This window comes from Cupriavidus sp. 94F1, from assembly GCF_057798875.1.
In genome coordinates this window covers 1-113,186 of sequence record NZ_JBYOJT010000012.1, presented here as the reverse complement: position 1 = coordinate 113,186, position 113,186 = coordinate 1, and the positions used below count along the sequence as shown (strand labels likewise).

Genomic DNA, 113,186 nt, shown 5'->3' with positions numbered 1-113,186 from the left:
GCGGCAGCACGATTGAAGCCGTGCCGAGGCCAATTCTCGATGTGTGGGCGGCGATGAATCCCATATAGACCCACGGATCGAATATCTGGCCCACATCGCCAAAATTTGGATCTCTCAGCGGAACATCACGAAACCATAACGCCGAAAACCCTAACCCCTCGGCGCGCTTCGCAAGCGCAACCTGGTTGAGCATCTTCGGCTGATCTCCCTCGAAAGCTTCGATTGGAAAGAACAATCCCAAGCTAAGGGAACCAGGCGAGAAGGCATTTTCAAATCCCTTATGGCGCTGGTAAGGAATAGTACTGGGCTGGTACATCTGCATCCCCCGTTCGAGGAGACTGGTTCGCCAAAGCCCAACGGTAGAAGCTTCACAGGATGGTGTCTTTCGCGATTCTGCTGAATTGTGTCGAAGGTCTGCACTCGCTTCCGCAACGCCGGCCAGTCGCGCGTGCCAGGGTTAGACGCGAATGCTCCAACGCAGCCATATTCAAAGCAGCCAGAGTCCCCGACGGGCGTCGAACAGAATGACTGCAGGATCGTGACATAGCTGAGCAGAAACGGAAAAGAAGCGCGCGTGGACTCACGGCTAGACTTCGCGTAGTGCATCTTCTCGATGCGCTTTGAAACCGACGCCTTAATGCGGATGTATCACTGCGACTCGAAGCCCCAGTCGAAACCACAAGGAGCGAATATGCCTGATTCGGAAATCGCCACCGGAGAAGTCCGGCAGCACGACGAGAGCGTTTCCCTACGCAAGCTGTTTGAGCCTGTAAAGGTTGGGTCGTATAACCTTCGTCATCGCGTCGTAATGGCGCCGTTGACGCGTTCGCGCGCTAACCGACCAGGCAACATTCCGTCGCAGCTCAATGCCTGCTATTACGCGCAGCGTGCAGCGGCTGCGCTCGTCATCAGCGAGGCGACCCAGGTTTCTATGCAGGGGCAAGGATACGCATGGACCCCTGGCATACATACCCCGGCTCAGGTTGAAGGCTGGCGGCTAGTGGCCGACGCTGTGCACAAGGCCGACGGGTTGATGTTCATGCAACTGTGGCACGTAGGGCGCATATCACATCCTTCATTGCAGCCCGATGAAATGCTGCCGGTTGCGCCGTGCGCGATCCAACCGAAAGCCGAGGCGTTCATTGAGAATGAGCGGGGCGAAGGTGTCATCGCGCCTTGCATCAAGCCTCGCGCGCTACAGATCGAAGAGATGCCGTATCTCGTGCGCCAGTACTTCAGGGGTGCGCGCAACGCAAAGGCGGCAGGTATGGACGGCGTCGAAGTGCATGGCGCTAACGGATATCTGCTCGACCAGTTCCTGTTGTCCGGCACGAACAGCCGCACGGACGAGTACGGTGGATCTATTGACCGTCGGGCCAAGCTGCTATTCGAGGTGATCGAGACAGTTTGCGAAGTGTGGGGACCCGAGAAGGTCGGCGTAAGGCTCTCTCCTCTTGGCACCTTTAACGACATGCACGACGACGATCCAGAGGCCACGTTCTCTTACGTAATCGAGAGGCTCAATCAATACAGGCTGGCTTATTTGCATATCGTGAACCCCGCGCTCGCGGCGGCCCGCGAGGATGTGGCTTCTATCGAGCGTGCGAAACGAATGACGCAGATGATACGCCGCACTTATCGTGGGGTTCTAATGGTCGCCGGCGGCTTCGACGGGAGCAGTGCAGAAAAATGGATTGAGGACGGCAGCGCAGACCTGATCGCGTTCGGACGATTGTTCGTCGCCAATCCCGACCTGCCGGAACGCTTGCGGTCGCACGCTCCGCTCAACTCGCCGGATCCTTCCACATTCTATGGAGGCGGCGAGCGCGGATATACCGACTATCCGTCGCTCGCCCAGGAGCGCGGGGAAGCCCCACGGCCTGTCACTGATGGGCGATGGAGATAGACGGTCGTTGAAGCGCAGAAATCTGACAATTCCTTGCAGGAATGAAGAAGAAGTGCAACCGCGACAAGCCTAGTCTTATCTCATCGTCATCTCACATTCCCGACAAGGAGACATCATGGCTGCGGGTGGCAATCGCGTAATAACATTCATGGGCCCAATGAAGATGGAGTTGCAGACTTTCGACTATCCGAAGCTGGTCACGCCGACAGGGAAAAAGGCCAATCACGGCGCCATCCTGAAGATCGTGACAACGAATATCTGCGGCAGCGACCAACACATCTACCGCGGCCGGTTCGCGGCGCCCAAGGGCATGGTAATGGGGCATGAGATGACCGGAGAGGTCATCGAGGTCGGGCCTGACGTCGAGTTCATCAGGACGGGCGACATATGCTCCGTCCCGTTCAACGTCTCTTGCGGGCGCTGCCGCAATTGCAAGGAACGGCACACCGATGTGTGCATGAACGTCAATGACGCCGTCGATTGCGGCGCCTATGGCTTCAACCTCGGCGGCTGGCAGGGTGGCCAGTCCGACTACCTCATGGTCCCTTACGCCGACTGGAACCTGTTGCCTTTCCCGGACAAGGAGCAGGCGATGGAGAAGATCCGGGATCTTACGCTGCTATCGGACATCCTGCCGACCGGCTTCCATGGTCTGATGGAGGCCGGGGCCAAGGTCGGCTCGACGGTCTATATCGCCGGGGCCGGGCCGGTCGGACGGTGCGCCGCGGCGGGAGCTCGCCTCATCGGCGCGTCCTGCATTATCGTGGCCGATACCAACCGGGCGAGGCTGGACCTAGTGAAGAATAATGGCTGCGAGGTGGTCGATCTCTCCAGTGACACGCCGGTGGCCGACCAGATCGAAGCGATCCTGGGCAAGCGGGAAGTGGATTGCGGCGTGGATTGCGTCGGGCTGGAGGCGCACGGGAGTGGCCCGGAAGCGAACAGCGAACACTCCGAGGCGGTCATCAACACGCTTTTCGACGTAGTGCGGGCTGGTGGGGCGATGGGCATCCCCGGCATCTACACCGATGCCGACCCGAAAGCGCGCACTGATCTGACGAAGAAGGGCCAGCTTCCCATTGCTTTCGGAAAGGCCTGGATCAAGTCGCCTAAACTAACGGCGGGGCAGGCTCCTATCATGCACTACAACCGCGACCTGATGATGGCGATCCTGTGGGACCGTATGCCCTATCTTGGCGCCATGCTGAACATCGAAATCATCCCGCTGGAACAGGCGCCTGATGCCTACAAGACGTTCAGCGACGGCTCGCCGAAGAAGTTCGTGATCGATCCGCACGGCAGCGTCAAGAAAGCCGCATAACGCCCGCGGCGGATAGAGGCCCGATGGGGAAGTTCGCCTTGCCCCATACGTGATGTCTGCTTAACAACAGGAGTGATGTCATGGTCAAACTGGCGTTGTTCGTCCGCCTCGAAGCCAAGCCGGGTAAGGAGAAAGACGTAGAGAACTTTCTGTTAAGTGGTCTTCCCCTGGTTCAGGCAGAGCCAGCAACTACAGCGTGGTTCGGCATCCGGTTGGGGCCATCGACCTTTGGCATCTTTGACGCGTTTCCGGATGAGGCTGGGCGGCAAGCTCACCTTTCCGGCAAAGTCGCAGCCGCGCTCATGGAGAAAGCAGGAGAGTTATTCGCCCAACCGCCGTCGATCGAAAAGGTTGACGTTCTTGCGGCAAAGCTGCCGGGCTGATAGGGCCAAAAAAAGATCGCTGAAACCGACGGCTCATGGGCGTCGCCAGCTAGCCGGCGCCTTAGCGCAAGCATTGGTTGGCCGGATTTCGGAATCGGCAAGCACTCCCTAGGGTCCGGTCCTGAAGTTGCCCCTGGGGCCGGCGAGCCGTGACTCAGGTAGGCAGAGGGCTCGGCTCGCCAACATGCCAATTTCCCTTTACGATATGCGCTGCCAGTGAGCGCAGACATATCAGGCCGTCGCACTGGTCGATCAAGGAAGGGGCTTGGGCGTGGAGAGCTTTCAAATACTCGATCACATCACGGACGGCGTCATGGCGCTCGACCGGGAGTGGAAATTTCGGAACATCAACCAGACCGCTGCGCGGCTGCTCAAGCGTCGGTCTACGGATCTGTTGGGTCGCGATATCTGGGCCGAATACCCTGACCTCATCGGGTCGAGCTACGAGACAGCCTATCGGCGGGCTGCCGAGACGGGTATGCCGAGCAGTGCTACCGACTTCTACGCCCCGCTCGGTACCTGGTTTGAAGTGCGGGCGTTCCCCGGCGACGACGGTCTCATCGTGCTGGTCCGCGACGTCACTGAAGCGCGCGCGATCTCCGACCGCTTGTCGCGCCAGGCGACACATGACGAGCTCACCGGCCTCATCAACCGGCGGGAACTGCTGCTACGCCTGAACCGTCTCGTAGACGAGGGTGCGGCCGCTTCCGTCGATCTGCTCTTCGTCGACCTTGACCGCTTCAAGGATATCAACGACTCGTATGGCCACGCGATTGGCGACGAAGTGCTACGTGCCATCGGCCAGCGCCTTTCCGGCATGTCTGTGGAAGGTGGAAATGTCTCGCGCATCGGCGGCGACGAATTCGTCATGTTTCTCGTCGACGCCCCCGAGGGGGAGGCCGCGCGCGTCGCGCGTGACGTCACAATACGCATGCGCGAGCCGATTCATACGCCATCCGTGCGGGCGTCGGTTGGCGCGAGCATCGGCGTGGCGCGCTACCCCGTCTCGGCATCGAATGCGGGAGAGCTCCTGCGGAATGCGGACATAGCGATGTATCACGCGAAGCGCGCGGGCGGCTCGCAAGTGCGGTCGTTTGGCAAGGAGGATGCGCTGCGCCTCTCGCATCGCCGGCGGCTACGCGCGGATCTGGAGCGTGCCAGCGCCACCCGCCAGTTCGAACTGTACTACCAGCCTCAACTCGACCTGCATACTGGCCGCGTCTATGGAGCCGAGGCGCTCCTGCGATGGAACCATCCGCAACTTGGGCTGCTCACGCCGGCCGACTTCCTCGATGTGCTACTTGAATCGCCGGCTTACGAGGCGACGGGCGACTGGCTAATTCGCCTCGCGTTCCGCCAGGCAGCGAAATGGCAGGCGACGAACCGCATGCCGTTCAAGGTCGCCGTCAATCTTTCGGCAACGACGATCCAGAACTGCGATCTTGCCGCACTGGTTTCGGAGGCGGCCGAGGCGGCAGGCGTATGCCCTTCCGCACTGGATATCGAGGTGACTGAGACTGTCGTCATGAGCGACTTTGCCGCCGCGTCGCGCGCGCTTTCAGAGGTACGAAGGCTCGGCGTCACGGTTTCGCTCGACGATTTCGGCACCGGCTACTCCAGCCTCGCATACCTCACACGGCTGCCTGTCGATCGCATCAAGATCGACAAGTCGTTCGTACAAGAGATCACGGGTAAGGAGACCTGTCATCGGGCCCGCGCGATGGTCGAAGCGATGGTCGCACTCGCGCGCGCGCTGGGCATGAAAACGATCGCGGAGGGCATCGAGACCGAAACGCAATTCGCCCTCATCGAAGAGCTCGGTTGCGATGCCGTTCAAGGATATTTCATTGGCAAGCCGGTATCGGCAGCGCGCATCGAGCCTTACGCTGAGATACGGTCCCGGAAGGCTGGAGCTTCCTCGCGGCACGACGCAGGAACCGGATCGCGCTAGCAGTCAACACGCAGTCCCCCGGGGCGTTGAGAACGCTCCCTGAAGGCGTCTGCGCCGTCGATAGATCCCTGGGTTAGCCCCCGTGAATCGCATTTGGACTACCGTCACGCTTCTCAAGTCAGGAAGCCCGCAAAGGTACACTTGCCCCTTGCGCTCGGAGCATAGGTCCACCAAGTCAATGACCGAGTTTTGTTCACTGCGGACAATCCACCTCAAACGCCGGGTGTCCCAGAAGGGTCGGTCAGGGACGGTCGGCCGGAGTCGGCGGCAGAGCGAGAGCGCCCTTCACTGATGCAAAACCGCTCAGATGCTATGAAAGGTCGCCACGGAACTTCGCTTCACAGTCTAGGGACCGGTATGAGACCCCTTTCGTAGATCCCGGCCGCTACCCATTCTGGTTACAAGAGCCAAGTTGCGCAGGCACTGCTCTACTCAACAATGGGCGCTGTTCTCGTGACACGCCGATGCTGTGCCGGCCGATCCGTCTCCTGGAGGCGCCTTCAGGTAGGCCACCAGCTGTGTCGACGTTCTTCACCTGCATGTCGCTGCGCGCCATCAGCACCTGCGGCATGGTCACCACTAGGCTCAGGCAGTCGAGCGAGGTGAACGTATCAAAGCGCAGGTTTCTTTACCGAGTAGCGAATCACCGCCTGGGATGGACTGCAACCAGCGCAAACCGGCGAGACAAGCCGGTTGCCCCCCTCCCGCCGCCCGCTGATCCCCACGAAATTGCCGCCACCCCTAAGCAGTTGGTAGCTCTCGTTGGCCGTCTATCAGTGGAAAAAGGAAACGACTTTTGATCCGTCGCTTCGCTTCTCGTCCAAAAGCCGCTGACCTTCTGCCTCTGCGGACGCCAGCAGCCGGGGGAAGAGGCTCTCAAGCGGATCATCATTGCGAAGAATCCACTGAAGCGTCCGCGTCATGCCATCGCGATCGTATCTCCTACCAACCTCGTCAAGCAGGGGTAAGGAACAGACTACGTTCCCTCCATTTGGAGTCTCCAAACTCCAGACTGCCATGACCCTGCCACCTACAATTGCAACATCTTCTAGCGATAGCACATGCCCCTGACCAATTCCGGGCGGAACGGATCCTCATGCAACATCACGTTGCCGATTTGCTCTTCGCAACTACGGATAAGTGCCGGTAGATCTGCGCCATGGTTCGCTGCCTGAGCAACCTTCGTCCTGCTTTGCTGATCAATGACACAATGCCAATCATCGTCTGCCTTGCCCCGCCATGTGGCCACGCCGGACAATTCGAGCACTTTCCTTTCCGCGACACACGCTGCAACGAAATTCAGTTCGCATCGGGAGCCGCCTCTGACCTCAACGGTAAGGACGACAAACGGGGGCAATGGTTTGGCTTCGGTCTTTGGTGCAATCATCAAACGTTCCTTAGACGCGCCCAATCGGCGCAGGACAATTCTCCCGTAGCTTTTCCCCGCCGCAACAAATCGGAACGCTTATTTTTCGGTCGCGCCTCCCGTCCCCTCTTGAACCTGACCTCACAATCCTCGTGTTGCAGCAAAACTTTCCACCACCGTTTAGCATCGCACGCGTAGGTATTGTGATAAACGCTGATATCGCAACCGCTCTGGGAGCGTCGGTCGTGACATACAGTATGGCTTAGATGTTGCGGCCCCGGGCCATCGTGTTGGCCGATCGGCGCCCCTTCTGAAGCGCCGGCGGCGGCTGTCCCACGACAACAGTCTTTTGTGAGCCACGGCCCTACCCTATTTGTTGATTTCGACGGTACTCTTTACGCTGGTAGTGCCTATCTCGACCGGGAAGGCGGCATCAGTCTGGATTCCGGACGCTCGCCCTTCGGATTTGCGCCAATCCTTGCCGGTCTCCTTAGCGCATACCCAGACGTCGAGATTGTCCCGACCACGTCCTGGTTGGACAGTCTTCCACGCGAAGTGGTCATTGCGCACCTGCCACCTGTGCTATCACAACGTGTTGTGGATACCATGGCGGCGGTCAGACCGCGCTTCGGCGCCATCCAAGATGGAACTGTGATCGCCATAATGCGCCCACGAGCATCGGCTCGCGAGTTGGTTGGCCATCGATGATTCCATCTATGGCGAACACGCCTGCAGTGACAGTGCTGATGGCGATGACGATGACGATGATCACTTTGTACTGCTGGATTCGTCACTCGGCCTCAGCGACGAGCTGGCCCAACGAAGAACTCGGCGCTGGCTCGACAAGGCCACCGCCCTGAGCAAGCTTTAGGCGCGTGGGCACGTAAGATCTCGGAACAGGCCCTCCACGCTTAGATGGACGTCCAGCGAATCGGAAATGATGGTGTCGCCCGCCGGGCTCAGCTGCAGCGCGAGCAAATCCTTGACGCTTGCCTCAGCGAGTTCCGCAATCGTCGACACTGCAATGACCACGGGCGGCAAACTTTGATCCACAAACGACAATTTCAACCACGGTGTCTCATCCCTGATGAAATACCGGACGTGCTCAAGCGCCAACGCGCTAAGTTTGGGTGACGATTGCGCGCAAACCTGATAGACGTCCGTGTCCAGCGGCGCGGTCTTTCGACGAGTGGCCATGGTCGCATTCCTCCTAACAACGATTGTGCGCCGCGACCTGCTGGCAGCAAATTTCCGTCCATGATGCTCGGGTCGCCAGTGGCATTCTTTGCGACGTGGGTGTCGACCGGTATGCTGGCGCCTGCAGCACACTCGCCACCATGCATTGCTGCGTTAATTTTCTGCAGGTTTCATCTACAATTCCTTTCCTGCCGGTCCAGTTCATCGAGTTCTGCGAAAACGTCGGCAATGTCAGTAAATTTTCCTTGCTCAATCTGCGCTTGACCCAGGAACAGGATCGTCAACAGGACGAACGCCCTCGAGTGAGTCGTGTTCCCCGCTGTATGGGAGGTTTCCCCGTCAACACACTGCGATTCCATAGAAATCTCCAACATCGTTCGCAGCTTATTGTCCAGATGCCAAGCGCTTCACCGAGCCGTCAGCGTCGCTTCATCGACTCCCGTAACCCATCCAAAGACCTCACACGGCCTTCAAGAGCATCAGTGAGGCCCTGCTCCGCGTCGCGTAGCATTAGTAGGAGCCCCCTCTCCTTGTGCTCGAGTTGCTGAGCATGGTCTCGGACTTCCAGTTCTTTTTGAGCGATCTCTTTCCCGAGTGCGATGGCACCCTGCGTACTCATGGCGCGCGTGACTCGGCGGGTTTCCCGTATCGGCACGGATGGGATAAGCCGCCAGGGCAACACGATCGCTCTCCCGACGGCAGCCAACGCCGTGTCTGGAACTAACCCTGCCGGCAGCCGCCCGCCATTTGCTCGCGTTGCCGCAATCCAGACTTCGATCACGTCGGCGCGCACATCGGCAATTGCGTGCAGAATGTAATTGACGCGTAATCGCAGGCGCCTTGCGTGTCGCCGCCGAGCACGTCGACGATTGCGCGCTGAGGCGATGTTCATCGCTGGGGCTTCCATCGCTCCTCCTCGTGTCAGAACATCCGGTGCTTGCCGAGGGACAGCCCGTGCACCGCGACAAACGTGTTGCGCGTCGCGGTAGAATCTGCATGCACAGTTTTGCTATCGCGTCAGTCCTCGTGGGTCGACTTAGATGCCAATCCTGCGAGCCGCGTTGCCACTGATGCGCGAAGTTGATCTGCCGACTTCGCCCTGGAGAGATCGACGCGCAACGCATCATAAGCGGGGTCCCCACCCGCTGGTGCAGCCAAGCGTCAACGTTTCGATCATCCGCACTCCAGACGTGACGCGCCTCACGAATGTCGTTGATTGGACATTTACCATGCGTTTCCTTTGCGTCACGGTGCTTCCGAACGCCGCCCTGCCGACGCGGCGTCATGAGGATAGCGGGCGGTGACATCGGTCCAACTCTCGACGCCGTTGACCTGACACCAGGCTTCCCACACATACCAGGCTTCCCGGGCCGAGAGACCGGACGTTTCATGTAAGACATAGATGCGTCCACTTGCCGTTTGGCACCGCATGGTGCTGGCGTCGAACCGAATGATGGCGCTACTGACCTGCCCTGCACCGGTATCAAGATCGATGCCTACCAAGTGTTCCCCACCGGCATCTGTCTGCACGATGCTCCAGCCACCCAGATGAAATGTCGGCTTACTGACCAGAGAACCGGTACCCCAAAGCATGCTTGCGTCTCCTATGTAGCATCGAACGCTGGACAATCGAGACGCAACTGCTGTCGCCCTCGTTTTCTTAGCGATCTCCACTCAAGAGATCCTTCCAGTTCCACGCATAGGCGCAGTCCCATCGGAAAGCGATCCTCGCAGATTCCCGGCACCGTGGAGTACCGGATGTTGTCGGCGAAGAACGTGCGTGCCGGCTCCGGGATCTCCCGCAGGCGGACATAGGGAATACTGGACGCACTGGGCCGGAGGATCGGCACATCTGGAACGGCCGGTCGCGGAGGCAGTTCCTTGCCGCCCGACAACGCGGCACATTAGAGCGGGCGACCGGATCCCAGATGCTTGCCGACCACCACGGGTCGCATGTCGCCTGTCTCGTGTCGGGCAGGAGGCCTTCCTCAAATAGACCCGATAATCGGCAGCCGCGCCTCCACCTGTGGCAGCAATCTCGCCGACGCCATCCGCGCCACAGGTTATCCATTTATGAAGTCAAACCAGTCCCAGGCACAAGCGTATGGGTCCGATAACCCGCTGATTACAGGACGCGCCTTGCCTTGGATGCTTCGCTCAAAATGCCTGCGTGCCGGCTCCGGAATCTCTCGCAGATGGACGAAGCTGACGCCTTCAAATCGGTGGGTCGGCGCCACAACTGGTGTCGGTCGCTTGGGCAACTCTTCTGCGCCGGACAACGCGCTCGCTAGGGACCGGGCAACCAGATCCCACACGCTGGCGGACCAACGCGGATAGTTCTCTACTGTCCCAAACGCGCCCCGCCACATCCCATCCTCAAACAAAACGACCTCGTAATCGGATAGATCTCCCGCTCGGGTCCGCTTGATATCGGCGAAAGCTATAGTAGTGCTTCGCTCCTTTTTGCCTTCCGGCCAGTGCTCAACGCTGACGCGCAACATCCCGATCCCCACGACATTCCAAGAAAATTAGAGATCACTGCCTCATCGTCCGCGGCACTCGACTAAGCCGATCAACCGAGGCATACGTGTAGCGCAGCCCTTGACCTCAAGGAAACCCAGAAAATTGATCCTTGACCGCGACGCACGTTGTCTCAACGCAGTGTCCCACTTAGCAAGTTTAGGCTTACAAGAATGAGATGTAAACTCTGTAGATTCAACAACTGTCGATTCATAGGCTGTAGATTCTAACCCCAGAGGAAGGTGATGCTTTCGGCCATATGGCCCACGACACTCACCACGACACTCAAGCGCTTCAACAGCAGGCACGCGCAAACCTATCGGCCAACATCAAAGCACTACGCGCTCAACGAAAGTGGTCGCAAGAAGCGCTCGCGGATGAAGCCAAGCTTCATCGCACATATGTGAGCCAGGTTGAACGAATGCTCGTAAACGTGTCGCTCGACAACCTTGTGTTGCTTGCAGTCGCTCTTGAGGTGTCGCTGCAGGAACTGTTCATCGAACGGCCCCACGCTGGCTCTCACAAGCCAAGGACGTCAAGGAAGGAATGACCGCTCTTCAAGTCGAACAGTGGGGAGGCAATGCGAATGAGACTCCAATATCCGGCGCTGAAACGCCGCCGAGAGCAGGTCCTAGACGAGATTGAACGCAAACGAGCGCTTGCGATTGAGGAGATTCTCAGATTGCTGAGAAGTGTGGATCGTGGACCGGAAGATCTGAAGCAGTTATTGGATAGCGACGATCGACCAGCTATCCATGTCACGGTGAACAGTCTAGAAAAGCGAAACACTCACTCAAGACGCACGTGCTTTTCATTCACCCGGAAACGGGTCAAAGTTGGAGCGGGCGCGGGAAGACGCCCAAAGTGGCTGACCGGAAACCTGGAGCGTTGCCGAGTAGTGGGCTTCTAACGCCTCCAAAAATCTGACCTAAAATGTAGACGCTGAGGGAGCAGCCTCTGCCCGACAAGATCAGCCAATGTCTGCGCAACGTAGGTCAGCCCAAAGCCGTCCGACGGTCCAAGGGACGAGATCCTAAAGATTGGGAAGCCAGTCCTAGCTTGGGTTTCCGGCGTTATCCCAGTCTTTTCCGGAGCGCCCTCCCAACCTTTATTCCGCGCGCACAACCCCTTCAGCCCTTCACCCCTTCACCCCTTCAGAGGATTCTCGAACAGATTCATTCCTGGAATCCGCACGGGCCACTGGATACCCTCTCGGGCGTAGTCTAAAGGCGAAAGTACACAGCAATCGCAGTTCCTTACTCGGGTGCCTGTCGGCCGTAGATCACCGACAGCCCTTCGGATCTGCGCGGCTGCTGTGAATTGACTACTGTGGAGCGCACGCCATCGCACTTTACAGTCGTGGATTGCATGTCGGAAAACCATCCTTTCGTTCGCCGGACGGTAACTCACCAATGAAGGCGGGGCGAGAAGCAGGAATTTGGCGTCTGCGCCACCGTACCCCAATTACAGGCAGACCCGGCGCTGGGCCTTGCTGTCGACAGCCTAGGCCTCAAGAAGACATTTGTTATGGCAGCAATTGTATATTTAAGACGATAATTGTTATTTAAGACGATAAATGTCGTTTAAGGCGAAAATTGTCGGAGATCAGCTGCGCCACGAATTGCCTATACTTGCATCCGTCCCTTCACCCATGCATGAACTATGGAATACGCTCCAGGCATCAGCCAGCTGGCCGGCTTGCTTGCCGATCCCGGGCGCGCGGCGATGCTGTGGGCGCTGATGGATGGCAGTGCCCGGCCCGCGGGCGAGCTGGCGCTGATCGCCGGGCTGTCGGCGTCGTCCACCAGCGGCCATCTGGCACGGCTGTCCGATGGCGGCCTGCTGGCCGTGGAATCGCGCGGTCGCAACCGCTACTACCGTCTGGCCGCGCCGGAAATCGGCGTGGCCATCGAGGCGCTGGCCACGGCGTCGCTGGTCAGCCAGCCGCCACGCATGCGGACCGTGCCCGTTTCGCGCGGGACGCCGCCGGCGCTCAGGCAGGCCCGCACCTGTTATGACCACCTGGCCGGGGAACTTGCGGTGGGTCTGTTCGAACGAATGTCGCAGGCGGGATGGCTGGCCGTGGACGGCACGCGGATCGACCTGACCGGCGACGGCACGCAGGCCATGGCGCAGTTGGGCATTGACCTCGGCGCCACGCGGCGCAAGCGCCGCCAGTTCGCCTGCACCTGTCCCGACTGGAGCGAGCGCAAGCCCCATCTGGGCGGCGCGCTGGGTGCCGCCTTGCTGGAAACCATGCTCGAGAAGGGCTGGATCGAGCCTACCCAGGCGTCACGGGCATTGCGCGTGACGCCGCGGGGGCATCGCGAGATCGGGAAAGTGGCCGCATGACAGGCGTAGCCGGACCACAAAGGAGCCACAGATGGCAATAGAACTGGACGACGACGCGCAGGACGCGGTTAGCCGCCTGTTTGCGCTGATCAATCTGGGAGACACCCAGCAGACCACGCGGCATCTGGCGCTGTTCGAGGAAGCCCTGGACGACGCCGAGGAAGACGAGGCCGACGCCGAGATGCTGCTCTTCCAGATCAAGGAGATCATCGACTGGGAAGCGGGCTTCCATGTCGACTGGAAGGACGTCGAATCCTTCATCGGCTGTCTCAACCAGCTTTGCGAGCGCATCGACCTGGAGATCAACTGGGGCACCGACGACCCCGAGGACGAGGATTTCCTGGAGGGCACCAGCGTGCCCGAGCTGATGGAGCTGGCCACCGACCAGCTGCGCGTGGCCGGCTACACGCTGTGGAACTGGGATACCGGCGGCGACGCGTACGCAGGCTGGATCACGCGCAGCGAGGACGACGACGAAATGCTGGAGATTGCCGACACGCTCGGCTTCGACCTGCGCAGCGGCGACCAGCCTTACTGAATCGCGCGCCGGCCGGTCACTCCAGCGTCAGGATCGTGGGCGCGGCGTCTTCCCCGTCCGGCGCCTCGGCGGTGTCCGGCAGCAAGGTGGCTCCCAGGCGCGAAGTGGGACGGCGCGCGTTCTCCGGCACCCCCAGCGTTTCTTCCAGCGCGTTCAGGAAGGCGCGCACGCTGGCCGGCATCAGCTTGCGCGCGGGCATCAGCACATACACCTTGAGCGGCGACGACGAATAGCCGGGCAGCACGCGCACCAGCTGGCCCTGCACCAGTTGCTCGTGGACGAAGCGCGGCGACAGGCGCGTGACGCCCAGGCCATCGACCGCCGCCTTCAGCCGCACCTCGGCGTTGTGCGTGCAGATGCGCGGTGCCACATCCAGCGAAAACGTCTCCACGCCATCGCGCACGAATTCCCAGTTCGAATCGTCCAGGTTGCCCACGGTCGGCCAGCCCTGCAGGTCTTGCGGCGCGCGCGGCAGGCCGCGCTCGCGAATCAGCGAGGGCGCCGCGTAGAACGCGCGCTCGATCAGCACCACGCGCTTGCTGGCGAACGAGCTGTCATGCAGGCTCGTATCGGTCATCACGAAGGCCAGGTCGTAGCCGTGGCGGATGAGGTCGGGCTGGTCCCAGTTCATGTCCAGTTGCACGCGCAGCGACGGGTGTTGCTTGAGCAACCGGTTCACTGTCGGCGACAGATGCTGCGAACCCACCTCGTAGGGCGTGGCGATCCGGATCGAGCCGCTCACTTCGGCGCTGACCGAGGCCGCTTCGGCGCTGATCTCGCGTAGCGCGCCGAACAATGGCGCCACGCGGTCGTAGAGCTGCTGGCCGCGCTGGGTGACGCGTACACGGCGCGTGGTGCGCTCGAACAGTCGCACGCCAAGCTGGCCTTCCAGCCGCGCCACGGCGGCGCTTGCCGATGACTTCGGAACTTCGGCCAGTTCGGCCCCTTGCGTGAAGCCACCCCCTTCCACCACGCGGCAGAAGATTTCCCAGTCCTTCCAGTCAATCGTTTTCATGCGAAACCTTTCGAAGCTCGGCACCGGGAAAACCCTTACCCGATGGGCCGCGATTGTCCCACAAGACGAACAATGATGAAGTCCACGTTCAATGTAGGGATATTACGAGAACGTGACATCGACGTGACATTTTCGGCGAGTGTGCGATGGCAGGCCACGGGCATCGGGAAAACCTATATTGAGAATCGATCTCATTAGGCTCTACGATGCCTGCACCCCGCCCAGATGGGCTTATTTGTCCGAGGAGTTGAGCCATGCACAAGATCGTCGCCGCAGCCTTTGTCGGCCTGTTTTCCACTGCCGCGTTCGCAGGCGCCAAATGCGAGAAGCATCCGAAGTCCGAATGGATGCCCGAGGCCGACGCGAAAGCCAAGATCGAGGCCCAGGGCTACAACATCAAGAAGTTCAAGGTCGACGGCAACTGCTACGAAATCTACGGCACCACGAAGGACGGCAAGAAGGCCGAGATCTATTTCGATACCAAGACGCTGGACGTCGTCAAATCGGAAATCGGGAAGTAAGCATGGCCACCCCGGCGGATCGCGTTTATCCGCGCGACACGATTCGCGTCTGGGACGTGGCCGTCCGCTTCACGCACTGGAGCGTGGCGGCCATCGTCTGCTATGACCTGATCGACGACTCCGGCGACCCGTTGCACCGCATCCTGGGCTACGTGGCCGCCGGGCTGGTGCTGTTCCGCATCGTCTGGGGCTTCGTCGGCACAGAGCATGCGCGCTTCCGGGCCTGGTTGCCGCGTCCCGCCGGCGTACTGGCCTATGGCCGTGCACTGATGCGCGGCCGCGCGCCGCGCTTCGTCAGCCATACCCCGCTGGGCGCCGTGACGATGCTGGCCATGTGGGCGCTGATCCTGGCGCTGGCCGTCACAGGCTGGATGTCGCGGCTCGACCCGTTCTGGGGCGAGGACTGGCCCATCGACATTCATCGCTGGCTGTCGAATACGCTGCTCGGCCTGATTGCGCTGCATGTGGCGGCGGCCATCGCGATGAGCCTCAAGGGCCGCGAAAACCTGATCGCCGCGATGCTTACCGGACGCAAGCAGCGCGACGCCGACCCCTCGCCCTGATAACCGGAAACGTCGGGCTTTCGGAATTGCCGCGCGCTGCCTACGATGGTTGCCAACGCCGCTGCGCGTGCGTGGCCGCGGCGCCAACCAACCCGGAGAACGGCAATGAAGATCCTGATGGTGCTCACCTCGCATGACCAGCTTGGCAACACGGGCAAGAAGACCGGCTTCTGGCTCGAGGAATTCGCGGCACCGTACTACGTGTTCAAGGATGCCGGCGTCGACGTCACGCTGGCGACACCCAAGGGCGGCCAGCCGCCGATCGATCCCAAGAGCGACGAACCCGACTTCAAGACCGATGCCACGCGCCGGTTCCAGGGCGACGCGGCCGCCCAGAAGCAGCTTGCAGCCACGCTGACGCTGGATCAGGTCAAGGCCGACGACTTCGACGCGGTCTTCTATCCCGGCGGCCACGGCCCGCTGTGGGACCTGACCGAAGACAAGCGCTCCATCGCGCTGATCGAAGCCTTCGACCGCGCCGGCAAACCCATGGCCCTGGTGTGCCACGCACCGGGGGTGCTGCGCCACGTGAAGCGGGCCGACGGCGAGCCGCTGGTCAAGGGCCGCAAGGTCACGGGCTTCACCAATACCGAGGAAGAGGCCGTGCAGCTGACCAGTGTCGTGCCGTATCTGGTGGAAGACGTACTGAAGGCAAACGGCGGGCAGTTCTCGCGCACCGATGACTGGGGCAGCTACGCCGTGGTCGATGGTCAGCTGGTCACGGGCCAGAACCCCGCTTCGTCCGAAGCTGGCGCCCACGAACTGCTGAGACTGCTGAAGAAGTAGGCTTTGGCCGCCACGTCCGCGCGCCCCGTCCTGACTCAGCGTGCGCGGCGCGGCTTGGCCGCATGCCGCACCTCGCGCGTGAATTGCGCGCAGGCGTGCGTCATCAGGTCCTCGGAGCGATAGACCAGAAAAAGCTGGAAGTCGGGCAGCTCGTCGGCAATCGGCAAGCGCACCAGGGCCTCGGGGTCCAGCTTCAGCGGCCCCGTGCCGTCGAACACGTAGTTCGACCATACGCTGATCAGGTCGGTCCTGGTTGCCAGCTGCAGCCCCAGCAGGTTCGACGCGCTCTGCACGATGCGCCTGGGCATGTCCAGGCGGTGCAGGCGCATCAGGCTTGCCAGGGGGCTGCCGGGATCGTCCAGCGGGTCGAGCGTCAGCCAGTCCGCATCGAGCAGCGCACGCAGGCGTCGCGCACGGCGCAGCGGATGCCCGGGCCGCACGGCCAGGCCCATGCCCACCGAAAACAGCGGCTCCCACTGCATGCCGCCGCCACCGGGGCCGCTGTTGGTCGAGATCAGGCCAAGATCGAGCCGCCCCTCGCGCAACCCTTCCAGGATCTGCTGCGGACGTAACTCCAGCGCGCGCAGCGTCACATTCGGATAACTCTGCCGGTAGGCGGCCATTGCCTCCGGCAGCGCGCCGCTCGACGCCACGGCGGTAAAGCCGATATGCAGCTGCGCCTCGGCGTGCCCGCGAATCGACTCGATATCTTCCAGCGCGTGCCGCAGTTCCTGCTCCACCACCGTGGCGCGCCGTACCAGCGCCAGCCCATAGGCCGTCAGGCTCACCCCCCGCACCGAGCGCGACATCAGCGTCACGCCCAGTTCGCGCTCCAGCTCCGCAATGGCCTTCGACAGCGCCGGCTGCGAGGTATGCAGGCTACGCGCAGCCTCGTGGATGCTGCCGTGCTGGGCCACCGCCAGCAGCACGCGCAGTTGTTGCAGCTTCATCAGGGTTTCTCCCCACCGGCTTGCCGCCGATGCCTTGCGATGGTGCGCGCCTGCGCAATTGCCGTGCATGGCACACCGGAATGCGCCGCGTAGGTACTAGTCCTGATGGTACGTGGCCAGTGATGGTGCCGGTGATGCCATTTCGTTATCACGATGACAATAAATGATTTTCGGGGCGGCGTGTTTGCCGGAATACTGCATCGCCAAGGACGTACAACCTGAGCGATGGATGCCCGCCAGGGCTCCACGATTTCCGCAACCCAGTTCGTGGAGCCCCACATGAACGACGCCACCTTGCCCGCCGGCACGCCGCTCTCCGCTGCCAGCGTCGCCGCCCCCGCCACTTCCGTCACCCCGGCCAGGGCAAAGCAAAGCCAGTTCCGGCTGATCGCCGCATGCTCCATCGGCAATGCGCTGGAAATGTTCGACTTCACGGTCTACAGCTTCTTCTCGCTGCTGATCGGCAAGCTCTTCTTTCCGTCGGATAGCCCGTACGGGTCGCTGCTGCTGGCCGTGGCCACGTTCGGCATCGGCTTTGTCATGCGGCCGCTGGGCGGCGTACTGATCGGCAACTATGCCGACCGTCATGGCCGCAAGGCCGCCATGACGCTGACCATCGGCCTGATGGTGCTGGGCACGCTGTGCATCGCGCTGGCCCCTACCTACGCCACCGCTGGCGTGTTCGGGTCGCTGACCATCCTGGCGGGCCGGCTGCTGCAGGGCTTTTCGCTGGGCGGCGAGATTGGCGCCTCCACGGCGATGCTGATGGAAGGCGGCGACGTCAAGGGCCGCGGCTGGCGCGTGAGCTGGCAGATCGGCAGCCAGGGCATTTCCGCGCTGGCGGGCGCGGCCACGGGCGCCACGCTCTATGCCTTGCTGCCCACCGCCGCGCTGGAAAGCTGGGGCTGGCGCGTGCCGTTCCTGCTCGGGCTGCTGATCGCGCCGGTAGGTCTCTATATCCGCGCCAATCTCGACGAGACGCACGAGGCCGACGCGCATGCGCCGAGCCCGGTCGGCGAACTGTTCCGCCGTCACGCCGGCAAGGTGGTGCTGGGCATCCTGGCCGGCACCGCCGGTACGGCCACGATGTACCTGGTGGTGTTCTTCATGCCGACCTACATGATCCGCGTGCTGCATATGCCGGCGTCGCTGTCGTTCCTGTCCGGCTGCGTCACGGGCGTCACGCTGCTCGTGGTGTCGCTGATTGCGGGCACGCTGGCGGACCGCCTTGACCGCCGCAAGCCGCTGGTGGCCGGGTCGCTGCTGTTCAGCCTGCTGGCCGTCTATCCCGCGTTCTGGCTGATGAACCACTACCCGAGCGTGCCGCTGGTACTGGGCATGTCCGCGCTGCTGACCGCCAGCATCAACCTGGGCACCACGCCGCTGTTCCTGATGCTGCTGGAAATGCTGCCCGCCGGCGTGCGCGCCACGGGCCTGGCCGTGATCTACAGCGTGGGCGTGACGGTGTTCGGCGGGTCGTCGCAGTTCGTCGTCACATGGCTGCTGGCGAAGACTGGCAACCCGATGGCCCCCGCCTTCTACATGATGGCGTGCGGCGTGCTGGCCCTGGTGGCCGTGCTGCGCATCGTCGAGAAACGCGAACACTGATCCCTGTCGATATCCGTCGCGACGCCGCGAGCCTGACTTTCCGAGACCTCACCATGACCCGAGAACCGACCCTGACCCCGTTTCAGCTGCTGCCGCACCTGTTGCCTGCCATCGACACCGAGACCTTCGTCAATATCCGCCGCCAGATCCATGCGCAGCCCGAACTGGGCTTCGAGGTTGGCGCCACCAGCCGGCTGGTGGCCACGCTGCTGGAAAGCTGGGGCTACGACGTGCACACCGGCATTGGCAAGAGCGGCGTGGTGGGCCAGTTGAAGCTCGGCAACGGCACGCGACGGCTGGGCATCCGGGCCGACATGGACGCCCTGCCGATCGTCGAGGCCACCGGCCTGCCCTACGCCAGCAAGACGCCCGGCCGCATGCACGCCTGCGGGCACGATGGCCATACCGCCATCCTGCTGGCCGCCGCCCACGCGCTGGCCAGGTCGCGCAGCTTCGACGGCACGCTGAACCTGATCTTCCAGCCCGACGAAGAGAACCTGTGCGGCGCGCGCGCGATGATGGAAGACGGCCTGTTCGAGCGCTTTCCGTGCGATGCGGTCTTCGCGCTGCACAACATGCCCGGCGTGCCGGCCGGTTCGTTTCGGGTGCTGGAGGGGCCGGTCAGCCTGTCGTCCGACGTGGCCGATGTCACGATCCGCGGCGTCGGCGGCCATGGCGCGATGCCCCATCGTTCGAAGGACCCCATTGCCGCGTCGGCCGCCATCATCACCGCGCTGCAAACGGTGGTGGCGCGCAGCGTGGCGCCCGACGACACCGCCGTGGTATCGGTCGGCTTCATCCACGCCGGTGCCACGCACAACGTGATTCCGGAGGAGGTCAAGCTCGGCCTCAATGTGCGCGCGGCGCGGCCCGAAACGCGCGCGCTGGTGGAAGCCCGCATCCACGAGATTGTCAGCCTGACCGCGCAGGCCCACGGCGTGACGGCGCAGATCGACTATCGCCAGCTGACGCCGCCGATGGTCAACGCGGCCGGCCCTACCGCACTGGCTGCCGAGGTCTGCCAGGAGCTGGTGGGCGCCGAGCACGTGGTGACGCAGGCGCCCAAGGGCCTCAATGGCAGCGAGGACTTCGCCTGGATGCTCGATGCGGTGCCCGGCTGCTACCTGATCCTGGGCAACGGCGAAGGAGAATTCGGCGGCTGCATGGTCCATAACCCCGGCTACGACTTCAACGACCAGGTGCTGCCGCTGGGCGCCGCGGCCTGGGTGCGGCTGGCGCAACGCTTTCTGGTGCCTTCGGCCTGACGGCAACAAACCTGATGGCCGAATCCTTAATTTCTATGGCATAGTGGCCACCGTTGTACCCCGCGATATCGGGAGAGCCCGTCGCTGCCGCCAGGCAGCACGGCGCCGAAGGAGCAACCGCCCCGGAAACTCTCAGGCAAAAGGACCGGTATCGCCATGGAACTCTGAAGAACCCCGGCTTGTACGTCGGCCGGCGGTACCGAAGGAGCAAGCGAGCCCCGGCTCGCGAATCTCTCAGGTCAAGGACAGAGGGGGCGTCCGCGAGAAGCGCATGGTGCGCCGTGGACTGCCACCTCATGACGTCCTGAAAGACCCTTCCACATGAAAACCATTGCAGTGATCGGCGGCGGTATTACCGGCGTCACGACCGCGTACGCGCTGGCCAGGCGCGGGTTCTCCGTCACGCTGTTCGAGCGACATCGCTATGCGGCCATGGAAACGTCGTTCGCCAACGGCGGCCAGTTGTCGGCCTCGAACGCCGAAGTCTGGACGCACTGGTCCACGCTGGCCAAGGGCCTCAAATGGATGCTGCGCGCCGATGCGCCGCTGCTGGTGAATCCGCGCCCCACCTGGCACAAGCTGAGCTGGTTCGCCGAGTTCATGGCGTCGATTCCGCATTACCGCGCCAACACGGTCGAGACCGCGCGCCTGGCCATCGCCGCGCGCCAGCACCTGTTCGCCTGGGCCGACGCTGAAGGCATCGACTTCGACCTGAAGCGGCGCGGCATCCTGCATATCTATCGCAACAAGGCGGGATTCGAGCATGCCGGCCGGGTGTCGAAGCTGCTGGCCGAAGGCGGGCTGGAGCGCCACGCGGTCACGCCGGCCGAGATGCGCGACATCGAGCCCACGCTGGCCGGCGACTACTACGGCGGCTACTACACCGAGAGCGACGCCACGGGCGACATCCACAAGTTCACCAGCGGCCTGGCCGCGGCGATCCAGCGCCTGGGCGTGCACACGCTGTACAACCAGGATGTGCGCGCGGTGGCCACCACGGGGCGGCGCGCCACCGTGGTGTCGGCGGAAGACAACCTGCCCACATCGCGCGAATTCGATGGCGTGGTGGTGTGCGCTGGCGTGGCCAGCCGCGCCTTCGCCCGGCAGCTGGGCGACCGCGTCAACATCTATCCGGTGAAGGGCTATTCGATCACGGTGAACCTGAACGATGCGCAAAGCCAGGCCAGCGCGCCGACGGTCAGCCTGCTCGACGACGAAACCAAGCTCGTGACCAGCCGCCTGGGCCCAGACCGCTTCCGCGTGGCCGGCACGGCGGAGTTCAACGGCATCAACCGCGACATCCGCGCCGACCGCATCCGTCCGCTGGTCGACTGGGTGCATGCCTGCTTCCCCGGCGTCAGCACGCGCAGCGTGGTGCCCTGGGCCGGCCTGCGTCCGATGATGCCAAACATGATGCCGCGCGTAGGCCGTGGCCACGCCGCCAACGTGTTCTACAACACGGGGCACGGACACCTGGGCTGGACGCTATCGGCCGTGACGGCCGAGATGGTGGGGGATGTGGTCCGGCAGGCCGCGACGCAGGACGCGCGCGTTGCGGTGGGCCAGGGCGTGGGCGGCGTGGCAGCTTGATACGCCCGCCCTCTCCCCCGCCCCTCTCCCGCCGTGCGGGAGAGGGGAGCAAACCGCCGCCGTCGATATGCCGTTGGTGTTCTCCCCTCTCCCGCTTCGCGGGAGAGGGGTCGGGGGAGAGGGCCAGCCCGGCGAAAGCCCGGGACTGCCCTTTCTGGGCGTACAAATGAAAAGACCCCGCTCGTTGAGCGGGGTCTTGAATTGGTGCCCAGAAGAGGACTCGGTCACCCAGGCGCGACCCCGGCTTGCGCTGGCAAGCGCAAGCTTTTCGAGTCCCCGCGGGCAGTCCGCAGGGACTGCCCTTTCTGGGCCGGAAATGAAAAAGCCCTGCTCGTTGAGCAGGGCTTTCAAAATTGGTGCCCAGAAGAGGACTCGAACCTCCACAGTGTTGCCACCGCTAGGACCTGAACCTAGTGCGTCTACCAATTCCGCCATCTGGGCTTCGTTTCGCTGCATTGCTGCGTTGAAGCGAGACGCGAATTCTACATAAGCTCTGGCGATTTGCAAGCCCTTTTTCACGGGATCGTCAAAATCAGCTGTTCTGCACCCCAAGGTACAGGCTGCCGTCAACCACGTAGCGGTTGCGCCCCGCCCGCTTGGCGCGGTACATCGCGCTGTCGGCGCGGTGCAGCAGCGGCTCCAGGCGCGGGGCTTCGGGCACCGCGCATACCGCGCCCACGCTGATCGTCACGTAGGGCTGCACGGGCGTGCCGTTGTGCGGAATGGCAAGGTCCCGCACCACCGCCACCATGCTGCGGGCGATGGCTCGCGTTTCGTCCGCCGACGAATCCGGCAGTACCACCGCGAATTCCTCGCCGCCCAGCCGGGCGCAGAACTGCGGGCCCCGCAGCACGCCAGTCAGGGCTTCGGCCACCTGGCGCAGGCAGTCGTCGCCGCAGGGGTGCCCGTACAGGTCGTTGAATTGCTTGAACAGGTCGACATCCAGGATCAGCAGGCCGATTTCCTTGTCGCGCTCATGGGCGCGTGCCACGGCGGCCAGCGATTCGCGCTGGAAGTAACGCCGGTTGGGGATGCCGGTCAGCGCGTCGATATCGAGGTCGGCCTGCACGCGCGACAGCTGCTCCGCCGTTTCGCCAAGCTGCGTAGCCAGCGCCTGTTCGCGCGACTGGTAGCGGCTGATATCGCGCATGAACACCAGCAGGCCGATCTGCTTGCCGTCCATCCGGCACACGGGCTCCACCGTCAGTTCGTAGCCCAGGCCATCGGGAATGAAGGGCGCCACCTCGTCGGGGTCGCTCAGCGCGTGGTGCCAGGCCGGCGGCGGCATCTGGCCACGGCGCAGGTCGGGCACCAGCCGGGCAGCGGCGGGATTGAACTCGACGATGCGTCCGTCGGCGCCCAGGATCGCGCAGCCCTCGCGGATCGCGTCGAACACGCGCAGCCGCGCGTAGTGGCCGGTATCGTCCAGGTGCTTGCGCAGCGCGCAGACCCACACCAGCAGGGTCATCAGCGAAAAGGTGGCCGGTGTCAGGTCGCCGCCCAGCGGGCCGGTCCAGCGGTACAGGTAGGCGATGTGCGTCACCAGCGGCAGGAGCAGCCCCGCCATCAGCACGTTGCGGCCGCGCACCGACAGCGCCGCGTTCGGCACCTCGGCGGTGGCCAGGAAATACATGCTGAGGCCCAGCATCGCGTAGGTCCAGGCGGCCACCGCGGTGTAGCCGATGCCGTGGTGAAACACCGCGCCCGGCGACACGCCCGGCGGCATCAGTTCGATCGACGTCCAGATCAGGTGGTGGCGTTCGTTGGTGAATACTAGCGCCAGCGTCAGCACCGCGAAGAACACCGGCACCCAGAGCATCGACCACGGCACGACAAAGCGTGGCCGGCTCAGGTGAACCATCGCCACCAGCCAGCCGATCGGCACGGCCACGATGCCCGCATACTGGAACTTGGCCCAGAAGATCCGGCCTGGCAGCGCCGTCTCGCTGATTTCCAGCAACCGGCCGCCGCTCCAGATGGTGACGCCCGCCGCCAGCACCAGGAATGCACGGACGGTAGGGTCATCGCGGCGCGGCCAGGCCGCGACGGCCATGCCCACACTGCACACCACGGCAATGGTCAGGCAAAGGACGAGAGGATACGATGGCATTGACGATGGGCCGAACCGGATGGCAAACCCCGTCCGGCGATGCGGGGCGAACCATTATAGGCCCGCACGGTCCGACACTGGCGCCGGGGCATACCCCGACGCTGCCCGCATCCACCGCCCTACCCGCCACCCTTCAGGAATCAGGACGTGCCCTTCATCCTCCTAGGCATCGCGATCCTCGTTGCCTTCGTTTATGGCCTGGTCCGGCTCTACCAGCTGGTGACGGCCGCTTCCGGCATGCTGGCCGGCGCCACCGCCGACATTCTCATACTGGCGATACTGGCGGCGCTGTGCGTGGCGGCGCTGCGCCGCTACCGGGCCATCCATGGCCGGCGCGTCAAAGGCGAGCGCATCCTGGCCCTGAGGGGAGAATGGGGGACGCTCAAGGTCGACGCCGAACGCAAGAACTGCGTGCTGCAGATGAACGGTCAGCGCCAGGTGCTGATCTTCGCGGACATCGAGGCGGCCCGGCCCGAGGCGCGCCAGGGCCGCTGGTATGTGGTCGTCGGCCTGCGCCACGGCAAGCCGGGCGAATGGGTGATACCGGTAGCCGACCGGGACGCCGCCAACCTGTGGGCGAAGATCTTCCGGCTGGCCGCATTGCAGAAGCTCTGAGCGCCGGCGCGTGGTCGCCCGGCGTCAGGCTTCAGGCTTCAGGCGTCAGGCGTCAGGCGTCAGGCCCGGAACGGCTCGCCCATCGGCTTCAGGCGGATGCCGGGCGCCAGGCGCGTCCACGGCAGGTCGGCCGGGTCGGCCGTCATCGGCCCCGGGGCCTTGGCCACCAGCACGGCATGGGCGATGCCCTGGAAGTCCGCGCGAAAATGTACCGAGCTCTTGTTCACCAGGATCTTCATCGCCTCGGGCTCGACCCCGCCCACGCGATACAGGTTGCGATCGAGCATCTGCGCCTTGCCGCCGCTGACCACCACCTGCACGCCGCCGATACCCAGCAGCGCCACGGGCCCGACATCGGCCAGCATGCCGTGCATCATCGGGCCGCCAAAGCGGCAGACGCCGTCCGACAGCCCGAGCACCTCGAAGCGCCCCTGCAGCGGCTCGTCGCCGGGCACGCCGGACACGCCCCCCAGCGCCACGTCGATCACCGCGCCCACGCCGGCGCGATGCGCGGCAGCCGCCACGGCCGGGTCCCATATCAGGCCGATGGCCGCGCCCTGCGCGCCGTTGCGCAGCAGCGCGCGCAGCATGCCCATCGTGTTCGAATCGCCGCCGGCACCGGGGTTGTCCTGGGTATCGGCGATGACCACCGGGCGCGTGGCGCCTTCGGCCATCCGCATGGCTTGGCGCACCGCGTCGTCGGGGGACAGGAACGGCACCTCCCACGCGGCCTCCTCGGCCAGCATCCGGTCGTAGAGCGCCTGCACGGCGGCTTCGGCGGCGGCGTCATCGTCGCCATAGCCCCAGATCACCGGCCCGCACTCCGGAAAGTCGGCGGCCGGGAAGCCGGGCGCGAACGACAGCGACACCACCCCGCCCGCTTCCAGCTCGGCCAGCGCCGCGTACAGGCCGCGCGCGGGCTCCAGCATCGTGCACATGCCGTTGATCGGAATCAGGAACGGCAGGCGGCGGGCGGCGGCACGCCAGCGGCGCGGGCCGGCCAGCAGCGGCTGCAGCAGTTCGGCGGCGCGCACGCCGGTTTCGGCCATGTCGACGTGCGGATACGTGCGATAGGCCACCAGCGCATCGGCGGCGTCGAGCATGCGCTGCGTGACATTGGCGTGGAGGTCCAGCGACGCCACCAGCGGCACCGCCGGGCCGATCACCTCGCGCAGGCGGGCCAGCAATTCGCCCTCGCCATCGTCGGCATGCTCGGCCACCATCGCGCCGTGCAGGTCCAGGTAGATGGCATCGAAACCGCCCGCGCGGGCAGCCGCGACGATTTCGCCGGCGATGCGCTCGAACGCATCCCGGGTCACATGGGCCGACGGGCTGGCGCCGGCCCAGATCACCGGGCGCAGGGCCCAGCCGTTGCGCTGCGCGGCCTGGATGAATCCGCCCACGGGGATATTCACATCGCGCAGCGCCAGCACATCGTCGCCGCGCGCCATCGCCGGGAAGCCCTCGCCGCGCTCGAAACTGGCGTAGGTGGCCTTCGATGGCGCAAACGTATTGGTTTCGTGCTGGAAACCGGCGATCAGGATTCGGGGTGCCAAGGGCCTCTCCATGTTCATGTTGTCGTCAAACCGTGGCCGGACGGCCGTGCGGCGCGGGCATGCGGTTGGCCACCAGCGTCACCGCGCCGGCCACCAGCAGCGCCACCATCACCAGCAGGCCGGCCTGCATGCTGCCGGTTGCCGTGCGCACCCAGCCAATGATGGTCGGGCTCAGGAAGCCGCCGATCAGGCCGATCGTGTTGATCAGCGCGATACCGCCCGCGGCGGCATCGCCCTTCAGGTATTGCGACGGTATGGCCCAGAACACCGTATAGGCCGTCCACATCATCGCCGTGGCGATCGTCATGCACAACAGCGACACCGCCAGGTTGCCGCTGGACAGCGTGGCCACCGCCAGCGCCACGGCCCCGATGAAGGCGGGCACGGCGCTATGCAGGCGCCGCTCGCCGCGCCGGTCCGAGCGCCGGCCGATCACGACCATCGCAATGGCGGCCGCGATATACGGGATCATCGAATACAGGCCGATCTGCATGGTGTCGGTCACGCCATCGGCCTTGATGATCGACGGCAGCCAGAAGCTGACCGCGTAGATGCCGCAGATCATCGTGAAGTAGGCGAAGGCCAGCAGGTACACGCGCGGATCGCGCGCCACCTGGCCAAACGAATGGTGGCCCGCGCCGGGCGTGTGCAGTTCAGCGGCAATCATGCGCTTTTCGGTATCGGTCAGCCACTTTGCATCGGCCGGCCGGTCCGCCAGCACGCGCAGCGCCAGCACGCCCAGCAGCACGCACGGCAGGCCTTCCACCAGGAACATCCACTGCCAGCCTGCCAGGCCATGCGTGCCCGACAGGCCAGTCATCAGCCACGTGGACAGCGGCGAGCCGAAGATGCCGCCAAGCGGGCCCGCCAGCATCACCACGGCCATCACGCGCGCCATGCGCTGCTGGCCGTACCAGTACGTCAGGTAGAAGATCATGCCCGGCGCAAACCCCGCCTCGAACACGCCCAGCAGGAAGCGCATCACATAGAACGTGGTTTCGTCGCGCACGAACATCATGCCGGCCGACGTCAGCCCCCATAGCACCAGGATGCGGCTGATGGTCTTGCGCGCCCCGATGCGGGGCAGCAGCAGGTTGCTGGGGATCTCGAACAGCACATAGCCGAAGAAGAAGATGCCGGCGCCCAGGCCGTACACAGCGTCGGAGAAGCCCAGGTCGCTCTGCATCTGCAGCTTGGCGAAGCCGATATTGACGCGGTCCAGGTAGGCGAACGTATAGCAGAGCAGCAGGAAGGGCAGCAGGCGCCAGTTCAGTTTGCGGTACAGCGCCTGTTGCGCGGCGCGGTCGTGCGCCGGCGTGGTGCGTGGGGGCAGTGTGGTGGACATGCGGTCTCTCCCGTGGTCGTCCTTTGGATGCGATGAACGTTGTGCTGTCGCTTTTTCTTGTTGTCGAAGGATCGTCGGTCAGATGAAAAAGCAGAGCAAGAGCAACTTAAGTCGGCTATCGTTGCCCAATCGGCAACAGCTTGGCATTCGACATGCGAGAACTGAACCAGCGCAGGCTGCGCTATTTCCACGAGGTGCTCACGCACGGATCGATCCGGGGCGCGGCCGACAGCATCAACACATCGCCGTCGGTCATCACGCGCCAGATCCGACTGCTGGAGGACGAAGTCGGCGCGCCGCTGTTCGACCGCCACGCACGCGGCGTGCAGCCCACCGAAGTGGCGCTGCACCTGCTGGAATACTGGCAGGGCTGCCGGGCGCAGCAGGAGCTGTTCGAAGACCGCTTGCAGGCGCTGCGTGGCCTGCAGCACGGCCAGATCCGCATTGCCACCAGCGAGGGCTATGTCGATGGCCTGATGGACGAGGTGCTCACCGACTTCTGCGCGCAATACCCCCGGCTCGACGTCACGGTGGACATCCTGCCCGTCAACAACGTGCTGCAGGAGGTGGCCGAAAGCCGCGCGCATATCGGCCTGGCCTACAACCCGCCGTCGCATGCCGATGTGCGCTGGGTGGCCACGTCGTCGCAGCCGGTGGTGCTGCTGGTGCATGCCGGGCATCCGCTGGCGCTGCGCGGCACCACCGTGGACGTGCGCGAGCTTGCCGACTACCCGCTGGCGATGATGCCGCCGGCGTTCGGGCTCGGGCAGATCGTGCAGATGCTGGCGTACGCCGAGAACATCCAGATCCGGCCCACGCTGACCACCAATTCGCTGGCCGTGCTGCGGCACTTCGTCAAGCGCCACCACGGCATCACGCTGATCGGCGCGTTTGCCGCGTATCGGGAACTGGGCTCGGGCGAACTGGTGACCCTGCCGATCGCCCACCCGCTGTTCGAGGCGGCCAAGGCGCGGTTGCTGGTCAAGGCGGGCCGCCCGCTGGGCGTGGCCGCCGACACGCTGCTGGGCTGCATCGTTCGCGACATGTCGATGTTCGCGGCCCCGGCACCGCGCGGGCGCGGACGGTCCACGGCGCGCAAGTCGCCGTGAACGCAGGGTCCGCTAGAATCGGGGCTCCCTCATACGGCCAAGGAGCCTCTGCATGACTGCACCGAACTGGAAAGGGATGGCCCTCACGGGCACCGTGGCAATGGCCACGATGATGGCAGGCTGCGCCGCGCAGCCGCAGGCGCCGCAGCCGCCGACTGCCGGCGTGGCCAATCCGGGCCCCCAAGGCGGCCGTGGCACGCCCGAGGGCTGCCAGGCCGACAAGCTCGGCGACGACGCGCTGATCGGCAAGACCGAGGCGGACGCGGCCAAACTGCTCGAAGGCTGCGCATGGCGCTTCGGCAATCGCGAAGGCCAGCATATGCCGGGCACGATGGACTACAACCCGCAGCGGCGCACCATCGACGTGATGGGCGGCAAGGTCACGGCGGTGCGCCGAGGCTGAAAACGGCGGCCCCTGCCGGCCGCCTGCATTTCAATCCATCAGAACTGCAGCGAGGCGTTCATCAGGAACGTGCGCGTGGCCGCCGGCAGCACGAAGCCGTCATAGGTGGTGGTCCAGTAGCGGCGGTTGAACACGTTGTTCAGCACCGCGCGCACGGTCACCTGCTTGCCGGCCACACGGGTGGTATAGCGCGCGCCGACGTCGGCCGTGGTGTACGACGGAATCTGCTGCGTATTGGCCGAGTTCACGTACATCGAGCCGGTCACCTTGGCGCCCGTCCACAGCGTCAGGCCGGGGACGAACGGCGTGTCGTACTCGACGCGGCCGGTCACGATGTAGTTCGGCGTGGCGAAGACCCGGTTGCCGTTGACCTGCGGATCGTCGACGTCCGTGGTTTTGGTGTGCAGCCACAGCACGCCGCCCATCAGGCGAATGTCACGCGCCACGCGCCACCAGCCGCTGGTATCCACGCCCGTGAACTGCTGCTTGCCGTTCTGCACGAAGACGTTCGACGTGTTGGTGTACTCGTAGCCCTTGTCCACGCGGAACAGGGCCAGGTTGGCGCCCCACTTGTCGCGGTCGGTCTTGAAGCCCACCTCGTACTGGCGGCTCTTTAGCGGGCCGAAGGTCTCGCCAGCGTTCGCGGCGGTCGGGCCGGCCGATCCGCCCGGTTCCAGCGATTCCACGTAGCTCACGTAGGCGGTCGAGAAATCGTCCGTCTTGAACATCACCGCTGCCGTGGGCGTGATCGGGTTGGCGCTGTAGCGCGACGTCCGGACCGCTTCGGGGCTGTAGTTGTCTTGCGAGAACATGTTGTAGCGCAGGCCAGCCAGCACCGACAGGCGCGGCGTGATCTGCACCGTGTCGCTCAGGTAGGCCGATTTCTGCTGGATCTTGTAGTCGCGGTACGGAATGTAGTCCTTGCCCACGCCGGCCTGCTCGTCCAGCGCGATGGGGTTGTACAGGTTGTTCATCCCCATGAAGATGCCGTTGCCGCCCAGGCCGTTGTCCAGCTCGCGCACCTGCGAGAGGTAGCCCAGGCCCGCCACGATCTCGTGCTTGAGGCCCCCTGTGTCGAACTTGCCCTGCACCATCGCGTCGTACGCCTGATAGTAGTAGGCGGTCTTCCAGCGGTAGTTGGTGTCCGAGTAGTTCCCTGCGTCGTCCGTGACAAACAGGAAGCTGTCGGCATTCAGGCGGTTCTGGCGTGCGAAGCGGTACTTGAAGCTGGTCTTCCAGTCGCTGTTGATGCGGTAGTCCACGCCGGTGCCCACGGTCAGCGTGTCGGTCTCGTGCGACGACCACGGCTGGGCCAGGTTGCGCGCCACGCTACTGGCGGCGGGGATGGTGTCCGTGCCGAACGACAGCCCGAAGATCGTGCCCTGCGACTTGCGCTTCCAGTACATGATGTCGGCGTTCCACGTCAGGTCCGGCGTGATGCGGAAGTCGGTGGCCAGCGAAAACGTCTGGCGGCGCACGTGCACGCCCTGTTCGCTGGTGTTGCCGTCCTCGTTCACGGCGTTGATGCGGTAGCCGAAGCGGTCGTCGTTGCCAAAGCGGCCGCCCACATCGACCTTCTCGCTCCAGACGTTGTTGGTCTGGTAGCCGATGGTCACCTCGCGCAGCGGCGTGGCGGTGGGCCGCTTGGCCACGTAGTTGATGATGCCGCCCGGCGAGCCAAAGCCGTACATGAAGCCAGACAGGCCCTTGAGCAGCTCCACCTGCTCGAACGGCTCCAGCGGGATGTCGGCGTCCCACGTGACGAAGTTCTGGCCATCCACCTTCGTGCCGTTGAGCATGTCCACGCGAATGCCGCGCACGGAGAAGTACGAGTTCTCGGTGCGTGCGTTGTCGCCCAGCACCTGAACGGCGGGGTCGTACCTGAACACATCGTTGGCGGTCTGCGCCATGCGCTGCTGGATCTCGTCGCTGGACACCGCGTTGACCGAGAACGGCGTATCCACGGCCTTGCGGTCGCCCAGCGCGCCGTTGCTCACACGCTCGACCTTGACCGCCTCGCCGGACCGGTCGGCCACCACGGTGGCCGTGGGCAGCGTGGCGGTGGCGCCCGGATCGGCCGGCTGGGCCCGAACCTGCGCGTGGACGGGCGCGGACAGCGACAGCGACAGGCCCAGCACTGCGGCGGCAACAGGTGACAGCGCGGTGGCTGGCAGCGAAGAACGGACAGAAACGCGCGAGCGCAGGCTGGCGCGACCGTTGGACAGACGGTGCAAGAACATCGGAATTCCCGGGATTGTTATGGGCGGTGTGCTGGCTCGACGTGCGCGATGCGGCGTGTGCCGCACATCAACACAAATAGTAATGCGAATAATTCGTGTTTATACAATGGACGAGCGGTTCACCCGGGAATTAGTTGAGTCTTCAATGTGGATTGTTGCATTGGCGCCACTCGGGCGGACCCGCGTGGCGCAATGCGGATGGCCGGGCCGCCCCACCCGGCGCGCCGTTGATAGCCGTTCGGCTATCTCCGGCTGCGTTCGCCGCCGCGCGAGTCCTGGATGATCATCGTCCGGTCCAGCACGCCGTTGTCGTCAAAATAGGCGCTGAAGTGCGCCGGCAGGTAGCCGGGCAGGTACATCCGGTACGACCACGCCTCGCGCTTCATCAGCGCGTAGTACTGGATCGGCTCCTTGGGCTTGCCCCAGCGTTCCAGCACATCCTGCTTGGTCCACTGGCCGGGCCGCGCGGTGTAGATCTCGTTTTCGGTCAGCGTCTGCCGGAAATTCGTCAGCTTGCCGCTGGCATCGAAGTCGGCCGCGTAGATTTCGTAGCCGTACGGCTGTTTGGAATAAATCCACCGCTGGGTGCCGTTGGCCATCTGGAACGTATCGGTGGGGGTGCCGAACGCCTGCTGCACGGCGGCCTGCGGGCTGCCGATCAGCTTTTGGCCGGTCTCCACCGGCTGCAGCGATGCGCATGCGCTCAGCACAAGGGCTGCCGCGACGGCACCCGTCCAAACGGAAAAACGAAACGGCATGGCGGCCTCCGGATACGGGAATGACAGGACGTGCGTGCCAAGCATACTCCACCTCCCGCGCCCGGCACGCAGCCTGCCTGATGCGTAAACACACCAGGCCAGCCCTTTATTCCATGCAGGCGCTCAAGGCCGCAGCCCCTGCCATGGCGCGCGCACAATCTCGCGGTCGTCGATGGGCCAATGCAACGCCGCCGCGATCACGCCCAGCGCCATCGCACCCATCCACACCAGATCATAGGAATGCGTCAGTTCGAACACCAGCCCGCCCAGCCACACCCCCAGGAAAGACCCCAGCTGATGGCCAAGGAACACAAAGCCGAACAGCGTGGTGATGTACCGCACGCCAAACACCTGCGAGACGATGCCGCTGGTCAATGGCACCGTGCCCAGCCACAGGAAGCCCATCACGGCCGCAAACCCGTAAAGCGTGAGCGGGCTGAGCGGCAGCAGCAGGAACAGCGCCATCGCCGACGTGCGCGTCAGGTAGATGCCGGCCAGCAGGTACTTCTTCACGTGCCGCCCGCCCAGCCAGCCGAAGGCGTAGGTGCCCGCGATATTGGCCAGTGCGATCAGGGCCAGCGCAATCATCGCGCTGGCCGGCTGCATGCCCTGGTCGCGCAGGTAGGCCGGCAGATGGTTGGCGATGAACGCCAGCTGGAAGCCGCATGCCAGAAAGCCCAGGTTGAGCAGCCAGAACCCCGGATGCCGGAAGGCCTCGCCGATGGCGGCCCGCATCGAAGGCTGGTCGCCCCTGGCATCGCCGCCCGTCGCGCGATCCTGGAACGGCAGCGCCAACGGCACCAGCAACAGGGCCGCCCCGGCAAAGATCATCAACGTCAGCTGCCACCCCGCCGCCGACAGCAGCGCCTGCGCCGACGGCACCATCAGGAACTGCCCGATGCCCCCGCACGCCCCGGCAATGCCCAGCGTGCGACTGCGCTGTTCCGGCGGCACCATGCGGCTCAGCGCGCCATAGGCCACGCCGAACGTCGTCCCGGACTGCGCGATGCCGATACAGATGCCGCCCGCCAGCACGAAGGCCATCGACGACGGCGCCAGTGCCATGCCCCACAGTCCGGCCGCGTACAGCAACAGCCCGGCCAGCATCACCTTCCACGACCCGAAGCGGTCGGCCACCATGCCCGTCAGCGGCTGAGCGATGCCCCACACCAGGTTCTGCACGGCCATCGCAAAGCCGAATGTCTCGCGGGTCCAGCCCCGTTCGGCGATCACCGGCAGCAGGAACAGGCCCTGCACGTGGCGTACCCCCAGCGCCAGGCCCATCACGAGCCCGGCCGCCAGCAGCAGAAAGACGGTGCCGCGCCACCAGGGCGGCGCCGCGTCCGGTTGCAATGCACGGACATCATGCGAAGACTGGCGAAGCGACATGGCGGGCTCCAGTGGCGGCGGTTCGGATCGGCTTTATTTCAAGCGATTCCGGGCGCCGGTTCAAACGAGATTTCAGGCGTTCTGCCATTCCATCCGCGCATGGCAGCCGAGCGGATTTCCGTGCTGTAATGGGGCTCGCCAGCGCCCCCGTGAGGCTTTGCCATGTCCGTCCCGCTCGTCCGCCTGTTTCCGCTCGATCTGCTCAAGGGCTTTGTGGCCGTGGGCCGGCGCATGAGCATCACCCAGGCCGCCGACGACCTGTGCCTGACCCAGTCGGCCGTCAGCCGCCAGATCCGCGCGCTGGAAGACCAGCTACAGGTACGCCTGTTCGTGCGCCAGCATCGCGGCGTGGCGTTCACGCCCGAAGGCGAACGCCTGTTCCGCAGCGCCGACGGCGCGGTGCAGCAGTTGCAGGACGTGGCCGCGGAACTGCGCAAGCGCGATGGAAGCCAGCCCGTCACGGTCACGGCCAGCATCGGCGTGGCCGGCCTGTGGCTGCTGCCACGGCTGGGCAGCCTGCAGCGCCGGTATCCGAAGCTCGACGTGCGGCTGTCCGCCAGCAACCAGATCAGCGACCTGCGCGCCGATGGCATCGACTTGGCCATCCGCTATTGCCCGGCATCGGCCGCGCCGCCCCACGCCCTGCGGCTGTTCGACGAAACCATCGCACCGGTGGCCAATCCGGCGCTGGGCGCCACGCGCGTGACCTCGGCCGAAGCCCTGGCGGCACTGCCATTGCTCGAATTCGACGATCCGCGCCCATGGCTGCACTGGCGCAACTGGCTTGGCGCGCAAGGCTACCGGCAGGCCGCCCGGCGCGGCATCCTGCGCTTCAATCAGTATGACCAGGTAATTCATGCGGCACTTGCCGGACAAGGCGTGGCGCTCGGACGCCTGGAACTGATCCAGTCGCTGATCGAAGGCGGCCAGCTGAACGTGGTCACCACGGCAGGCGCGGTCATGCCCAGCCCCAACGCGTTCTGGCTGATCCATGCCACCGAGACTCCGCGCGACGACGTGCGCCACGTGGCCGACTGGATTGCCGAGGAAGCGGCGCGCGTCAGGCCGGGCGCAGCGCCAACTGCTGGCTGGCGGCCGGCGTGATGTGGCATTGCACCGCGCCCAGCGCACGCAGTGCGCTCAGGAAATAGACGCCGTCCTCCTCCACACGGCACTGCTGGCCGGCCGACAGCACGATATCCGCCGACGGCCGGGCGCGCCGGTGCTCGACGGTGATCCACAACTGGCCGGCGCGGCAGGTCACACGGGCGCCCGCGCGCAGTGGCACGGGTACGCAGTCCGATTCGATCAGCAAATCCCAGGTCATGGCAGGCTCCGGTTCATGCCTGCAGTGTGGCAAACGGGCGTTTGCCTGCCATGAGACATCGGGCAGCCTGCCATGAGATCCGCGCCCGCGCCGGGCCGGGCCCGGGTCGTACCTTGCCGCTAACGAAACGCTTCACCGATCCGTTAACATGGGCGGCAGCACGAAATCTGACCCGAACGGGTGGATACCCGCGCGCCCTGCCCACATCGAGCCACCCATCATGGATCCCCTGTCATTCGAATTCGTCACGGTCGAAGAAGCCAGGAAGGTACTGGACGGCGACCCGCCTGCCTCGGCGCACGTCAACTGGAGCGAACTGCGCCACGCGCCGGACCCGATCAACCTGTCGCTGACGCCAGTGGCGCTCAGGTGGCTGGCCCAGTTGCCGCGTGAAGTCCGTCCGCTGGAGCTGTTCTACGCGTATCCGCGCATTGGCAACCAGCTGGCCGCACTGGGCAATGCCGCCGCCGTATCCGCCTTCGTCGCCGAACTGCTGATCGACAAGCGCGGCGACCGGCAGGGTTTTCCGGGTGGCATCGCCGGCGAACTGTCGCGCCTGCAGGCCTACCTGCTGCAACTGCTGCAGCCCGACGGCGGCGAGACCACCGTGCCCTAGCCTGGCCAGGCCCGCCCCGTGGCCGCTTGGCTACAGTTGATCCTCCACGGGCAGCAGCTGCAGGACGTCGATGCCCATGTGCTGCCACATGCTCATGTCCGGCTCCTGATCGTAGGTGGTTTCCTTGCCGTTGTCGCGCGTGGTCCACGTCAGCGACTGCGCACCGCTGTCGCTCGTTTTCAGGCCCACGCGGTAGGCGATATCGAGCAGCCGGCGGTCCATGTCCTCCACCAGCAGCCTGGCCAGCGCCGGACTGTCCAGCACCACCCCCATTTCGGTATTGAGCTTGATCGAGCGCGGGTCCAGATTCATCGACCCGATGAACAGCGTCTGGCGGTCCACCACGTAGGCCTTGGCATGCAGGCTTGCGCGGCTCGACGCAAACATGCGCGACTTGCTCGCCCGGCTGCGCACCAGTTCGGCATTGGCCGTGGGTTTCAGCTCGTAGAGTTCCACGCCGGCCTCCAGCAGCCGCTTGCGCGTGGGCGCGTACCCGGCATGCACCGCCGCAACGTCGGTGGCGGCGAAGGAATTGGTCAGCACACGCACCTTGACGCCCCGTTTGACCATGGCGGCCAACCACGCCTCGCCCTTCTTGTTGGGCACGAAGTACGGGGAAACCAGCACCAGCTCGGTCCGGGCCTTTTCCATCATCGCGCGCAGCTGCGGAATGGCGTGCGTGGAGGGGTCGTCGGCGGATTCCTCGATCTTGTCGGCCTTGTCGGCAATCACGCGCGCCGCGCCCATGTAGCCGGGCAGGCGGCCCGACTCGATGCCGCGCGCCAGGCCCGAATCCAGCAGTTCCTGCACGAACGGGCTGGCGCGGGCCGTGTCGCCCTTGGCCTCGATCTGCTTGCGGAAGGCGCGCAGTTCGTCGGGTGCCTCCTTGCCTTCGGGGGTCAGCGTGGCCACGGGATAGGCGTTCTCGCTGTTCCAGTATTCGTCGAAAACCTTGCTGGCGGCCGGCACCACTGGGCCGGCCACCATCACGTCGAGGTCGCTGAACGCCATGTCGGACTTGGCCGAGAAGTACGCGTCGCCGATATTGCGGCCGCCCATGATCGACACCAGGTTGTCCACCGTCATCTGCTTGTTGTGCATGCGGCGGTTCAGGCGGCCGAAATCGAACAGCAGCTCCAGCCATCGGGCGTTGCGGTTGGCAAACGGATTGAAGATGCGCACCTCGATGTTCGGATGCGAATCCACCGCCGCCCAGATCTTGTCCTGCTTGCCGGTATGGATGTCGTCCAGCAGCACGCGCACGCGTACGCCGCGATCGGCGGCGTCGATCACCTCGCCCAGCAGCGCACTGCCCGTGGTATCGACGTCATAGATGTAGTACTGCAGGTCCAGCGTCTTCTGCGCGGCCCGCGCCAGTGCCATGCGCGCCGTCAGCGCATCGGGCCCCGCGCCCAGCGGATAGAAGATCGACTGCCCGGGATTCTGCCCCAGCCGTGGCGCCAGCGACCTTGCCAGCAGCGTCGTGCCGGTATCCGTCGCGGCGTAGCTGGGCGTGCGCCCGGCATTGGCGGGCAGGCTCGCACAGCCGCCTGCCAGCGCCAGCCAGACCGAGATGGCGACCAGCCACGCCAGCGACCGCACATGCCGCCACCCCGGCACGGGCGCCGGGCCGGGGTTCGCGCCATCTCCATGCCATCGAATCAGGGCCTGCGCCATGGTGTTCTCCTCGACGGTCCTGCCGCCTGCGGCCTGCCGGATGCCATGGACCCGGTGGCCACCCCGTCCCGCGCTACGGTTGCGCCACGGGCGCTTCCGGTGGGGGCGCCGTCCCGGAATCCACCGGCCGGCCCTGCGCCCGCTCGCGGTAATAGCCGCGCACGATCTGCTGCGCCACCGCCAGCCGTGCGCTGACCGGCACCGGAAAGCGCACCACGGCGTCGAAGCGGGTCACGTCGAACGGTTCGAATATCACCCGTGGCTCGAACTGCGACAGGTCCACAAAGCGCATGTCCCCGTAGCGCCGCAGCGTGCGGCCCGCTTCTTCCATGAAGCCTTCGCACGCGCGGCGCGCCACCTGCACCAGCAGCGCCTCCACCACTTCGGGATCGTCGCCCACGGCCAGCGGAATCCGCACCATGTCCAGCGTATAGGCGCCGGCCTGCGAATGGTTGCGCACGGCCGTCGTCAGCAGCATGCTGTTCGGCACCTGCACGGTAAAGCCGGTGTACTGGCGCGCGGCGGCCACTTCCACCAGCGTGGTGGACATCACGTCCATGTCGATGACTTCGCCGCCGAACGGGCCGATCTCCACCAGGTCGCCAAGCTGGAACGGGCGCGTGATCATGCGCATGAACGCACCCAGGAAGCACATCACCAGTTCCTTGCCGACCAGCAGCAAGGCCGCCGCGAACGCCGCCAGCGAGATCGCCACGCTCTTGAGCTCGGACACCCAGATGCCCAGCAGCAACAGGAACACCACCGCCGCCACCAGATTGCGCGACGCCACGGTCCAGGCGCGATAGCTGCCCCGGTTGTCGGCCTGCAGGCGCGCCGAGAAAAAGCGGTTGATCAGCTTGACCACCAGCGTGCCGGCAAGAATCACCACCACGCTGGTGACGATGTTGACCAGGATGCTGTCGTTGGCGTTGAAGTGCATGGGCGATTTGTCTGTTGTTCTGCATCCCGTCCTCCGCCGCCCGTAACACATTGTTGCAATCGGCGCCGCAGGGAGAATGCCCACGGCGATTCTATCCACTTGGCAGTCTGCGGTGCTGGCTGTTTGTCCAAAAGTCGGCGTCGTCCGGTTCGGCTGTCGGCGTTTCTCTTGCAATTGCTGCACCCGCACTTTCCATGCGAAAGCCAAAACCGAATCGCAAAGCCGGGGCGGAATCGGCCCGCCGCGCCGGGGCCGCCGTGCTGGCGTTGCCGTGCGGCGCAGCAAATGCGGCCGTCACGGCCGCACGCGCGTTCCTGGTCAGGAAGCCGGTGTGGGCGCTTTGGCCGGTGTGGCAGTTGGCGCAGACGCGGCGTGGGCACCTTCGGCGGCGGCCGCCGTCTGCCATCCCAGCCCCAGCGACTTCTGCAGCGACACATAGTCCTTGAGCAGGTCCGCATCGCCCGAGATGCGGTTCTGCTGCGCCACCACGCGCGTGCGTTCCACATCGAGCCATTCCAGCATGCTGGCCGTGCCGGCACGGTAACGTTGCTGCTGCAGCGTCGATGCCCGTTCGGACGATGCCTCCACGCGGCGCAGCACGACCACGTGTTCGCGCTGATGGCCGTAGCGCGAGAGCGCCACATCGGCATCGCGCAGGGCCTTCAGCACCGTGCTGCGATAGTTGGCGTCGGCCTCGTCGCGTCCGCCCTCTGCGCTATCCACCCCGGCGGCCACACGGCCGAAATCGAGGATATTCCATTGCAGGCGCGGCAGCGTCAGCCACGTGCCGTTGTCCTTGCGGGCCAGGTGGCCGGGGTCCATCGCGCTGAACCCGAGCGAACCCAGCAGCGACAGCTTCGGGAACCAGTCGGCCTTGCGCACGCCGATCTGCGCCGTGCTCGACGCCAGCCGGCGTTCGGCCGCGCGGATATCGGGCCGGGCCTTGAGCAGCGCCGCCGGATCGCCCACCGCCACGGTCTCGGGCACGCGGGGCAACGGCCGGGCGGCCGACAGCGCCGCATCGAGCGTCCCCGGGGCACGGCCGGTCAGCAGCGCCAGCTGGTCGAACTGTTCCGCGATGCTGGCCTGCACCGGTGACATCTGCGCCCGTGTGTTGTCGAGCTGTGTCAGCAGGCGCTCCACTTCGAGCTGCGACGCCACGCCGCGTGCGCGCCGCTGCTGCGTCAGGTCGAGCATGTCGGCCTCCAGCTTCTCGGAATCCTGCAGGTGCGCCAGGCTGGCCTGCTGTTCGCGCAGCGTGATATAGGCCTGCGCCACCTCGGCGGCCAGCTGCACATGCGCGTCCGCCAACTGCGCCGAGGCCGCATCGGCTTCGGCCGAGGCCGCCTCGATCGACCGGCGCGTGCCGCCGAACAGATCGATCTCCCAGCTGGCATCGAAGCTGGCGATATACAGCGACAGCGGCCCGCGCCCGCCACCCGACGATCCATTGCCGGACAGCGCCGACAGGTCCGGCGAGCGGGTGCGCAGCATCGCCGCATCGAAGCCCACTTTCGGCAGCAGATTGGCCTTGTTGCTATCGAGCCCGGCCCGGGCCTGGCGCACGCGGGCGCGCGCCACGTCGATATCGGGGCTGTCCTGGAGCGCGGTCTCGATCAGCGTATCGAGCTGGGTATCGCCCAAGGCGTGCCACCAGTCCGCGGCGCGCGGCGCTACGGGCTGGGCCTCTGCCGGCGCGTGCGGGAAGCGTCCCGCGTCGATGGCGTTGCCGGCCACTTCGGGCGCGCTGCGGTAGTCGGGGCCCACCGTGCAGCCGGCCACCAGCCATCCGGCAGCGAGCGAGGCGGCGGCAAGGGTCAGCAGGCGTGGCCGCCTGGCAGGTGAAAAGACAGACATGATCAATGACCGGAGGAAACAGGCGCGCCCGGGCGGGGCGGCTTGAGCAGCAGGGCCAGCGGCACGCAGCACAGCAGCGCGATGCCAAGGGCAAAGAAGGTTTCGGAGAACGTCATCACGGCGGCCTGCCGCGCGATCTCGCCACTGAGCTGGGCCGCGGCCTGGAGTTGCGCATGGGCGAAGTCGCCGCCCTGGGCCACGAACCCGGCGATGGTCGACGTCATATGGTCCTGGCCGATGCTGCTGTTGGCCGTGACCGATTCGCGGATGACCGAGTCGTGATAGGCATTGCGGCGGTCGATCAGCGTGCCCAGCAAGGCCAGGCCAATCGACCCGCCCAGGTTGCGCGCCATGTTGTAGAGCCCGGCGGCGTCGCCGGCCTCGTGGGTGGCCACGGCCGCCATCGACGCCTGGTTCAGCGGCATCATCGCCAGGATCTGGCCAAAGCCGCGCAGGATCTGCGACACGGTGAAGTCGTGACCGACGCTGTCCACGGTCAGGCCGATATCGAGCATGCAGCTGGCAAAGAAGCACACCAGCCCGCTGATCACCAGCCAGCGGCTGTCGAACTTGCCCAGGATGCGCGGCAGCACCGGCATCAGCAGGAACGCCGGCAGCCCCGACAGCAGCATGATGCCGCCAGCCTGCTCGGCGTTGTAGCCGGCAATCAGCGACAGGAACTGCGGCAACAGGTACGACACGCCGTACAGGCCCGCGCCCACCGTGGTCACGATCAGAATCACGCTGGCGTAGTTCTTGTTCAGCAGCAGCCGCAGCCGCACGATGGGCTGCTTCGCCGTGAACTGGCTGACCAGCATCATCGTCAGCCCGACGGCCGACAGCATCGACAGGTAGACGATGAACTGCGACTCGAACCACTGCTCGCGCTGGCCCTCTTCCAGCACCACGGTCAGCGAACTGAGCCCGATGGTCAGGCCGACGATGCCCAGCCAGTCGGCCTTGAAGAACGCCTCCACGTTGGCGCGCTCGGCCTTCAGGCCGAAATACAGCAGCGGCACCAGCACGGCCGTGATCGGCACGTTCAGGAAGAAGCACCAGCGCCAGTTGATGTTCTCGGCCAGCCAGCCGCCCACCACCGGGCCCAGCAAGGGCCCCAGCAGCACGATCAGGCCGAACATCGACATGCCGATGGGCATCTGGTGGCGCGGCAGGCGGGTGCGCACGATGGTCTGCGCGGTCGGGATCATTGCGCCGCCGGCCAGGCCCTGCCCGATGCGGCCGATGACCATCTGCGGCAGGCTGTGCGACATGCCGCACACCATCGAAAACGCCGTGAACAGCAGCGCGTTCCACATCAGGAAGCGGCGCAGGCCGAACACCCGCGTAAGCCATGCGGTCAGCGGGATGATCACGATTTCGGCCATCAGATAGCCGGTGGACACCCACGTGCCCTCGGTGCCCGCCGCGCCGATCTGCCCCTGGATCTGCGGCAGCGCCGAGTTGGTGATCGAAATGTCCAGCGTGGCCAGCAGCGCGCCGAGCGAACCGGCGGCCACGGCGATCCAGTCGGCCGCCGTGGCGTTCGGCTGCGGCGCGGCCACGGGTGCCGGGGACGCCTGGCCTGGCGTCATGGCATCAGCCATGGCTGGCGCCAGCGGCCGGCGCCCGCACCTGCGCGGGATTCAGCTCGCGGGTATCGACATCGACCGTCACCGACAGACCCGGCACCAGCACCGGCCGCGCCGCGTTTGGCACGTCCACGTGAATGCGCACCGGCACGCGCTGGACGATTTTGGTGAAGTTGCCGGTGGCGTTCTGCGCCGGCAGCAGCGCGAACTGCGAGCCGGTGCCCGGCGACAGGCTGTCGATCACGCCATGCAGGGCTTCGCCCGACAACGCATCGACATGCAGCGACACGGGCTGGCCCGCGCGCATGCGGCCGACCTGCGTTTCCTTGAAGTTGGCGGTCAGATAGAGGTCTTGCACCGGCACCACGGTCAGCAGCCGCGTGCCGGGCTGGGCGAACTGGCCCACGCGCACGCCCTTGTCGGCCACGCGTCCGGCCGTGGTGGCGCGCACGGTGGTGTCTTCCAGATCGAGCTTCGACTTGCGCGCACTGGCCTCGGCCACTTCCAGCTGGGCACGCGCCTGTTGCAGGCGGGTCTGCAGCGTCACGATCTGGCTCTGCTCCACCTTCAGCGCGGCCTCATTGGCGGCCAGCGTGGTCGATGCGCGCGTCTGCGCGTTGCGCAGTTCGGCGGTGCGCTCCTCGGTTTCGGCCCCGGTCCTGACCAGCGGCGCGTAGCGTTCGACCTGCGATGCCGCGTAACGCGCGTTGGCACGGGCACCATCCACTTCGGCGGCAGCCTGGGCGATGCGGGCCTTCTGCTGCTGCAGGTCGGCATCGGCGCGCGCCACATCGGCCTGGCGCGACGCCACGGTGGCCTGCGCCTCGTCGAACGCCGCCTGGTACTGGCGGTTGTCTAGCCGCACCAGCGCCTGCCCGGCCACCACCTGCTGGTTGTCGCGTACATAGACTTCGGCCACGTAGCCGCTGACCTTGGGCGCCACGGTCACGCTGTCGGCCTGGATATAGGCGTCGTCGGTACTTTCAATGAAACGGCCATAGAGCCACCAGCGTACGCCGATGACCAGGGCGATCAACACCAGCGCGCCGCCAATGCCGATCAGCACGGTGCGGCGGCGGCTGGCGCGCGAGCCTGGGTTATGTTGCGACGCAACATCCACCGGCATGGCCGGCGCTTGGGAAGAGGGGACTGACATGGGGCGGAATGGGGCGGGGGCGGCAAGAGTCGGGAATGCTGCGCAATTATTCCACTCGGAATAAATCTGTCAACTGATATATTTCAGCCTGTTCACTCGGGGAGACAAGTCGACATGGCGCGACACAGGCCAGCGGCCGAAGGCGGCTACCAGCGCGGGGAAGAAACCCGCGCACGGATCATTGAAGCGGCGATGCGGCTGTTCGCCGCGCACGGCTTCGACGGCGCATCGACGCGCGATATTGCGCGCGAGGCCAACGTCAACGCGCCAGCCCTGCAGTACTACTTCGACAACAAGGAAGGCGTGTACCTGGCCTGCATCGAGTATTTTGTCGAGCGCGCCTGGGCCATGCTGCAGGACGTAGTGGCAGCGGCCGAAGGCTTGCTTGCCCGCCCCGACGTGGCCGATGCCGACGTGATCGACGCCTACCTGGCGTTGCAGTCACGCTTTGCGAACTTCCTGTATGAATGCCCCGAGACCGACCACTGGCGCCAGTTCATGGCCCGTGAGCGGGCCGGGATGGGGCCGCCGACGGCCTTCGAACGCATCGATGCCGGCATCAACCGGCGGATTTTTTCCCTGACCTCCGCGCTGATCGGCCGATTGACCGGCCAGCCGGCCACCGACGAAACCACGCGCATCCGCACCGTGGCGATCGATAGCCAGATCGCCGCCTTCAAGATCATGCGGCGTCACGTGCTGCGTGCCCTGGAATGGGACGGCTTTGGCGAGCCCGAAACACGCCAGGTGCACGATGTGTTGCAGGAACACACGCGCATCCTGCTCCTGGGGCTGGTCGCATTGCGGGATCAGACCCCTTCGAGAAATTAGAGCAAACACTCTAATCGAGAAGGAAAGACCGATAGAGATCGATCTTTCCTCTTGAAATTCAACGGCTTATTCCGCCACCACGCACTGCCCGTCACGTCGTAGTGATCCATATTTCGGACTTCTACGATTGTGCTTTGCAAAAACCCCTTGCTTATCTATCTAGTAGTAGATAATATTCAAGCCATGGACGACGCCTCGCAGCAAGAAGCAGACAGCCAGGCACCTTCCAAGCAACACCAGGCAGTGAATCAGCACCGGAGACGGTTCTTTTTTTAGCCGATCAAATCTACCTACCAGTAGATAGCAAAAGAAGACACCGCCGACATCGCCACAGTTATCCGGCCTGCGCGAATCCACGACGTGATCGCCCGGCCACCCAGCAAGGAGAGCCACCATGAATGCCAAGACCATCGTTACCGCCGCCGCCCTCGCAGCCGCTTTCGTGACCGGTGCCGTGCAAGCCGCCCCCGCCGCCCAGAAGGCCGGCGAAGTCTACGGCTACACCTACCGCGTGCAGGATCAACGCAGCGCATTCACCGACGGCGCCCGCCAGGGCAAGTTCGACCCGTTCACCGAAGGCGCACGCGTTGGCAAGGCTGACCCGTTCACCGACGGTGCCAAGGTCGGCAAGGCCGATCCGTACACCGACGGCGCACGCATCGTCGCAGGCCTGGACCGCGTTGGCGTGTCGGCCAGCCCGGCCCGCAAGGTTGACCCGTACTACGACGGCGCCCGCAGCGTGAACCAGCCGCGCAACCCGTTCTATGACGGTGCCCGCGCCCGCGACATCTACACCGACGGCGCCAACGCCTGATCCCCGCCCGATGCAGGCGGCCCACCAGTTGTAGCCGGAGCCCCGACGGGTTCCGGCACTCTCTCCACGGAGCCCATCATGTCTTTCCGCAACAGCGCCCTGATCCTGGGCGGATGGCTGGCACTGAGTGCCGCCAGCGGTGCCGCGGCGGCACTCGTCGCCTCGGCCCTCTGAACCGCCCCAGCAAGTGTTACCCGCCCTCCGGGCGGGCTTGCAGTACGTTGATGAAATCGGTCAACGCATACGGCTTGCGCAGCATGACCGCGTTCGGCAACGCGTCGCGCTGCGCGGGCGTCAGCACCACTTCGTAGCCGCTCACGAAGATCACCCGCAGCGCCGGCAACAGCCGGCAGGCATGGATCGCCAGGTCCACGCCCGACACGCCGCCCAGCCCCACATCCGTCAGCAGGACATCGATATCGTCGCCGCCCAGCGCGACCATGGCCTCGGCGTCGTTGCGCGCCTCGATCACGTCGATGCCGAGCGTGCGCATCAGTTCCGCCGTACTGGCCCGCAGCAGATCGTCATCCTCGACAAAGACCACGCGCTGGGGGCGCGGCACTTCGATGCCCACGCCGTCCGGGACGGCCGCCGCCTGCGCCGGCGCGCCATCCACCAGCAATGCTGGCGCCGCGTCCACTGGCGCCAGCTTCGCGCCGCCGCTCACCAGCATCTGCCGCACCTTGCGCGCCAAGGCCTCGTGCGTGTATGGCTTGCTCAGCAGTTCGATGCCGGCATCGAGCCGGCCGGTATGCACGATGGCGTTATCCGTATAGCCGGACGTGAACAGTACCGCGATGCCCGGCAGCCGCTCGCGCACCTTGCGTGCCATCTCCGGGCTGCGCAGCGGCCCCGGCATGACCACGTCGCTGAACAGCAGGTCGATCGGCACGCCGCTTTCGACGATAGCCAGCGCGCTCATCGCGTCGCGCGCCTTCAGCACGCGGTAGCCGAGCCCTGACAGCATCTCGACCACCGTCGCCCGGACATCCTCGTCGTCTTCCACCACCAGCACGGTTTCGGTGCCCCCGCCGGCCGGCCCGCTGTCGATCTCGACTTCCAGGTCTTCCGGCTCGTCGGCACGCGGCAGGTAGAGCCGCACCGTGGTGCCCACGCCCACCTCGCTATAGATCTTCACATGGCCGCCCGACTGCCGCACGAAGCCATACACCATGCTCAGGCCCAGGCCCGTGCCCTGGCCTTCGGGCTTGGTCGTGAAGAACGGCTCGAACACCTGCTCCTGGATCTCGGGCGGCATGCCCGCGCCGGTATCGGTCACGGCCAGCATCACGTACTGGCCCGGCGCCACGTCGGCATTGCGGCGCGCGTAGGCGTCATCGATCGACGCATTGCCGGCTTCCACCGTCAGGCAGCCATGGCCATTCATGGCGTCACGCGCGTTGATCGCCAGGTTCAGCAGCGCGTTTTCCACCTGGAACGGATCGATCAGCGTATTCCACAAACCTGCCCCGATCACCGTTTCGATCTCGACGCCATCGCCCAGCGCCCGCCGCAGCATGTCGTCCAGGCCGCGCACGAAGCGCCCCAGGTTGACCACCTTCGGCGCCAGCGGCTGGCGGCGGCCGAATGCCAGCAGTTGCGACGCCAGCTTGGCGCCGCGCGCCACGCCGGCCAGCGCATTGCGTACGCGCGCCTCCGAGCGATCATCGCCCGCCACGTCGCGCGACAGCAGGTGCAGGTTGCCGCCGATCACCTGCAGCAGGTTGTTGAAGTCGTGGGCCACGCCGCCGGTCAGCTTGCCAATGGCCTCCATCTTCTGCGCCATGCGCAGCGCCTCGTCGGCATGCCGCAGCGCCTGCGCCGCCGCCTTGTCACCGGTCACGTCGCGGCCCACGCCATGGATGCGGCCGTTCGCAGGATCGATCGACAGCCGCCAGGCCATCCACCGTTCGGCCCCATCGGCACCGAGCATCCGGCATTCGTAGCGCACCGGCACGCCTTCCCGCCGCAGGGCGAGCATCTGTTCGGTCACCGGCACCAGGTCTTCGGGATGCACCAGCACCATGCACGAGCGGCCGATCACCACGCTCGCCGCATGGCCCAGCACCCGCTCCCATGACGGACTGACGCGCTCCAGCATGCCGTCCGCGCCAATCACCATCAGCAGGTCTTCGCTCAGTTCCCAGAGCCGGTCGCGGTCGGCCACGGTCTCGCCCACGCGCCGTTCGAGCGACGCGTTCATGTCCTGCAATTCGCGCTGGGCCTGCCGGCGCAGTTGCGACAGCCGCAGGTTGCTGGCCACGCGCGCCAGCAGTTCGCGCGCGTTGAACGGCTTGATCAGGTAGTCGTCCGCGCCCGACGCCAGGCCGCTGACACGCGCCTCCTCGCCCGCGCGGGCCGACAGCAGCAGTACCGGCGTCTGGCGCAGCGCCGCGTCATCGCGTACGCCGCGCAACAGCCCGAAGCCATCGAGCCGGGGCATCATCACGTCGGAGACGATCAGGTCCGGCGCGATGCGCCGCGCCATCTCCAGCGCCTGCTGGCCGTCCGCCGCCACATGCACCTGATGCCCCGCCGACTGCAGGATGCGATGCATGTAGTGGCGCAGGTCGGCATTGTCGTCCGCCACCACCAGCCGGCCGCGCACCTCGGCGCCTTGCGGGCCCGGTCCGGACATGTGCTCGACCATCAGCGGCGCCGGCACATCGTCGGCGCCCGGCACCCAGCGCCGGGCGACATCGACGTAGGCCAGCGCCCGCGCGCTGGTGGCCGCCGGAATGGGCGCCGGCTCCGCCACCACGGCCTCCCGCGGCAGCGTCACGCAGAAGCACGAGCCCTTGCCAGGGGTACTCTGCACATCGATCCGTCCGCCGTGCAGCCGCACCAGTTCCTGGACCATGGCCAGGCCGATGCCGCTGCCTTCGATGGACCGCCCGACCGCGCCCTCCACCCTGTGGAACCGCTCGAACAGACGCGGCAGCTCTTCGGCGGCAATGCCGATACCGGTGTCGCTGACGCACAGCGCCACCTCGCCGGTATCGAGCCGCTCCAGCTTCACCGCGATCTCGCCCGTGTAGGTGTACTTGAACGCGTTCGACAGCAGGTTGAGCACCACCGATTCCCACATCTCGCGATCCACCGCCACGGCCGCGGGCAGCGGCGCGCAGTCGACCTCCAGGCGCATGCCGGCCGAATCCACCGCCGAGCGGAACAGCGATGCCAGGTCGGCCGTGAAGGCGGGCAGGTCGGTCGGCTGCGCAGACATCTGCACGCGCCCGGCCTCGATCCGCGAGAAATCCAGCAGCCCGTTCACCAGCTTCAGCAGCCGCTGGCCATTGCGATGGGCGACCTCCGCCAGCGCACGATCCCCATCGGCCACGCCGTCGCGATGGAGCATTTCTTCGAGCGGCCCCAGCATCAGGGTCAGCGGCGTACGGAACTCGTGGCTGATATTGGAAAAGAACGTGGTCTTGGCGCGGTCGATTTCGGCCAGCGCCTCGGCGCGTTGCCGTTCTTCCTCATAGGCATTCGCATAGCTGATGGCCTGGCTGATCTGTCCGACCACCAGGTCCAGGAACGCCCGATAACGCTCACCGAACAGTCGGCAAGGGTTAAGCCCGACCACCAGCACGCCGCTGGGCACGCTTTCGCCCGACAGCTGCACCGGCAACACCACGGCCGCGCGCGGCGCCATGTGCCAGGCGCCGCCGGGCAAGGGCGCGGCAAAGCGGCTGGCAAGGTCGTCAACGTGTACCGCCACGCCCCTGCGTATCGCCTCGCCGGCAGGCCAGGCTGCCAGCGGATCGGCGGCGTCCAGGCTCTGCGGCGCGGCCGGATGGTCCCCGGCGATGCCGGCGCTGGCCGCGAGCGCCAGCGTCTGCTCGCCGCGCCCGCCCATGTACAGCAGCGCGAACGGAATGTCCCAGCGGTTCACGTGTAGCGCCGCGAAGGCCAGCCGGCTGGCATCGATGCCGCTGCGTGCGTTGGTGGCCGACGCCGCCAGCTCCCGCAGCAGTTTCAGTTGCCGCTCGGCCACCACGCGCTCGGTGTCCTCGCTGTTGGCGCAGATGATGCCCCCGGTGCCGCCGTGGTCGTCTGGCACCGGGCTGTACGAGAACGTGTAGTACGTTTCCTCGGGATACCCGTTGCGCTCCATGATCAGCAGCTTCTGCTCGACGAAGGTGCCTTCCGTGCCCGCCATGGCCGTGGCCAGCAGGGGGCCGATTTCCGGCCAGATCTCATGCCAGACCTCGGCCGTCGGCCGGCCCAGCGCCACCGGGTGCCTGCCGCCGATGATCGCCTTGTACGGGTCGTTGTAGAAGAAGAGGAGATCCGCGCCCCAGCCAATCCAGATGGGCTGGCGCGACGTCAGCATGATGCGTATGGCGGTCTTCAGGCTCTGCGGCCATTGTGCGGGCGGCCCCAGCGGCGTGGTGTTCCAGGGGAACTGGCGGATCAGCGCCGCCATCTCGCCGGCACCGGCCAGGAACCCAGGCCCCCCTCCATCGAAATCTGTCGACGGCACGCTGCCGTCCGCTTTGGTCATTCCAGTTTCTCCCCCGTTCCCACCGGTCCGTGCCCGCCCGCCACCCCGAACTTCTCCGGCGCATCTGGCAGCCGGAAACCCGCCTTGTATCCGTTGGCCCGCGCCCGGCATCGCGGCCGATCCATTTACACGGGGCGAGCCGCCGTATAGTCTGGCCTTCTCTCACGCGCCATGTCGGCCATGGATGACACGCCACTCCAGTTCCTGATTGCCATCGCGCTCACCGGCGTCCTGACCGTGCTCAGCGTGGGCATCCACTACGAGGCGCTGCGGCTGATCTCGGAATTCCATCCCAAACGGCTCAGCGGCAAGCTCAATATCGGCGCGGTGATCGTGCTGATCATCGTGACGCATTGCATCGAGGCCATGGTGTTCAGCGCCGGTTATTGGCTCGGTACCGACGTGCTGAACATCGGCAAATTGACCGGCATGCGCCAACATGGTGCCATCGCCTATATCTATTTCTCGCTGGAAACGTTCACGACACAGAGTATTGGCGATATCTTCCCGGTTGGGCCCTTGCGGCTGCTGGCTTCGGTGCAACCGCTGGTGGGCCTGATCCTGATCGGATGGTCGACTTCGTTCACGTTTCTGATCATGCGTCGCGACTGGCGCGGCGACGAGCTGGACGTCAACGACTAGGCGCGCGCATTGCCCCTGCTGCATGGTAGGCGCCATCGGCTGACGCCGAAATCGGCGTCCTTCCTACACGGTTGTGGGATTGCGGGAAGTTACCGGCGGCAGTGTCCGGTGAAAAGATAAGTTGCCGTCATCCAGACGGCCCGTTGTCCCGTTAGATGTCGATTCCGCCCCGGCCCCGGGGTAACAAGAAGACCGGAGAATCAAGTGTCGATCATCCCGGATAGCCAGCCGTCGTGGCGCGTCCCGTTTCCCCCCCTGCCGTCCCTGGCTGTCCGCCACCCCTTGCGCCATTGGCCGATCCTTGCGCTGCTCATCGTCCTGGCCCTGCTGTGGATGCCCCGCGCCCAGGCCCAGACCCCGGCGCCGCTGGCCGAATGGCAGTATTCCGTGGGGGTTCCGCTGGAAAAGCTGTTCGAGGGAGAGCCCGAGAAATGGGAAGTGCGCGTCGGCGCCGCCGCCAGCGTCCGGCCGTATTACGAGGGCACCACCAACTACTTCGTGCTGGCCGGCCCGGTCATCGACATCCGCTACCGCGACCTGGCGTTCCTGTCCACCGGCGAAGGCCTGGGCTGGAACATCATCCACACCAACAACCTGCGCGCCGGCATCGCCCTGACCTACGATTTCGGGCGCCGCGAGAAGCACGACCATGACCATCTGGGCGGGCTGGGCAATATCGGCATGGCGGCGGAGACGAAGCTGTTTGCCGAATACGTGGTGTCGAAGGAATTCCCGCTGGTGATCCGCGCCAACGTGCGGCGCCAGTTCGGCGGCGCCAACGGCGTGATCGGTGACATCGGCGCCTACATGCCGCTGCCGGGCAGCAACGAGAACTTCTTCTGGTTCGCGGGCCCCACCATGACCTTTGCCGACTCCGCCTACATGAGCCGCTGGTACGGCGTCACGGCCGAGCAGTCGGCGCGATCGGGCCTGCCGCAGCACCACGCCGGCGCGGGCATCAAGTCCTACGGCGGCGGCATCTCGGCCATGTGGTTCTTCAGCAAGCACTGGTTCACCACGGCCGACGTGGGCGTGTCCGCGCTGGTGGGCGATGCCCGCAACAGCCCGGTGACGTCGCGCTCCACCAGCTGGACTGGCGATATTTCGATCAATTACCAGTTCTGACCCCGCCGGCCGTGGCCGTCAGGCTTGCGGCCGACTCAGGTATTCATCCACTACCTGGCGCAGCCCCGGCAGCTTGCCGGTAAAGAAATGGCCTGCCCCCGGCAGCACCACCACCGGCAGTTCCTGAGGCCGCGCCCAGTTGAAGACATTGGCCAGCGGCACGCGCTCGTCGCGCTCGCCGTGCACGATCAGTGCGTGGGCCGCCACGGCGGGCGTGTCATAGGACAGCGTTTCAGACAGCGCGCCCGCCGGCATGCCGGTCAGGATCAGGTGGGCAACCGGCTCGCCGTCGGCCGCCAGCTGCGCGGCGGCGCGGGCCTGGATAAAGCCGCCGAACGAGAAACCGGCCAGCGCGAGCGGCAGATCCGGATGTTCGGCCCGCAAGTGGCGGATCACGGCCAGCACATCGTCGGTCTCGCCATTGCCATCGTCGTACTGGCCCTCGCTTTGCCCCACCCCACGGTAGTTCGGCCGCAGCGTCAGGAAGCCATGCGCCTGCAGCACGCGGGCCAGCAGTTGCGGAATCTTGTGCTCGGCGGTTCCACCCTGGCTGGGGTGCGGATGCGCGACCACGGCAATCCCCCGTGGCGCGCCGTCGGGGGTATCGGCCAGGACTTCAAGTTGCCCGGCGGGGCCGGCGATGAACAGGCGGGAAGAGGCGGCGGTGGTGAATGACGATGACATGAAAGACGGTGACAGGCTGGATGTGGGCATGCCCGCGATGCAAGCGGACGCTTGTGCAGGCGCAGCATACCCGCGGCCAGACCTGGCCGGCAACGTCCGGTGCCGGTGGGCTGCGCGGGCCAGCCCCGTGGCAAGCCTCAATGCGGATGATCCGCCCGGATGACCGACGCGATTTCCTGGCGCCGCACGCTGACCACATCGTCCAGTTCCAGCCCCTCGGCCACCACCAGCATTTCGGCGCCGCGATTGATGGCATAGATCACGCCGTACCACAGGTCTGGCCCCGCCACGGCGTTCAGGCGGACATTGAACTCGGTCTCCAGGTCCTGGCTAAAGACGGTCACCAGATCGCCGACCTCGGGCATGGCGGCCTCCTCCGCCAGCGGATATTCCCGGGCCGCCACGGTCAGTGGCGTCTGCGCAATGCCGCGCGCAAACCTCGCTTGCATCGTCGTCTCCTGCTGGTTGTTTTCCCTGTAAGGATATAAGCGCGGTCCGAAAAGGCACGGTAAACCTGCCACGGGGTGGCGAATACACGCCGCATGAGGCACTTTCGCTGGTGCAACGATATCGTCACATTGCGATGCACATTGGACTTCGCACGCTTCGGCCGGCGCCCGCGGACGCACAACCCCGCTCAAGTACCCCCTGCCAGGTGCATGCGGCGTAACGTCGGTCTGGCAAAATGCCTGGGCAATGACCCAACGCTATTCCCCAATGTTCCTGCCGGGCCAGGTCTACAGCGCGCCGCGCTGGGGATTCACGCGCTGGCTGGCGGAGCCGGGCCGGGACGTGCCAGCCGAAATCCGCGACGCACTGGTCGGCAGCCTGTTCGGCACGCTGTCGATCTTTTTCGGCGGCATTCTCAATACGCTGATGGTGGCCACGGTCATCACGCTCCATCTGCGCCGCCCCGAATTTCTGGTCTGGCTCGGGCTTGAAGTGGCCATCTGCCTGTCGCGCGTGACCGTGCTGTGGCTGGCCCGCCGCGCCTCGCGCGCAGGGCGCCCCACCCCTACCGACTGGCACATGTGCCTGACGCTGGCCTGGGCCGCCAGCGTCGGCCTGGGCGCGTACCTGAGCGTCGTCAGCGGCGACTGGCTCAGCGCGGCCATGGCATGCCTGTCGGCGGCGGCCATGTGTGGCGGCATCTGCTTCCGCAACTACGGCACACCGCGCATGACCGCCCTGATGATCCTGCTGAGCCTGGGCCCGATCTGCGCGGGCGCGCTGGTGGCCCACGAACCGCTGTTCCTGCTGACGCTGCTGCAACTGCCGGTCTATGTCATCAGCATGACCAGCGCATCGTTTCGCATGAATGCGATGGTGGTGGCCACCATGCGGTCCGAGCGCGAAAACGCCCACCGGGCCCGCCACGATTCCCTGACCGGCCTGTTGAACCGGTCCAGCCTGCTTGCCGAAATCCGCGAGGCCAGCGCGCATCGCATGGCGGCGGGCCGATACCTGACGCTGCTCTATATGGATCTGGACGGCTTCAAGCCGGTCAATGACTCGTTCGGCCACGGCAGCGGCGACGAATTGCTGGTGCGGGTCGGCGAGCGCCTGCGTGGCGCGGTGCCGGGCCGGGGCCTGGTCTACCGCATTGGCGGCGACGAATTCGTCATCGTGCTACGCAACGAAAGCACGCAGAGCGTGCAGACGCTGGCGCAGGACCTGCTGCGCGAAGTGAGCGCGCCCTATCTGCTTTCCACAGGCCACCAGGCCCGGCTCGGCGTCAGCATCGGCATTGCCCACGTTCGCCCCGAAGGCCTGACCGCCGACGACATCCTGCATCTGGCCGACCGTGCGCTGTACCGGGCCAAGGCCCAGGGCAAGGGTCAGTTCCAGTTCGCCACGTCCGACGACTGAAGGGCATCGTCCTCTTGGCTGCCGCGCGCGGGCCATCGGCGCGATACGCGGGACGACAGCCGGTACTGGCATGCGAACAGCGCGATCAACGCCGCCAGGGCGATCACCGCGATCCCGATCCGATAGGCCATCCACATCGTCATGGCAAGCTCCCTGGCTGTCTGATTACGCCTTCAGCCTAAGGATTTCGCTGTCCAGTTACTGAAAAGATCGAACTCGGCAATATCAAATTCGCGTCAAAAGGGTGGGCCGTGCTTGAACCCAAGCATGCCGTCCATAGCAAAACTCTTAATTCAGTAACCCAAAAGTCTGATGGCCTATCGCAGTCATTGATCAATACGATATGACTTGTCTTAGCCCATCTGCGATAGTTAAATCGACTTCCGCCGGTGCTTCGCGCCATCGGTGTCAGCCTGCTAGTCAGACCCACAAACGTCCAGGCCAGGCCCACGAGGCCCGGCCGTCTGCATCAAGGAATCCCATGAACAAGCTCACGACCGCTTTCGGCGCGCCCGTCGTCGACAACAACAACATCCAGACCGCCGGCCCGCGTGGCCCGGCCCTGCTCCAGGATGTCTGGTTCCTGGAAAAGCTCGCCCACTTCGACCGCGAAGTCATTCCCGAGCGTCGCATGCACGCCAAGGGCTCGGGCGCCTACGGCACCTTCACCGTCACGCACGACATCACCCAGTACACGCGCGCCAACCTGTTTTCGGAGATCGGCAAGAAGACCGAACTCTTCATGCGTTTCTCGTCGGTGGCCGGCGAGCGCGGCGCGGCCGATGCCGAGCGCGATATTCGCGGCTTCGCCATCAAGTTCTATACCGAGGAAGGCAACTGGGATCTGGTGGGCAACAACACGCCGGTCTTCTTCCTGCGCGATCCGCTCAAGTTCCCCGACCTGAACCACGCCGTGAAGCGCGATCCGCGCACGGGCATGCGTAGCGCCGAGAACAACTGGGATTTCTGGACCAGCCTGCCCGAGTCGTTCCACCAGGTCACCATCACCATGAGCGACCGGGGCATTCCGCGTAGCTGGCGCCATATGCACGGCTTTGGCAGCCATGCGTACAGCTTCATTAGCAAGGACATGCAGCGCCACTGGGTGAAGTTCCACTTCGTGACCCAGCAGGGCATCCAGAACCTGACCGACGCCGAGGCGGCGGAAGTCACCGGCCGCGACCGCGAATACCATCAGCGCGACCTGTACGAAGCCATCGAGCGCGGCGACTTTCCGCGCTGGAAGCTGTTCGTGCAGATCATGCCCGAGGCCGACGCCAGCAAGTATCGCCACAACCCGTTCGACCTGACCAAGATCTGGTCCAAGAAGGACTATCCGCTGATCGAAGTGGGCGTGCTGGAGTTGAACCGCAATCCGGAGAACCATTTCGCCGAGGTGGAACAGGCCGCGTTCGCGCCGTCGACGATCGTCCCGGGCATCGGCTTCTCGCCGGACAAGATGCTGCATGGCCGCCTGTTCTCGTACGGCGACGCCGAGCGTTACCGCCTGGGCGTGAACCACCACCTGATTCCGGTGAACGCGCCGAAGGCCGCCCGGTACGTCAACAGCTATCACCGCGACGGCCGTGGCCGCACCGACGGCAACGCAGGCGGCACCATTGCCTACGAGCCGAACACCCGTGGCGAGTGGACCGAGCAGCCCGACTTCCGTGAGCCGCCGCTGTCGGTGGAAGGCGCCGCCGACCACTGGAATCACCGCGTGGACGACGACTACTTCTCGCAGGCGGGCGACCTGTTCCGCCTGATGTCGCCGGCGCAGCAGCAGGCGCTGTTCGACAATACCGCCCGCGCCATCCAGGGCGTGTCCAAGCCGGTGCAGCAGCGCCATATCCTGCATTGCACGCAGGCTGACCCCGCCTACGGTGCCGGTGTCGCGGCGGCGATCGAGAAGATCGAAGCAAAATAAGCGCCCTCGGTGTTTGCCTCTCCCGCCACGGGAGAGGCCCCCTGGGCAGAGGGCGGGCGTGTCCCGCCCTCTCCACGAAAGCAAGACGAGCGCATCAAATGGACCAGACCCAAGCCCCCACCATGACCGCCGATGAAGAAGCCCGCATGATCGCTGCGCTGGGCCAGGTGTTCGACCTGGCACGCAATGGCGAGGCGGCCGCGCTGGCGGCGCTGATCGAACGCGGCATGCCGCCGAACCTGCGCAACGAAAAAGGCGACAGCCTGGTGATGCTGGCCGCCTATCACGGTCATGCCGATGCGCTCCGCACGCTGCTGGCCGCCGGCGCGTCGCCGGATACACGCAATGCGATGGGACAGACGCCGATTGCCGGTGCCGCGTACAAGGGCTACCGGGAGATCATCGGCATCCTGCTGGAACACGGCGCGGACGTCGAAGGCGCTTCGCCCGACGGCCGCACGGCGCTGATGGTTGCGGCGATGTTCCAGCGTACGGAAATCGTCGAACTGCTCACGCAACACGGCGCCAATCCCGAAGCGCGCGACGCGCGCGGCATGACGGCGGCCGACGCCGCCGCGTTCATGGCCGGCCGCACGGGCCGGCCGGCACACTGATCGGCCGATCCGCGCTCAGCCGCGCCCGACAAACGGCATCTTCGTCGCCATCACGGTCATGAATTGCACGTTGGCGTCGAGCGGCAGGTTGGCCATGTGCAGCACCGAACTGGCAATATGGGCCACGTCCATCAGCGGTTCCGGACGAATTTCGCCATTGGCCTGCGGCACGCCGCGCGCCATACGGTTGGCCATGTCGGTGCCGGCGTTGCCGATGTCGATCTGGCCGCAGGCAATGTCATAGGCACGGCCATCGAGCGACAGGCTCTTGGTCAGCCCCGTGATGGCGTGCTTGGTGGCGGTATAGGGCACCGTGTTCGGACGCGGCGCATGGGCCGAGATCGACCCGTTGTTGATGATCCGGCCGCCGCGCGGGTCCTGCGCCTTCATCAGCGCGAACGCGCCGCGCGCGCACAGGAAGGCGCCGGTCAGGTTGGTATCGAGCACCGCCTTCCACTGTTCGAATGACAGCGCGTCGATGCTGATCGCCGGCGCATTGACGCCCGCGTTGTTGAACAGCACATCAAGACGACCGAAGCGTTCGCTCACTTTCGCGTACAACGCATCGACCGAAGCCGGGTTGCTGACATCGCACTGCACGGCCAGCGCCGTCTGCCCGGCCGCCGCGGCCTGTTCGGCCAGGGCTTCCAGCGTTTCGGCGGTGCGTCCCGCCAGCACTACCTGATAGCCGTCGGCCAGCATGGCCTGCGCCACCGCCTTGCCGATGCCGCGCGCGGCGCCCGTGACCAATGCGACCTTTGCCTGCTGTGTCATACCCGGAGTCTCCGTTTCTGAGTGGATGGTGCAAGTCCTGACGAGGCAGTCATCGTACAACACAGGCTGCTACACCGGAGCGTTCCGCCGACGATTTACTGGCCACGGCAAGCGAAGTTCTAAAGATATAACAACAATGCATTTGGGCTGGCCGGGCGGTTGTCGTACGATTCGCGCTGACTGGGCGGGTGCCGGGAGGCGCTCGCCTTCCTTTTCCAGCGCCCTCGTACTCCTACAAATGTCAGTCGATCTCGCCCTGTCGCCCGCCGGCGCCCAGGCTTCCGCCCAGACGGCCGCGCCGTCCCGGGCCGTTATCCGTTCCGCCGCCGATGTGGCACGGCTCGTCAACGATGGCGGCGCCGCCGTCAGCAACGCCCGCATCGTCGTAGCCATCGCGCTGGGCGGCATCTTCCTGGACGCCTATGACCTGGGCGCCCTGGCCTTCGGCCTGAAGGACGTCACCCGGGAATTCGGGCTGACGCCAGCCGGCACCGGCATGGTGGCGTCCGCCATCACGTTTGGTGCGATTGTCGGCGCATTCCTGGGCGGCTATCTCACCGACCGTATCGGCCGCTACCGTGTGTTCATGGCCGACATGCTCTGCTTCGTGATCGCCGCCATCGCCTGCGCGCTGGCACCGAACGAATACGTGCTGGCCGGTGCCCGCTTCGTGATGGGCCTTGGCGTCGGTATCGACCTGCCCGTGGCCATGGCTTTCCTGGCCGAATTCTCCAGGCTCAAGGGACGCGGCAACAAGGCCGCCCGGGTGGCGATGTGGTGCCCCACCTGGTATGCGGCGATCTGCGTCTCGTACCTGCTGGTGCTGGGCTGCTACGCGATCCTGCCGGCATCGCACAGCGGCCTGCTGTGGCGCATCATCCTTGGCTTCGGCGCCGTGCCGGCGCTGATCATCATCGCCGTGCGCAGCCGCTACATGAGCGAATCGCCGGTGTGGGCCGCCAACCAGGGCGACCTGGAAGGCGCCGCCAGGATCCTGCGGAAATCGTACGGCATTGACGCCGAGGTAGCGCCCGATGCCGTGGTGGCGCCGCCCAAGCGTCCGGCGTCGTGGCGCAACTATGGCCTGCTGCTCAAGGGCGTCTATGCGCGCCGCACCGTGCTGGCCACGATCATGTCGATTGCATCGTCGTTTGCCTATAACGCGGTCGCCTTTGGCCTGCCGGTGATCATCGCCAGCTTCCTGGCGCAGACCATGCTGACCACCATCCTGGTGTCGCTGGCGCTGAACCTGCTGTTTGCCTTCGTCGGCGGCCTGATCGGTGTGCATCTGGTGCCCAGGACCGGCGCCTGGAAACTGACCATCACCGGCTACGCGTTCCAGTTGGCCGCACTGGTGGGCCTGGCACTGGTGGGCAAACCTGCCGGGGGCGCGGAAGTGGTCATCGCCATCTCGTTCCTGGCGCTGTTCCTGCTGGGCCAGGGCTTTGGCCCGGGCGCGCATACCATGACCTATGCGTCGCTGAGCTACCCGACGTCGCTGCGTGGCGTGGGCGTGGGCTTCAACCAGACGCTGATGCGCGCCAGCTCCACCGCGTCGCTGTTCCTGTTCCCGGTGCTGGCCGCCGCCCTGTCCACCAAGGTGTTCTGGGTCATCGCCCTCGCGCCGCTGGCCGGCCTGCTGGCCCTGCTGGCGATCCGCTGGGAACCGGCCAACTACGACGTGGATGCCGAGGACTTCCAGTCCTGATCGGGTCGCCAGCCGGCTCCCAGGCAACCCGGGCCGCCGGCTGGCGTGTACCGTTAGCGGGCAGCGGCCTCCACGGCCTCGGCCCGCTCCGCCACAATGCGCAGGCGGTCGAAATTCATGTTCGCCCCCGACGTGATGGCCACCAGCGCCTGCCGCGCATCCTGCGGCAGACCCGCCGCATACTGCTTCAGCCCCGCTAGTGCCAGCGCACCGGCCGGTTCCACCAGGCTCCGGGTGTCCTGGAAGATGTCCTTGATGGCCGCGCACAGCGAGTCCGTATCCACCGTGAGCACGCCGTCGAGCAGATGCCGGCATAGCCGGAAGGTCTCTTCCCCCACGCGCTTGACCGCCGTGCCATCGGAAAACAGCCCCACCGAATCCAGCGTCACGCGCTCGCCGGCCGCCAGCGAACGGGCCATCGCGCACGAATCCTCGGTCTGCACGCCGATGACCTGTACCTCGGGGCGCACCGCCTTGACATAGGCCGCCACGCCAGCCGCCAGGCTGCCCCCGCCGATCGGCACGAACACGGCATCGAGCGCCCCGCGATGCTGGCGCAGGATCTCCATGCCCACCGTGCCCTGACCGGCGATCACGTCAGGATCGTCAAAGGCCGGGATGAAAGTCAGCGCCTGCTCACGCCGCAGGGCCATCGCATGGTCATAGGCTTCGGAATAGGATTCGCCCGCCTGCACCACTTCCACCATCTCGCCGCCATGGGCGCGTACGGCATCGACCTTGACCTGGGGCGCGGTCTGCGGCACCACGATGACCGCCCGCACGCCAAGCCGCGCCGCCGACAGCGCCACCCCCTGGGCATGGTTGCCGGCCGACGCCGTGATCACGCCGCGCGCCAGCGCCTCGGCCGGCAGGCCGGCCATCTTGTTGTAGGCGCCACGCACCTTGAACGAGAACACGGGCTGATGATCCTCGCGCTTGAGCCAGACCTGGTGTCCCAGGCGCGCCGACAGTGCCGGCGCCAGGTCAAGCGGCGTTTCGCGCGCCACGTCGTACACGCGGGCGGTCAGGATCCGTCTCAGGTAGTCATCTGCATCGAACGCATCGGCATCTGCGTGCACAAGCCCGCAAGCTGCGCCGGGGGCGGCGTGCCGGGTGGTGGCGGGGACGGCGGAAACCGGGGATTGCGGCATGGAACGCTCCTGTCTGGATAGGGGGGTCCCCCAGGAGGCGGCCACAAAAAACCCGCCTCGTTGGGCGGGTTGTTGTTGTCTGTTCCGGACGCGCGCTAACCCACCATTCGAGGAATGGTGCGAATAATCGCGATGAAGTTCAGGCCGAAACAGGTCATGGCGTCGAGTGTCACGGATTTATGCACATTGTGTCAATCCCGGCGATGTTCGGCTGCGCGGCGCCCCCGGCCGCCTGTTGCGGCCGCGCCGATTCCCGAAATCCGTTTCCCCATGCGGGGTTCAGGCGGACGCAAGCTCGTATTAGAATCGCCGTTGTCGTCACGTCCGGCCCCGTTGAAGCCAGAGGTCATGTTCCGGGTTGGATATCCGCCCCGGACTGGTTTTGTTCCACGGGCAGCCGGCGCTTCAGTTCCATAAGAATCCATCCGATATCTGTCCTGCGTCCACGGGACTTCGGGCATAACAGCTACATGACCGCGCTTGCATACGATGTCGCCCTGGCACCCGAGCCTGCCGATCGCCGGCTGGCCGCTGCCACCCCTGGCGGGGACGAGGCCTGGGCGTTGCTGGAAGCTTCCGGCGCGCTGGCCATGCGGGTCGACATCCAGGGCCGCATCCTGGAAGCCACCGAAACCACGGCCGACCTGCTGGTCTATCCGCTGGATTACCTGCTGCACACCTCCGTACTCGACCTGATCGCGCTGGAATCGCGCGAGCGTGTGGCGCGCATGCTGCAGGGCTGCGCGCAGGACCACGCCGCCCGGCGCGAGCGCGTGCGCGTGGTGGGCGGTGGCCGCCCGGGGTGGATCGATCTGCGCGTGAGCCATCACCGTGCCGCCGCCGGCGCGGCCAGCCTGCTGCTGTTCGGCCACGACGTCACGGACTGGGTGGAATCCGAGCGCCAGCTGACCGAGCGTGCCTTCCTGGATCCGTTGACGGGCGTGGGCAACCGCGCCTTCATCCGCAAGCGGATCGAGGAATACACGTCCGGCCCAGTGTCGCGCCAGTCGTTCGCGCTGGCGCTGATGGACCTGGACGGCTTCAAGAACATCAACGATTCTCTGGGGCACGAGTACGGCGATGCGCTGCTCAAGGAAGTGGGCGCGCGGCTGCAGGACACCGTGCGCGCGCACCACAGCGTGGCCCGCCTGGGCGGCGACGAGTTCGTGCTGATGATGGACGGCCTGGAGTCCGAGGCCGAGGCCGTGCGCATCCTGGAGCGCGTGATCCACGTGTGCCGCCAGCCGTTCCTGCTGGGCGGCTGCCATGTGCGCATCACCACCAGCATCGGCCTGGCCTTTTCGACCGAAGCCCCGCAGAGCGAATCGCAATGGCTGCGCCGTGCAGACCTGGCCATGTACGAGGCCAAGGCACTGGGCAAGAACCGCTACTGCGTCTATTCGCCCGAACTCGACCGCCGGCTCGACGAGCAGTTCCGGATCGAGCAGAGCATGTTCGAAGCGGTGCAGAGCGGCGAATTCCTGCTGCACTACCAGCCGATCGTGTGGCCAGGCTCCGGCGAGATCTGCGCGGTGGAGGCGCTGATGCGCTGGGAGCACGCCGGCGAGTACGTGCGTCCGGACGTGTTCATCCCCGTGGCCGAGAAGAACGGCCTGATCAAGCATCTGGGTGCCTGGGCGCTGCGCTGCGCCTGCGCGCAGCTGGCCGCCTGGGATGCGCAGGGCATCCACGTGGGCCACATGTCGGTCAACGTGTCGGCCGTGCAGTTCCTGCATCCGAACTTCTACGACAGCGTGCGCGGCGCGATCCAGGACGCCGGCATCGGCGCGGACCGCCTGGTGCTGGAAATCACCGAAAGCGCGCTGATGACCGACCCGCAGGCCGCCGAGCGCCTGCTGCTGTCGCTGCGCGCGCTGGGCATCCGCTTTGCCGTGGACGACTTCGGCACCGGCTATTCGAGCCTGTCGTACCTGCGGCGCTTCCCGCTGTCGGCGCTGAAGGTGGATCGCAGCTTCGTGGCCGACATGATCGATTCCCCGCACGCGCGCACCATCGTGTCCGCCGTGCTGTCGCTGGCGCGCGAGTTGGGCCTGGTGGCCATCGCCGAGGGCGTCGAGACCGACGCACAGGGCGCGCTGCTGGCCGCCCAGGGCTGCGACCTGGTGCAGGGCTGGCGCTATGCGCGCGCCCTGAGCCCGTCCGACTTCGAAAACGCCGTGCTGGACGGCAAGCTCATCATGGGCCTTGGCGAAGTGTTCGCGCAGCGGGTGGTGCCCTGATGTCCAAGACGGAGTTCTTCGAGACCCTGTGGGCACGCATGGCGCAGCAGGGAGACTTCCCGACGCTGCAGTACTGTGTCGACAACATCTTCAAGACGCTCAACGCCGACCTGACCGTTGGCGAGATGGCCACGAGCGTGCTGTCGGACTTCAGCCTGTCGCAGAAGGTGATCCGGCTGGCCAACTCGGCGATGTACCGGTCTTTCGGCGGCGAAGTCACTACGGTGTCGCGCGCCATCCTGGTGCTGGGCGTGGAGGCCATCAGTCACCTGACCCTCGGCATCCAGTTGCTCGACTACTTCCACGGCGTGGCGCCCAAGCGCCCGCAGGCGCTGAAGGCGCTGCAACGTGCGCTGGTGGCCGGCGAGATCACGCGCGCGCTGACCCAGGCGCGCGGCATCAACGAGGGCGAGGAAGCGGTGGTCTGCACGTTGATGCACCACATGAGCCGCCTGCTGCTGGTGTTCTACTACCCCGACGAATGGGAACGCGTGGAGGCCATGTGCGCCGCGCATCCGATGACCGAGAACGAGGCCGCGCTGGAGGTTCTGGGGGTGTCGCTGGAAGACATCGCCGAGGCCGCCGCGCGCAAATGGCGGCTGCCGGGCCTGATCGCCCATGCCATGAAGCCGCGCACGCTGTCCGCCGACACCGTGCTCGAAACCCATTCGGACTGGCTGTCGGCCATCGCGCACGTGTCTGCCGAAGCCGCCGTCACGATGGTGCGCGAGGGCGACGAGGCGTCCGTGGAGACCCTGCTCAACTCGCATGCCAAGATGCTGGGCCTCAACCCCGGCGATGTCAGCGTGGCCGTGCGCCAGGCCGAGGCACTCAGCACGTCGATCACCGCATCGGAAGCCGCCGCGCCGGCCGACGGCGGCGCCCCGCACGGCCCGCAACCGGTGAACGTGCTCGAACGCCTGCGGGCGGGCCTTGCCGAAGTGCAACGCGAGGGCGCCAGCCTGACCGTTTCGCAACTGGCGCCGATGGTGCTGGAAACCAGCATGCGGGCGCTCGATTTCTCGCGCTGCTTCCTGATGATGCTGAACCCCACCACGCGCCGCTTCCACGCGCGCCTGGGCTTTGGCGAGGGCATGCGCGAGGTGCTGCCCGCGCTGTCGTACGAGGAAGGCTTCGTGCCCGATGTGTTCCACTTTGCCGGGCTGTCGGCCAGGCCGCTGCTGATCGCGGATACGTTCGACGCGGAGATGGCGCAGCGCATGCCGCGCTGGTATCGCGATGCGCTGCCCGATGCGCGCACGATTCTGCTGGCGCCGGTGAAGATCCGCAACCGCTGCATCGCCATGATCTATGGCGACTGGGGCAGCACCCGCATGCCGGTGGTCATCGGCGAGGCCGAGCTCGAAGCCATCGACGCGCTGACCGGCGAGATCGCCGCCGGCGTCTTGCGGGCCGCGCCCGACCGCGCCCCGCCACGCCCGCGCTGATCCCTTGGGCCCGCGCGGTGCCCCTTCAGTGGCGCTGTGCCTTGCGCGCGGCCTTGTTGGCGTACATCGCCGCATCCGCTTCGGCCAGCAGGTCGTGGACATTGCCGTGGCGCAGCGGATCGAAGGCGATCGCCCCCGCGCTGAACTGCAACGCGTACCCCAGCGGGTTGCGCGCATTCCAGGCATCGAGCTGCCGCTGAAGCCGCCCCAGGGCGTCATGGCAGCCGGCGGCATCGGTATTGGTCAGTAGCACGGCGAACTCGTCGCCGCCAATACGCCCCACCACATCCGATTCACGAAACGCGGCCCGCAGCTCCGCGCCAAACGCGGTCAGCGCACGGTCGCCCTCGGCGTGGCCAAAGCGGTCGTTGATCGGCTTGAAGCCATCCATGTCGAAGAACACCAGCGTGGCGGGCCGGTCCAGCCGCCGGCACAGTTCGATCGCATGCTGTCCCAGCACGCTGAAGCCGCGCCGGTTCGACAGCAGCGTCAGTTCGTCCATGGTGGCCATGTGCACGGCCGCCAGTTCCTGCTCGGCCATCTGCGCCAGATCGTGCAGCAACGCGCGGTCTTCGGCGTCGAAACCGCGCGGCTTGCGGTCGATCAGGCAGAGCGTGCCGATCTTGGCGCCGTTGGGCGCGGACAGCGGCCGGCCGGCATAGAAGCGGATATGGGGCGCGCCAGTGACCAGCGGGTTGTCGTGGAAGCGCAGGTCCTGCGTGGCATCGGGAATCAGCAGGATGTCGTCGCCACAGATGGCGTGGCCACAGAACGATGTGTCGCGCGACGCCTCCGAATCGTCGAGCCCCTCGCAGGCCTTGAACCACTGGCGATTGGCATCGACCAGGCTGACCACGGCGATGGGCACGCCAAACAGGCGTTTGGCCAGCCGCATCAGGCGGTCGAAGCGTTCCTCCGGGGGCGTGTCGAGAATGTTGAGCGACCGCAGCGTGGCCAGGCGGACGGCTTCATTGGCGGGAATCGGGGGCAACTGCATAAGCTTGTCGGCCGTTTCTTGTCGTCGTGGATGACAACATTAACGGCAAATCTTCGCATTGGTGCACCGTGTACGGATTGTTTCACTTTCCAAGGCGCCGCCGCGTGCGTCAAGCATGCACCAGCACGTTGACCAGCCTGCCGAACGGGTCGCGCACAAAGAAGCGCCGCACGCCCCAGGGTTCGTCGGCCGGCCCATAGGCAATGGGCAGGCCGGCAGCCTGTACGCGGGCCAGCGCGGCGTCGAGGTCGTCCACTTCGATCGACAGGTCCGGCACCGGCGTTCCGGAGCCGCCCTCGGACAGAAAGCTGACCTGCACGGTCTGCGTGGCGACAGACCCGTAGGTGGCGATCCAGCCATGGTCCATCAGCAGGTCCAGACCGAAGATGTCGTGGTAGAAGCGGCGCGCGGCGGCCGGGTCGGCGGCCGCGACATTGGCGACGATGCGCTTCACCTTCATGCGGCCATCTCCGTCGCGTTGACGTCCGGATGCTCGGCCAGCGGCACGAACCGGCCGGACTTGCCGTCCAGCGCATCGATCGCGCCGGTGCCAATGTCGTAGTACCAGCCGTGCAGCGTAATGCGCCGCTCGGCCAGCGCCTGGGCCACGCACGGGTGGGTGCGCAGATGGGCCAGCTGCTCGATCACGTTCTGGCGCACCATGTCCGCCACGCGCTCGGCGTCCGATGCATGTAGCCGTGCCAGGCTGATCTTGCGGGCCCCTGCGGCATGTTCGAGCCATTCGGCCACGGACGGCATATGGTCCAGGCACTGGCACATGGCCACCGCCGTCATCGCACCGCAGTTCGAATGGCCGCAGATCACGATATCGCGCACCCTGAGGCCCGCCACCGCGTATTCCACGCTGGCCGATACGCCACCGGGCTGCACCGCATAGGCGGGTACGATATTGCCAGCGTTGCGGATCACGAACAGCTTGCCGGGCTCGCTCTGCGTCAGCAGTGCCGGCTCCACGCGGCTGTCCGAACAGGCGATGAACAGCGTGCTGGGACTCTGCTGCGTGGCCAGCTCCTGGAACAGCGCGGAGCGCTTCGGAAACTCCTCGCGCTGGAATTTGAGAATGCCTTGAATCAGGTCTTTCACGATAATCCCCCCATTTGAGCCGCTAGCATGTCGAATCTCGTGCCATTGGTCAAAGACGGGATTATTATGCCTACCATTGGCAATACCAATACCTGACCCTCTCCATGCTGCTGCGCCACGTTCGCTACTTCCTGGCTGTTGCCGACGCCGGCAACTTCACGCGCGCCGCCGAGACGCTGCACGTCTCTCAGCCCACGCTCTCGCAACAGATCCGCCAGCTCGAAGACACCCTGGGCGCGCCGCTGTTCGACCGCAGCGGCCGCGCCGTACGGCTGACCGACGCGGGGCAGGCCTACTACGTGCACGCGCGGCGGGCGCTGCAGGACCTGGAAGCCGGGCAGCGCGCCATCCACGACGTGGGCGAGCTGACGCGCGGCAACCTGCGCCTGGCCATGACGCCGACGTTCACGCCCTACCTGGTGGTGCCGTTGATCGTGGCGTTCAATGGGAAGTATCCAAACATCACGCTCAGCCTGCGCGAAATGCCGCAGGAACGCGTGGAACCGCTGCTGGCCGATGACGACATCGACATCGGCATCGCCTTCGACGACATCCACCTGCCGGATCTGGAAGCCACGCCGCTGATCGAGGAACCGCTCGCCTACATGGTGGGCGCGTCGCACCCGCTGGCACGGCGTCGCGCCGCGCTGGACGCAGAGGCGCTGGCTGGCGAATCGATGGCCATGCTGACGCGGGAATTTGCCACGCGCGGCTATATCGCGCGCTACTTTGGCGGCCTGGGTATCGAGCCGCGCATCACGTTCGAAGCCAACTCGGTGAGCGCCGTGCTGGATGCGGTACGCAGCGGCCGCCACGCCACGGTGCTGCCGGCCGCCATCGCCGCCGGCCATGCGGACCTGCGCATCCTGAAGCTGGAACGCCCGCTGCCGCCACGGCACGCGGCGCTGCTGCAAAGAAAAGGCGCGTACCGCACAGCCGCGGCACGCGCCTTCGTCGATTTTGCGTTGAGCGAATTCAAGCGTCGTCGGGCGTCCCCAGCGCGCGATTGATGCGCAGCGCGATCAGCGTAGCCACCACCCCCGACAGCAGATACAGCGTCACGGCCACCAGACCAAACAGCGACGACAGCCCCAGCGCCACCAATGGTGCAAACGCGGCGCCGAACAGCCAGCCGAAATCCGTGGTCAGCGCGGCCCCGGTATAGCGGAACTTGGTGTCGAAGTTGGACGTGACCACGCCGGCCGCTTGCCCATACGACAGCCCGAGCAGGCCGAATCCGACCAGAATGAAGGTGTCCTGGCCCGATGCGCCGCCATCCAGCAGCCATGGCGCCGCCAGGCTGAAAATGCCGATCAGCACCGCCATCGTCGCCAGCGTGGTGCGCCGGCCGATGCGGTCGGCCAGCCAGCCGGAGATCAGCGTGCCAATGAAGGCAATGGCCGCGCCGACGATCTGGATCGCCAGCACGTCGCTGATCGCCTGCGTCTTGTGCAGGCTGACCCAGGACAGCGGAAACACCGTGACCAGGTGGAACAGTGCATAGCTGGCCAGCGACGCAAACGCACCGAGGAAGATGTTGAAGCCCTGCGCGTTCACCATCTGCAGCGTGCTGATGGGCTCCAGTTCGTCTTCCTCCAGCAGCCGCGTGTACTCGTGCGTGACCACCAGCCGCAGCCGCGCGAACAGCGCCACCACGTTGATGGCGAACGCCACGTAGAACGGATAGCGCCAGCCCCAGTCGATGAATTCGGGCGGGGTCAGGCTGACATAGAGGAACAGGAACAGCCCGCCCGCCACCAGGAACCCGGTCGGCGCGCCGAGTTGCCCCACCATCGCATACCAGCCCCGCTTGTTCTCGGGCGCGTTGAGCGCCAGCAGCGAGGGCAGGCCGTCCCACGAACCGCCGAACGCAATGCCTTGCAGGAAGCGGAACAGCGCCAGCAGATAGATGGCAGTACTGCCAATCGACGCGTACGCGGGCAGGAATGCGATGCCCACCGTGGCCGTGCCCAGCAGGAACAGCGACGCCGTCAGCTTGACGCCGCGCCCCCAGCGCCGCTGCACGCGCATGAACAGCGCCGTTCCAAACGGGCGTCCGACAAACGCGAACGAGAAGATGGCAAAGCTGTAGAGCAGCCCGGCCAGTTCGCTGGCAAACGGAAAGTAGACCGTGGGAAAAACCAGGACCGAGGCGATGCCGTAGGTGAAGAAATCGAAGTACTCGGAAGCGCGGCCAATCACCACGCCTGTGGCGATTTCGGCAGGTGCCACGTCATGGTGGCCGGGCGCCGGAGGTGCAGTCGGCGACGCGCGGTGCTGGTGGGACAGACTGGCCATCGTGGAGTCTCCATCGAGTGCGGAAGGAATGTCGTACTGCACTTAAAGTCCCGCAGTAACAAGAATAGCGCCTAAACTGCCATTGGAAATCGAAAGATTGCGGCGTCTGTCAGCCGTCGACGTTAATCAAACGCCACTTCCAACACCATGCCACGCTTCGAAGCTGCAGTGCCGACGTTTCGTGTGACGGGAAAGATGCTTTTGCGAAGTGCCGCAATCGCCATGCTGCTGGGCCTTGCGGGATGTAGCAACGCCGTGCTGTTGTCGCCCTCCGGCGACATGGCGGTGCGGCAGCGTGACCTGATCATCATCGCCACCTGCCTGATGCTGCTGATCATCGTGCCGGTGATATGCCTGACCTTGCTGTTTGCGTGGCGATATCGCGAAAGCGCCAAGGACGCGCCCTACAACCCCGAGTGGGATCATTCCACCGTGCTGGAACTGGCCATCTGGGCCGCGCCGCTGCTGATCATCATCGCGCTGGGCGCGGTCACCTGGGTCAGCACCCACCAGCTTGATCCCTACCGTCCGCTGACCCGCCTCGACGAGCGCCGCCCGGTGGCGGCCGACGTCAAGCCGCTCACCGTGGAAGTGGTGGCGATGGACTGGAAATGGCTGTTCCTGTATCCCGAGCAAGGCATTGCCACGGTCAACGAACTGGCCGCGCCGGTTGACCGGCCCATTGCGTTCCGGATCACCGCCACCTCGGTCATGAACACGTTCTTCGTGCCATCGCTGGCCGGCATGGTCTACGCGATGCCGGGCATGCAGACCCAGTTGCATGCGGTGATCAACAAGGCCGGCGTCTACGAAGGCATGTCGGCCAACTACAGCGGGGCGGGCTTCTCGCACATGCGCTTCAAGTTCCACGGCATGTCCAACGAGGATTTCGACCGCTGGGTGCAGCAGGCGAAATCGTCGGGCACGCCGCTGTCGAAGGACACCTATCTGAAGCTGGCCAAGCCCAGCGAGAGCGACCCGGTGCAACGCTATGCCAGTGTCGACCCCAACCTCTACAAGCTGATCCTGAACCGCTGCGTGGAGGGCGGGACATGCATGGCGGACACCATGGCACAGAACCAGAACCGCAACCGTGCCAGGTTCGATCCGACCGCGGAAATCTGCACCGCGAGCAACACACCGGACGTGGCGCCGGTGTTCGCGCCAGATGCCGCGCTCAATGACGGCAGGCAGGTGTTGCGCTGAGGCGCAACCCGGTTCCACCCCTTCACGAATCAGATTTCGCCAATCATCATTGGCCAGCATTGGTCAATACAGGCCCAGGTGACAACCATGCCCGAGCGTTCAGAACTCGCCAACATGATCTTTGGCCGCCTGTCGTGGGAATCCATCCCGCTGCACGAGCCCATCCTCATCGGAACCTTTGCCGTCGTCGTCCTGGGCGGCATTGCCCTGGTGGCACTGCTGACCTACTACCGCGTGTGGGGGTACCTCTGGCACGAATGGTTCACCAGCATCGACCACAAGAAGATCGGCATCATGTACATCGTGCTGGGCATCGTGATGCTGCTGCGCGGCTTTGCCGATGCGGTGATGATGCGGTTGCAGCAGGCCGTGGCGTTCGGCGACAACCTCGGCTACCTGCCGCCGCACCACTATGACCAGATCTTCACCGCACATGGCGTGATCATGATCTTCTTCGTGGCCATGCCGCTGGTCACGGGGCTGATGAACTTCGTGGTGCCGCTGCAGATCGGCGCGCGCGACGTGGCCTTTCCGTTCCTGAACAACTTCAGCTTCTGGATGACCACCGGCGGCGCCATCCTGGTGATGATGTCGCTGTTCGTCGGCGAGTTCGCGCGCACGGGCTGGCTCGCGTATCCGCCGCTGTCCGGCATCCTGCACAGTCCGGATGTGGGCGTCGACTACTACATATGGGCGTTGCAGGTGGCGGGGGTCGGGACGTTGTTATCCGGGATCAACCTGCTCGTCACCATCGTCAAAATGCGCGCGCCGGGCATGACGCTGATGCGCATGCCGATCTTCACCTGGACGTCGCTGTGCACCAACGTGCTGATCATCGCGGCGTTTCCGGTGCTGACCGCCGCCCTGGCGCTGCTGTCGATGGACCGCTACGTCGGCACCAACTTCTTCACCGCGGACCAGGGCGGCAGCGCCATGCTGTACGTGAACCTGATCTGGATCTGGGGCCACCCCGAGGTCTACATCCTGGTGCTGCCGGTGTTCGGCATCTACTCGGAGGTCACGGCCACGTTCTGCCGCAAGCGCCTGTTCGGCTACGCGTCGATGGTGTACGCCACCGTGGTGATTACCGTGCTGTCGTACCTGGTGTGGCTGCACCACTTCTTCACCATGGGGTCGGGCGCCAGCGTGAACTCGTTCTTCGGGATCACGACGATGATCATTTCGATTCCCACCGGGGCGAAGATCTTCAACTGGCTGTTCACGATGTACCACGGCAAGATCAAGTTCGAGGCGCCGATGCTGTGGACGGTTGGCTTCATGGTCACGTTTGTGATCGGCGGCATGACAGGCGTGCTGCTGGCGGTGCCGCCGGCCGACTTCGTGCTGCACAACAGCCTGTTCCTGATCGCCCACTTCCACAACGTGATCATCGGCGGCGTGCTGTTCGGGCTGATGGCCGGCATCTACTACTGGTTTCCGAAGGCGTTCGGCTACCGGCTGGTGGCGTCGTGGGGCAAGGCATCGTTCTGGTTCTGGCTCACCGGCTTCTACTTCGCGTTCATGCCGCTGTACTGGCTGGGCCTGCTCGGCGTGACGCGCCGGGTGAACCATTTCGAGGATCCGTCGCTGCAGATCTGGTTCCTGATCGCCGCGTTCGGCGCGTTCCTGATCGCCTGCGGCATTGCCTGCTTCATCATTCAGCTGGTGGTCAGCTTCATGCGCCGCGAGGAACTGCGCGACACCACCGGCGACCCCTGGGACGGCCGCACGCTGGAATGGTCCACCTCGTCGCCGCCGCCGCAGTACAACTTCGCGTTCACGCCGGTGGTGCATGACACCGATGCCTGGTGGCAGATGAAGCAGTACGGCTACAAGCGGCCGATGGAGGGCTTCATCCCGATCCACATGCCCAAGAACACCGCGGCGGGAATCGTTCTGGCCGCGCTGTGCACGCTGATGGGCTTTGCGCTGATCTGGCACATCTGGTGGCTGGCGGCCGTGTCGTTCGCGGCCACGATCATCGCGGCAATCATCCATACCTTCAACTACAAGCGCGACTACTACATCCCGACCGAAGACGTGGTCCGTACCGAAGCGGCACGCACCCAACTGATGACTGGCCATGGCTGATACGACCCTTCCCCTCCACGCGCACAGCACCTCGGCGGCGGATGACGCACCGCCGGGCGGCTACCAGTTCTATCTGACCGAGGAGCACCACCCGCAAAACGGCACGCTGCTGGGGTTCTGGCTCTATCTGATGAGCGACTGCCTGATTTTCGCCTGCCTGTTCGCCGCCTATGGCGTGCTGGGGCGCGAATACGCCGGCGGGCCCACCGGCGCCGAGCTGTTCGAGCTGCCGCTGGTTGCGCTGAACACGTCGTTCCTGCTCCTGTCGTCGATCACATATGGCTTTGCCATGCTGCAGATGCAGCAGAACCGTGTGGCGGGGACGCAGATCTGGCTGGCCATCACGGGCGTGTTCGGCGCGGCGTTCCTGTTCGTCGAACTGTACGAGTTCGCGCACCTGATCCACGAGGGCGCCGGCCCCACGCGCAGCGCGTTCCTGACGTCGTTCTTCTCGCTGGTCGGCACGCACGGGCTGCACGTGACGTTCGGCATGGTGTGGCTGATCGTGCTGATGCTGCAGGTGGGCCGCCATGGCCTGATCACGGCCAACAAGCGGCGGCTGATGTGCCTGTCGATGTTCTGGCACTTTCTGGACGTCGTCTGGATCGGCGTCTTTACCTTTGTCTACCTGATGGGAACGCTGCCATGAGCGCGCAAGACCACGCGATGAACGGCCACGACCACGGCCACGGCCATCACGAAGAAGACATCGGGCCTCACGCCACGCTGGGCGGCTACCTGACGGGCTTCGTGCTGTCGGTGTTCCTGACGGCGGTGCCGTTCTGGCTGGTGATGGGGAAGGTGTTCGACAAGTCGTCAACCACGGCCGTGGTGATCCTGCTGATCGGCGCGGTACAGATCGTCGTCCACATGATCTACTTCCTGCACATGAACGCGAAGTCCGAGGGCGGCTGGAACATGCTGTCGCTGATGTTCACGCTGACGCTGGTGGTGATCACGCTGTCAGGCTCGCTGTGGGTCATGTTCCACCTGAACAGCAACATGATGCCGCAGATGGAGCACGCCCGCGAGGCCGCGCAGTCGGGCGGCACGATCGTGCCGCCCAGGACGAAGTAACGGCTGCCAGGCCTGAAGCGCGGTGTGGAACCACGCTTCGGGCCTTCGGCTTCAGGCGGCCAGGCGGAAGGTCGCCACGGCTTCCTTGAGCCGCTGGGCCTGCTCTTCGAGCGAGCCGGCGGCTGCCGCGGCCTGTTCCACCAGCGCGGCGTTCTGCTGCGTCACGGTGTCCATCTGCGTGACGGCCTGGTTCACCTGCTCGATGCCTGCGCTCTGCTCGGCCGACGCCGCGCTGATTTCGCCCATGATGTCGGTCACGCGCTTCACGGCGCTGACAATCTCTTCCATGGTCTGACCCGCCTGGGCGACCAGCTCCGATCCGCGCTCGACGCGATCGGCCGAATCCCCGATCAGCGACTTGATTTCCTTGGCTGCCGTGGCGCTGCGCTGCGCCAGGCTGCGCACCTCGCCGGCCACCACGGCAAAGCCGCGACCCTGCTCACCGGCCCGGGCGGCTTCCACTGCCGCATTCAGCGCCAGGATGTTAGTCTGGAACGCGATGCCTTCGATCACGGAAATGATGTCCACGACCTTGCGCGACGACGCGTTGATCTCGTCCATCGTGTGCACGACCTGACCCACCACATCGCCGCCCTGCGTGGCCACCTCGGACGCATTCACGGCCAGCGCGCTGGCCTGCTTGGCGCTGTCGGCGTTCTGACGCACGATGCTGGTCAGCTCTTCCATGCTCGACGCCGTTTCCTGCAGCGACGACGCCTGTTCCTCGGTACGCTGGGACAGATCGGTGTTGCCCGCGGCAATCTGGCTGGTGCCCGTGGCAATGGCATCGGTGCCGACGCGCACTTCCTTGACGATGCCCAGGATGTTGTCGTTCATCTCGCGCAGCGCTTCCAGCAACTGGCCGGTCTCGTCGGTGCAGTCCACCTCGATGCGGCTGGTCAGGTCGCCCGACGCCACGGTGCGCGCGAAGCCCACGGCGCGATGCAGCGGACGCGTGATGCCGATGGTCAGCCACCAGGCAAAGGCCACGCCGATGGCCAGCGAGATCACGCCCAGCGTGATCATGCCGTTGCGGGCGCTCTCGTAGATGTTGTTGATCTGCACTGCCGTGGCATCGATCGAGGCGCGCTGGATATCGAGCAGCTTCTGAATCTCGGCCAGATAGGCATCGCCAGCCGGCACGAATTCCGACTCCAGCACCTTGTTGGCGTCATCGGTCAGGCCTTCGGCCTTGAGCTTGGTGATCTTGTCGCGCGAATCGTTGTACGGGTTGCGCACCACCTGGATCTTCTTGAACGATGCCTTTTCCTCTTCCGTGGACAGGCGCGGCTCGATCTTGTCGCGCAGTTCGGCAATCGCCTTGACCGAATAGGCGGTCTCCGCCGCGAAGAACGCACCCAGCGACGGATCGCTACTGCGTGCCACGGCCGTGGTACGGCGCACGCTTGCATACATCAGTCGATACCAGTCGCTGACCAGACGTTCCTTGGCCAGCGGCTCCTGCATCATCGCGTGCGTACGGCCCGCAACCTCCTGCAGGCGCACGACGCCGAGCACGGTCATGAGCGTAGACAACGCCAACACCACGCCAAAGCCGATGCCTAGGCGTACACCAATACCAAGATTTTTCATTGCTTGTACCTGATCCATTGGTTAGTGGCAGGCCGAGTCGCGTGTTGCCCCCGGCCGCTCCTCCTGCGTCAGCCGTACACGTGAATGTACGCACGGACAGACATTGGAAGTCCTAACGGTCTGGCGTAGTCAAACTTGAGCGAAAAATCAGGGAAAACGCGAATTGCGGCCGCAAATTCGCGTTGAAAGCCAACTGTAATGTTGGCGCCTATTTCTGGTGCGAAACGGGCGATGTCGGGCTGAACCAGTACGGCACCAGCGACAGCGCCACGACGGCCACGGCCGAGAAGAAGATGGCCGAGTACGTATTGGCCACGGGCCAGTCGCGCAGATGGCCCACATTGGCGATCAGCCCAAAGCCCCACGATGTCAGCGCCGAGCCCAGAAACACGAACGTGTTGAGCAGGCCCAGCCCGCGTCCGCGCTTGGCCGGCGCAATCAGCGCGCGGCCCTGCGCCATCACCAGCGGATGCAGCATGCCGATGGTCGACAGCAGCGCCATCAGCCCAACGCCAGACGCCACGCCGGTATCGGGCCAGATCGTCAGCACGAGGCCACCTACCATCGACAGGCACGCCCAGCCGCCGATGGTGCGCTTGAGCGTGCTACGCCGCACCAGCACCGGCAGCAGGAACGCCGTGGCAAAGCCCGCCAGGCTCAGCAGTGTCAGCGCAACGCCGCGCGTGCCGGGCTGCAGGCCAAACACATCGGCCAGGTACGGCCCGCTCCAGGCGTTGCGGAAACCCGTGCCGGCCGCCATGGCCACGCAAACCGGAATCAGCGTCCACAGCGGCCAATTGCCGAGCAGCTTCACGCTTTCGGCCAGCATCGCGCCCATGGGGGCCTGGCGCGCCTGCGCATGGCCGCTGTCACGCACGTAGCGCCATACGCCATAGCAGGCACCCACCATGCACAGCGCCGAAATGGCCAGCGCGGGGCGCCAGCCGAAATGCTGCGAGAACCAGCCCAGCGGTGCCGTGGCGCAGAGCGCGCCGATCATGCCCATGGCGTTCGAGCGACTGACCACGCGCATGTATTCCCGTTCGGAAAGCTGCTCCGACGCATAGTGCAGCAGCCCCATGAAGACTGGCGCGCAGGCGAGGCCCAGGCCCGCCTGGGCCAGCATGGCCAGCGCGCCGCTGGGCGCCAGCACGAAACCCACGGCCGATGCCGCGCCAACGCCAAGCAGCCACGCGGTGGGACGCCCCACGCCATAGCGGTCGAAGGCGATCCCAACCGGAATCTGCGCCACCGCGAACGACAGGAAGAAGCACGACGACAGCGCGCCGAAGCCCGCCGGCGACAGCCCGAAATCATGCTGCAGCTCCGGCGCGATGACCGCCAGGCAACTGCGATAGAACTGGCTCAGGATGAACGCGAACGTGAGCAACGCAATGCCGCGCGCGGCGGTGCTGTTGTCAATATCGGAGGAAGTCTGGGGACGCCGGTCTGCTGCCGGTTCTGTTGCCGGGGTATTCATTGATGCGCGTCGTGGATGTGGCTCGCGGCCTGTTTTTCGCGACCATTCTACGCGGCCAGAACCGCCCCACCCGCCCGCCGGCACGGAAAAGGCATAAAAGCGGTCGATCACCGCGCAGCCGCGCGGCAAGGTTCCGCCTGGTGAAACCTTGGGGCAGGCCCGCGTCGGCACAGGCGGGCCCCGCCACAACCAGTGCCAGACCACACAACGGCTAATGCTTCAGGACGGTGCGCCGACGCTGCACTTCAGCGCGCGGTGCGACCACCGTAATACGTGCCGTTGCGGGGATTCGAAACCATGTAGTGATGATTGCGCGCCCAGCGTTGGGCGGCAAGGAAAGCATCGGGTTCACGCTGACTCCATGCACTGACCATCAGCGGCGAAGCATCTTCCTCGGTATTGAGGTAGACCGCCGCCCGATGCAGTGGGCCCTGGCTGTGGGATCCAGGAATCGTCGTGGTTCGAATCGTCACGCGCATCAGATCAAATCTTGAAGCCCCAGATGCTACAGATTATGCATAACCCGGCATGACATGGGAATGACCGCGCCGGGGTGGGGGTGCGTATGTGGACACTTCTTTGCCTATGCTGGTCGAATGGCCGCGCCACCCGGGGCTTTCCGGGCAGGCGCGGGTCTTCCCCAGCGTGGCGCGCACGCCACGGATTCGAATTTCAGGAGGCTAGACGATGATGCAATCGTCCACATTGACCCCGGCCAGGGCACTGGCCGAACGCAATCGCGCGCATTTCCCGAACGAAGACGCCGCATACCGCCAGGCCCGCAATGCGCTGCTGGCCGAGGAAATCGAGCTGCGTCGACACATCGAACGCGTGGCGGCAATGCGCCGCCAGCTGCCCCCGGGCGGCGAAGTGAAGCAAACCTATCAATTCACGGGCGAAAACGGCCTGGTCACGCTGGCCGATCTGTTCGGCGACAAGGACACGCTGGTGGTCTACAACTACATGTTCGGCCCGCAGCGCGAGAGGCCCTGCCCGATGTGTACGTCGCTGATGGCGTCGTGGGAAGGCAAGGTGCCCGACATCGAACAGCGCGTGGCACTGGCCATGGTGGCGCGCTCGCCGATCGAGCGGCTCAAGGCAGCCAAGGCCGCGCGCGGCTGGACGCAGTTGAAGGTGTACGCCGACACCGATGGCGCTTTCACGCGTGACTATGTGAGCGCGGACGACGCCGACATGCCGGGCTACACCGTCTTTACCCGACGCGACGGCAAGATTCGCCATTTCTACAGCGGCGAGATGAGCGGCGCGATGGCCGACCCAGGCCAGGACCCGCGCGGCGCACCGGACCTCGATCCGCTCTGGACGCTGCTGGACACCACGCCCGAAGGGCGCGGCGCAAGCTGGTATCCGAAGCTTCAGTACGACTGACGGCAGGCGCGGCGCGGAAGCATTGGTGCAGGTGTCGGCAGGCGCAATGGGTACAATGCGCCGTCCCATCGTCTGCCAACCGCCATGCCAAACCCCAACCGGGCCTTCCTGCTCGGCCCGTTGCTGAAAGGTGTTTCCCGTTCGTTCTACCTGACGCTGCGCGTGCTGCCCGCGGGCATGCGCGACCCCGTCGGGCTGGCCTATCTGCTGGCGCGCGCCGCGGACACCATCGCCGATACCTCGCTGATCCCACCCGCGCAGCGGCTTGACCTGCTGCTGGCACTGCGCCAGCGCATCAACGGCGCCGACGATGGCGGCGCGCTGGCGCGGCGGCTGGCCGTGGAGGTGGCCGGGCAGCAGACCGTGTCCGACGAGCGGGTGCTGCTCGAAACGATTTCCCCGGCGCTGGACGTCCTGGCGCAGCTTTCGCCATCGGACCGCGCCGCCGTGCAGGGCATCGTCACCACGCTGACCGAAGGCATGGAGTTCGACCTGCAGACCTTTCCCGACGAACGCTCGGGCCAGGTCGCGGCCCTGCCGGCGCTGGCCGACCTGGATCGCTATACATACCTGGTGGCCGGCTGCGTTGGCGAGTTCTGGACCACCATGACCGACGCGCATCTGCCCGGCACCATGAAGGACCCGCTCGACACGATGCGGCGTCGCGGGGTGCGTTTCGGCAAGGGGCTGCAGATGGTGAACGTGCTGCGCGACGTCGGCAAGGACCTGCGCATCGGCCGCTGCTACCTGCCCGCCGAAGTGCTCGACCGCCATGGCCTGACCATGCCGATGCTGCTCGATCCGACAAATTCGCGGCGGGCCCGGCCCATGCTCGAAGAACTGGTGCGCATTGCGCTCGACCACTTGCGCGAGGCGATGGCCTACACGTTCGCCCTGCCCCGCAGGGCCATCCGGCTGCGGCTGGCCTGCCTGTGGCCGATCCTGATCGGCCTGGAAACGCTGGCGCTGCTGGTGGAAAACGATGCGTGGCTCGATCCGGCCCGCGTGATCAAGGTCAATCGCAACAATGTGTATCGCGTGCTGTGGCGCAGTACGGCGCTGGTCATGTCCGACGCGGCGCTGCGCAACTGGATGAACGGTCTCGTCGCCCGCATCGACAAAAGCTTGCGCTGAAGCCACTGGCTCCGGCATTTCCCGCCTTTTCCCGGCCCCTGTTTTCTCTTATGATGCCGCCCACCATGCCGGCCCGTGGAGAGGAGACTGCTGGCCGGCAAACTAGCCCGAGGCCTCACAAGGGCCCGGACGCATGTCTTATATGTCCACTCAATCGAATACAAAAGAAGGCGCACACGCGCCCGGGCTGCGCCGCACCCTGCGCGCACGCCATCTGACCATGATCGCCATTGGCGGCTCGATCGGCACCGGCCTGTTCGTGGCATCGGGCGCCACGATCGCGCAGGCCGGCCCCGGCGGGGCGCTGGCGGCCTACATCCTGATCGGCGCGATGGTCTACTTCCTGATGACCAGCCTGGGCGAGCTTGCCGCCTACATGCCGGTGTCGGGATCGTTCGCCACCTACGGCGCCAAGTACGTGGACGAAGGCTTCGGCTTCGCGCTGGGCTGGAACTACTGGTACAACTGGGCCGTGACCATCGCCGTGGAACTGGCGGCCGCGCAGCTCGTCATGCAGTACTGGTTCCCCGACACGCCGGGCGTGCTGTGGAGCGCGCTGTTCCTCGGCCTGATGTTCGCGCTCAACGCGATCTCGGTGCGCGGCTTCGGCGAGGCCGAATACTGGTGCGCGCTGATCAAGGTGGTCACCGTGATCGCCTTTATCGTGATCGGCACGCTGATGATCTTCGGCATCATGCGCGGCGATTTCGCGCATGTGAACGGCTTTGCCAACCTGACCACCGGCGACGCCCCGTTCGTGGGCGGGCTGCCCGCGCTGGTCGGCGTGGCGATGATTGCCGGCTTCTCGTTCCAGGGCACCGAACTGATCGGCGTGGCGGCCGGCGAATCGGCCGATCCCGCCAGGAACATTCCGCGCGCCGTGCGGCAGGTGTTCTGGCGCATCCTGCTGTTCTACGTGCTGGCCATCTTCATCATCGGCGTGCTGATTCCGTACACCGATCCAAGCCTGCTCAAGACCGACGTGGAAACCGTGGGCGTCAGCCCGTTCACGCTGGTGTTCCGTCATGCCGGGCTGGCCTTCGCGGCCGGCGTGATGAACGCGGTGATCCTGACGGCCGTGCTGTCGGCCGGCAACTCAGGCATGTATGCGTCCACGCGGATGCTCTACAACCTGGCCACCGAAGGCCGCGCACCGCGCGTGTTCGCGCAGCTGACCCGCAACGGCGTGCCGCTGATGGCGCTGCTGGCCACCACGGCCGTGGGCGCGCTGTGCTTCCTGACGTCGATGTTCGAGAGCAAGTCGGTCTACCTGTGGCTGCTGAACCTGTCGGGCATGACCGGCTTCATCGCGTGGCTGGGCATCGCCGTCAGCCACTACCGCTTCCGCAAGGGATTTGTCGCGCAGGGCCTGGACCTGAACCGCCTGCCGTACCGCTCGCCGTTCTTCCCGTACGGACCGATCTTCGCGTTCGCGCTGTGCATGATCGTGACGCTGGGCCAGAACTACCAGGCCTTTACCGACGGCAAGATCGACTGGGCGGCGGTGACTGCCACCTACGTGGGCATTCCGATCTTCCTGCTGATCTGGCTCGGCTACCGCATCGCGCGCAAGTCGCGCTTCGTGCGGTATGCCGAGATGGAATTCCCACCGCTGCCCGAGCCCCGCCCTGACGCCTCCGCGCGCGGCCTGGCCCCGGCATCCGGTGAATATGGGCAACACCCCAGGCGCCACCCGGGCGTCATTGACAACACGATAAGAAAAACTCGGCACAACAACCAGGAGTCATCTTGAAGAAGTCCATTCGCACGAGCCTGCTGGCACTGGCCGCCATGGCGGCCTTGCACGCACACGCCGCACCCACGCTGGTCGAATCCGTCCAGGGCTATACGCTGCAGAACGACAAGGTCGCCCAGTTCAGCGGCCTGGTGTTCGACCAGGGCAAGGTGCTGGCCACCGGCGACGCCGCCGCGCTGCGCGCAATGTATCCCGATGCCAAACGCATCGACGGCCAGGGCAAGACGCTGCTGCCGGGCCTGATCGACGCCCACGGCCACGTGTTCCGCCTGGGCTTCAAGACCACCGAGATCTCGCTGTCGGGCACGAAGGACCTGAATGAGGCGCAGGGCATCATCCGTGCTTACGGCCAGAAGAACCCGCAGCGCAAGTGGCTGCTGGGCTATGGCTGGAACCAGGTGAACTGGAAGCTGGGCCGCTTCCCGACCGCCGCCGAACTCGACGCCGCCGTTTCCGACCGTCCCGCGCGCCTGGTGCGCGTGGACGGCCACGCGGCGTGGCTGAACACCAAGGCGCTGCAGGCGGCCGGCATCACGCGCGACACCAAGGACCCGGCCGGCGGCCGCATCGAGCGCGATGCCAACGGCAACCCGACCGGCGTACTGGTCGACAAGGCCATGGCCCTGGTCAACGACATCATCCCGCCGTACACCGACGACGACCGCCGCGCCGCGCTGGCCGCCGCCATCGCCCACATGAACGCGCTGGGCCTGACCGCCGTCGGCGACGCCGGCGTGACCGTGACCGACGACCGCATCTATCGCGAGTTCGCCGACCAGGGCAAGCTGACCACGCGCATCTACGCGATGATTCGCGACACGGGCGACGATTTCAAGGCGCTGTCCGCCAAGGGCCCCGTGATCGGCTACGGCAACGACCGCTACTACCTGCGCGCCGTCAAGCTGTACGGCGACGGCGCCCTGGGCAGCCGCGGTGCCGCGCTGATGGAGCCGTACACCGACGACCACGCCCACAGCGGCCTGCTGTTCATGAGCGACGCCGCAATGCAGGCCGCCGTGAAGACGGCCATCAAGGCCGGCTACCAGGTCAACGTGCACGCCATCGGCGACAAGACCAACCGCCAGGTGCTGGATGCCATGGAAGTGGCCTACAAGGAAGTGGGCGGCCGCGAACTGCGCAACCGCATCGAGCACGCGCAGGTGGTGTCGATGCCGGACATCCCGCGCTTCAAGAAGCTGGACCTCATCGCGTCGATGCAGCCCACGCACGCCACCAGCGACATGAACATGGCCGAAGACCGCATCGGCCATGACCGCATCAAGGGCGCCTATGCCTGGCAGACCTTCCTGAAGCAGGGCACGGTCATCGCCGGCGGCTCGGACTTCCCGGTGGAATCGGCCAACCCGTTCTACGGCCTGCACGCCGCCGTGACGCGTACCGACCACGAAGGCCGCCCGATCAAGGGCTGGCACCCGGAGGAAGCCATGACGCTGCCGCAGGCATTCCGCGCCTTCACGCTGGACGCCGCCTACGCCGAGCACCAGGAAAAGACGCTCGGCTCGCTCGAAGCCGGCAAGTGGGCCGACTTCATCGTGGTGGACCGCGACCTGTTCAAGGTGCCGGCTAGCGACATCTGGAAGATCCAGGTGCTGGAAACCTGGGTAGCCGGCGAACGCGTGTATGCCAGGGGAGAGCAGTCGGCGCAGCGTTGAGCCGCTGCACGCCCCAAGACAAAGGCCCCGCGATGCGGGGCCTTTGTCTTGCTGTCACGGGCAACCATGTTACTGCTGGGTCGTCGGCGCCTTCTTGTGCGACGTCGATTTGCCCGACGACTTCTTGGTGGTCTTGCTGTCGGTCAGGGCCGACGCCGTGTTCTGGTTCGCGCCCTGCGTGTACGGGTCGAACTTGTCGCCCGAACGGGCCGCGTCCGGCACGTAGCCTTCCTTGTTGGTGACGCGCGCCGGATCGGGCACGTAGCCGTCCTTGTTCGTGGTGCGCATGTTGTAGTCGTAGCGATCGGCAGGGTTGGCCGGGCCGGCCGCCATTGCCATACCGGGAATGCAAACTGCCACCGCCAATGCCATCGTGAACGCCTTCATCGGGATCTCCCTGCACAAGACTGTTGAGAAAGGAATATCGCGCGGCAAATCCGCACGGACCACAGTCAAGCGTAGACGTCAGGCAACCAAAACGCCATCACCGTCGGCGTATGGCGCGCACGTCACCGTGCAAATCGGCAAACGGAGGCCTTTTCTGGCACCAACGGGACCGGCCGGCCGGCGTCAGGGACGCAACAGGTCGAAACCGGCCAGCGCCACCACGCCGCTCAGCACGTCGGTCGACATGGCGCCGTCACCGACGATCAGGATGGCGGCGGCCGCCCATGTGGCGGCGCAGAAGAGGTAGAAACGCTTGTTCATGATGCGGGGAATGCCGGATGACCGGCAGCAGGCGCAGGCAGGTGGACGTGAGTATAAACCCTGATAACGCCCATGGCGGACACCCTGTAGCCGAGGCGACACCACGCCACCAATGCGTCACATGAAGGGTGATCAGCCCAGCACCTTGGGTACCGACGCGACCAGCATCGCCACGCCCGAGCCGGTCAGCAGCGTCAGGACGATGCGCCGGAAGGCGAGGTCGCTGATACCGATATAGACGCGCGTGCCGATCAGGGTCGGAATCAGCATGGCCGGCGCCACGATGGCGAACATCGGCAGCATGTCGCGCGTGATGATGCCGGTGCCCACGTAGACGGACATCGTCACGATCAGCGCGCCGAGGTTGAAGTTCTGGATCACCACGCGCTGCCTGTCCTTGTCGAAGCCGCGCAGCGTGCACCAGAGCGTGGGCGCAATGCCCGTGAATCCGCCGATGCCGCCCATGATGCCGCCGATGACCCCCACGATGCCGTCTGCCACGCGACCGCCATGGCGGAGCGGCGGAATGCGGGCCGAGAACAGCATGATCGGGCACCAGATCACCAGGATCATGCCCAGGCACAGCTTGAAAAGGTTGACGTCGAGTCGCGGCAGCAGGCTCACGCCGATGGGAATGCCGACGATGCCGCCCAGCAGGAACGGCAGCACCGTGGATAGATGAAACTTGCGCCGCACCGTGAACGCCGCCAGCAACTGGCCGGTGAGTGCGCCGAATACGGACATCGCCGCCGCCATGCGCGGTTCCACGCCCCAGGCCCAGAACGACATTGCGACCATGCCGAAGGCAAATCCGGAAAGCCCCTGGACAAACCCGGCGACGACGGCGCCAAGCGCGACGACGACAAACACGGAATCCATGCGGATCCTCTTCTAGTTATGGAGGGTAAGACTCCCCTCTCCCGCCAGGCGGGAGAGGGGCGAAAGCCATCAGCCGCCGATGCCCAGCAGCTCCACTTCAAAGTTCAGCGTGGCGTTGGGCGGGATCGTGCCCGGCACGCCGCGCGCGCCGTAGGCCGTCGAGGCCGGGCAGGTCAGCTTGACCTTGCCGCCCACCTGCATCTTCTGCACGCCTTCGGTCCAGCACGGGATCACGCGGTTCAGCGGGAACGAAATCGGCTGGCCGCGCTTGTACGAGCTGTCGAATTCCGTGCCATCGGTCAGCGTGCCGCGATAGTGAACCTTGACGGTGTCCGACGCCTTGGGCGACGGGCCCGTGCCCTTGGTTACGGTATCGACGACCACGCCCGAAGGCAGCGTTTCGGCGGCGGCGGCCAGACCCGAAGCGGTCAGCGCAACGGCAGCGAGTAGCAGGGAGATTTTCTTCATGAGATTCTGTGTCGGGGTGACGTGTGTCGTGGGTCCGGTTTTCAGGAGCGGCACCCGGCCCGGCAAGTCGGGCCAGGTGCCAGCCGGCAAGTGTACACGCCATGCCGGCCGGCACCACCGCTATCCCGCTCGATGCAGCGGGACGCCCTTGCTTACGACACCTGGCCCATCGCCGGATCGCTGATCGAGTCCTTGCCGGTCTCGATGCGGCCCGCGATACGGCGGCGCAGCGACGGCGCCACGTCGCAACCGATCTCGAAGTCGTACCAGTTGCCGCTATCGCCCAGCGTCCAGCGCAGTTCGCCCACCTGCCCCGGCGCCACGGTCTGCCGCCACGGGCCGTCGGTGCGATATGCCCGGGCCGTTGCCGCGAACGTGCAGGCCTTGTCGCTGCGGTTGTGCAGCTTGACCTGCAGCGTTGCCGGATCGCAAAGCTCGTAGCAGACCTGGATATCCACGCCGCCGGCCGCGGCCTGCTCGGACACATCGCCAACGAACTCCCGGTGGTAGCCGTTCGGGCCCAGCACCCAGAGGTCGTACCGGCCGTTGTCCGCCGCCACGCTCCACACGCCGTCCAGGCTCTTGCCCGCCTCCACCACGTAGCGGCGCGGAATGGCATCGAGGTGCAGCTTGTCGTAGACGTGGAAGACCGCGCCAGCCGTGCCGCCATTGACGAAGCTCAGCGTCACCGTCCTGGCGCCCGCGTCGATGCGCGACGTGGTGTGCAGTTCGTAGGGCAGCGCACGCGACGGCCGCGTGCCGGTGGCCTGCGGCGGCAGCACGGCGGTGGTCGGCACGGGAATGGCGGCCGATGCCTTCTGCGTCAGCGCCAGGTTGTCGACCGTCACCTTGGTGCTGCGGCCGGCCAGCGTCGGCAGCGGGTTGGTGTTCGGATTGACGAAGTTGAAGGCCGACGTCAGGTCCCCACACACGGCACGGCGGTAGGCGCCGACCTGCGGTTCCTTCACGCCGAAACGCTTTTCCAGGAAGAGCAGCGTCGATGTGTGATCGAACACCTGCGAGTTGACCCAGCCGCCACGGCTCCACGGCGACACGATCCACATCGGCACGCGCGGGCCCGGGCCGTAGGGCTTGCCATCGATGGCCGACTGGTTGGCCGTGGCCGGCGTGTAGTTGTGATATTCGAAAGCCATGTCCGCCGCGCTGAGGGTGCTGGCGCCGGCCAGCGACGCATCGGGGTTGCGCGACGGGGCCGAGGGCGGCGGCAGGTGGTCGAAAAAGCCGTCGTTCTCGTCGTAGTTGATCAGCAGCACGGTCTTGCTGAAGACCTCGGGATTGGCGGTCAGCGCGTCCAGCACCTGCTGCACATACCAGCCGCCCTGCGCCGGGCTCGACGGCCCCGGGTGTTCGCTGTACAGCGACGGCGGGATGATCCAGGAGATCTCCGGCAGCGTGCCGTTCTGGATGTCATCACGAAACGACTGCAGCAGCCCGTCGGGCATGGTATTGCCGAAGCCTTTGGCCAGCGGGCTCAGCGCATCGTCGATGGCCGGATCGTAGGCCGGCGAGACCGCGGGCAGCGCCACCGGACGACGCGCAGCGGGCATCGACTCCATGGCCGCGCGCCAATGCTGGAAGCTCATCATCTCGTTGCAGCCGTAATTGTCGGCCAGGCTCTGGTAGACCTTCCAGCTCACGCCGGCATCGACCAGGCGGTCGGCATAAGTCTTCCACGTCCAGCCCTGCGTCGACGGCCCCACGTCGTTGCCGCCGTTGAATTCGTTGACCATGGCCGCCACGTTCGCGCCGCTCGGGCCGTTCGTGCCGGTCCAGTAGAACAGGCGGTTCGGGATCGTGCCCGTGTGCATCGAGCAGTGATACGCGTCGCACAGCGTGAAGGCATCGGCCAGCGCGCGCTGGAACGGCACCTCGGGGATGTCGAAGTACGACATCGACAGCCGGTTCTTGGCCACGGGCCAGCGGTTCATGCGGCCGTGGTCCCAGGCGTTCTGCGCATCGGGCCAGGTATGCGGCGTGCTGCCCGCGCGTTGCGCGTTGCCCAGCGAGCCATCCAGCCGGTACGGGGTGATCGTGGCGTTGGTGGCATCTGTCTGGAAGAACGCGTTCTGGCCGTTCGCCAGCGGAATCGCAAAGCGGTCGCCGTAGCCGCGCACGCCCTTGAAGGTACCGAAGTAGCTGTCGAACGAGCGGTTCTCGAGCATCAGCAGCACGACATGCTTCACGTCCTGGATCGTGCCGGTGACGTTGTTCGCTTCGATGGCCAGCGCGCGGCGGATGCTGGGCGGGAACGATGCCAGCGTGGCGGCGGCGGCAGCGGTGCCGAGCGTGTTGCGCAGGAACTTGCGCTTGGATGGGTTGAATGTCATGCCGGGTCGGTGTCTGTGGTGTAGGGGTAGGCGCGGGACTCTGCTCAGGGGCGGATCACGGGCGGATCAGGGGGCCGGCGCGCAGTGCGCCGTGGTGCAGGCGGCCGGCGTGGTGCCGCCATTGCCGCCATTGCCCCCGTTGCCGCCACCCGTGGCGGGCGGCGTCGAGTTGTTGTCGTCGCCGCCGCAGGCGCCAAGCATCAGCGCCAGGCACAGGACACCGGCGCCGAGCATCGGCCTGCGCATGCGCGAATGAACAGTGTTTGTGGTTGTCATGGTTCGAGGTCAGAGAATTTCAGGTGACGGTTCGGGCGTCAAATATCCGGATGCCCGCGCACGATCCCGGCCGCCCTTGTCTTGCAATGTCTTGATGCACAAGGCTTACCCCTCCAAGGGAGGGTGGCTGCGGGCCCGAATTGAAGTCTGGACGCTTGTTATGTCAACGATGTGACCAAAGCGATACCGATCGCGCGTTTGAACGAACATGCGTTGCGAATGAACGTCGAACAGTCAAACAACGAAATGGCGGCGGCTTCGGCAGGCATCGACCGGCTTCGTGCGTCATCCATGCCACAATGCCGACTGGCCAACTACGCAGACGGAGCTTTCGGGATGTATCGCGGGGAACGGTTCAACGGTTACAGTCACCTGGCTGGCGCGGTCCTTTCCGCCGCCGGCATGGCGGTGCTGGTCACCTCGTCGGCGCTCTATCACGACGCCTGGAAGGTGGTCAGCTCCGTGGTCTACGGCACCACGCTGGTGCTGCTCTACACAATTTCCACCGTCTATCACAGCGTGCGCGGGCCGGCCAAGGACATCTTCCGCCGGCTCGACTATTGCGCGATCTACCTGCTGATCGCCGGCAGCTATACGCCGTTTGCGCTGGTCACCTTGCGCGGGCCCTGGGGATGGACGCTGTTCGGCATCAACTGGGGCCTGGCCGCCATTGGCATCGTCCAGGAACTGTGGATCGGCCATCGCACCCGCGTGATATCCCTGTCGATCTACGTCATCATGGGCTGGCTGGTGCTGATCGCCTTTCAGCCGCTTGCAGCGGCATTGCCCACCGCAGGCCTGTACTGGCTGGTGGCCGGCGGCGCGATCTACACCGCCGGCATCGGGTTCTTCCTGTTCGACGAACGCGTGCGCCACTTCCACGGCATCTGGCACCTGTTCGTGCTGGGCGGCAGCATCTGCCAGTTCATCAGCATCCTGCTTTACGTCGACTGACGCATCGATGCCCTATACCTCGGAGATGGTCGCCACCGGCGCGGTCGCTTCCGACACCACGCCCGCCTGCAGCAGCGCGGCAATTTCCGCCTCGCCATAGCCGCATTCCGCCAGCAGTGCACACGTATGCTCGCCCAGCCGGGGCGAGGGCCGGTGATACTGCGCAGGCGTTTCCGATAGCTGTATCGGCAGGCCCAGCGTACGGATCGGGCCCGCTTCGGCATGCTGCTGGCGCACCACCATGCCGCGCGCCAGCGTCTGTGGATGGTTCAGCGCCTCGCCGATCGAATGCACCGGGCCGGCCGGCACGCCGGCGGCATCGAAGGCATCGAGCCAGTGCGCCGACGGTTGCGTCATCAGGATATTGGCCATCTCGGGCAGCAGCGTGTCGCGGTGCCGCATGCGGTCCGCATTGAGGCGGAAGCGCGGATCGTCGATCCACTGGGGATGCCCCAGCACCTGCGCAATGCGCGCCCAGTTCTTCTCGTTGGCACCGCCGACGATGATGTGACCGTCCTGCGTCGGAAACGCCTGGTACGGCGTGGCCAGCACGTGCGCCGAACCGCTGGGCCCCGGCGACTCCCCGGTGGCGAAGTGTATGGCCGCATGCCAGTAGAGCTGCTGCAGCCCGGCCTCGATCAGCGAAGTCTCCACCACCTGGCCGCGCCCGGTCTTCTGGCGGTGCTGGTACGCGGCCAGGATGCCGAACGCGGCCAGCAGCCCGGCATTGATATCGGCGATGGAATTGCCGGTGCGCAGCGGCGGCCCGCCCTCTTCGCCCGTGATGCTCATCAGCCCGGTAAAGCCCTGGGCGATCAGATCGAAGCCGCCCTTGTCGGCATAGGGGCCGCTGCGCCCATAGCCCGAGATCGCGCAATAGATCAAGCCGGGGTTCTCCTGCGACAGCGTGTCGTAGCCCAGGCCCAGCTTTTCGAGCGTGCCCTTGCGGAAGTTCTCGATCACGACATCGGCGTCGCGCACCATGCGCAGGAACACCTCGCGGCCCTCCGGCTTCTTGAGGTCCAGCGCGATGCCGCGCTTGTTGCGATTCAGCATCAGGAACGGTGCCGACACACCATTGATGGCCGGCTCCTTGTAGCCCCGCGCGTCGTCGCCGCCGTCGATCTTCTCGATCTTGATCACGTCGGCGCCCAGGTCGGCCAGCATCATGCCGCAGGTGGGGCCGGCCATGATCTGGGCGAGTTCCAGCACACGCAGGCCGGCCAGCGCGCCGGGCTGCATGGAAGTGAAATCGGACATCGGTCTCCTCCGAAACTAGCGGCCGGCGAACTTCGGCGCCTGCTTGGCCAGGAACGCGCGATAGCCGGTGCGGAAATCCTCGGTATCGAAACAGTCGAAAGCGGCGTCAAGATCGGCCGCCGACAACGGCTTGCCCTCCGCCAGCTGCCGCGCGAATCGCTTGTGCCAGCGCGCCACCAGCGGCGCGCCCGACGCAATGCGCCCGGCCGTGGCGCGCGCTTCGGCGGCCACCTGGTCGTCCGGCACCACGCGCGACACCAGCCCCATCGCATGCGCCTCGTCGGCGCCCACGATACGGCCCTCGAACAGCAGCTCCAGCGTGCGCGAGGTGCCGATCAGCCGGATCAGCGGCGCCATTTCGGCGTGCGCCATGACCAGGCCCAGGTTCTTGATTGGCGCGCCAAAGCGGCTGCTCACCCCGCAGATGCGGATATCGGCCATCGCCGCCACCTCCAGCCCGCCGCCCACGCAGATGCCATGGATCTGCGCCACCACCGGATGCGGGCAGTCCTGCATGGCCCGCGCCGTGGCGTGCATCACCGCGCTATAGGCCACGGCCTGCTGCTTGTTGGCTCGCGTGGTCTCGAACTCGCCGATGTCGTTTCCGGGCGAGAACGCCTTCTCTCCGGCGCCGCGCACCATCACGCAGCGCACCGAATCGTCGGCGGACAGCGCACGAAACGCTTCGCCCAGCTGGCGCCACATGTCCAGCGTGAAGGCATTCAGCCTGGCCGGCCGGTTCAGCACGATGGTGGCCACCGCGTCGTCGCGCGTGACCAGCAGCGTGCCCTGTTCGATCAGTCCTTCGCTCATTCAGCGGCTCCTTCATGCGCCGACATCATCTTGCGGCGCTTCGTCTTTTCCAGCAGGCCACCCAACACCGGCCAGACCAGGATCACCACGGCCAGCGCCATGATCGTGCCAACCAGGCCGTTGGACCAGAACACGTTCATCTCGCCCTGCGACATCAGCATGGTCTGCCGGAACGCGTCCTCGGCCCGGTCACCCAGCACCAGCGCCAGCACCAGCGGCGCCAGCGGGTAGTCGAGCTTCTTGAGCACGTAGCCGACCACGCCGAAGATCAGCATCAGCCAGACATCGAACATGGCGTTGTGCACCGTGAACGCGCCGATCGCGCAGACCACCAGAATCAGCGGCGCGATGATCGCGAACGGGATGCGCAGGATGGCGGCGAACAGCGGCACCGTCGACAGCACCACGATCAATCCGGCCAGGTTCCCCAGGTACATGCTGGCGATCAGGCCCCAGACAAAGGTCTTCTGCTCGGTGAACAGCAGCGGCCCCGGCTGCAGGCCCCAGATCATCAGCCCGCCCAGCAGCACCGCCGCGGTGGCCGACCCCGGAATGCCCAGCGCCAGCATGGGCAGCAGCGCGCTGGTGCCGGCCGCATGGGCGGCGCACTCGGGCGCGATCACGCCTTCGACATTGCCTTTGCCGAACGTCTCGCGCTTGCGCGAGAACCGTTTGGCCACGCCGTACCCCATGAACGATGCGGCCGTGGCACCGCCCGGCGTCACACCGAGCCAGCAGCCGATGATCGACGAGCGGATCAGCGTCATCCAGTAGCGCGGCAGTTCGGCCCAGGTCTTCAGCACCACCTTGAGGTCGATATTGGCGCGCTTGCCGCGGAAGGCGACACCCTCTTCCATCGTCATCAGGATTTCGCTGATGCCGAACAGGCCGATCACCACCACCAGGAAGTCGAAGCCGCGCAGCAGTTCGGTGGAGCCGAAGGTCATGCGCAGCGTGCCCGACACCGTGTCCATGCCCACCGCAGCCAGCGCAAAGCCGATGCACATCGCGATCACGATCTTGGCCTTGGCCTCCTTGCCCATGCCGATGAAGCTGCAGAACGTCAGGAAATAGACCGCGAAGAATTCCGGTGGCCCGAAGCGCAGCGCGAACCTGGCCACCATCGGCGCCAGGAACGTGATCAGCAGCACGCCGGCCAGCGCGCCCAGGAACGACCCCGTGAATGCCGATGTCAGCGCGCGGCCCGCCTCGCCCTGCTGCGCCAGCGGGTAGCCGTCGAACGTGGTGGCCACCGACCAGGCCTCGCCCGGAATGTTGAACAGGATCGACGTGATGGCGCCGCCAAACAGCGCGCCCCAGTAGATGCACGACAGCATGATGATGGCCGACGTGGGTTCCATCGAGAACGTCAGCGGCAGCAGGATGGCCACGCCGTTCGGGCCGCCCAGGCCCGGCAGCACGCCCACCACGATGCCGAGCAGGATGCCCACCAGCATCAGCCCGACGTTGTGCCACGACATCGCCACCGCAAAGCCGCCCATCAATGCATTGAGTTCTTCCATGCCCGCCCCCTCAGAATCCAAAGGCCGCTTCGAGTGGCCCCTTGGGGAGCGGCACGCGGAACTGCATTTCAAAGATCCAGAACAGCACCGCGTTGATGACCACGCCGGTCAGCACCGCGCGCCACCACGCAAACTTGCCGATCGTCAGCATGAAGCCGGCGATGAAGATGGCCGATGCCACATAGATGCCCAGGAAGGCGATCAGCGCCACGTACACCGTCAGCGGCACCAGGATCACCGCCACCTGCCTGAGCTGGGGCCAGGTCACGAACACCGCGTCGTTGGGCGTGCGCGGCGCCTGCCACAGCACCACCAGGCAGGCCAGGAAGATCAGCGCCCCGATGCGCAACGGAAAATAGCCGGCCTCCGGGCCGTCGGGCGCCCAGCCGGCACCGATCCGGTAGTTGCTGACCACCACCACCACCGCGCCCAGGGCGATCAGGATGGCCACGCCGATTTCGGCGGCGCGCACCGTGATCGCCGCCGGCGCGGCGTCATGTCGTTGTTCGCTCATTGGTATCCCCTTGGGTGTTTCGCTCACCTCTGCCACTTGCGGGAGAGGCGCTTGACATGCGATATCGGTATTGGAATCGCTCGCCCTCTCCCCCGGCCCCTCTCCCGCGTGCGGGAGAGGGGAGCAAACCATCAGCACCTGACTTGCGGTCTTACTTCGCCGCCACGAAACCCGCTTCCTTGATGATGTCCTTGTGGCGAGTCTCGTCGGCCGTCAGGAACTCCACGAGCTTGGGGCCGGCGATGAAGTCGTTCTTGAGCGCGTTTTTCTCCAGGTATTCCTTCCACTCGGGCGTGGCCACCACCTTCTGCATCAGGTCCACGTAGTACTTCTGCTGGTCCGGCGTGACGCCGCCGGGCAGCATGAAGACGCGCAGCATCTGGTATTGCACGTCCAGGCCCTGTTCCTTGCAGGTGGGGATGTCGTGCCAGCTCTGCGTGCCCGTGATCCTGGTGGTGTATTGCATGCGCTCCGGTGCGTAGACGCACAGCGCGCGGTGCTCGCCGGCACGCCACTGGCCGATCGATTCGGACGGGTTATTGACGTTGGAGTCGATATGCTTGCCCGACAACTGCGTGGCCGCCTCGCCGCCGCCCTTGTACGGGATGTAGATGAAGCGCACGCCCGCCTTGCGTTCGGTCTGCGCGGTGATGATCTGGTCTTCGCGCTTGGAGCTCGTGCCGCCCATCTTGAACTTGCCCGGCGACTTCTTCACTTCGGCCAGGTATTCGGATGGCGTCTTGTACGGCGCCTCGGCATTGGTCCAGAGCACGAATTCGTCCATGGCCACCATCGCCACGGGCGTCAGGTCGCGCCAGTTGAACGGCAGCTGGCTGATCATGGGCACGGTGTAGAGCGCCGACGAGGTGACCAGCAGCTTGTGCGCGTCGCCCTTCGAGGCCTTGGTATCCATCAGGCCTTCCGCGCCACTGGCACCGGCCTTGTTCACGACGATCATCGGCTGGTTCATCAGCTTGTGCCTGGCGATGATGCCCTGGATCGAACGTGCCATCTGGTCCGACGCGCCGCCGGCGCTGAAGGGCACGACCACTTCCACCGGCTTGGTGGGTTCCCATGCGAAAGCCGGCGCTGCGGCCAGCGCGACGCCAAACAGCGAGGCGCACGCGAGCGCGCGCGCAGCATAACGAAACGTCATGGTCTGTCTCCTTTGGGTGGCGGCGGTGCGCTCTGGCGGCGCATCGGCCTGTTGTCGTGGCGGCCTCTGAAGGGCTGCCTCTTTCTGCTACATCGGTCGGGTTGGCGGGATCGGGATCAGGCTGCGCGCAACGCAGGCTGCGACGCCGCGGCATTGCGCAGGCTTTCCATCGCGGCCAGTACGCCGCCGGCACGGTGCGGCACGCCCGCCAGCGCCAGCCCCATCTCCACGCCGGCCAGGGTGCCCATCAGCGTCAGGTCGTTGAAATCGCCCAGGTGGCCGATCCGGAAGACCTTGCCCGACAGTTTCGACAGGCCCTGCCCCAGCGACATGTTGAAGTTTTCCAGCACGACCTTGCGGAACGTATCGGCGCTGTGGCCATCGGGCATGACCACGGCGGTCAGCGCCGGGCTGTATTCGGCCGGGTTCTGGCACAGGATTTCCAGGCCCCACGCCGTCACGCAGGCGCGCGTTGCGGCCGCATGGCGCTGGTGGCGCGCGAATACGTTCGGCAGGCCTTCCTCCAGCAGCATGTCGCACGCTTCGGACAGCCCGTAGAGCAGGTTCGTGGCCGGCGTGTATGGCCAGAAGCCGTTCTTGTTCGATTCGAGGATCTCTTCCCAGCCCCAGAACGCCTTCGGCAGCTTCGCCTGGGCCGACGCGGCAATCGCCTTCTGGCTGACCGCGTTGAACGATATGCCCGGCGGCAGCATCAGGCCCTTCTGCGAGCCCGACACGGTGACGTCCACCCCCCACTCGTCATGGCGATAGTCGACCGAGCCCAGCGACGAGATCGTGTCCACCAGCAGCAAGGCCGGGTGACGGGCGGCGTCGATGGCACGGCGCACGGCCGCTACGTCGGACGTGACGCCGGTCGAGGTTTCGTTGTGCACCACGCAGACCGCCTTGATCTCGTGGCTGCTGTCGGCGGCCAGGCGCGCGCCAATGGCCGCCGCATCCACGCCGTGGCGCCAGTCGCCCACGATGAATTCCGGGTTCAAGCCCAGCTTGTCGGCCATTTTCTTCCACAGCGACGCGAAATGGCCGGTCTCGTACATCAGCACCTTGTCGCCCGGCGACAGCGTGTTGACCAGTGCCGCCTCCCACGCGCCGGTGCCCGAGGCCGGGTAGATGACCACGGGCTGCTCGGTCTGGAAGACCTTGCGGATATCGGCCAGCACCTTCTTGCCGAGCTGCTGAAACTCGGGGCCACGGTGGTCGATGGTCGGATAGTCCATCGCGCGCAGCACCCGATCCGGCACGTTGGTGGGGCCAGGAATCTGCAGGAAGTGCCGGCCGCTCGGATGGGAATTCAGTCGGATCATGTCGCCTCGTGTCCTTATGTTTGAATTTTGTATTCAAAAAACGGGGATGCACTGCCGCGCCAGCATGCGATAATGTTGGCAGGCATATCCGCCTGCTGCTCCGCCTAGAAGCCTTGTAAATCAACGACTACAAGGCCTTTATGCCAGTCGCTGCATGATTCCCGGCACCGAAAATCGCACCGGAACGTGATTCGTGCTTGCCCCAGAGTAGGTTTTGAATACAATACTGTCAAGCCACACGATCCCTGATGAGCACGACTCCAACCCTTTCCCCGCAAGCCGTCGACCGCCAGATCCTGCATGTGGCGGTGGCCCAGCGCCTGCGCACGATGATCATGGAGGGCGATCTCGCGCCAGGCACGCGGCTCAATGAACGCGTGCTGTGCGACCTGCTGCAGGTATCCCGCACGCCGTTGCGCGAAGCGTTCAAGGTGCTGGCCGCCGACGGGCTGGTGACGCTGCTGCCAAACCGGGGCGCCGAGGTGGTGGTGTTGTCGACCGACACCGTCAACCACCTCTTTGAAATGATGGGCGCGCTCGAAGCCATGTCCGGCGAACTGGCCTGCCAGCGCATCACCGAGGCCGAGCTCAACGAGATCCGCGCGTTGCACTTCGAGATGCTGGCCTGCCACGCCCGGCGCGACCTGCCCAATTACTACGCGCTGAACCGGCGCATCCACGACGCCATCAACGCGGCGGCGCGCAATCCGATTCTTGAGGAGACCTATCGACGCATCAACCTGCGTATCCAGGCGCTGCGTTTCCGCTCGAACTTCGACCAGGACAAATGGGACATGGCCGTGCGCGAGCACGGCGACATGCTCGATGCCCTGGCCAGGCGCGACGGTGCGGCCCTGCGTGACATCCTGCGCGCGCACTTGGAACACAAGCACAACGCGCTGATCGCCGAACTAGAACGCGCACAGAACGTCGCCGCCTGAACCGAAGCGCCCGCAGCGGGCGCTCCTGGCCACGGCGGCGTCTTCGAGTGTCCGCAACCGGAGACATCCCCGCTCATGGCCTTGCCTGTCACCCCCACGCCACCCGGCGTGCAACCGCTGCGCTTCATGCCTGGCGCGGCCGCCGCGCCGGCCCTGCAATCGCCGCTGTACCGGCGCCTGGCCGCCGAACTGCGCGGCGACGTGCTGTTCGATACCGCCAGCCGCGGCCGCTACGCCACCGACGCGTCGATCTACCAGATCATGCCGCTCGGCGTGGTGGTGCCGCGCGATGAAGCCGACGCGCGGCTCGCGCTGGACATCGCCCGCGACCTGAAGGCGCCGCTGCTGCCGCGCGGCGGCGGCACCAGCCAGTGCGGCCAGACCGTGGGCGAGGCGCTGGTCATCGACAACAGCAAGTACCTGAACCAGGTGATCGACTTCGACCCACAGGCCCGCACGGTCACCGTGCAGCCCGGCATCGTGCTCGACCACCTGAACGCGTGGCTCAAGCCCCATGGCCTGTGGTTCCCGGTGGATGTCTCCACCGCCGCGCAATGCACGATCGGCGGCATGACTGGCAATAACTCGTGCGGCTCGCGCTCGATCCAGTACGGCAACATGGTCCACAACGTGCTGGGCGTCCAGGCCATCCTGGCCAACGGCGACGATGTCCGCTTCGATGCCCGCTGGCCGGCCGGGGATGCGCCGCACCGCGCCATTGCCGACGGCGTGCGGCGCATCGCCGAGCGCGAACGCGAGGCCATCGCGCAGATGTACCCGAAGGTGCTGCGACGCGTGGGCGGCTACAACCTCGATATCTTCCAGCCCCAGAACGAGCGGCCCTACACCGCCGACGGCAGCGTCAACCTGGCACACCTGCTGGTGGGCTCGGAGGGCACGCTGGCCTACTTCCGCCAGATCACGCTGCAGCTTGCGCCGCTGCCCACGCACAAAACGCTGGGCGTGGTCAATTTCCCGACGTTCTACCAGTCGATGGACCTGACGCGCCATATCGTCGCGCTCAAGCCGGCGGCCGTGGAACTGGTCGACCGCACCATGATCGACCTGGCGCGCAGCAACCCCGCCTTCCGCCCCGTCATCGACAAGGCGCTGATCGGGGAGCCCGAGGCCATCCTGCTGGTGGAGTTTGCCGGCGAAGACCGCGACGCCACGCTGCGCGGCCTGCGCCAGCTGGTGGAACTGATGGCCGACCTGGGCCTGCCCGGCTCGGTCGTGGAAATGCCCGACGCCGGCCCGCAGAAGGCGCTGTGGGAAGTGCGCAAGGCCGGCCTGAACATCATGATGAGCATGAAGGGCGACGGCAAGCCGGTGTCGTTCATCGAGGACTGCGCGGTGCCGCTCGAACACCTGGCCGAATACACATCGCGCCTGACCGAGGTCTTCCACAAGCACGGCACACGCGGCACCTGGTATGCGCACGCCAGCGTGGGCACGCTGCATGTGCGGCCCATCCTCGACATGCGCCGCGACGGCGCGGCCAGGATGCGCGCCATCGCCGAAGAAGCGGCGGCCATGGTGCGCGAGTACAAGGGCGCGTACTCGGGCGAGCACGGCGACGGCCTGTGCCGCGGCGAATGGGTGGCCTGGCAGTTCGGGCCGTCGCTGGCGAATGCATTTGCCGAGATCAAGGCGCTGTTCGATCCCGACAACCGCTGCAACCCCGGCAAGATCGTGCGCACGCCGAAGATGGACGACACGTCGCTGTTCCGCTTCCCGCCGGGCTATACCGTCAAGCCGCTGCAGCCGGCGCTGGACTGGTCGGCCTGGAACGTCACGCGCGATCCTGTCACCGAGGTGGAAAGCCCACCGGGCACCGGGCTGGACCCCGCCAAGGGCCTGGCGGCCGCCGTGGAGATGTGCAACAACAACGGCCACTGCCGCAAGTTCGACGCCGGCACGATGTGCCCCAGCTATCGCGTCACGCGCGACGAGCAGCACCTGACGCGCGGGCGGGCCAACACGCTGCGGCTGGCGCTGTCGGGCCAGCTTGGCAGCGAGGGGCTGCTCGATCCCGCCGTCAAGGACACCATGGACCTGTGCGTGTCCTGCAAGGGCTGCAAGCGCGATTGCCCCACCGGCATCGACATGGCCAGGATGAAGATCGAGGTGCGCGCCGCCAACGCCCGCGCGGGCCGCCTGCGCCTGCGCGACAAGCTCGTGGCTTTCCTGCCGCGCTATGCAGGCACTGCCAGCAAGCTGCCCTGGCTGTTCAACCTGCGCGACCGCGTGCCGGGGCTGCCCCAACTGGGCGAGCGGCTGCTGGGGCTGTCGGCCAGACGCTCGCTGCCGCGCTGGCAGCCGGCCTTCCTGCGCGACGACTACCGGGCACGGCCCGCCGGCGGCAAGGAGGTCGTGCTGTTCGTCGACACCTTCAACAATCACATGGAACCCGGCAACGCACGCGCGGCGCATCGGGTGCTGGAAGCGGCCGGCTACACCGTGCACCTGTCTGGCGTGCCCGGCGAGCGTCCGCTGTGCTGCGGCCGCACGTTCCTGGCGGCGGGTCTGGTCGAGGAAGCCAAGGCCGAAGCGAAGCGCGCGCTGGACGTGCTGCTGCCGTTTGTCGCGCGCGGCGTGGCGGTGGTGGGGCTCGAACCGTCGTGTCTGCTGTCGATGCGCGACGAATTCCTGCAGTACGGCTACGGCGACGCGGCCCGCGCGCTGGCGGACAACGCGTTCCTGTTCGAGGAATTCCTGGTGCGCGAACACGCGGCCGGCCGCTTCGCGCCGACCCTGAAGCCAATCGGCCACCAGCAGGCGCTGCTGCACGGCCATTGCCACCAGAAGGCGTTCGACGCAGTCCGGCCGGTGGAGCAGGTGCTCGGCTGGATTCCCGAACTCAAGACCGCGCTGATCGAATCGTCATGCTGCGGCATGGCTGGCAGCTTCGGCTACGAGGCCGAGCACCACGACGTGTCGATGCGGATGGGAGAACTGTCGCTGCTGCCCGCGGTGCGCAAGGCCGATGCCGATACGCTGGTCGTGGCCGATGGCACAAGCTGCCGCCACCAGATACACGACGGCGCCGGCCGCGAGGCCTTGCACGTGGCGCGGGTGCTGGAGATGGCGCTGTAGCCCTGGTGAGGCCTGCCCTCTCCCCCAACCCCTCTCCCGCGCGCGGGAGAGGGGAGAAACCCCACGGCATTTCAAGCACCGTCTGTTTGCTCTCACGGCATTTCAAGCACCGTCTGTTCGCTCCCCCGGCATGACGAGCACCGCCGGTTTGCTCCCCTCTCCCGCCATGCGGGAGAGGGGCCGGGGGAGAGGGCGGGCGCCCCCATCCCCAAAGGCAAGACAACAACCCCTCACTGCGGCACCAGTTCCACCCGCTCCTTGCTTTCCTTTTCCACCGCCTTGCGCGAATACACGAGCGGGAAGTATTCACCCTTGGCCCACAGCGGCGCCAGGTCGCGATAGTGCGGGTTGGCCGGATTGCCCGACTGTCCGGGCGTGTTGACCACGCGCGAAGCGTCCCAGTTGCCCACATCCAGCACCATGCGGAACGAAGCACCGGCCGTCAGCTGGAAGTCGCTGTTGCGGTAGCTCGTATTCATCGGCGTGAATGACGACCCGCCGATCGGTCCGGCGTTGACGTCGAACTGCTGGCGCTGCGCCGCATCCAGGATCGGATCGAGCGGGTGGCTGAACACGGCCGTGTGCAGCTTGCCCCATTGCCAGGTCCTGGGGTCGGTGCCGAGCTTCTTCTCGATCTCGGCCATCGCCAGCTTCAGCGTGCTGGTCATGATCTCGTTGCGCTTGTCCACCGTCATCCAGGTGTCGGGCCGCTCCAGCACCGCGATCACGCGGCTGGCATCGCCGGCGCCGACCAGGCGCGCGCCTTCCGGCGACAGCGCGGCCCGCACCACGGCCGTGCGCAGGTGCTTGCTGAACCAGACCTCGAACAGCGCAGCGGCGGCGCTGTCGGCCCGCTCGTTGCCGTCCCAGCCGCGCAGCAGGTCCAGACCGCGCTGCACCTGGGCGTCGCTGCTGTTCAGCGGCTTGACCAGCGCCACCACGCGCTGCGCCGGCAGCGATACCGTGTCGTTCTGCCACGCCATCGAATCTTCCAACGAGCTGCGCGGATTCGCCGCCACCAGCGCCTTCAGCCGGCGGGCCCGCGCGCTGTCGCTCCATTCGTAGCCCACGCCGATCTTCGCGGCCGGGTGATTGGCCGGGATGTTGTTCTCGTTGGCCGTCACCACGTAGCCGGGCGCCGGGTTGAACGCCCACGGCAGCTCGTCCATGTTGCGATAGCCGGCCCACTCGTAGCGGCCATCGCCGGGCACCGGCATCAGGCCATCCCAGTTGGGACGATTGACGGTCAGCCCGCCCGGAATCCAGCCGATATTGCCGGAGCGGTCGGCATAGACCTGGTTCTCGCCCGGCGCGCCCCAGCGGTTCATGGCCGCGCGGAACTGGTCCCAGTTCTGGGCGCGCATATAGTCCATCGAGCCGAAGTACGGCGCCATGCCGTAGTCCAGCCACGCCGCCCGCAGCGCGTAGGCGCGGCCGGTCTTGGCATCGGCGTACAGCACGGGACCATGCCGGGTGTAGTCGATCGTCACCTTGCGGGGCGTGGCTTCGCCCCGCACGGCGATCTGCTCGGTGACGGTCTCCATCGGCTCCCACCGGCCCTTGTAGCGGTATTCGTGCGCCTGGGCCGGATTGGTCTCGTAGACGTAGAGGTCTTCCTGGTCCATGTAGAACCGGGTCAGGCCGAAGGCAATGGTCCCGTTGTGGCCAATCGAGATGCCGGGCAGGAACGGCTCGCCCGCGCCGATGACCGACAATCCCGGCGCATTGAGATGGCTGATATAGCGCAGGCTCGGCGCGCCATGCGCCCGATGCGGGTCGTTGGCCAGGATCGGCCGGCCCGTGGCGGTACGGCTGCCGGCGATCACCCAGTTGTTCGAGCCCAGGCTGCGGCCCGTGTCGCTGTTGGCGTCGACGGTGGCGTAAAGCTGGTCCACCGGGATGTTCTCGGCCTTGCTGGCGCCCTGCGACCACCAATCCTTCGGAAAGCGCGGCGTGGCGGTTGCCAGGTCGTAGGCACGCCGCAGCTCGGCGGCCGGCACGGCGCAGGTGTCGAGCCCTTCGGGCACCTTGGGTTCGACCGCTGGATCCAGTTCGCGGCGCACCCAGTCGGCGCGCACGGCGTTGGGCTTCACGTAGCAGAAGATCTGCGCGCGGTCGATCTCGCCCGTGAAGTTCAGCGTCAGCCCATGGTGGCGGATGCGCACGATGTCTTCGGCGTGCCAGCGCGCAGGCTTGTAGTTGAGGATCTTGAACTCGGGCGGCAGCAGTTCCGGATGCGCCTCCACCTGCGCCACATAGGCGTTCACGCCGGCCACGAAGGCCTCTGCCACGCGCTTGGCATCGGACCCGTAGGCCAGCCATTCGCGATACATGTCGCCCCGGAACAGCACCGCGCGCGCCATGCGGTCGCCTTCCACATAGGCCGGGCCGAAGTCCCGGGCCATTTCGCCCAGCCCGCGCTTGCGCCACAGGTCGATCTGCCAGAGCCGGTCGCGCGCGGCCATGAAGCCCTGCACGTAGAACGCGTCATAGAGCGTGTTGGCGTAGATATGGGGCACGCCCCAGCGATCCACCAGCACCGTGGCCGGCTTTTCCAGGCCGGGCACCGCGAACTTGTCCGGGCCGGCAGCCTGGACGGGCAAGCTGGCGGCGGCCAGCCAGAGGGCGGCAACCGCAGCGCGGCGCCATGGACGGATGGAACGGGACATCGGGACTCCTCGACGGAAACTGACAGCGAGGATAGCGGAATGTGATCGCGGCGGCGATCCTGCGCCGCCGCAAAAAACGCCTGTTGGCGCCGGACGCGGCTAGTAGACGTCGCGCCGGTAGTGGCCGGTGTCGATCATCTGCTGCAGGCGCGCATCGCCCAGGATATCGGCCAGCACCGCGTGCACGCCGCTGGCCATGCCCTGCAGGCTGCCGCAGACGTAGATGGACGCGCCTTGCGCCACCCACGCCGCGATATCGGCCGCGGCCGCCCGCACGGCGTCCTGCACGTAGTGCGGCACGCCGGCGTCGCGCGACCACGCGCGGTCGATACGCTGCAGCACGCCCTGTTCGCGCCACGCCGCAAGTTCTGCCCCGTGGAAGTCGTCGTGCGCGGCGGCGCGCTCGCCAAACAGCAGCCAGTTGCGATGCCAGCCCTGGGCGGCGCGGGTCTTGATCAGCGCCCGCAGGCCGGCCAGCCCGGTACCGTTGCCGATCAGGATCAGCGGCCGGTCGTCGTCGGGCGCGTGGAAGCCGCGATTGCTGCGCACGCGCAGCGCGATATGGGCACCCTCGGCGGCATACCGGGTCAGCCAGCCCGAAGCCAGTCCGAGCGCGCCATCCGCACGCACGGTCTGCCGCACCAGCAGTTCAAGCCGCCCATCGGCCGGCAGCGACGCAATCGAATACTCGCGATGCGGCAACGCCGGCAGCGCATCGACCAGCGCCTGCGCCGCCAGGCCCGCCATCGTCGCCAGATGCGCATCGGGCAGTGGCAAGCGCGTGGCCAGTGCGTCGGCCAGTGTCATCGGACGGCTGTCGCAGCGGACCTGGATCGCACCATCGAGCGACAGCTTGTCCAGCAGCCGCGCCACCGCCTCAGGCGGCTGGCAGGGGCCGACTTCGGCGATATCGCCGGCCTGCCACGCCAGATCGCCGGCGGCTTCCGGCACCAGCGCCAGATGCCAGGCCGGCTGCCCGAGACTGCCCGGGTTCAGCAGCCGGCGCTCCACAAGCTGCCACCGCCCGTAGCGCGGCCGCTCCCAATCTTCGATCTCGGCGCCTCCGCACAGCGCCGACAGATGGTTCTGCCAGTGCCGCAGCGCGCCGGGGTCGCCGTTGTCGACTTCGACCATATCGAACAGCGGCTTGGCCTGATGGCGTTGCAGCCAGCTGGACAGCGTATGGCCGAAGGCGCAGAAGCGCGCATAGCTGCTGTCGCCCAGCGCCAGAATGCCGTAGCGCAGTGGCCGTAGCGCGTCGGGCGTGGTGCCAGACAGCAGCTTGCGCGCAAAGCCCGAAGCCATGTCCGGCGCATCGCCCTCGCCCGTGGTGCTGACCAGGAACAGGGCCTGCCCGCACGCGGCCAGATGCCTGCCATCGAGATCGGCAAACGACAGCAGTTGCACCGGCATGCCCGCGCCCTGCAGCGCCCGCGCGGTTTGCGTCGCCAGTTGCTCGGCAAAGCCGGTCTGGCTGGCGTATGCCACCAATGTCGGCTTGCCCCGGCCATCGTCGGGTGCCGACAGCATCGCGCGTGCCGCGCGGCGCCGCCGGTGTGCGCCCATCACATCGGCGCAAAATGCGATGTAAGCCACCACCACGCCCGCCGCCACCAAGGTGCGGCCGTGCGCCAGCATGGCCAGCGCCACGCCGGCCGCGAAGACGATGCCCCACAGCCAGCGCGTCATGACAGCATCGCCGCGAAGGCCGGCGTGGTGTGTTCGTCGAAGCCGTCCGGCGTGCGCACCAGGAACCGCGCCGCCAGCGCGTGGCGCTGCGCGAAAGCCATGCCGGCCTGGGGTCCGAGCACGGTCAGCGCGGTGGACAGCGCATCGGCCAGCATGCAATCGCGATGGATCACGGTGACCGATGCCAGCGCGTGGGCGGCCGGATAGCCGGTGCGCGGATCGATCGTATGAGCAATGCGTTGCCCGTCCTGCTCGAAGTAGCGGCGATAGTCACCGGACGTGGCCACCGACAAACCCAGCAGCGCAACCAGCGTACGCGCGGGCGCGGTGCCGTCCGCCGTGGGCGATTCCAGTTCGACCCACCACGGCATGCCATCGGGCTTGAGCCCCTGGCCGCGCAGCTCGCCGCCAATTTCCACCAGATGGTGCGCCAACCCTTGCGCGTCGAGATGGCGCGACACGGCATCGACGGCAAACCCCTTGGCGATGGCGCAGAAGTCCAGCGACACCCCGCCGGGCTGGCGCACCCGGCGCCGACCGGCATCGACGTCCAGCCGCTGCCAGCCACAACGCTCCCGCACGTGCAGCACGTCGTCCACCGACGGCGTGGCGGCACGCCGCCCTGCCGGACCGAAGCCCCACAGGTCCACCAGCGGGCCAGCGGTGGGGTCATAGGCGCCGCCGCTGTCGCGCGCCGTCTGCAACGCGGCCTGCAGCACGCCGAAGCAATCGTCGGGCAGCGTGACCCAGCAATCGGCGGCGGCATGGTTGAAGCGCGACAGGTCCGACGCATCCGACCAGTTGCTCATCTGCGCGATGACGCCATCGAGCACGGCGCGGATGCCGGCTTCGATCGCCTCGCCCCGGTCGCCGGCCTGCGCCGGCGCCAGCACGGCACTGACCGACCACGTGGTGCCCATGGTGTCGCCCGCCCATTGCCGCACCTGCCCCGCCGGAACGGGCGACGGCGGGGGCGCGGCCAGCGCGACGGGGATCAGCACGCGGTGCATGGTCAGTCCGGGGTCGTTCTTATTGCGGCAGCACTTCCACGGTCACGGCGTACGTGGCACGGCGTGCCTTGGCTTCCTTGATCGACGTCTTGTCGTCGCGGGTCTCGGCTTCCATCCAGTACATGCCCGGCGCCGGATACTTGACGCTGAACTTGCCGTCCGCGTCGGTCGTGGCCTCGATCTCGTTCAGGCGGTCGCGGTAGCGGATGCCGCCCGGCACCACCGACACCTTCTGGCTGGCAGCCGGCTTGCCGTCGAGCAGCAGGCGGAAGCTGGCCGTTTCACCGGCGATCAGGTCGTTCGGATGGGTGATCGGCGCCAGTTCCAGGCCCTTGCCCGTGGTGTTCAGCACCTGCCGGGTCGGACGGCCATTCGTGACATAGGTCTCGATGCGGCCGGCGATTTCGTTGACCTGTAGGTCCTGCGCGCCGGCCGGCACGTTCTTCGCGAACGTATCGGCGGCACCGCGCCAGCGCTTGGTCTGGCCGTTTTCCTTCCAGCTCGCGAACACCCCCTGGTTGACCACGGCCACGCGATAGGTGCCAGGCTGGGTCAGGTGCAGGTCGAACGTGCTGCGGTACTTGCCGGTCGATGCGTTTTCCGCCGATACGGCGGTCTTGCCATCGGGCGCGGTCACGGCCAGGTTGTCCAGCCGCATCGGCACGTGTTCGAAGTAGAACAGGTCGTTGGACACCGCGGCGTCCACGGTCACCCAGGCGTCCTTCTCCGACAGCACGGTGGCCGACGGCAGCAGCCACTGGCGGTGCGCGTGAGCGGCCAACGGGGCCAGCGCGGCCAGCGCCAGGACGGCGAGGCGGGTGGAAAGACGGCTGGAAAAGCCGGCAGAAGTGCGGGCAGGAAGGCTGGCGGCAATGCGGGCAGGCTTGGTCATGGTCGGACTCCGTTCGGTTCGCATCAAGGTTTGACTTCGACGGTCACGCCGCCGAGTTCGTGTTCGCCTTTGGCGCTGGCGGTCTGGGCGGCCTTGGCCGGCCACGAGAACGGCACGCGCACCAGTTCGCGGCCGCCCACTTCGCGCGCGGCTTCGACCACCAATTGGTAATCGCCGGCCGGCAGCTTGCCCAGCGGCGCCTTGCCGTCCTTGAAGGTCAGCGCATGCTCGCCCGGCGCGCGCGTGGCGCCGGACACGCCATCGGCGGGCATCTGCATGTCGCGGCCGGCCTTGCGCCACCACTGGCGCATGTCCTTGAGCCACTTCGTGCCCTCGCCTTCCTTGTTCTTGGCGTCGTACCAGACCGCCAGCGTCTGCACGGGGCTCTGGTCGGCGCGCTCGATCCACATCGCCACGTACGGACGGTGGTATTCGGCCACGTTCAGGCGGGGAATCTCCACCTTGACGTTCAGGTCGGCGGCCATGGCGGGCGCCAGCGGCGCGGCGGCAAGGCCGGTCATGGTGACGGTCAGGAGTCGGCGCATTGTCAAAACTACCTTTCTCGATGGAATGGGAAGTGAAGCGGATCAGTGGATGTACAGGATGGCCAGCAGCAGCGGAATCACCAGCCCAGCGCCCACCAGCGGCCACGTGGCCACGCGGCCCGACGCGTGCAGCTTCAGCAGGAACAGGCCAGTCACGCTGAACACCACGCAGGCGACGGCAAAGACGTCGATGAACAGACTCCACGCCCGGCCCGTGTTGCGGCCCTTGTGCAGGTCGTTCAGGTACGAGACGGCACCGCGCGAGGTGGATTCGAACTGCACCTCGCCGGAATCGAGCGCCACGCTGACCCAGGCATCGCCGCCGGGACGCGGCAGGCCCACATAGATTTCATCGGCCGACCATTCGGCGTCGCGCCCGGCCGCATCGACATCGAGCGTGCGGGCCAGCCAGTCGGCCAGCGCTGGCGGCACGGGCCCCTTCTGGTTCTTTCTGTCGGCGCCGGCCGGCATGGCGCTGCGCAGCGCACTGACCACATCGCGCGGCGCCGTCTCGGTACGCGTGACAACCTGGGGCCTGGCCTCGATCTGGCCCGCGTGGTTGAGCGTGAATCCGGTCATGGCGAACATCAGCATCCCGATCAGGCAGATCGCGGAACTGATCCAGTGCCACTGGTGAAGATGCTTGAGCCAGAACGCGCGGCGCTGCTGGCCGGAAACTGGCGCGGTGTCGGTCATTCGGATGCTGGAGACGATGCGCGGGGTGCGCCGGACGGCGCGCCATCCGCTGCGGAAAACTGGCGATGACATCACAATGTCGCCGCGGGTCGGAAGGATGATAATTGTTCTCATTTCACGCGGCAACCATGGCCGGCTGCGCGGTGGGGTGTTTTGGTTACGGTTGATTACGCTGGCGCCGCTGACGAATCCGTCTGGCGCTAGCCAAGCTGTCGGCAAATCTTGCGTCGCTGCCGGTCGAACCTGCAAACCCTGGCGCGCTTGCCCACATAGCGGGCGCGCACGCGCGGTGCCGGCGGGCCAGCCGGGTGGCGTGGCGTTTGCAGGCCTTCCCTCCACGGGCCTGATTCCCAGGCCGCAATCGGAGACATCTCATGAAAACAGTCTGGATCCTTGTTGCGGACGAGGGTGTCGCGAGGATAGTCGCCGCGCGCGGCGACAATGCGCGGCTGGAAGAGGTCGAGAAGATCACCGATGCCGGCGCCCACGCGGACAATGCCGATCTGAGGCGCGACGCCTACGGCCGGCGGGCGCAGGCGTCCGTTCAGGGCGATGCCGGCCACCCCGGCGCACACGCAGGCCGCATGGCCACGGTGGTGTCATCGGCGGGCGAGGACGAGATTCACCAGGAAGCGCAGTTGTTTGCGCGCCGGGTGGCGAAGATGCTGGAAGACGCCCGCAGCAAGCAGCGATTCGACGAACTGGTGGTGATCGCGCCGCCCCGCTTTCTGGGGCTGCTGCGCAAGGCCTTGCCGCAGTCGGTAAGCGATGCCGTGACGCGGGAACTGGGCAAGGACTATTGCCAGCTTCCTGACCAGGACCTGCAGCAGCGGATGGCCGACGACGGCATCATGCCGGCACGCCGCGATCCGCGCATCGGCACCGGCCAGGGCGGCGGCAATGCCATCGGCAACCTGCCGATGCGGTAGGCCCTGCCGACTGCCTGACGAACGCCCCGGGGCGCGCCGTGCCAAGCGCCCCGGGGCAGCCTGCTTCAGGGCAGCAAGGCTTCAGCGCTCAGGCCCCTGCCGCCGGTGCGGGCTCCGGCCCGCGCCGGAAGCTGATGGCCAGGCGGTTGAACGCGTTCATCAGGCCGATGGCCATGGTCAGGTCGGCCAGTTCCTTTTCGCTGAAGGCCGCTGCGGCCACATCGAAATCGGCATCGGGCACATGGGTATCCGCCACGCGCGTCACCGATTCGGCCCAGCGCAGGGCCGCCTTCTCGCGGTCGCTGAACAGCGCGCCCGCTTCGTACCAGGCCGGCACCAGCGCCAGCTTCTGCGGCGACACGCCCTTCTTGATCAGGTCGCGCGTGTGCATGTCCAGGCAGTAGGCGCAGTTGTTGATCTGGCTGACGCGCAGGTAGACCAGGTCGACGAGCACGTCTTCCAGCCCCGACTGCATGATGTAGCCATACACGCCCCCGAAGGCCTTCACGCCGTTCGGCGCTGCCTTGGTGTAGTCCAGTCTCATTTCAGGCTCCTTGTCCGTTGGTGCGGGATCACTGTTCGTAGGTGGTCAGGTTCTTGTCGTCGGTGTCGACGACAAACACGGCCAGCAACCTGGCCGGCTCGGTCTGGCTCGCGTTGCGGCTGACCGGGTGGCGCGCGCCGGGCGCCTCGTAGAACGATTCGCCGGCCTTGTAGACGCGCTCGGGTCCGTCGTTCACCTTGCTGGCGATGCTGCCGGACACCACATAAGCGTAGATGAATGCCGATCTGGCATGCACGTGCGGCTTCGACGCCCCGCCCGGGGCATAGTCGACTTCCACGGCCACCACGGACTTGCCCGGGATGTTGGGAATCGCGTGCGAAAAGTTCGGCTTGACGCTTTCGGCCGCGCCGTGGTCTGTCGTGCCGTGTGCGAGGGCCGCGCCGGTGAACGCCAGCCCCGCCGCAGCAAGGATCGATACAAATAGCTTGCCGGGTTGCATGTTTCTCTCCTGGTTGATGGATAGAATCATGGACGCCCGGTAGTGCAATCGAAAGAACCAAAAACAGCAAATTTCGCTGTACCAGACCCGATGACGCCCCCGCTCCCCCTGCAGCTTGACCTGAAGCTCGACCGCCAGTCGCCGACGTCACTGGCCGAGCAGATCCGGCTCGGCATCGTCAGCGCCATCGAAGGCCAGGTGCTGGTGCCGGGCGCCCGGCTGCCGTCCTGGGTGGATCTTGCGGCACAGCTAGGTGTCGCGCGCGGCACGGTGAAGGCCGCCTATGAACGCCTGGTGGATGCGCAGTGGCTGGTGTCGTCGCGCGCCGGGGGCACGCGCGTCGCCGACCTCGCGCCGAAAACGCGCCACGTGGCCGACCCCGGACGGCCCGTCCAGACCGATCTGCAAGCGGCGCTGTACCAGCATTTCCTGCCGGGCCCGGCGGTATTCCAGATGGGCGTGCCGGCATCGGACTGCTTTCCGGCCACGCTGTTTGCGCGCTTGCGGGCCCGTGCGGCGCGTGACGAGATCGAGGCGCCGGCGTCCTATCCCGATCCGCGCGGCGAACAGGCGCTGCGACGCGAGATTGCCGCGCATCTGGCGCTGGCGCGCGGCATCGCCTGCCAGCCGTCACAGATCTTTATCGGGGCCGGCTTCACCGGCGCGCTTGGCGTGGCCTTGCGCGTGATCCAGGCGCCGGGGCGTCAGGCGTGGGTGGAAAACCCCGGGTTCATGCTCAGCCGCAACGCGCTGGCGATCGCCCAGTTCACGCCGGTGCCGGTGCCCGTGGACGCGGACGGCATGGACGTCGGCCATGGCGAACGCCACGCGCCCGAGGCCGCGCTGGCGATGGTCACGCCGGGCCAGCAGGCGCCGCTGGGCCCCACCCTGTCACTGGCGCGCCGGATGCAACTGCTCGACTGGGCCAGCCGCGCCAATGCCTGGATCATCGAGGACGACTATCTGGGCGAACTCCAGCTCAGGCGCCGCGCCGCGCCGGCCCTGGCATCGCTCGATCGGGCGGGCCGCGTCATCCATATCGGCTCATTCAGCAAGACCATCAGCCCGACCCTGCGGCTTGGCTTTGCCGTGGTGCCGCCCGGTCTGGTCGGGCAGTTCGAGGAAGCCGTGGCCTGTCTGGGGTCCGCGCCGGGCCCCGCCGTACAGATGGCCACCGCCGCCTTCATGCGCGACGGGCACTACCTGCGGCACCTGCGGCGCATGAAGCGCATTTATGCGGCACGGAGCCAGACCCTGCTCGACGCGCTGGCGGCGCGGCAATTTCGTGCCTATCCGGCCGGCCTGGCGGTGGTCGTGCAGTTGCCCGATGGCGCCGACGACCGTCGCATCGCCCGCGAGGCCTATGCCTACGGCATGGCCCCGGCACCGCTGTCGGGGTTCTATTGCTCGCCGGACACACAGCGCGCCGGGCTGCTGCTCGGCGTGGCGACCGCGATCGAGCATCAGGTGCCCAATGCCTGCGATCGCCTGGGGCAGCTGATCGATAAATTTGCCTGACGCCCGGCGCCCGCCGGCCTTAGCGCAGCACGCGCCAGGTGGATTGCACCAGCCCCGACGGGAAGTGCCGGCTCGATGCGAGCGCGAGCCCAATGTCGCGCGGCAGGGCGCCGAACAGCGGGCGGCCCGCCCCGATCAGCACCGGCACCGTGGTGACCACCATGTCGGCGATCAGTCCGTCGCGCAGGCACGACTGAATCAGCTGGCCGCCATCGACATAGACGCGGTGCACGCCCTGCGCCGCCAGTTCGGCAAACGCCTGGGTAGGCGTGGCATCCGAAAACCGGAACTTGCCCTGCAGATGTGCAGGGACCGGCTGGCCCGCCAGTTGCCGGGACAGGACGAGCACGGGCCGGTCGTAAAACCAGTCGCCCATCGTCAGCACCTTCTCGTAGCAGCCCCGCCCCATCACGATCATGTCCTTGTCGGCGATGAAGTCGGTGTAGCCATGGTCTTCGGCGGGATCGTCCCGCTCCAGCAGCCAGCCGATGTCGCCGTCGGGCCGTGCGATATAGCCATCGAGGCTGGTGGCAATGAAAACGTGTCCAGTCGTCATCAAGGTTCCGTTGTTATTCGAAGGGTGCGTCCAGCCCGCGCAGGCACAGGCTCATCAAGCCCAGCCGGCCCGGCACGCCCAGCTTGCGAAACACGCTGAGTACCAGCGCCTGGGTTCTGGCCGCGCCAAGGCCCATGCGGTTGGCGATCTGGCGTTCGGAAGCGGCGGTCAGCAGCAGCACCAGCACGTCGCGCTCGACGGGCTCCAGCACGCGGAGCAGATCGCGCGCCAGCATGTGTTCGCAGGCCGGTTGCCGCAACGCCGTGACATCGCGCGCGAAGCCCATGCGCAGCTGGTGCGCGTCGAGCCAGGGGGCCTGCCAGGCCAGATAGATCGCCCGGCCGTCGCGATGCTGATAGCGGTTTTCGAAGCCTACCCGATCCCGCCCTGCCAGCACCTGCGCCGCTTCCTTCAGCGTACGGTCCCGGTCGCCAGGCAGCACCAGTTCGATGATGGGTTGTCCGATGACATCGGACCGGGCGAAGCCCAGCGTGTCCGCGCACCGGGCATTGACGTAGCGGACGATACCGCCCCGGTCCACCAGGAACACGGTGTCCTGCGCGTGATCCGCCAGGGCGAGGATAGCGTCTTCGGTCAATCGCTCCATGCCGCTCTCTGTGCCCGCCGCTTGCTTTCACTGCGTTGTGCCGATCCGCAGTACCTGCGTCAGATTCGACGAATATGGAGATACTGCCATAGCCAGACACCGCCCGGGTAGCCATCGGCCGCGCAGGCATCAGAAAGCGGCGCCCTCTCCACTATTCCCATATTGGTATCAATCCTCAGTCAAGTTTCGGCTTTGGGTGGCCGTTAGCGCCGCTCATAGAGAGGACGTCTCGAAAAGCGCCCCGACGATCAACGAAGCGAAATGGAGGAGATGGGATGTTGCAAGAACTGAGTCTGAGAAAGAAGCTCATGCTGCCGCTGGTGCTGAGCTGGGTCTGCCTGCTGGCCATCACGTTGTGGAACGTCTGGCAGATGCGCGAGCAGCGGCTGGAGGATCGCAAGGTCGCGCTGGAACAGGTGACCGACACCGCCAATTCAGTGGTTGCCGAATACGAGGCCATGGCCCGCGCCGGCAAGCTCAGCGCCGAGGACGCCCAGAAGCAGGCCATCGACCGCGTGCGTGCCATGCGCTTTGGCGCCGACGGCTACTTCACCATCATGCGCTCCGACACCGTGGTGCTGATGCATGCCATCAAGGCCGAACTCAACGGCAAGAACATGGCCGACACGAAGGACGCCAACGGCGTCTACCTGTTCCGCGACATCGCGCAGATCGGCAAGACCACCGGCAAGGGATTCATCGAATACCTGTGGCCCAAGCCCGGCGCCGACGCCCCGCAGCCCAAGCTCAGCTACACGCTGAACTTCAGGCCGTGGGACTGGAACTTCATTGCCGGCCTGTACCTGGACGACATCCAGGCCGAATTCCGTACCGCGCTCTGGAAGGCGCTGGGCTGGCTGATTGCCGTGGGCGCGTTGATGAGCGTGGTGATGGTGCGCATCTCGATCAGCCTGCAGCGGCAACTGGGCGGGGAGCCCGCTTTGACCTCGCGGATAGCCGCGCGCATCGCCGACGGCGACCTGGGCACCCACGTGGAAACCGCCCCGCACGACCGCGACAGCGTGCTGTACAACATGCAGCAGATGCAGGCGCGCCTGACCGGCGCCATCGGCCAGATCCGTGGGTCGGCCGATTCCATCGCCGGCGCCGCGCGCCAGATTGCGGCGGGCAACGTCGACCTGTCGCGCCGCAGCGAGGAACAGGCCGCCTCGCTGGAACAGACCGCCGCGAGCATGGAAGAACTGACCAGCACCGTGCGCCAGAGCGCCGATAACGCGCGCCAGGCCGCGCACCTGGCCGAAGGCGCGTCGGACATCGCCGTGCGGGGCGGCGAAATCGTGCACAAGGTGGTGGAAACGATGGGCGAGATCAAGGCAGCGTCGGGCAAGGTGGTGGACATCATCGCCGTGATCGAGGGCATCGCCTTCCAGACCAACATCCTGGCACTGAACGCGGCCGTGGAAGCCGCCCGCGCCGGCGAGCAGGGGCGCGGCTTTGCGGTGGTGGCCGGCGAAGTGCGCAGCCTGGCGCAACGCTCCGCCACGGCTGCCAAGGAGATCAAGGGCCTGATCGACAATTCCGCGCAGCGCGTGGAAGACGGCGCCACGCTGGTGGAAGGCGCCGGCAAGGCCATGGAGGAAATCGTCAGCGCCGTGAAGCGCGTGACCGACCTGATGGGCGAAATGCGCGCGGCCACCGAGGAACAGACCGGCGGCATCGAGCAGGTCAACCAGGCCGTATCCCAGATGGACCAGATGGCACAGCAGAACGCCGCACTGGTGGAAGAAGCCACAGCGGCCGCCGCATCGCTGGAAGACCAGGCCGATGCCCTGCACCGCGCCGTAGGACAGTTCCGGTTGGCGGGAGCGTTGTAGGAAGGAGGAAGTCCAAAGAGAAACGCGAGAAAGCTGTATAGCGTTATAGCGTTTTAGCCAGACTTGCCGGCCCGGAGCGATGCGGGCCGTTTTGTTTGGTGTCTGGCGGGCGGGTTATTTCGACGTTGCCGGCAGGTTGGTGGGGCGGATCGAATCGTCGCAGGCGATGTATTCCTGGCCTGAAGGTGTGCGGACGCCTTTCAGGTAGTCGGGGCGCGATGACGCCCTGAACCGTTCATATCGAACGCCCGGAGCAGATTCTTCTACGATGTCATGACCCGGAAGAATCGGATATTGGATAACGGAATAGTCCGAATACCATTCTTTTGAAATGTAGATGCGATCTGACGTGGCCGTGAAAATATACCTCCTTGACGCCTCATAAGGTCTGGTAGTTGTCATGTATATCGCGCCGCGAAATGTACGCCCACCGTCCGACGAATAGATGAACGAGATATTGCATCCTTTCTCGCACATACCCTTCGGGGTGTACGACGAAGGAATCACGACAATCTGTCCCGTAGGGTCCGCGTTGATCAGGCGCCCTTGGTAGTTTTCAATGCCGTAGCGCCCAAGCCGTGTGCGAATGCCCTGCCGTGGGTCGTTGTAATACGTCGTGCCGTGGTGGCAGTCCTTGTAGTTTTCCAGCGAGATATAGCGGTGGTCGTCGAACCAGTAGATGGCTTGTGGGGGGACGTCGTAGTCGGGGGGAGGCGTCGCCAGGCGCCAGTTCTTCTGGGCGCAGCCGGTCAGCAATACGGCTGTTGCCACACCGATGCACAAATACATTGATTTTCGTTTTTCGTGTTTCATCGCGATTCCTGATTTCAGTTTCCCAAATCCCAACGCGGCTTTCTGGTCTGATTTTCGGCTGCAGCACGCGCCGTGGCGTCCTTGACCGTATCCCTGTCGATGGCCGCTGGCATTTCCGGTCTCAGCAACACGCCCGAATCAAAATAGTTGTCAGTGAAGTGCGTCCAGTCGGCGTCATGCATCAGCCCGATCCAAAACTCGCGGTCTTCGAAGGCCTCGCAAAATCCAATGGGCAGGTCGTAAGCCACGATCCGCCGCATGAGCTCCGTGTGTTCGGGCAGCGTGCTGTGGTCGGGTGGTTCGGGCTTGTGCCGGCGGAACCGATCCCGCGCCTCTTCAGCCGATTCCAGCGTTCGAATCGGCCGGTCGCCGCTGTAAATGTCCTGGCCGCGATTTTGGTAACTCGGCTCATAAATCGACTCGAAATACGGAAACTCGGGCTTGAAATACCGGCCCGTGTCGGGATCGATTTCCCCCATGGCCCGCACATCATCGTCCGTAACGGCCTTATCGAAATTCGCGGTCTCCTCAGGCGTCAACGGATTTGCCACGGCCTCGGCATTGACGGTGACCATTTGATCGGGATGGGGCACCGTCCACAGTTTCATGGCGTTGAAGAGCGGGCCGCGATTCCCATCCCAGAACGGCTTCGTATTATTGGGGTCCCAGTGGCTGCCGTATTTCATGTCCGGCAGGGTGCCGAACCGCTTGATGCCGGGCGCGTCGCCGCATGGCGTCAGGCGAGCCAGCATGCGCTGCTTGACCGTATCGCCCAGTTCGGCAAGCAGGTCGTCCGGTAGCCCCTGCCATCCGATGCTTTCCAGCGTCGTCAGGCCCATGACGCGGTCGTGCGGGCTGAAGTAGACATAGACCCGCCCGTGGTTGTCGCGCTCGCTCACCGTCGGCGTGATCTCGCTGAAGGGGCGCCAACGCTTGCCATTCCGGCCCCTGCCAACCCGCTGCTGGACCAGCAGTCGGTCGTCCAGCAGGCGCCTCTCCGCCTTGATCCGATTGGCGAAATTACGAAACGTCTGCACGCGCGCTGCCTCGGAAGGGCGGGCATCGCTCCATGTCGCGCCATCCGCGAGCTTGTCGTCGAGCGCGTAGGGCGAGTTCATCAGGAACAGCGCGTCAGGTGCCCGTGTCTTGCAAAGCGCCGAGGCTGCCAGGGCAATCATCGTGCCCTGACTGTGCGACATCACCGAAATCGTGTCGTGCGGATGCTTTGTACGGATCTTGTCGATCAGGTTGGCCAGCCGCTGCGCGGCATGGGGGTAATAGTCGCGCGGCGGTGCGTCCTGCAACTGCCGCTCTGGCTCCGAATTCATCGCCTCCAGATCGACGAAGCCCATGAGGTTGCGTTTGAAACCCAGACCGTTCCACATTTGCTGGAGGCTGTTCGTACCGTTCTGAAACGCACCGCCGCCCCAGAACCATGGTCCGCAATCGGCTTCCTTTCGTTTCCAGAAGTCAGCGCCAGCGATATTGCGTAGTGGAATCTTGAAGCGGCC

At 65.8% G+C, this 113,186-nt stretch carries 100 protein-coding genes, 1 tRNA gene, 2 pseudogenes and 1 riboswitch (1 of these 104 running past the window's edge); of the genes and pseudogenes, 46 read left to right on the top strand and 57 right to left on the bottom strand.

Annotated features, from left to right (window positions below; translation table 11 throughout):
- A protein-coding gene (locus AC3FJ6_RS23315) for an LLM class oxidoreductase (RefSeq protein ID WP_488773984.1) crosses the window boundary here: on the bottom strand, positions 1–316 show its 5' end (the start). Its footprint begins 686 nt before the window's first position; 316 of the gene's 1,002 nt are visible here — the first part of the coding sequence; its start codon is at positions 314–316; the stop codon falls past the left edge of the window.
- Positions 317–691: 375 nt separating this feature from the next.
- Between AC3FJ6_RS23315 and AC3FJ6_RS23310 the strand changes: the two genes are divergently transcribed.
- The 4 genes from AC3FJ6_RS23310 to AC3FJ6_RS23295 all read left to right on the top strand — a co-directional run bounded on the left by AC3FJ6_RS23310 (position 692) and on the right by AC3FJ6_RS23295 (position 5,561).
- Positions 692–1,906 (top strand): alkene reductase, encoded by a 1,215-nt coding sequence (locus AC3FJ6_RS23310; protein ID WP_488773949.1) that lies wholly within the window; start codon positions 692–694, stop codon positions 1,904–1,906.
- Positions 1,907–2,021: 115 nt separating this feature from the next.
- Positions 2,022–3,227, top strand: coding sequence for an alcohol dehydrogenase catalytic domain-containing protein (locus AC3FJ6_RS23305; protein WP_488773948.1), 1,206 nt, complete (start codon positions 2,022–2,024; stop codon positions 3,225–3,227).
- 80 nt (positions 3,228–3,307) lie between these two features.
- Positions 3,308–3,610 (top strand): putative quinol monooxygenase, encoded by a 303-nt coding sequence (locus AC3FJ6_RS23300; protein WP_488773947.1) that lies wholly within the window; start codon positions 3,308–3,310, stop codon positions 3,608–3,610.
- Positions 3,611–3,881: 271 nt separating this feature from the next.
- On the top strand, positions 3,882–5,561 hold the full coding sequence (locus AC3FJ6_RS23295; RefSeq protein WP_488773946.1) for a putative bifunctional diguanylate cyclase/phosphodiesterase: 1,680 nt from the start codon (positions 3,882–3,884) through the stop codon (positions 5,559–5,561).
- A gap of 1,048 nt (positions 5,562–6,609) precedes the next feature.
- Here the strand turns inward: AC3FJ6_RS23295 and AC3FJ6_RS23290 are convergent.
- Positions 6,610–6,948, bottom strand: a complete 339-nt coding sequence (locus tag AC3FJ6_RS23290) for a hypothetical protein (RefSeq protein ID WP_488773945.1) — start codon at positions 6,946–6,948, stop codon at positions 6,610–6,612.
- Positions 6,949–7,278: 330 nt separating this feature from the next.
- On the opposite strand from AC3FJ6_RS23290, the pseudogene AC3FJ6_RS23285 reads away from it, so the two are divergent.
- Positions 7,279–7,485 (top strand): annotated as a pseudogene (locus tag AC3FJ6_RS23285) (HAD domain-containing protein); the annotation flags it as partial.
- A gap of 58 nt (positions 7,486–7,543) precedes the next feature.
- Here AC3FJ6_RS23285 and AC3FJ6_RS23280 read toward each other — a convergent pair.
- Positions 7,544–7,699 carry a hypothetical protein gene (locus tag AC3FJ6_RS23280; RefSeq protein ID WP_488773986.1) on the bottom strand — a complete coding sequence of 52 codons (156 nt, stop codon included), beginning with the start codon at positions 7,697–7,699 and terminating at the stop codon, positions 7,544–7,546.
- On the opposite strand from AC3FJ6_RS23280, the gene AC3FJ6_RS23275 reads away from it, so the two are divergent.
- Positions 7,622–7,798: a hypothetical protein gene (locus tag AC3FJ6_RS23275; RefSeq protein ID WP_488773944.1), complete on the top strand. Its 177-nt coding sequence runs from the start codon at positions 7,622–7,624 to the stop codon at positions 7,796–7,798. The two genes, AC3FJ6_RS23280 and AC3FJ6_RS23275, sit on opposite strands and share 78 nt — an antisense overlap.
- Here the strand turns inward: AC3FJ6_RS23275 and AC3FJ6_RS23270 are convergent.
- On the bottom strand, positions 7,795–8,124 hold the full coding sequence (locus tag AC3FJ6_RS23270) for a DUF2442 domain-containing protein (RefSeq protein WP_488773943.1): 330 nt from the start codon (positions 8,122–8,124) through the stop codon (positions 7,795–7,797). The genes AC3FJ6_RS23275 and AC3FJ6_RS23270 overlap by 4 nt on opposite strands.
- Positions 8,125–9,369: 1,245 nt before the next feature.
- On the bottom strand, positions 9,370–9,717 hold the full coding sequence (locus tag AC3FJ6_RS23265; protein WP_488773942.1) for a hypothetical protein: 348 nt from the start codon (positions 9,715–9,717) through the stop codon (positions 9,370–9,372).
- 1,186 nt (positions 9,718–10,903) lie between these two features.
- Between AC3FJ6_RS23265 and AC3FJ6_RS23260 the strand changes: the two genes are divergently transcribed.
- The 4 genes from AC3FJ6_RS23260 (at position 10,904) to AC3FJ6_RS23245 (ending at position 13,534) form a co-directional block, all read left to right on the top strand.
- Positions 10,904–11,194, top strand: coding sequence for a helix-turn-helix domain-containing protein (locus AC3FJ6_RS23260; RefSeq protein ID WP_488773941.1), 291 nt, complete (start codon positions 10,904–10,906; stop codon positions 11,192–11,194).
- A gap of 254 nt (positions 11,195–11,448) precedes the next feature.
- The gene (locus AC3FJ6_RS23255; protein ID WP_488773940.1) at positions 11,449–11,571 is read left to right on the top strand and encodes an H-NS family nucleoid-associated regulatory protein; all 123 of its coding nucleotides are present in this window, start codon (positions 11,449–11,451) and stop codon (positions 11,569–11,571) included.
- Positions 11,572–12,306: 735 nt separating this feature from the next.
- Complete coding sequence (locus tag AC3FJ6_RS23250) at positions 12,307–12,996, top strand: ArsR/SmtB family transcription factor (protein ID WP_488773939.1); 690 nt, start codon at positions 12,307–12,309, stop codon at positions 12,994–12,996.
- Between the two features lie 31 nt (positions 12,997–13,027).
- Entirely contained in the window at positions 13,028–13,534 is a 507-nt protein-coding gene (locus AC3FJ6_RS23245) for a DUF6630 family protein (RefSeq protein ID WP_400396325.1), read from the top strand.
- 16 nt (positions 13,535–13,550) lie between these two features.
- Here AC3FJ6_RS23245 and AC3FJ6_RS23240 read toward each other — a convergent pair whose 3' ends face one another.
- A complete protein-coding gene (locus AC3FJ6_RS23240) occupies positions 13,551–14,549 on the bottom strand; it encodes a LysR family transcriptional regulator (RefSeq protein WP_488773938.1) in 999 nt (332 codons plus the stop codon).
- A 254-nt stretch (positions 14,550–14,803) separates the two neighbouring features.
- On the opposite strand from AC3FJ6_RS23240, the gene AC3FJ6_RS23235 reads away from it, so the two are divergent.
- The 3 genes from AC3FJ6_RS23235 to AC3FJ6_RS23225 all read left to right on the top strand — a co-directional run bounded on the left by AC3FJ6_RS23235 (position 14,804) and on the right by AC3FJ6_RS23225 (position 16,419).
- Entirely contained in the window at positions 14,804–15,070 is a 267-nt protein-coding gene (locus AC3FJ6_RS23235; protein ID WP_488773937.1) for a PepSY domain-containing protein, read from the top strand.
- Between the two features lie 2 nt (positions 15,071–15,072).
- Positions 15,073–15,633: a cytochrome b/b6 domain-containing protein gene (locus AC3FJ6_RS23230; RefSeq protein WP_488773936.1), complete on the top strand. Its 561-nt coding sequence runs from the start codon at positions 15,073–15,075 to the stop codon at positions 15,631–15,633.
- Between the two features lie 105 nt (positions 15,634–15,738).
- A complete protein-coding gene (locus AC3FJ6_RS23225) occupies positions 15,739–16,419 on the top strand; it encodes a type 1 glutamine amidotransferase domain-containing protein (RefSeq protein ID WP_488773935.1) in 681 nt (226 codons plus the stop codon).
- Between the two features lie 35 nt (positions 16,420–16,454).
- Here the strand turns inward: AC3FJ6_RS23225 and AC3FJ6_RS23220 are convergent, their stop codons facing one another.
- Entirely contained in the window at positions 16,455–17,369 is a 915-nt protein-coding gene (locus AC3FJ6_RS23220; protein ID WP_153946994.1) for a LysR family transcriptional regulator, read from the bottom strand.
- A 279-nt stretch (positions 17,370–17,648) separates the two neighbouring features.
- Between AC3FJ6_RS23220 and AC3FJ6_RS23215 the strand changes: the two genes are divergently transcribed.
- From AC3FJ6_RS23215 to AC3FJ6_RS23205, 3 genes are all read left to right on the top strand, one after another.
- A complete protein-coding gene (locus AC3FJ6_RS23215) occupies positions 17,649–18,977 on the top strand; it encodes an MFS transporter (RefSeq protein ID WP_488773934.1) in 1,329 nt (442 codons plus the stop codon).
- Positions 18,978–19,030: 53 nt separating this feature from the next.
- A complete protein-coding gene (locus tag AC3FJ6_RS23210; protein ID WP_488773933.1) occupies positions 19,031–20,242 on the top strand; it encodes a M20 aminoacylase family protein in 1,212 nt (403 codons plus the stop codon).
- A 59-nt stretch (positions 20,243–20,301) separates the two neighbouring features.
- Positions 20,302–20,400: riboswitch (glycine riboswitch) on the top strand.
- 163 nt (positions 20,401–20,563) lie between these two features.
- A complete protein-coding gene (locus tag AC3FJ6_RS23205) occupies positions 20,564–21,832 on the top strand; it encodes a D-amino acid dehydrogenase (protein WP_488773932.1) in 1,269 nt (422 codons plus the stop codon).
- Positions 21,833–22,186: 354 nt separating this feature from the next.
- Here AC3FJ6_RS23205 and AC3FJ6_RS23200 read toward each other — a convergent pair.
- A tRNA-Leu gene (locus AC3FJ6_RS23200) sits at positions 22,187–22,273 on the bottom strand.
- A gap of 91 nt (positions 22,274–22,364) precedes the next feature.
- On the bottom strand, positions 22,365–23,942 hold the full coding sequence (locus AC3FJ6_RS23195; protein ID WP_488773931.1) for a diguanylate cyclase domain-containing protein: 1,578 nt from the start codon (positions 23,940–23,942) through the stop codon (positions 22,365–22,367).
- A gap of 147 nt (positions 23,943–24,089) precedes the next feature.
- Between AC3FJ6_RS23195 and AC3FJ6_RS23190 the strand changes: the two genes are divergently transcribed.
- Entirely contained in the window at positions 24,090–24,557 is a 468-nt protein-coding gene (locus tag AC3FJ6_RS23190) for a hypothetical protein (protein ID WP_488773930.1), read from the top strand.
- A 59-nt stretch (positions 24,558–24,616) separates the two neighbouring features.
- On the opposite strand, the gene AC3FJ6_RS23185 is transcribed toward AC3FJ6_RS23190, so the two are convergent.
- Both AC3FJ6_RS23185 and AC3FJ6_RS23180 read right to left on the bottom strand, forming a co-directional pair.
- A complete protein-coding gene (locus AC3FJ6_RS23185) occupies positions 24,617–26,113 on the bottom strand; it encodes a M81 family metallopeptidase (RefSeq protein WP_488773929.1) in 1,497 nt (498 codons plus the stop codon).
- A 25-nt stretch (positions 26,114–26,138) separates the two neighbouring features.
- Positions 26,139–27,458, bottom strand: a complete 1,320-nt coding sequence (locus tag AC3FJ6_RS23180) for an MFS transporter (RefSeq protein ID WP_488773928.1) — start codon at positions 27,456–27,458, stop codon at positions 26,139–26,141.
- Positions 27,459–27,610: 152 nt separating this feature from the next.
- Here AC3FJ6_RS23180 and AC3FJ6_RS23175 point away from each other — a divergent pair, with 152 nt between their 5' ends.
- Complete coding sequence (locus tag AC3FJ6_RS23175; protein WP_153946987.1) at positions 27,611–28,567, top strand: LysR family transcriptional regulator; 957 nt, start codon at positions 27,611–27,613, stop codon at positions 28,565–28,567.
- Between the two features lie 52 nt (positions 28,568–28,619).
- Positions 28,620–28,970: a hypothetical protein gene (locus AC3FJ6_RS23170; protein ID WP_488773927.1), complete on the top strand. Its 351-nt coding sequence runs from the start codon at positions 28,620–28,622 to the stop codon at positions 28,968–28,970.
- 38 nt (positions 28,971–29,008) lie between these two features.
- Here AC3FJ6_RS23170 and AC3FJ6_RS23165 read toward each other — a convergent pair whose 3' ends face one another.
- From AC3FJ6_RS23165 to AC3FJ6_RS23155, 3 genes are all read right to left on the bottom strand, one after another.
- Positions 29,009–31,210 carry a TonB-dependent siderophore receptor gene (locus tag AC3FJ6_RS23165; protein ID WP_488773926.1) on the bottom strand — a complete coding sequence of 734 codons (2,202 nt, stop codon included), beginning with the start codon at positions 31,208–31,210 and terminating at the stop codon, positions 29,009–29,011.
- Between the two features lie 242 nt (positions 31,211–31,452).
- Entirely contained in the window at positions 31,453–31,968 is a 516-nt protein-coding gene (locus AC3FJ6_RS23160) for a hypothetical protein (protein WP_488773925.1), read from the bottom strand.
- A 123-nt stretch (positions 31,969–32,091) separates the two neighbouring features.
- Positions 32,092–33,357 (bottom strand): MFS transporter, encoded by a 1,266-nt coding sequence (locus AC3FJ6_RS23155; protein ID WP_488773924.1) that lies wholly within the window; start codon positions 33,355–33,357, stop codon positions 32,092–32,094.
- Between the two features lie 162 nt (positions 33,358–33,519).
- Between AC3FJ6_RS23155 and AC3FJ6_RS23150 the strand changes: the two genes are divergently transcribed.
- The gene (locus tag AC3FJ6_RS23150) at positions 33,520–34,461 is read left to right on the top strand and encodes a LysR substrate-binding domain-containing protein (protein ID WP_488773923.1); all 942 of its coding nucleotides are present in this window, start codon (positions 33,520–33,522) and stop codon (positions 34,459–34,461) included.
- Here the strand turns inward: AC3FJ6_RS23150 and AC3FJ6_RS23145 are convergent.
- A complete protein-coding gene (locus AC3FJ6_RS23145) occupies positions 34,418–34,684 on the bottom strand; it encodes a DUF2917 domain-containing protein (protein WP_153946981.1) in 267 nt (88 codons plus the stop codon). The genes AC3FJ6_RS23150 and AC3FJ6_RS23145 overlap by 44 nt on opposite strands.
- A gap of 220 nt (positions 34,685–34,904) precedes the next feature.
- Here AC3FJ6_RS23145 and AC3FJ6_RS23140 point away from each other — a divergent pair, with 220 nt between their 5' ends.
- Positions 34,905–35,300 (top strand): hypothetical protein, encoded by a 396-nt coding sequence (locus AC3FJ6_RS23140; protein WP_488773922.1) that lies wholly within the window; start codon positions 34,905–34,907, stop codon positions 35,298–35,300.
- Positions 35,301–35,330: 30 nt separating this feature from the next.
- Here the strand turns inward: AC3FJ6_RS23140 and AC3FJ6_RS23135 are convergent, their stop codons facing one another.
- From AC3FJ6_RS23135 to AC3FJ6_RS23115, 5 genes are all read right to left on the bottom strand, one after another.
- Complete coding sequence (locus tag AC3FJ6_RS23135; RefSeq protein ID WP_488773921.1) at positions 35,331–36,977, bottom strand: phospholipase D family protein; 1,647 nt, start codon at positions 36,975–36,977, stop codon at positions 35,331–35,333.
- Positions 36,978–37,050: 73 nt separating this feature from the next.
- Positions 37,051–37,917, bottom strand: a complete 867-nt coding sequence (locus tag AC3FJ6_RS23130) for a mechanosensitive ion channel domain-containing protein (protein WP_488773920.1) — start codon at positions 37,915–37,917, stop codon at positions 37,051–37,053.
- A 318-nt stretch (positions 37,918–38,235) separates the two neighbouring features.
- Positions 38,236–39,774 (bottom strand): efflux transporter outer membrane subunit, encoded by a 1,539-nt coding sequence (locus AC3FJ6_RS23125; protein WP_488773919.1) that lies wholly within the window; start codon positions 39,772–39,774, stop codon positions 38,236–38,238.
- A gap of 2 nt (positions 39,775–39,776) precedes the next feature.
- Positions 39,777–41,378 (bottom strand): MDR family MFS transporter, encoded by a 1,602-nt coding sequence (locus AC3FJ6_RS23120; RefSeq protein ID WP_488773918.1) that lies wholly within the window; start codon positions 41,376–41,378, stop codon positions 39,777–39,779.
- Positions 41,371–42,519 carry an HlyD family secretion protein gene (locus AC3FJ6_RS23115; protein ID WP_488773917.1) on the bottom strand — a complete coding sequence of 383 codons (1,149 nt, stop codon included), beginning with the start codon at positions 42,517–42,519 and terminating at the stop codon, positions 41,371–41,373. Before AC3FJ6_RS23115 ends, AC3FJ6_RS23120 begins: the two co-directional genes overlap by 8 nt.
- A 114-nt stretch (positions 42,520–42,633) precedes the next feature.
- Here AC3FJ6_RS23115 and AC3FJ6_RS23110 point away from each other — a divergent pair, with 114 nt between their 5' ends.
- A complete protein-coding gene (locus tag AC3FJ6_RS23110) occupies positions 42,634–43,350 on the top strand; it encodes a CerR family C-terminal domain-containing protein (protein WP_488773916.1) in 717 nt (238 codons plus the stop codon).
- A gap of 394 nt (positions 43,351–43,744) precedes the next feature.
- Complete coding sequence (locus tag AC3FJ6_RS23105) at positions 43,745–44,164, top strand: copper resistance protein CopQ (RefSeq protein WP_400396217.1); 420 nt, start codon at positions 43,745–43,747, stop codon at positions 44,162–44,164.
- 190 nt (positions 44,165–44,354) lie between these two features.
- Here AC3FJ6_RS23105 and AC3FJ6_RS23100 read toward each other — a convergent pair whose 3' ends face one another.
- Positions 44,355–48,671: a response regulator gene (locus AC3FJ6_RS23100; RefSeq protein ID WP_488773915.1), complete on the bottom strand. Its 4,317-nt coding sequence runs from the start codon at positions 48,669–48,671 to the stop codon at positions 44,355–44,357.
- Positions 48,672–48,851: 180 nt separating this feature from the next.
- Here AC3FJ6_RS23100 and AC3FJ6_RS23095 point away from each other — a divergent pair, with 180 nt between their 5' ends.
- Positions 48,852–49,313 carry an ion channel gene (locus tag AC3FJ6_RS23095; RefSeq protein WP_488773914.1) on the top strand — a complete coding sequence of 154 codons (462 nt, stop codon included), beginning with the start codon at positions 48,852–48,854 and terminating at the stop codon, positions 49,311–49,313.
- A 333-nt stretch (positions 49,314–49,646) separates the two neighbouring features.
- Positions 49,647–50,438 (top strand): MipA/OmpV family protein, encoded by a 792-nt coding sequence (locus AC3FJ6_RS23090; RefSeq protein ID WP_488773983.1) that lies wholly within the window; start codon positions 49,647–49,649, stop codon positions 50,436–50,438.
- Positions 50,439–50,456: 18 nt separating this feature from the next.
- On the opposite strand, the gene AC3FJ6_RS23085 is transcribed toward AC3FJ6_RS23090, so the two are convergent.
- On the bottom strand, positions 50,457–51,122 hold the full coding sequence (locus tag AC3FJ6_RS23085; protein ID WP_153946972.1) for an alpha/beta hydrolase: 666 nt from the start codon (positions 51,120–51,122) through the stop codon (positions 50,457–50,459).
- Between the two features lie 137 nt (positions 51,123–51,259).
- Positions 51,260–51,571, bottom strand: a complete 312-nt coding sequence (locus tag AC3FJ6_RS23080) for a hypothetical protein (protein ID WP_153946971.1) — start codon at positions 51,569–51,571, stop codon at positions 51,260–51,262.
- A 247-nt stretch (positions 51,572–51,818) separates the two neighbouring features.
- On the opposite strand from AC3FJ6_RS23080, the gene AC3FJ6_RS23075 reads away from it, so the two are divergent.
- Positions 51,819–52,991 (top strand): diguanylate cyclase domain-containing protein, encoded by a 1,173-nt coding sequence (locus AC3FJ6_RS23075; protein WP_488773913.1) that lies wholly within the window; start codon positions 51,819–51,821, stop codon positions 52,989–52,991.
- On the opposite strand, the gene AC3FJ6_RS23070 is transcribed toward AC3FJ6_RS23075, so the two are convergent.
- A complete protein-coding gene (locus tag AC3FJ6_RS23070; RefSeq protein WP_488773912.1) occupies positions 52,961–53,134 on the bottom strand; it encodes a hypothetical protein in 174 nt (57 codons plus the stop codon). The genes AC3FJ6_RS23075 and AC3FJ6_RS23070 overlap by 31 nt on opposite strands.
- Before the next feature lie 338 nt (positions 53,135–53,472).
- Between AC3FJ6_RS23070 and AC3FJ6_RS23065 the strand changes: the two genes are divergently transcribed.
- Together AC3FJ6_RS23065 and AC3FJ6_RS23060 are read left to right on the top strand one after the other, a co-directional pair.
- The gene (locus AC3FJ6_RS23065; protein WP_488773911.1) at positions 53,473–54,918 is read left to right on the top strand and encodes a catalase; all 1,446 of its coding nucleotides are present in this window, start codon (positions 53,473–53,475) and stop codon (positions 54,916–54,918) included.
- Between the two features lie 122 nt (positions 54,919–55,040).
- Positions 55,041–55,532, top strand: coding sequence for an ankyrin repeat domain-containing protein (locus tag AC3FJ6_RS23060; protein ID WP_400393579.1), 492 nt, complete (start codon positions 55,041–55,043; stop codon positions 55,530–55,532).
- Between the two features lie 15 nt (positions 55,533–55,547).
- On the opposite strand, the gene AC3FJ6_RS23055 is transcribed toward AC3FJ6_RS23060, so the two are convergent.
- On the bottom strand, positions 55,548–56,306 hold the full coding sequence (locus AC3FJ6_RS23055) for an SDR family oxidoreductase (RefSeq protein ID WP_488773910.1): 759 nt from the start codon (positions 56,304–56,306) through the stop codon (positions 55,548–55,550).
- 238 nt (positions 56,307–56,544) lie between these two features.
- Here AC3FJ6_RS23055 and AC3FJ6_RS23050 point away from each other — a divergent pair, with 238 nt between their 5' ends.
- The gene (locus tag AC3FJ6_RS23050; protein WP_488773909.1) at positions 56,545–58,014 is read left to right on the top strand and encodes an MFS transporter; all 1,470 of its coding nucleotides are present in this window, start codon (positions 56,545–56,547) and stop codon (positions 58,012–58,014) included.
- A 65-nt stretch (positions 58,015–58,079) separates the two neighbouring features.
- Here the strand turns inward: AC3FJ6_RS23050 and ilvA are convergent.
- Positions 58,080–59,165: pseudogene (ilvA, locus tag AC3FJ6_RS23045) on the bottom strand (threonine ammonia-lyase, biosynthetic); the annotation flags it as partial.
- A gap of 470 nt (positions 59,166–59,635) precedes the next feature.
- Between ilvA and AC3FJ6_RS23040 the strand changes: the two are divergent.
- Positions 59,636–61,405: a putative bifunctional diguanylate cyclase/phosphodiesterase gene (locus AC3FJ6_RS23040; protein ID WP_488773908.1), complete on the top strand. Its 1,770-nt coding sequence runs from the start codon at positions 59,636–59,638 to the stop codon at positions 61,403–61,405.
- The gene (locus AC3FJ6_RS23035) at positions 61,405–62,853 is read left to right on the top strand and encodes an HDOD domain-containing protein (protein ID WP_488773907.1); all 1,449 of its coding nucleotides are present in this window, start codon (positions 61,405–61,407) and stop codon (positions 62,851–62,853) included. Before AC3FJ6_RS23040 ends, AC3FJ6_RS23035 begins: the two co-directional genes overlap by 1 nt.
- 25 nt (positions 62,854–62,878) lie before the next feature.
- On the opposite strand, the gene AC3FJ6_RS23030 is transcribed toward AC3FJ6_RS23035, so the two are convergent.
- The 3 genes from AC3FJ6_RS23030 to AC3FJ6_RS23020 all read right to left on the bottom strand — a co-directional run bounded on the left by AC3FJ6_RS23030 (position 62,879) and on the right by AC3FJ6_RS23020 (position 64,954).
- Complete coding sequence (locus AC3FJ6_RS23030; protein WP_488773906.1) at positions 62,879–63,850, bottom strand: GGDEF domain-containing protein; 972 nt, start codon at positions 63,848–63,850, stop codon at positions 62,879–62,881.
- A gap of 109 nt (positions 63,851–63,959) precedes the next feature.
- Positions 63,960–64,310 carry a VOC family protein gene (locus tag AC3FJ6_RS23025; RefSeq protein WP_488773905.1) on the bottom strand — a complete coding sequence of 117 codons (351 nt, stop codon included), beginning with the start codon at positions 64,308–64,310 and terminating at the stop codon, positions 63,960–63,962.
- The gene (locus AC3FJ6_RS23020) at positions 64,307–64,954 is read right to left on the bottom strand and encodes a carbonic anhydrase (RefSeq protein WP_488773904.1); all 648 of its coding nucleotides are present in this window, start codon (positions 64,952–64,954) and stop codon (positions 64,307–64,309) included. The genes AC3FJ6_RS23025 and AC3FJ6_RS23020 overlap by 4 nt, the downstream gene beginning before the upstream one ends.
- A gap of 104 nt (positions 64,955–65,058) precedes the next feature.
- Between AC3FJ6_RS23020 and cynR the strand changes: the two genes are divergently transcribed.
- Positions 65,059–65,964: a transcriptional regulator CynR gene (gene cynR / locus AC3FJ6_RS23015; protein WP_153946962.1), complete on the top strand. Its 906-nt coding sequence runs from the start codon at positions 65,059–65,061 to the stop codon at positions 65,962–65,964.
- On the opposite strand, the gene AC3FJ6_RS23010 is transcribed toward cynR, so the two are convergent.
- Positions 65,930–67,252 carry an MFS transporter gene (locus tag AC3FJ6_RS23010; protein WP_400392210.1) on the bottom strand — a complete coding sequence of 441 codons (1,323 nt, stop codon included), beginning with the start codon at positions 67,250–67,252 and terminating at the stop codon, positions 65,930–65,932. The two genes, cynR and AC3FJ6_RS23010, sit on opposite strands and share 35 nt — an antisense overlap.
- A 147-nt stretch (positions 67,253–67,399) precedes the next feature.
- On the opposite strand from AC3FJ6_RS23010, the gene cyoA reads away from it, so the two are divergent.
- The 4 genes from cyoA (at position 67,400) to cyoD (ending at position 71,626) form a co-directional block, all read left to right on the top strand.
- Positions 67,400–68,458: a ubiquinol oxidase subunit II gene (gene cyoA / locus AC3FJ6_RS23005; protein ID WP_488773903.1), complete on the top strand. Its 1,059-nt coding sequence runs from the start codon at positions 67,400–67,402 to the stop codon at positions 68,456–68,458.
- An 87-nt stretch (positions 68,459–68,545) separates the two neighbouring features.
- The gene (cyoB, locus tag AC3FJ6_RS23000) at positions 68,546–70,549 is read left to right on the top strand and encodes a cytochrome o ubiquinol oxidase subunit I (protein ID WP_400392216.1); all 2,004 of its coding nucleotides are present in this window, start codon (positions 68,546–68,548) and stop codon (positions 70,547–70,549) included.
- The gene (cyoC, locus tag AC3FJ6_RS22995) at positions 70,542–71,198 is read left to right on the top strand and encodes a cytochrome o ubiquinol oxidase subunit III (RefSeq protein ID WP_153946958.1); all 657 of its coding nucleotides are present in this window, start codon (positions 70,542–70,544) and stop codon (positions 71,196–71,198) included. The genes cyoB and cyoC overlap by 8 nt, the downstream gene beginning before the upstream one ends.
- Positions 71,195–71,626 (top strand): cytochrome o ubiquinol oxidase subunit IV, encoded by a 432-nt coding sequence (cyoD, locus tag AC3FJ6_RS22990; protein ID WP_153946957.1) that lies wholly within the window; start codon positions 71,195–71,197, stop codon positions 71,624–71,626. Before cyoC ends, cyoD begins: the two co-directional genes overlap by 4 nt.
- 51 nt (positions 71,627–71,677) lie before the next feature.
- Here the strand turns inward: cyoD and AC3FJ6_RS22985 are convergent, their stop codons facing one another.
- From AC3FJ6_RS22985 to AC3FJ6_RS22975, 3 genes are all read right to left on the bottom strand, one after another.
- Positions 71,678–73,219: a methyl-accepting chemotaxis protein gene (locus AC3FJ6_RS22985; RefSeq protein WP_488773902.1), complete on the bottom strand. Its 1,542-nt coding sequence runs from the start codon at positions 73,217–73,219 to the stop codon at positions 71,678–71,680.
- 208 nt (positions 73,220–73,427) lie between these two features.
- Complete coding sequence (locus AC3FJ6_RS22980; RefSeq protein WP_488773901.1) at positions 73,428–74,699, bottom strand: MFS transporter; 1,272 nt, start codon at positions 74,697–74,699, stop codon at positions 73,428–73,430.
- A gap of 245 nt (positions 74,700–74,944) precedes the next feature.
- Positions 74,945–75,178 carry a CDP-diacylglycerol pyrophosphatase gene (locus AC3FJ6_RS22975; RefSeq protein WP_082926616.1) on the bottom strand — a complete coding sequence of 78 codons (234 nt, stop codon included), beginning with the start codon at positions 75,176–75,178 and terminating at the stop codon, positions 74,945–74,947.
- A 208-nt stretch (positions 75,179–75,386) separates the two neighbouring features.
- On the opposite strand from AC3FJ6_RS22975, the gene AC3FJ6_RS22970 reads away from it, so the two are divergent.
- The 4 genes from AC3FJ6_RS22970 to AC3FJ6_RS22955 all read left to right on the top strand — a co-directional run bounded on the left by AC3FJ6_RS22970 (position 75,387) and on the right by AC3FJ6_RS22955 (position 80,651).
- On the top strand, positions 75,387–76,088 hold the full coding sequence (locus AC3FJ6_RS22970) for a DUF899 family protein (protein WP_488773900.1): 702 nt from the start codon (positions 75,387–75,389) through the stop codon (positions 76,086–76,088).
- 84 nt (positions 76,089–76,172) lie between these two features.
- On the top strand, positions 76,173–77,222 hold the full coding sequence (locus AC3FJ6_RS22965; RefSeq protein WP_488773899.1) for a phytoene/squalene synthase family protein: 1,050 nt from the start codon (positions 76,173–76,175) through the stop codon (positions 77,220–77,222).
- A gap of 142 nt (positions 77,223–77,364) precedes the next feature.
- Complete coding sequence (locus AC3FJ6_RS22960; RefSeq protein WP_488773898.1) at positions 77,365–78,975, top strand: amino acid permease; 1,611 nt, start codon at positions 77,365–77,367, stop codon at positions 78,973–78,975.
- On the top strand, positions 78,972–80,651 hold the full coding sequence (locus AC3FJ6_RS22955) for an amidohydrolase (RefSeq protein WP_488773897.1): 1,680 nt from the start codon (positions 78,972–78,974) through the stop codon (positions 80,649–80,651). The genes AC3FJ6_RS22960 and AC3FJ6_RS22955 overlap by 4 nt, the downstream gene beginning before the upstream one ends.
- A 69-nt stretch (positions 80,652–80,720) precedes the next feature.
- Here the strand turns inward: AC3FJ6_RS22955 and AC3FJ6_RS22950 are convergent, their stop codons facing one another.
- From AC3FJ6_RS22950 to AC3FJ6_RS22925, 6 genes are all read right to left on the bottom strand, one after another.
- On the bottom strand, positions 80,721–81,038 hold the full coding sequence (locus tag AC3FJ6_RS22950; protein WP_488773896.1) for a hypothetical protein: 318 nt from the start codon (positions 81,036–81,038) through the stop codon (positions 80,721–80,723).
- 183 nt (positions 81,039–81,221) lie between these two features.
- The gene (locus AC3FJ6_RS22945; protein ID WP_194946484.1) at positions 81,222–81,359 is read right to left on the bottom strand and encodes a hypothetical protein; all 138 of its coding nucleotides are present in this window, start codon (positions 81,357–81,359) and stop codon (positions 81,222–81,224) included.
- A 132-nt stretch (positions 81,360–81,491) separates the two neighbouring features.
- The gene (locus tag AC3FJ6_RS22940) at positions 81,492–82,238 is read right to left on the bottom strand and encodes a sulfite exporter TauE/SafE family protein (RefSeq protein ID WP_488773895.1); all 747 of its coding nucleotides are present in this window, start codon (positions 82,236–82,238) and stop codon (positions 81,492–81,494) included.
- 69 nt (positions 82,239–82,307) lie between these two features.
- Complete coding sequence (locus AC3FJ6_RS22935; protein ID WP_066740848.1) at positions 82,308–82,706, bottom strand: FKBP-type peptidyl-prolyl cis-trans isomerase; 399 nt, start codon at positions 82,704–82,706, stop codon at positions 82,308–82,310.
- Between the two features lie 152 nt (positions 82,707–82,858).
- Complete coding sequence (locus tag AC3FJ6_RS22930) at positions 82,859–85,054, bottom strand: phosphocholine-specific phospholipase C (protein ID WP_488773894.1); 2,196 nt, start codon at positions 85,052–85,054, stop codon at positions 82,859–82,861.
- A 66-nt stretch (positions 85,055–85,120) separates the two neighbouring features.
- Positions 85,121–85,330 (bottom strand): hypothetical protein, encoded by a 210-nt coding sequence (locus AC3FJ6_RS22925; RefSeq protein ID WP_153946947.1) that lies wholly within the window; start codon positions 85,328–85,330, stop codon positions 85,121–85,123.
- Positions 85,331–85,666: 336 nt separating this feature from the next.
- Between AC3FJ6_RS22925 and trhA the strand changes: the two genes are divergently transcribed.
- Positions 85,667–86,284, top strand: coding sequence for a PAQR family membrane homeostasis protein TrhA (trhA, locus tag AC3FJ6_RS22920; protein ID WP_153946946.1), 618 nt, complete (start codon positions 85,667–85,669; stop codon positions 86,282–86,284).
- A 12-nt stretch (positions 86,285–86,296) separates the two neighbouring features.
- On the opposite strand, the gene AC3FJ6_RS22915 is transcribed toward trhA, so the two are convergent.
- The 6 genes from AC3FJ6_RS22915 to AC3FJ6_RS22890 all read right to left on the bottom strand — a co-directional run bounded on the left by AC3FJ6_RS22915 (position 86,297) and on the right by AC3FJ6_RS22890 (position 92,875).
- Positions 86,297–87,544 (bottom strand): CaiB/BaiF CoA transferase family protein, encoded by a 1,248-nt coding sequence (locus AC3FJ6_RS22915; RefSeq protein ID WP_488773893.1) that lies wholly within the window; start codon positions 87,542–87,544, stop codon positions 86,297–86,299.
- 15 nt (positions 87,545–87,559) lie between these two features.
- The gene (locus tag AC3FJ6_RS22910) at positions 87,560–88,357 is read right to left on the bottom strand and encodes an enoyl-CoA hydratase/isomerase family protein (RefSeq protein ID WP_488773892.1); all 798 of its coding nucleotides are present in this window, start codon (positions 88,355–88,357) and stop codon (positions 87,560–87,562) included.
- Positions 88,354–89,880, bottom strand: coding sequence for a tripartite tricarboxylate transporter permease (locus AC3FJ6_RS22905; protein WP_488773891.1), 1,527 nt, complete (start codon positions 89,878–89,880; stop codon positions 88,354–88,356). Before AC3FJ6_RS22905 ends, AC3FJ6_RS22910 begins: the two co-directional genes overlap by 4 nt.
- Before the next feature lie 10 nt (positions 89,881–89,890).
- Positions 89,891–90,394 (bottom strand): tripartite tricarboxylate transporter TctB family protein, encoded by a 504-nt coding sequence (locus AC3FJ6_RS22900; protein ID WP_488773890.1) that lies wholly within the window; start codon positions 90,392–90,394, stop codon positions 89,891–89,893.
- A gap of 151 nt (positions 90,395–90,545) precedes the next feature.
- Positions 90,546–91,550, bottom strand: coding sequence for a Bug family tripartite tricarboxylate transporter substrate binding protein (locus AC3FJ6_RS22895; RefSeq protein WP_488773889.1), 1,005 nt, complete (start codon positions 91,548–91,550; stop codon positions 90,546–90,548).
- Positions 91,551–91,666: 116 nt separating this feature from the next.
- Entirely contained in the window at positions 91,667–92,875 is a 1,209-nt protein-coding gene (locus AC3FJ6_RS22890; RefSeq protein WP_488773888.1) for a pyridoxal-phosphate-dependent aminotransferase family protein, read from the bottom strand.
- A 248-nt stretch (positions 92,876–93,123) separates the two neighbouring features.
- Here AC3FJ6_RS22890 and AC3FJ6_RS22885 point away from each other — a divergent pair, with 248 nt between their 5' ends.
- Positions 93,124–93,816, top strand: a complete 693-nt coding sequence (locus tag AC3FJ6_RS22885; RefSeq protein WP_400392343.1) for a GntR family transcriptional regulator — start codon at positions 93,124–93,126, stop codon at positions 93,814–93,816.
- A 75-nt stretch (positions 93,817–93,891) separates the two neighbouring features.
- The gene (locus AC3FJ6_RS22880; protein ID WP_488773887.1) at positions 93,892–96,912 is read left to right on the top strand and encodes an FAD-binding and (Fe-S)-binding domain-containing protein; all 3,021 of its coding nucleotides are present in this window, start codon (positions 93,892–93,894) and stop codon (positions 96,910–96,912) included.
- 230 nt (positions 96,913–97,142) lie between these two features.
- Here the strand turns inward: AC3FJ6_RS22880 and AC3FJ6_RS22875 are convergent, their stop codons facing one another.
- The 6 genes from AC3FJ6_RS22875 to AC3FJ6_RS22850 all read right to left on the bottom strand — a co-directional run bounded on the left by AC3FJ6_RS22875 (position 97,143) and on the right by AC3FJ6_RS22850 (position 104,413).
- On the bottom strand, positions 97,143–99,581 hold the full coding sequence (locus tag AC3FJ6_RS22875; protein ID WP_488773886.1) for a penicillin acylase family protein: 2,439 nt from the start codon (positions 99,579–99,581) through the stop codon (positions 97,143–97,145).
- A gap of 99 nt (positions 99,582–99,680) precedes the next feature.
- Positions 99,681–101,270 (bottom strand): sulfite reductase subunit alpha, encoded by a 1,590-nt coding sequence (locus tag AC3FJ6_RS22870; RefSeq protein WP_488773885.1) that lies wholly within the window; start codon positions 101,268–101,270, stop codon positions 99,681–99,683.
- Positions 101,267–102,280 (bottom strand): FAD:protein FMN transferase, encoded by a 1,014-nt coding sequence (locus AC3FJ6_RS22865; RefSeq protein ID WP_488773884.1) that lies wholly within the window; start codon positions 102,278–102,280, stop codon positions 101,267–101,269. The genes AC3FJ6_RS22870 and AC3FJ6_RS22865 overlap by 4 nt, the downstream gene beginning before the upstream one ends.
- A gap of 19 nt (positions 102,281–102,299) precedes the next feature.
- Positions 102,300–103,172, bottom strand: a complete 873-nt coding sequence (locus AC3FJ6_RS22860) for a DUF4198 domain-containing protein (protein ID WP_488773883.1) — start codon at positions 103,170–103,172, stop codon at positions 102,300–102,302.
- 23 nt (positions 103,173–103,195) lie between these two features.
- Positions 103,196–103,717 carry a DUF2271 domain-containing protein gene (locus AC3FJ6_RS22855; RefSeq protein WP_092597077.1) on the bottom strand — a complete coding sequence of 174 codons (522 nt, stop codon included), beginning with the start codon at positions 103,715–103,717 and terminating at the stop codon, positions 103,196–103,198.
- A gap of 42 nt (positions 103,718–103,759) precedes the next feature.
- Positions 103,760–104,413, bottom strand: coding sequence for a PepSY-associated TM helix domain-containing protein (locus tag AC3FJ6_RS22850; protein WP_488773882.1), 654 nt, complete (start codon positions 104,411–104,413; stop codon positions 103,760–103,762).
- A 374-nt stretch (positions 104,414–104,787) separates the two neighbouring features.
- On the opposite strand from AC3FJ6_RS22850, the gene AC3FJ6_RS22845 reads away from it, so the two are divergent.
- Entirely contained in the window at positions 104,788–105,342 is a 555-nt protein-coding gene (locus tag AC3FJ6_RS22845) for a host attachment protein (protein WP_488773881.1), read from the top strand.
- An 88-nt stretch (positions 105,343–105,430) separates the two neighbouring features.
- Here AC3FJ6_RS22845 and AC3FJ6_RS22840 read toward each other — a convergent pair whose 3' ends face one another.
- Both AC3FJ6_RS22840 and AC3FJ6_RS22835 read right to left on the bottom strand, forming a co-directional pair.
- Positions 105,431–105,886, bottom strand: coding sequence for a carboxymuconolactone decarboxylase family protein (locus AC3FJ6_RS22840; protein WP_488773880.1), 456 nt, complete (start codon positions 105,884–105,886; stop codon positions 105,431–105,433).
- Between the two features lie 28 nt (positions 105,887–105,914).
- Positions 105,915–106,346, bottom strand: coding sequence for a cupin domain-containing protein (locus tag AC3FJ6_RS22835; RefSeq protein ID WP_488773879.1), 432 nt, complete (start codon positions 106,344–106,346; stop codon positions 105,915–105,917).
- Between the two features lie 90 nt (positions 106,347–106,436).
- Here AC3FJ6_RS22835 and pdxR point away from each other — a divergent pair, with 90 nt between their 5' ends.
- On the top strand, positions 106,437–107,864 hold the full coding sequence (gene pdxR, locus AC3FJ6_RS22830; RefSeq protein WP_488773878.1) for a MocR-like pyridoxine biosynthesis transcription factor PdxR: 1,428 nt from the start codon (positions 106,437–106,439) through the stop codon (positions 107,862–107,864).
- A 19-nt stretch (positions 107,865–107,883) separates the two neighbouring features.
- On the opposite strand, the gene AC3FJ6_RS22825 is transcribed toward pdxR, so the two are convergent.
- Both AC3FJ6_RS22825 and AC3FJ6_RS22820 read right to left on the bottom strand, forming a co-directional pair.
- Positions 107,884–108,420, bottom strand: a complete 537-nt coding sequence (locus AC3FJ6_RS22825; RefSeq protein WP_488773877.1) for a dihydrofolate reductase family protein — start codon at positions 108,418–108,420, stop codon at positions 107,884–107,886.
- A gap of 13 nt (positions 108,421–108,433) precedes the next feature.
- A complete protein-coding gene (locus AC3FJ6_RS22820) occupies positions 108,434–109,027 on the bottom strand; it encodes a PAS domain S-box protein (RefSeq protein WP_488773876.1) in 594 nt (197 codons plus the stop codon).
- 275 nt (positions 109,028–109,302) lie between these two features.
- On the opposite strand from AC3FJ6_RS22820, the gene AC3FJ6_RS22815 reads away from it, so the two are divergent.
- The gene (locus AC3FJ6_RS22815) at positions 109,303–110,862 is read left to right on the top strand and encodes a methyl-accepting chemotaxis protein (RefSeq protein ID WP_488773874.1); all 1,560 of its coding nucleotides are present in this window, start codon (positions 109,303–109,305) and stop codon (positions 110,860–110,862) included.
- Between the two features lie 114 nt (positions 110,863–110,976).
- Here the strand turns inward: AC3FJ6_RS22815 and AC3FJ6_RS22810 are convergent, their stop codons facing one another.
- On the bottom strand, positions 110,977–111,675 hold the full coding sequence (locus tag AC3FJ6_RS22810) for a T6SS immunity protein Tli3 family protein (RefSeq protein ID WP_488773873.1): 699 nt from the start codon (positions 111,673–111,675) through the stop codon (positions 110,977–110,979).
- Positions 111,676–111,689: 14 nt separating this feature from the next.
- On the bottom strand, positions 111,690–113,186 hold a 1,497-nt coding region (locus AC3FJ6_RS22805), incomplete at its 5' end, for a T6SS effector phospholipase Tle3 domain-containing protein (RefSeq protein WP_488773872.1).

Coding starts and splice junctions, on each gene's coding strand:
- AC3FJ6_RS23310 (WP_488773949.1), top strand. CDS start 692: ATGCCTGATTCGGAAATCGCCACCGGAGAAGTCCGGCAGCACGACGAG.
- AC3FJ6_RS23305 (WP_488773948.1), top strand. CDS start 2,022: ATGGCTGCGGGTGGCAATCGCGTAATAACATTCATGGGCCCAATGAAG.
- AC3FJ6_RS23300 (WP_488773947.1), top strand. CDS start 3,308: ATGGTCAAACTGGCGTTGTTCGTCCGCCTCGAAGCCAAGCCGGGTAAG.
- AC3FJ6_RS23290 (WP_488773945.1), bottom strand. CDS start 6,948: ATGATTGCACCAAAGACCGAAGCCAAACCATTGCCCCCGTTTGTCGTC.
- AC3FJ6_RS23270 (WP_488773943.1), bottom strand. CDS start 8,124: ATGGCCACTCGTCGAAAGACCGCGCCGCTGGACACGGACGTCTATCAG.
- AC3FJ6_RS23265 (WP_488773942.1), bottom strand. CDS start 9,717: ATGCTTTGGGGTACCGGTTCTCTGGTCAGTAAGCCGACATTTCATCTG.
- AC3FJ6_RS23260 (WP_488773941.1), top strand. CDS start 10,904: ATGGCCCACGACACTCACCACGACACTCAAGCGCTTCAACAGCAGGCA.
- AC3FJ6_RS23250 (WP_488773939.1), top strand. CDS start 12,307: ATGGAATACGCTCCAGGCATCAGCCAGCTGGCCGGCTTGCTTGCCGAT.
- AC3FJ6_RS23245 (WP_400396325.1), top strand. CDS start 13,028: ATGGCAATAGAACTGGACGACGACGCGCAGGACGCGGTTAGCCGCCTG.
- AC3FJ6_RS23240 (WP_488773938.1), bottom strand. CDS start 14,549: ATGAAAACGATTGACTGGAAGGACTGGGAAATCTTCTGCCGCGTGGTG.
- AC3FJ6_RS23235 (WP_488773937.1), top strand. CDS start 14,804: ATGCACAAGATCGTCGCCGCAGCCTTTGTCGGCCTGTTTTCCACTGCC.
- AC3FJ6_RS23230 (WP_488773936.1), top strand. CDS start 15,073: ATGGCCACCCCGGCGGATCGCGTTTATCCGCGCGACACGATTCGCGTC.
- AC3FJ6_RS23225 (WP_488773935.1), top strand. CDS start 15,739: ATGAAGATCCTGATGGTGCTCACCTCGCATGACCAGCTTGGCAACACG.
- AC3FJ6_RS23220 (WP_153946994.1), bottom strand. CDS start 17,369: ATGAAGCTGCAACAACTGCGCGTGCTGCTGGCGGTGGCCCAGCACGGC.
- AC3FJ6_RS23215 (WP_488773934.1), top strand. CDS start 17,649: ATGAACGACGCCACCTTGCCCGCCGGCACGCCGCTCTCCGCTGCCAGC.
- AC3FJ6_RS23210 (WP_488773933.1), top strand. CDS start 19,031: ATGACCCGAGAACCGACCCTGACCCCGTTTCAGCTGCTGCCGCACCTG.
- AC3FJ6_RS23205 (WP_488773932.1), top strand. CDS start 20,564: ATGAAAACCATTGCAGTGATCGGCGGCGGTATTACCGGCGTCACGACC.
- AC3FJ6_RS23195 (WP_488773931.1), bottom strand. CDS start 23,942: ATGCCATCGTATCCTCTCGTCCTTTGCCTGACCATTGCCGTGGTGTGC.
- AC3FJ6_RS23180 (WP_488773928.1), bottom strand. CDS start 27,458: ATGTCCACCACACTGCCCCCACGCACCACGCCGGCGCACGACCGCGCC.
- AC3FJ6_RS23175 (WP_153946987.1), top strand. CDS start 27,611: ATGCGAGAACTGAACCAGCGCAGGCTGCGCTATTTCCACGAGGTGCTC.
- AC3FJ6_RS23170 (WP_488773927.1), top strand. CDS start 28,620: ATGACTGCACCGAACTGGAAAGGGATGGCCCTCACGGGCACCGTGGCA.
- AC3FJ6_RS23165 (WP_488773926.1), bottom strand. CDS start 31,210: ATGTTCTTGCACCGTCTGTCCAACGGTCGCGCCAGCCTGCGCTCGCGC.
- AC3FJ6_RS23160 (WP_488773925.1), bottom strand. CDS start 31,968: ATGCCGTTTCGTTTTTCCGTTTGGACGGGTGCCGTCGCGGCAGCCCTT.
- AC3FJ6_RS23155 (WP_488773924.1), bottom strand. CDS start 33,357: ATGTCGCTTCGCCAGTCTTCGCATGATGTCCGTGCATTGCAACCGGAC.
- AC3FJ6_RS23150 (WP_488773923.1), top strand. CDS start 33,520: ATGTCCGTCCCGCTCGTCCGCCTGTTTCCGCTCGATCTGCTCAAGGGC.
- AC3FJ6_RS23145 (WP_153946981.1), bottom strand. CDS start 34,684: ATGACCTGGGATTTGCTGATCGAATCGGACTGCGTACCCGTGCCACTG.
- AC3FJ6_RS23140 (WP_488773922.1), top strand. CDS start 34,905: ATGGATCCCCTGTCATTCGAATTCGTCACGGTCGAAGAAGCCAGGAAG.
- AC3FJ6_RS23135 (WP_488773921.1), bottom strand. CDS start 36,977: ATGGCGCAGGCCCTGATTCGATGGCATGGAGATGGCGCGAACCCCGGC.
- AC3FJ6_RS23130 (WP_488773920.1), bottom strand. CDS start 37,917: ATGCACTTCAACGCCAACGACAGCATCCTGGTCAACATCGTCACCAGC.
- AC3FJ6_RS23125 (WP_488773919.1), bottom strand. CDS start 39,774: ATGTCTGTCTTTTCACCTGCCAGGCGGCCACGCCTGCTGACCCTTGCC.
- AC3FJ6_RS23120 (WP_488773918.1), bottom strand. CDS start 41,378: ATGGCTGATGCCATGACGCCAGGCCAGGCGTCCCCGGCACCCGTGGCC.
- AC3FJ6_RS23115 (WP_488773917.1), bottom strand. CDS start 42,519: ATGTCAGTCCCCTCTTCCCAAGCGCCGGCCATGCCGGTGGATGTTGCG.
- AC3FJ6_RS23110 (WP_488773916.1), top strand. CDS start 42,634: ATGGCGCGACACAGGCCAGCGGCCGAAGGCGGCTACCAGCGCGGGGAA.
- AC3FJ6_RS23105 (WP_400396217.1), top strand. CDS start 43,745: ATGAATGCCAAGACCATCGTTACCGCCGCCGCCCTCGCAGCCGCTTTC.
- AC3FJ6_RS23100 (WP_488773915.1), bottom strand. CDS start 48,671: ATGACCAAAGCGGACGGCAGCGTGCCGTCGACAGATTTCGATGGAGGG.
- AC3FJ6_RS23095 (WP_488773914.1), top strand. CDS start 48,852: ATGGATGACACGCCACTCCAGTTCCTGATTGCCATCGCGCTCACCGGC.
- AC3FJ6_RS23090 (WP_488773983.1), top strand. CDS start 49,647: ATGCCCCGCGCCCAGGCCCAGACCCCGGCGCCGCTGGCCGAATGGCAG.
- AC3FJ6_RS23085 (WP_153946972.1), bottom strand. CDS start 51,122: ATGTCATCGTCATTCACCACCGCCGCCTCTTCCCGCCTGTTCATCGCC.
- AC3FJ6_RS23080 (WP_153946971.1), bottom strand. CDS start 51,571: ATGCAAGCGAGGTTTGCGCGCGGCATTGCGCAGACGCCACTGACCGTG.
- AC3FJ6_RS23075 (WP_488773913.1), top strand. CDS start 51,819: ATGACCCAACGCTATTCCCCAATGTTCCTGCCGGGCCAGGTCTACAGC.
- AC3FJ6_RS23070 (WP_488773912.1), bottom strand. CDS start 53,134: ATGACGATGTGGATGGCCTATCGGATCGGGATCGCGGTGATCGCCCTG.
- AC3FJ6_RS23065 (WP_488773911.1), top strand. CDS start 53,473: ATGAACAAGCTCACGACCGCTTTCGGCGCGCCCGTCGTCGACAACAAC.
- AC3FJ6_RS23060 (WP_400393579.1), top strand. CDS start 55,041: ATGACCGCCGATGAAGAAGCCCGCATGATCGCTGCGCTGGGCCAGGTG.
- AC3FJ6_RS23055 (WP_488773910.1), bottom strand. CDS start 56,306: ATGACACAGCAGGCAAAGGTCGCATTGGTCACGGGCGCCGCGCGCGGC.
- AC3FJ6_RS23050 (WP_488773909.1), top strand. CDS start 56,545: ATGTCAGTCGATCTCGCCCTGTCGCCCGCCGGCGCCCAGGCTTCCGCC.
- AC3FJ6_RS23040 (WP_488773908.1), top strand. CDS start 59,636: ATGACCGCGCTTGCATACGATGTCGCCCTGGCACCCGAGCCTGCCGAT.
- AC3FJ6_RS23035 (WP_488773907.1), top strand. CDS start 61,405: ATGTCCAAGACGGAGTTCTTCGAGACCCTGTGGGCACGCATGGCGCAG.
- AC3FJ6_RS23030 (WP_488773906.1), bottom strand. CDS start 63,850: ATGCAGTTGCCCCCGATTCCCGCCAATGAAGCCGTCCGCCTGGCCACG.
- AC3FJ6_RS23025 (WP_488773905.1), bottom strand. CDS start 64,310: ATGAAGGTGAAGCGCATCGTCGCCAATGTCGCGGCCGCCGACCCGGCC.
- cynR (WP_153946962.1), top strand. CDS start 65,059: ATGCTGCTGCGCCACGTTCGCTACTTCCTGGCTGTTGCCGACGCCGGC.
- AC3FJ6_RS23010 (WP_400392210.1), bottom strand. CDS start 67,252: ATGGCCAGTCTGTCCCACCAGCACCGCGCGTCGCCGACTGCACCTCCG.
- cyoA (WP_488773903.1), top strand. CDS start 67,400: ATGCCACGCTTCGAAGCTGCAGTGCCGACGTTTCGTGTGACGGGAAAG.
- cyoB (WP_400392216.1), top strand. CDS start 68,546: ATGCCCGAGCGTTCAGAACTCGCCAACATGATCTTTGGCCGCCTGTCG.
- cyoC (WP_153946958.1), top strand. CDS start 70,542: ATGGCTGATACGACCCTTCCCCTCCACGCGCACAGCACCTCGGCGGCG.
- cyoD (WP_153946957.1), top strand. CDS start 71,195: ATGAGCGCGCAAGACCACGCGATGAACGGCCACGACCACGGCCACGGC.
- AC3FJ6_RS22985 (WP_488773902.1), bottom strand. CDS start 73,219: ATGAAAAATCTTGGTATTGGTGTACGCCTAGGCATCGGCTTTGGCGTG.
- AC3FJ6_RS22980 (WP_488773901.1), bottom strand. CDS start 74,699: ATGAATACCCCGGCAACAGAACCGGCAGCAGACCGGCGTCCCCAGACT.
- AC3FJ6_RS22975 (WP_082926616.1), bottom strand. CDS start 75,178: ATGCGCGTGACGATTCGAACCACGACGATTCCTGGATCCCACAGCCAG.
- AC3FJ6_RS22970 (WP_488773900.1), top strand. CDS start 75,387: ATGATGCAATCGTCCACATTGACCCCGGCCAGGGCACTGGCCGAACGC.
- AC3FJ6_RS22965 (WP_488773899.1), top strand. CDS start 76,173: ATGCCAAACCCCAACCGGGCCTTCCTGCTCGGCCCGTTGCTGAAAGGT.
- AC3FJ6_RS22960 (WP_488773898.1), top strand. CDS start 77,365: ATGTCCACTCAATCGAATACAAAAGAAGGCGCACACGCGCCCGGGCTG.
- AC3FJ6_RS22950 (WP_488773896.1), bottom strand. CDS start 81,038: ATGAAGGCGTTCACGATGGCATTGGCGGTGGCAGTTTGCATTCCCGGT.
- AC3FJ6_RS22945 (WP_194946484.1), bottom strand. CDS start 81,359: ATGAACAAGCGTTTCTACCTCTTCTGCGCCGCCACATGGGCGGCCGCC.
- AC3FJ6_RS22940 (WP_488773895.1), bottom strand. CDS start 82,238: ATGGATTCCGTGTTTGTCGTCGTCGCGCTTGGCGCCGTCGTCGCCGGG.
- AC3FJ6_RS22935 (WP_066740848.1), bottom strand. CDS start 82,706: ATGAAGAAAATCTCCCTGCTACTCGCTGCCGTTGCGCTGACCGCTTCG.
- AC3FJ6_RS22930 (WP_488773894.1), bottom strand. CDS start 85,054: ATGACATTCAACCCATCCAAGCGCAAGTTCCTGCGCAACACGCTCGGC.
- AC3FJ6_RS22925 (WP_153946947.1), bottom strand. CDS start 85,330: ATGACAACCACAAACACTGTTCATTCGCGCATGCGCAGGCCGATGCTC.
- trhA (WP_153946946.1), top strand. CDS start 85,667: ATGTATCGCGGGGAACGGTTCAACGGTTACAGTCACCTGGCTGGCGCG.
- AC3FJ6_RS22915 (WP_488773893.1), bottom strand. CDS start 87,544: ATGTCCGATTTCACTTCCATGCAGCCCGGCGCGCTGGCCGGCCTGCGT.
- AC3FJ6_RS22910 (WP_488773892.1), bottom strand. CDS start 88,357: ATGAGCGAAGGACTGATCGAACAGGGCACGCTGCTGGTCACGCGCGAC.
- AC3FJ6_RS22905 (WP_488773891.1), bottom strand. CDS start 89,880: ATGGAAGAACTCAATGCATTGATGGGCGGCTTTGCGGTGGCGATGTCG.
- AC3FJ6_RS22900 (WP_488773890.1), bottom strand. CDS start 90,394: ATGAGCGAACAACGACATGACGCCGCGCCGGCGGCGATCACGGTGCGC.
- AC3FJ6_RS22895 (WP_488773889.1), bottom strand. CDS start 91,550: ATGACGTTTCGTTATGCTGCGCGCGCGCTCGCGTGCGCCTCGCTGTTT.
- AC3FJ6_RS22890 (WP_488773888.1), bottom strand. CDS start 92,875: ATGATCCGACTGAATTCCCATCCGAGCGGCCGGCACTTCCTGCAGATT.
- AC3FJ6_RS22885 (WP_400392343.1), top strand. CDS start 93,124: ATGAGCACGACTCCAACCCTTTCCCCGCAAGCCGTCGACCGCCAGATC.
- AC3FJ6_RS22880 (WP_488773887.1), top strand. CDS start 93,892: ATGGCCTTGCCTGTCACCCCCACGCCACCCGGCGTGCAACCGCTGCGC.
- AC3FJ6_RS22875 (WP_488773886.1), bottom strand. CDS start 99,581: ATGTCCCGTTCCATCCGTCCATGGCGCCGCGCTGCGGTTGCCGCCCTC.
- AC3FJ6_RS22870 (WP_488773885.1), bottom strand. CDS start 101,270: ATGACGCGCTGGCTGTGGGGCATCGTCTTCGCGGCCGGCGTGGCGCTG.
- AC3FJ6_RS22865 (WP_488773884.1), bottom strand. CDS start 102,280: ATGCACCGCGTGCTGATCCCCGTCGCGCTGGCCGCGCCCCCGCCGTCG.
- AC3FJ6_RS22860 (WP_488773883.1), bottom strand. CDS start 103,172: ATGACCAAGCCTGCCCGCATTGCCGCCAGCCTTCCTGCCCGCACTTCT.
- AC3FJ6_RS22855 (WP_092597077.1), bottom strand. CDS start 103,717: ATGCGCCGACTCCTGACCGTCACCATGACCGGCCTTGCCGCCGCGCCG.
- AC3FJ6_RS22850 (WP_488773882.1), bottom strand. CDS start 104,413: ATGACCGACACCGCGCCAGTTTCCGGCCAGCAGCGCCGCGCGTTCTGG.
- AC3FJ6_RS22845 (WP_488773881.1), top strand. CDS start 104,788: ATGAAAACAGTCTGGATCCTTGTTGCGGACGAGGGTGTCGCGAGGATA.
- AC3FJ6_RS22840 (WP_488773880.1), bottom strand. CDS start 105,886: ATGAGACTGGACTACACCAAGGCAGCGCCGAACGGCGTGAAGGCCTTC.
- AC3FJ6_RS22835 (WP_488773879.1), bottom strand. CDS start 106,346: ATGCAACCCGGCAAGCTATTTGTATCGATCCTTGCTGCGGCGGGGCTG.
- pdxR (WP_488773878.1), top strand. CDS start 106,437: ATGACGCCCCCGCTCCCCCTGCAGCTTGACCTGAAGCTCGACCGCCAG.
- AC3FJ6_RS22825 (WP_488773877.1), bottom strand. CDS start 108,420: ATGACGACTGGACACGTTTTCATTGCCACCAGCCTCGATGGCTATATC.
- AC3FJ6_RS22820 (WP_488773876.1), bottom strand. CDS start 109,027: ATGGAGCGATTGACCGAAGACGCTATCCTCGCCCTGGCGGATCACGCG.
- AC3FJ6_RS22815 (WP_488773874.1), top strand. CDS start 109,303: ATGTTGCAAGAACTGAGTCTGAGAAAGAAGCTCATGCTGCCGCTGGTG.
- AC3FJ6_RS22810 (WP_488773873.1), bottom strand. CDS start 111,675: ATGAAACACGAAAAACGAAAATCAATGTATTTGTGCATCGGTGTGGCA.